Raw genomic sequence first — 113,112 nt, 5'->3', positions numbered from 1 at the left:
AAAGGTGTCCGACGGAATCATGATTTCGGTGCCGGAGGGGACCAGGCGGGCTTCCACCTCGCGCTTGGTCAGGACCACTTCCCGTTCTTGCATGCTGAATCAGCCTTTTCTAAAGCTCTCTTTTTGCCACGGAATCCACGGCCCTTCGACAGGCTCAGGGCGAACGGAAAAAAGGCAAAGACTTTCCTGGCCACTAAATCCACGAAAGAACACGAAATCAAAGACAAACAAGTTTGAAGCTTTCATCTGTCATTTCCCGTGGCCAAGAATCCTTTCATTTTTTCGTTCGGTGCTTCGATGGTTTCCCGTTCGCCCTGAGCCTGTCGAAGGGCCGTGGACGCCGTGGCCAATAAATCGTCAAGCCACTGTAAAACTCTCACCACAACCACACTCGGCGGTGGCATTGGGGTTACGGAACTCGAACATGGAGTTCACGCCCTGGGTCACGAAGTCGATTTCGGTGCCGTTGACCATGGGCAGGTGCTCTTTTTTCACATAGATGTTCACGCCATCCACGGTATACACCTCGTCATCCGCCGAGACTTCGTCCACCCATTGAGTTTCATACTTGAAGCCGGAGCAGCCGCTCTTCTTGATGCACAGGCGGATGCCCCTCGCTTCCGGCTTCTTTTCCAGTTGCTTGCGGACGTGTCTGACCGCACTGGGGGTCATGGTGACGCCCACAGTGGGAGTGAAGGTTTCGGCTGTCATTGTTCCACCTCCATCAGGCAAACAGGCGCTGGATCTTCTGCAGACCGGTAAATAACTGGTCCACCTCCTCCAGCGTATTGTAGAACGCAAAGGACGCCCGGGCCGTGCCCGGTACGCCATAGAAATCCATCAGCGGCATGGCGCAGTGATGGCCGGTGCGGATGGCGATGCCCTGCTGGTCCAGCAGGGTACCTATATCACTGGGGTGCAGGCCATCGATTTTAAAGGACAGTACCGGCACCTTTCGTTTGGCAGTGCCAATCAGGCTCATACCGGGCACCGTTTCCAGCAGTTCATTGGCCCGGGTAAGCAGGGCATTTTCTGCAGCCTCCATGGCCTGCCGGTCAAAACCATTGAGATAATCGATGGCCGCCCCAAGTCCCACCGCCTCGGCAATCGCCGGGGTACCTGCCTCGAATTTGTAGGGCAGGGTATTCCACGTGGTGCGCTCGAACGACACCCGCTCGATCATCTCTCCGCCGCCCTGATAGGGCGGCATTTCCTCGAGCAACTGCTCCTTGCCGTATAGCACGCCGATACCGGTGGGGCCAAACACCTTGTGGGATGAGAAGGCGTAGAAATCACAACCCAGGGCCTGTACGTCCGGCTGGAAGTGCGGCACCGCCTGGGCACCATCCAGCACGGTGATCACGCCCAGGGCCTTTGCCTGCTCGATTAACGGTGCTACCGGGTTAATGGTGCCCAGCACGTTGGACACATGGGTAATGGCCAGCACCCGGGTGCGGTCACCCAGCAGGCTGTTGAAGGAGTCCAGGTCCAGCTCGCCGTCCGGAGTGACCTGTACGGGAACGACCTTCGCACCCGTACGCTCGGCCACCATCTGCCAGGGCACGATATTGGCGTGGTGCTCCATGTAGCTCACCAGGATCTCGTCGCCGGCTTTCAGGCGCGGCGCCAGGCCGTTGGCCACCAGGTTAATGGCCTCGGTAGTGCCCCTGGTCCAGATGATCTGGCGGGTGCTTTCGGCATTCAGGAAGCCCCGGACGGTCTCCCTGGCACCTTCGAAGGCGGTTGTGGCGCGATCGCCAAGGGTATGGGCACCCCGGTGAACGTTGGAGTGCATCTCCCGGTAATACCGGTCCATGGCATCCAGTACCGCCTGGGGCTTCTGGGCCGAGGCGCCATTGTCCAGGTACACCAGCGGCTTGCCGTTCACCTGCTGGGACAGTATCGGAAAGTCCTGGCGAACAGCGGCTACGTCAAAGCCGGAGGTTGGTGCGGTCTTGGCCACGGAAAGATCGGACATACCGGATCAGGCCTCCTCAAAGGTATCGTCAAAAAACCGGTTAAGGCGCTCATTGGCGCTGTCGCGAACCTGCTCCACCGGAATCTGGGTGACCAGTTCGTTGATGAACGCCATAGTCAGCAGAACGTTGGCTTCCCGCCGGGAAATACCCCGGGATACCAGGTAGAACAGGGACGTTTCGTCCAGCTGACCGATGGTGGCGCCGTGGGCGCATTTCACGTCATCGGCGTAGATCTCCAGCTCCGGCTTGGTGTCTATCTCCGCGCCGGTGGAGAGCAGCAGGTTCTTGTTGTTCATATCCGCATTGGACTTCTGGGCGTCCTGGTGGATATGAATGCGGCCATTGAACACGGCGTGGGACTCGGCCGCAGCGATGTTGCGGTAGGTCTCTTCGCTGTTGCAGTTGGCCGCTACATGGTCAATGCAGGTGTGGTTGTCGTAATGCTGCTTGTCCTGGGTAACCACCACGCCATTGAGCTTGCACTCAGCGCCTTCGCCTTCAAGTCGTAGTTGCAGGTCGTGGCGACGCAGGGGGCCGCCGAAACCGACGCAATGGCTCTCGAAGCGGGAGCTGCGCTGCTGGCGGACACCGGTGGCACCGATGTGCTGCACGTTCTGGTCCTCGGCGGTCAGGCGGATGCTGGTGATCTGCGCGCCATCGGCCACCATGAACTCGGTGACGGTATCCACCATCACGGGCTGATCGCCACTGGAAACGTACTCTTCCACCAGGGTCAGCTGGCTGTGCCTGCCGGCATCCACGTAGATACGCGGAAAGGCCGAACCGCTGGCGGTAGCGGTCACTTCGTGGATCACAAACAGTGGCTCAGAGAGCACCGCATCCGGCTTCAGGGTAATCAGCAGGCCATCCTCGAAACGGGCCGTGTTGAGCCTTGCCATCTGGGTGGCGTTGGTGTCGAGGGTATTGTCCAGCCGCCCGGCCAAGGCAGACGCTTCGTCATCGGACAGGTCCGCAAACCGCTGAACCGTCAGCCCGTCAACCTGGGGCAGGCGGCTGGCCTGCGGATCGATCACCCCATTACGAAAGACTACCCGGTAGCCGTCTTCGGCCGCCGATGTGGTCGCACTGCCGGCCGGCAGGTTCGTTGCCAGTTTATCGGACAGCTTCAGGTGCTTGCTGGAGTATTTCCAGTTCTCCGTCTTGCGGGTTGGCAGCGGCATGTCCACCAGGGCCGTACCGCGCTGCTCGCGCAGACTCAGCAGCGGACCGGGCAGGGCGTTGCCTGACGGTTGAAGAAAGGCGCTGGAAAGCGTTGGTGCTGGTTTCATTCCACGACCTCCCGATCAGTTGGCAGCTGCTGCTTCGTCTTCTTTGATGCCCAGCCAGCCATAGCCGCGCTCCTCCAGTTCCAGTGCCAACTCACGGCCACCGGACTTGATGATACGACCACCGGCCAGTACGTGGACGTAGTCGGGCACAATATGGTTCAACAGGCGCTGGTAGTGGGTCACCATCAGAATGGCCCGGTCTTTGGCTCGCAGCGCATTCACGCCGTCGGACACAACCTTCAGGGCGTCGATATCCAGGCCGGAATCCGTCTCATCGAGAATCGCCAGCTTTGGCTGCAGCAGCAGTGCCTGCATGATCTCGTTGCGCTTCTTCTCGCCACCGGAGAAGCCCTCGTTAACCCCGCGCTTGAGGAACGCCGGATCCAGGTCCACCTGTTTGGACACTTCCTTCGCCAGCTTCATGAACTCGGCTGCGTTCATCTCCGGCTCGCCCCGGTGAGTCCGCATGGCGTTAACAGCGGTCCGCAGAAACTGCAGGTTGCTGACCCCGGGAATCTCCACCGGGTACTGGAACGCCAGGAAAATACCTTCGCGGGCACGCTCCTCGGTTTCCAGGTCCAGCAGGTTCTCACCGTTCAAGGTCACTTCCCCTTCAGTCACCTCAAATGCCTCGTTACCCGCCAGCACCTGGGACAGGGTACTCTTGCCGGACCCGTTCGGCCCCATAATGGCGTGTACCTCACCGGCCTTGATCTCCAGGTTAATGCCCTTGAGGATCTCTTTCCCCTCGACGGAAGCGTGCAGGTTCTTGATGCTCAGCATTTGTCGGATTCTCTCTAGTCAAAACGTTCGAAATTCAATGAGTCTGTCCCGGTTCACCAAGTATTGAGCAGGCCATACGCAGGTCCGGGGACAGGGGGCGGGTAGGGTTTTCCGGGACCTTCAAAAACATGGACGTTTTTGAAGAGCCTCCACGGACGGATTCACGGCGTGTCCCGGAAAACCCTACCCGCCCGCTGGCCTTCCACCAAGGCCAGCGGACAATAATTCAAAAAGGTCAGCCAACAGACCCCTCAAGGCTGACCTCAAGCAACTTGCCAGCCTCAACCGCAAACTCCATCGGCAGTTCCTTGAACACTTCCTTGCAGAAGCCGTTCACAATCATGGAAACCGCCTGTTCCGGATCAATCCCCCGCTGCCGGCACAGGAACATCTGCTCATCACTCACCTTCGAGGTGGTCGCCTCATGCTCCACAATGGCCGACTTGTTCCGGCTCTCGATATACGGGAACGTATGAGCGCCGCAGCGATCACCGATCAGCAGTGAGTCACACTGGGTAAAGTTACGGGCATTTTCCGCGCCGGGCTGGAACTTCACCAGGCCCCGGTAAGCATTGGAGCTGCGACCAGCAGAAATACCCTTGGAAATAATCGTACTGGTCGTATTCTTGCCCAGGTGAATCATCTTGGTGCCAGTGTCGGCCTGCTGATAGTTGTGGGTCAGCGCCACCGAATAGAACTCACCGACACTGTTGTCACCCTTCAGGATGCAGCTCGGATACTTCCAGGTGACCGCAGAACCGGTTTCCACCTGGGTCCAGGAAATCTTCGAGTTCCGGCCCTGACAGGCGCCACGCTTGGTCACAAAGTTATAGATACCGCCCTTGCCGTGTTCGTCACCGGGGTACCAGTTCTGCACAGTGGAGTACTTGATCTGGGCATCGTCCAGCGCGACCAGCTCAACCACCGCAGCGTGGAGCTGGTTCTCGTCCCGCATGGGTGCGGTACAGCCCTCAAGGTAACTGACATAACTGCCGGCGTCGGCAACGATCAACGTGCGCTCGAACTGACCGGTATTGGCTGCGTTGATTCGGAAATAGGTGGACAGCTCCAGAGGACAGCGAACGCCCTTCGGAATATAGACAAAGGAACCGTCGGAAAAGACTGCGGAGTTCAGGGCAGCAAAGAAATTATCCCCCGCCGGGACCACCGAACCGAGATATTTCTCCACCAGCTCCGGGTACTTCTGTACGGCCTCGGAAATCGGGCAGAAGATGACGCCCGCTTCCGCCAGCTGCTCCTTGAAGGTCGTGCCAATGGAGACAGAATCGAAAACTGCATCCACGGCAACGCCCGCCAGTTTCTCCCGCTCGTGCAGGGGAATGCCCAGCTTCTCGTAGGTGCGCAGCAACTCCGGATCCACGTCATCGAGGGACTGGGGCATGTCCTCTTTCTTCTTGGGCGCGGAGTAGTAGGAGATAGCGTTGTAGTCCACCCGCGGGTAGTCAACGTGCGCCCAGGTGGGGTCATCCATCTCCAGCCAGCGACGGTAGGCCTTCAGGCGCCATTCGAGCATGAACTCCGGCTCCTGTTTAATCTCTGACAGGCGGCGGATGACATCTTCGTTCAGGCCGGGTTCGAACGTATCGGTTTCGATTTCGGTCACAAAGCCGTGTTCGTATTCCCGTTTGATCAGCTCTTTCACCTCTTTGTCGGTGGTCGCCGTGTTCTTCGCTCCGTAATTCTCTCATCGTGGGCCGCGAGGCCCTTATGTGTTGCCTGCAACCGGGAGCCCGGGGTTCAGCCGGCTACCGGGAGGCATGTGCGTCTGTGCTGGTTGTTGCAGTGGTCGCTCATCCAGTGAGTACGCCCTGCAATCGCTTGTTGGATGACTGGCCGCCGGTAATGGTTGGCAGCGTCAGGATGAGGCTGTCCTGCTATTTCTGATGACCGATTGTACAATATCAGAGTATTTTAGTCAGGTATTATTTCGTGACTGGCTGAATTATACCCCAAACCCCTGTCCGGGCACTAAGACAGGGGTTATCAGGGTAATAGGGGGAAGTGCACTTGCCGCGTGGCGAAAACCCATTCGCTCAGCAGGCTTCTCGTGGATTCTACGGACGATCAACCCGGGTCAGATAGGCGTGACCGAGGTTCTCCGGAAGGGCGGCGGATACCGGAATCCGGACACGGTAGCCACTGCCGGGCGCCCGTTCGAGGGGCTGGCCCTCAGTGGTTTCCATCCTGTCGGTGGTCAGTCGCACGTTCCCTGCGGGGGTGATCAGCTCAAGCTGGTCTCCCGGGCGGAACTGGTTTTTTACCTCCACCGTCAGCCACTGGCCCTCACGTGCGCTGATGGTGCCGACCACCTGCTGGGTGCCCAGATAGGACGAGCCCTGTTCGTAGGTCTGGTATTCCTGGGGAACATGCCGACGCAGGAAACCTTCTGTGTAACCCCGGTTCGAGAGCGCTTCCAGCTCATCCATCATCGCCATGTCAAAGGGCTTGCCGGCAACCGCCTCGTCAATGGCCCTGCGGTAGACGCCGGTTGTGCGCGCCACGTAGTAGGTACTCTTGGTGCGGCCCTCTATTTTCAGGGAGTGAACCCCCATTTTCACCAGCTCGGCGACATGCTGTACGGCCCGGAGGTCCTTCGAGTTCATGATATAGGTGCCGTGCTCGTCCTCGTAGGCGGGGATAAATCCACCGGGACGGTTGGGCTCTTCCAGCAGGATTTCCTTTGGCTCAACCTGCTCCACGCTATCGGCGGAGGTGGCGATCAGGTCTCCCGTCTGGTCGTGATCATGCTGTACCGGCTTGTAGTTCCAGCGGCAGGCGTTGGTGCAGGCGCCCTGGTTGGCGTCCCGGTGGTTCATATAGCCGGATAACAGGCAGCGGCCAGAGTAGGCCATGCACAGGGCGCCGTGGACGAAAACTTCCAGCTCCATGGTTGGCACCTGCTCGCGAATCTCGCGGATTTCGTCCAGTGCCAGCTCACGGGACAGGATGACCCGGCTGATTCCCTGCCGTCGCCAGAACTCCACAGTCGCCCAGTTTACCGCGTTGGCCTGCACCGACAGGTGAATGGGCTGGTCCGGCCAGCGCTCCCGCACCAGCATGATCAGCCCCGGGTCGGACATGATCAGCGCGTCCGGCTGCAGCTCGATTACCGGCTCCAGGTCCCGCAGGTAAGAACGTACCTTGTTGTTATGGGGCGAAATATTGGATACCAGGTAGAACTGCTTCCCCTGGCGGTGGGTTTCTTCAATGCCCTGGGCCAGGGCTGTTACATCCTTGAAACTGTTGTTGCGCACCCTGAGTGAATAGCGCGGCTGGCCGGCGTAGACGGCGTCGGCGCCATAGGCAAGGGCAACGTGGAGATGGTCAAGGGTGCCTGCGGGGGCAAGGAGCTCTGGCTGATGCATGGACTGAAACTTCCGGGATTCTGCAGTTGGGCGTGCAGTTTGCCGCAGAGGCGGGGACGATGCATTGACGCGACTCAATGTTCATCCTCACAATTTTGAGCTAACATCTGTACGCTCAAAAATGTCAGTTACTCAACAGAGACAGAGGGGTTTCCAGCTCATGAAATCGGATGCTTTGGGGACGTTGGTGGTCGCCATGGTTCAGTTTCTTCAGTCGTCAGGCTTTTCCCGGGGGGAGCTTGCCCGCTATGCGGGATTGTCGGCGGATGAGCTGGAGGAGCCCGAGTCCCGGCTGTCACCCTCACAGATGCAACGTTTGTGGCAACTGATCCAGACGCGGATTTTGCCGTCGATTACGTTCAGCCGGCAGGTACGTCCGCTGATTGCGCGGCACCTGGCCAGGGGCAAGGTAAAGGTGGAAGAGGTGGCAGCGGAGCTGAATATGAGCCGGCACACGCTCTACAAGAAGCTCAAGGAAGAGAACCTGACGTTTGCAGGCCTGCTGGAGGATGTGCGGCGGGAGCAGGCGCTCAACTATATGAATGACCGTGACCGGACCTTGTCGGAGGTAGCGGAGTTGCTCGGCTTTTCGGAACTGAGTGCATTCAGTCGGGCATTCAAGCGCTGGATGGGGAAGTCGCCGGCTGAGTTTCGGGCGGCCTGCTGAGTTTTGATTATTGCCCATTGGCGGTGGAATGAATGTGGCCCCGGGGCGGGGCGCCCAACCCGGTGAGACTTTTCTGGACACGCCCGCGAGTACATCCCTGTAGGGCTCGACGAAAACCATCCCTGGTTTTCGACGGTCCAGAAAAGTCTCCCCAGGTCGACCGCCCTTCATCGAAAGTGCTACCCGAAATAATGTCGCTCGGTCTGACTCCCCTTGACCTGTAACGAGGTGTTTCCATTAGCACTCAGAACGCCAAAAGGGTGATAAAAGCTGGGTTTCGGGGGCTAGAGATTGGGTTGTAGCGATATCTGTGAAGATCGCGAGCGTCGGGTTGGGGATGTTTTTCCGGACCGTCGGCAGCCAGGGATGGCTGCCGTCGAGCCCTACATGGACGTACTTGCGGGGCGTGTCCGGAAAAATGTCACCGGCCTGGCGCTCCTGGCACCAAACCAGCAGGGCTGGGGAACGAGGCCCCAGCCAGGGTCAGCCCTGATATTTCTTGAATACCAGAGAGGCGTTGGTGCCGCCGAAGCCAAAGCTGTTACTCATTACCAGCGGAATCTCGGTGTTCTGGACCTCGCGGACGATGGGGTAACCCTCCGCGCCTTCATCCAGTTCCTCGATGTTGGCAGACGGGGTGATGAAGTTGTTCTGCTGCATCAGCAGGCTGTAGATCGCCTCGTGAACACCAGCTGCACCCAGTGCGTGACCGGTCAGGGGCTTGGTGGAGCCCAGGGGCGGGATCTTGTCACCGAATACGTTCTTCACCGCCTTGAGTTCCGTGATGTCACCGGCCGGGGTGGAGGTACCGTGGGTGTTGATGTAGGAAATCTCGCCATCCACGTTCTTCAGGGCCTGCTGCATGCAGCGCACCGCGCCTTCACCGCTGGGCGCGACCATGTCAGCACCGTCGGAGGTGGCACCGAAGCCCACCAGTTCGGCGATGATGTTGGCGCCGCGGGCCTTGGCGTGCTCCAGTTCTTCCAGGACCACCACGCCGCCGCCGCCGGAGATCACGAAACCGTCACGGTTGGCGTCGTAGGTACGGGAAGCCTTTTCCGGAGTGTCGTTGTACTTGGTAGACAGCGCGCCCATGGCGTCGAACAGCAGGCTCAGGCTCCAGTGGACGTCGTCACCGCCGCCGGCGAACATGATGTCCTGGCGACCCATGGCGATCAGGTCCGCGGAGTGGCCGATGCAGTGGGCGCTGGTGGCACAGGCTGACGTGATGCTGTAGTTGACACCAGTGATGCCGAAAGCGGTGGACAGGGACGCGTTGATGGCGCTGCCCATGGTGCGGGGTACCCGGTACGGGCCCACACGACGAATACCTTTCTCACGATGGGTATCAATGGAGTCCATCAATTCCAGGGTGGACGCACCGCCAGTCCCCATGATGATGCCCGTGTTGTTGTCACGGATCTGCTCATCAGTCAGGCCAGACTGCTCGATGGCTTCTTTCATGGCCAGGTAGGCATAGGCGGAAGCCGGACACATGAAGCGCAGCAGTTTGCGGTCGATCAGCGACTTGTAGTCGATATCGATATTGCCGCAGATGTGGCTGCGCAGGCCATTGTCCGCGGCTTCCTGGCTGAAATGGATGCCGGATTTGACGTCCCGCAGTGATTGGGTGACTTCTTCTTTGCTGTTACCGAGGCTGGAAATAATGCCCATTCCGGTAATGACAACTCGACGCATGGTCCGGGCTCCTAAAAATCGTCTGTTGAGGTGAACAGGCCAACCCGCAGGTCCTTGGCTGTGTAAATCTCACGGCCGTCGACTTCCATGCGGGCATCGGCAATTGCCATGGTCAGTTTGCGATTGACCATTCGCTTGATATCCAGATGATACCGGACCAGCTTGTTCTCTGGCAGCACCTGGCCAAAGAATTTGACCTCTCCTGCTCCCAGGGCCCGTCCCTTGCCCTGGCCACCGGACCAGGCAAGGAAGAAACCAACCAGTTGCCACATGGCATCGAGGCCCAGGCACCCGGGCATCACCGGGTCACCTTGAAAGTGGACCTTGAAGAACCACAGGTCGGGATTGATGTCGAGCTCGGCAATCAGGCTGCCCTTGCCGTAGGCGCCATCACTGTCGTTAATGTGGGTAATGCGGTCCACCATCAGCATTTCGTCGATGGGCAGGCGCATGTCACCTTCGAACAGGCGGCCATGGCCACATTCGATCAGGTCGGCTTTATCAAAATGGTCTGGCTTCATGGGTGCAGGTGTTTCCGTTTCTGACTGTAACCCACACTTTACCGGTTACACAGGAAAAATCTATTGACCGATGGTTGTAGTTTTTTGACTGCTGGTTGCTGGAGTGTCCTCCAGGGCCCGTGGTTGGGGGCTCTGGAGGTAAATGACGCAGGCTAAAAGGAATCTTAGTCGAGGGCAGTTGGCGTGCGTTCAGCCGGGTTTTCCATCAGCCCTGGGACGTGCCAGCACACCGGTGTAGCGGGCAAGGAAGATTGCGTAGGCCAGTGCCCACAGCAGTCCGCTGGCGGTGATACCCAGGTGCCAGGGCAGCCCCTGAAACGCAGTGATGACCCGTACCAGAGCTGCCAGGTGGATAGCGACGAAGGCCAGCACCATGCCCTGTGGCAACACCAGCGGCCGGCCGGTATGGCCCAGGGAAACCCGTGCGATAACGCCGAGGATCAGGCAGGCAATGGCACCGGTACCCGCGGCGTGGGTCCAGGCGGACGCGGGCCAGCCTGCTGCAAGGTGCCCTGCCAGCAGGACCAGGGCAACCGGCACCCAGAGGATGGACAGGTGCAGAATCCACAGCAGTGGTTCCTGCCTGGCCAGCCAGCCTTTCCAGTGATACAGGCGCGTGAGCATCAGGATGGCGGCAATAATGGCGAGTCCCGCAGTGACCATGGACCAGCCGGTTACCATGGACGCCAGCAGCAACACCATGGCAAACACAGTGGCTATGTCCAGGGCAGGAATAACGCGGATGCGATCTGCTGCCAGCCCGCGCTGGCGGAGCCAGCCGGTGGTGAACGCCGGGGTGATGCGGCCGCCGATAATGCTGATCAGGGCCAGGCCCATGATCAGTGCGCCCCAGGCGTAAACCGGGTCCAGGCGGGTTACAAACGCCACCTGCATCAGCCACAGCAGGCCCAGAACCACCAGGATCATCAGCTGCCGTTTCTGGCGGGCATGCCAGATGCGCCAGCCGGCGTCCAGCATCACCAGGGGCAGGAAGGCCAGGTTAACCCCCTGCACCAGCCAGTAAGGCATGTCACCTCCAACCGTCAGCAATACCCGGGCGGCCGCCCAGACACCCCAGAGCAATAGAAGCCGAATCCCGTGGGTACGCTCGGTGCCGGTCCAGACACACACCGCGGTCAGCAGGAAGCCGGCAATTGCGGCGGACAGGAAACCGAACAGCATTTCATGCTGGTGCCAAAGCACGCCCGGCATGGCCAGGGGCAGCTGGATGGTGCCAGTTACCTGTAGCACCCACAGCGGGATGCCCACCAGCGACAGCAGTGTGAGGGACAGAAAGAAGATGCGGAAAGGGTAGGCAAAGAGCTGGGCCACGCTGGCGCTGCTGCGCTCGCTGTGGGGTGTGGATATGGCCTGCATGGCGGACCTCCGCTTTAACATGTATCGTGCGTATATATTATCGCGGAGCCATTGCGGTGACTATACCCGCTTGGAGGTAATCGTTGCCGGTATCACGTACAATGCGGCCAACACACTGGATCGGAAAGGAAAACATGGCGTACGTAATACTCAAACACCTTCATATGACCACCGCCTACCTCACGGTTGTGCTGTTTTCCCTGCGTCTGTTGCTGGACCTGGTGGGCAAGCCGGGATGGCGGGCAACGCCACTGCGCTGGATCCCCCATGCCAACGACACGGTTCTGCTGGTGGCGGCCATCAGCCTGTTGTTTGTCACACCGTGGATGCCGTTCGTCAATGACTGGCTGACCTGGAAGGTGTTCCTGCTGATTGGTTATATCGTCGCTGGTGTGTTCGCCATCAAGTCTAAATTCAGTGTGCCGGTGCGGGTAGTGGCTGCTGTCGTGGCTTATCTGCAGATTGGACTGATTTTCCATCTGGCCATGTCCAAGGCCGTGCCTTTCTGATTTCTGGGCCAGGCGCTTCCCTTCTCCGGGGAAGCGCCTGACTTGTCATCGGCGGCTGTGCTGGCTTAACTGGTCGGACAGATCGTTAAGCTGGCTCTGGATGGCGGTCAACTGGCGCGCCATCTCGTCCCGTTCGTCGTGGGCCTTCTGTGCTTCCTTTCTGTTCTGTTCCTCGCTCATCACCTCCAGGATCGCCCCGATCATCATATTCAGGAACACGAAGGCGGTAAGGAATATGAACGTCAGATAGTAAAGCCAGCTGAGCGGGTATTGCTCCATGGTGGCGTACATCACGTCGGTCCAGTCCTCGAAGGTTGCCACCCGGAAGAGGGTCAGCATGGCAATGGCCACGTCGCCCCACAGGGTTTCATCCACCTTTGCAAAGAACATGGACCCCATGGCGGCGTAGATGTAGAAGATGATGAACATCAGCAGGGCGATATAACCCATGCGAGGGATGGCCTTGAGCAGGGAGTTGATCAGGAAGCGCAACTCCGGCACCACCGATACCAGGCGTAGCACGCGGAAGACCCGCAGCAGCCGACCCAGCAGCACCGCCTCGGCATTGTTCAGGGGGATCAGGCTGCCAACCACCACCAGGGTGTCGAACAGGTTCCAGCCGTCCAGCAGGAAACGCTTCTTGTTGGGACAGGCAGCGAACCGGAACAGGATCTCGATCAGGAAGAACACTGTAATGGCATTGTCCATTACCGTCAGGCTGCTCTCTACCAGGGGGGGCAGGTCGTAGGTCTTGGCGCCAATGGTGAGGGCGGACAGGATGATGATGGCGATCACCGCGCCCTGGAAGATCTTGCTGGATTCAATACGGCGCAACTGGTGCAACCCGGACATGGGGCTCAGCTCGGCGGACATAACAACGGCTCCAGGTGGACAGGACGCGGCGATTCTAATGCCAGTGCCGGATGGGGTATAGGCCTGCCGGATTAAATCAGCGCATTGCGTCGCGGCGTTTTCCGCCTGAAACGAAAAAGCCCCCGGGAATCGGGGGCTTTCGGAGCATGGGGGTTAATCCCGAGGCGGTGGCGGGTTAGTGCCGGTCTGCTGGTGTGTCCGGTTAAGTGGGTAGAAAAGGTGTGGGGCGGACAGCTCGGGAAGATCCGTCTGTTCCTTGTGGGCTGCCCACTCCTCGCGTTCGGCTGTGCGAATGGCGTAGTGCATCCAGATCAGGGCAGCGGCCACGATCACGAACATCAGCATGAAGCAGCTTTGCCAGATGCCGGTCAGGTCATTCAGGACGCCAAAGGTGAGTGGCAGGATAAAACCGCCAAGGCCACCAATCATGCCCACGACGCCGCCAACGGCGCCGACGTGAAGCGGGTAGTAGACCGGGATATGCTTGTACACGGCTGCCTTGCCCAGTGACATGAAGAAGCCCAGGGTGAAGATCAGCACGATGAACATGGGCAGGGTCATGTCCAGTGTGAAGCGGATATCGCCGTCGATACCGTGAATGATGTACTCGGTGGGTGGATAGCTGAGCAGGAACGTGCAGACCACTGACGCGATGAACGTCCAGTACATTACCCGCCGTGCGCCAAAGCGGTCAGACATCCAGCCACCAAGAATCCGGAAGAGGGATGCCGGGATGGTATAGAGGGCAGCGATCATGCCGGCTGTCCGGATTTCCAGGCCGTAGACGCCAATCAGGTAGTGCGGCAGCCACAGGGCTAGTGCCACAAACGCACCGAAAACAAAGAAATAATAGAGCGCAAAGCGCCACACCCTCAGTTCTTTCAGGGGCTCCATCTGTTCCATGAAGGACTTTGCCTTCTCGCCACCACGCTCCTGCGCCATGGGGTCCTCCCTGGCCACAAGGAGAAATACCACGCCCATGACGGCGAGCACGGTAGCGTATATCTGGGCGGTCTGCTCCCAGCCGAACGCCACCAGCAGGAAGGGAGCACCGAAGTTGGTTACCGCAGACCCCACGTTACCCGCGCCGAAAATGCCCAGCGCCGTACCCTGACGCCCGGGCTCGAACCAGGCGGCGGTATAGGCCACCCCGACAATAAAGGAGCCGCCTGCCAGGCCAACGCCCAGAGCGCCTACCAGCAGCATGGGGTAGGTGGTTGCGAAGGTCAGCAGATAAACGCACAGGGCCGTGGTAATCATCAGGATGCCGAACACCCAGCGCCCGCCATAACGGTCGGTCCAGATGCCCAGGAAGAGCCGGCTGATGGAGCCGGTCAGGATTGGTGTGGCCATCAGCAGGCCAAGCTGGGTATCCGACAGGGCCAGGTCTTCGGCAATACGGATGCCGATGATGGAGAAGATGGTCCATACCGCGAAGCACAGGGTGAACGAAAAGGTCGATAACCCCAGCGCCCGGTACTGCTGGGACCTTGTGGGACTGGTCGTCATGGCTGTTCTCCATTCCTGCATATCAGACCTTTTAACCTTATCAAAGACAGGGTTTTCGCTGGCGGGGCATTGGAGGTACCCCCTTCAGGATGAGTAGGGGTATGGAAATGCCCTCCCGTTCAGCTGAGGGGGGTAGATGCCCGGTTTCTCTGGTGGGGTACGCGGGTAAGTCGTTGATGTAAGTCAAGTAACGAGGTGACCCGGGTGTGGGGTAATGCTGATCGATATCAATAGGCCGCCTGAGGGGCGGTTGATGCGCTTATCAGGAGAACCCCATGAAAATCATGCTCGCCTACGATGGATCCAGGAATGCCAGGCTGGCCCTTGCCCAGACCATCACCATGTTCCGGGAGCTAAGGCCTCACCTCATCCTGGTGGCCGTTGCGGAAAATCCCCGGGACATTACCTCAGGCAACGAAGACCTGTTCCAGCAGGAAGTGGACGAACTCAAACAGCATCTTAGAGAAGCACTCGCGGTCTGTGAGAAGGAAGAAGTGACCTGCGAAAGCCTGATGCTCGAGGGTGATCCCCGCAAGATGCTGCTTTACGCCACCGAAAAGAAGTTCCAGCCGGATATGCTCGTTATTGCCCGCCACAGCCATGAGCCCGACGGCGGCTTTATCGCACGCTCCCTGACTTATTTCGTCGACGAACTGGATTACATGACCTTCGGCAGTGTGAGTTCCTTCCTCGCACGCCGCGTCCAGTGCCCGTTGCTGATTCTCCCCAGCCGCTGAGTGCGGTCGCTTTTACGAGTTGATAGCCCAAGGAGGCTGCCATGAAAGTCGCTGACGTGTTCCGCGTCCGCAATCCCGAGGTGAGGGCACTGCACCTGACCTGGATTGCATTCTTTATCACCTTCTATGTCTGGTTCAATATGGCGCCGCTGGCGTCGAGCATGCTCAAGAGCGTGGACTGGCTGACCGCGGATGACCTGCGGCTGTTCGCCATCTGTAACGTGGCCCTGACCATCCCGGCGCGTATCGTGGTGGGTATGGCGCTGGACCGCTTTGGTCCTCGCCGGGTGTTCTCGGTGCTGATGGTACTGATGTCCATCCCCGCACTGGCGTTTGCTTTCGGTAATACCATGACACAGCTGCTGGTCAGCCGCCTGGTGCTGAGCTCCATTGGTGCAAGCTTCGTGGTGGGGATCCACATGACCGCCATGTGGTTCAAACCCAAGGACATCGGCTTTGCCGAAGGGTTCTATGCCGGCTGGGGCAACTTCGGCTCGGCAGCGGCCGCCATCAGCCTGCCCACCATTGCATTGCACATGTACGGTGGTGAAGACGGCTGGCGGTGGGCCATAGCCCAGAGTGCCATTGTCATGGCCGGTTACGGTGTCTACTACTGGTTCGCCATCACTGACGGCCCCGAGGGCACGGTGCACCGCAAACCCCGCAAGGCCGTTGCGCTGGAGGTCAGCAGCTGGGGCGACATGGTCAAGCTGATCCTGTGGACCATCCCGCTGGTAGGGGTGCTGGGCATCCTGGTCTGGCGTATCCAGAACATGGGTTACCTGAGCACTACCTGGGCCATCGTGTGCTATGCGGTGATTGTTGCCATCGTCTGCTACCAGGTCATACAGATACTCAGGGTCAACATACCGATTCTGAAACAGGGCGTACCGGAGGATGACAAATACCCGTTCAACAGCGTTGCGGCGCTCAACAGCACCTATTTCGCCAACTTCGGCGCGGAGCTGGCCGTGGTTTCCATGCTGCCCATGTTCTTCGAGGAAACCTGGAGCCTCAGCGCCACCGCAGCTGGCCTGATTGCCGCTTCGTTTGCGTTCGTGAACCTGGTGGCCCGCCCGATGGGTGGCCTGGTCTCTGATCGCATGGGTAACCGCCGTTTTGTGATGCTCAGCTACATGTTCGGTATCTCCGTAGGCTTTGCGCTGATGGGACTGCTGAACTCCAACTGGCCGCTGATTATTGCCGTGGCGATCACCGTGTTTACCTCATTCTTTGTGCAGGGCGCGGAAGGGGCCACCTTTGGCATCATTCCTTCGATCAAACGCCGTCTGACCGGTCAGATTTCTGGCATGGCCGGTGCCTATGGCAACGTAGGTGCGGTGGTATACCTCACCATCTTCACCTTCGTTACCCCGACCCAGTTCTTCTACATCATCGCTGGCGGCGCGTTTGTCAGCTGGCTGCTTTGCATCATGTGGCTGAAAGAGCCTGAAAGCGGTTTCTCCGACGAGTACCATGTGTCCTCGGTGGACCTGCAGATTGAGGAGGAAGAGCGCCGTCGTCAGGTCAGTGCGACCACCTGACCCGTTGCCGGGGTGAGCAACCCGCCCGGAGTAATCCGGGCGGGTTTTTTTGTCGTTCTGATAAGCTGGCAGGGGGCAACGGTATTCTTATGGGAGGTGTGACCTTGGCCTGGTTTGAGCGTTGGGCAGGTGTCCTGGGTGGTGCGGCGGCCGTGCTGGTACTGGCGGGACTGTGGCTTTTCTTCCAGGAACGGGAGGATTATGAACAGAGGGATCTCCGGGGACGCACCCAGCTGATCGTCGCTGCAGAGGAAGGAGACCTTGAACGGGTTGAATACCTGCTGGAGCAGAATGTCCGGGTCGATGCAGGCGATGACTGCCAATGGACCGCCATGATGCGGGCTGCGGCAGGCGGGCACAGTGACATCCTGGTCAGACTTCTGGACCAGGGGGCTGACATCAATCATCGGGAAAAGTCCGGCTATACCGCCCTGATGGGTGCAGCCGTGAATAACCGCCTGGAGACAGCGCAGATCCTGGTAGAACGGGGGGCTGACCTCGACATCCAGGAAACGGAAAGCGGACAGACGGCCCTGATGTGGGGCGTACGCAACAGGAATCCTGACATGGTCAGGCTGCTGTTATCGGCGGGTGCGGATACCAGCCTCACCAACAGGCAGGGGCAGTCGGTAAGGGATTTGGCCTTGCAGGCCAGCGCCGGGGAGCCTTCAGCAAGACTTGAGGAAATCCGTGAAGTGCTGGGCTGTCAGCCATAAAAAAGCCGGCCCCCGCGGGGCCGGCCAATGGTGCGGATCAGACTATGGTGTCACGGATTCTTGATGTAGGCATTCTTGCGCAGATAGAACCACCAGTTCACCACCAGGCAGAGCGCGTAGAAGACAGCAAACCCGTACATGGCGACTTCCGGTGTGCCGGCCTGGATTTCCTGACCCATGACGCGCGGTGCGATAAAGGCGCCGTAGGCGGCGATGGCGGAGGTCCAGCCCAGCACCGGGCCCTTCTGCTGCTGATCGAAGATTACACCAATGCTGCGGAAGGTGGAGCCGTTACCAATGCCGCTGGCGGCAAACATCACGATGAACAGGATCAGGAACAGCGCAAAGTAGCTGTTGGGGTCGGTGGAGTTGTAGGCCAGCATCATCACATAACCAGTTGCAACGGAAGCCACAACCATTACCACGGAGATGATCTGGGTGACGATGGAGCCGCCCATCTTGTCTGAAATCCAGCCGCCCACCGGACGAATCAGCGCTCCTACAAACGGTCCCATCCAGGCCCAGGTCAGGGCGCTGGGTGCATCCGGGTTGACTACCCGGCTGACGGTGCCATCAGCGGCAACTTCCATCATATTGCCGAAAATGACGCTGATGGACAGCGGCAAGGCGGCAGAGAACCCGATAAAGGAGCCGAAGGTGAGGATGTAAAGCACGGTCATGGACCAGGTGTGCTTGTTGCCGAAGATGGCGAACTGGTTCTTGATGTTGGGTTTGATGTCACCCGGAATCAGGCGCAGCAATACCACGGTCAGGATGATCGTCAGCGGCAGGGCCACCCACATATTCAGGACACCAAGCGCCCAGACACCGGCAAGGGAGGTCAGTATGCCGACACCATAGAGCCCCAGAATCTTGCCGAAGGCTGACAGCGGGTTACCCGGATTGGGCGTGACCACTTTCAGGTTGTTCATGCCAAACCAGCCGGCAAAGGCAAGGGGAATCAGGAAGATCAACCAGATGAAGCCGGCGTTCTGAATCCAGGTGTCTGTGCCCGCCTCGATACGACCGATCAGTGTGCCGCTGGGGTTTTGCAGCTGCATCGGATCACCAGCCAGTGCACCGAAGATGCCCACTGTCATGACCAGCGGGATCAGGATCTGCATGGTGGTAACACCGAAATTGCCCAGACCGGCATTCATGCCCAGGCCGTAGCCCTGTTTGCTCTTGGGGTAGAAGGCGCTGATATTGCTCATGGAGCACGCAAAGTTGCCGCCACCGATACCGGAGAGCAGGGCCAGGGCCTGGAACACGATGAACGGGGTATCGGGGTTCATCAGTGCGATGCCGGTGCCCAGGGCCGGAATCATCAGCAATGCAGTGGTCAGGAAGACCGTGTTGCGGCCGCCGGCAATCTTTATCATGAACGACGCCGGTATGCGCAGGGTCGCACCGGCGAGGCCGGCAATGGCCGTCAGGGTGAACAGCTGTTCCACCGTGAACGGAAAGCCCAGGTTCTTCATCTGCGTGGTGATCATCCCCCACATCAGCCAGATGGCGAAGCCCATCAGCAGGCTGGGGATGGAAATCCACAGGTTGCGGGAGGCAATGCGCTTGCCTTTCTGCTCCCAGAATTCTTCGTTTTCGACATCCCAGTGTTCGATGTCTGCGTTGGTCTTGGCCATAGATTCGACTCCCTCGGTTAACGTGCCTGGTGGCGCTAACGCCGGATTTCAGGCTTCTCCCGTGCATTGTGCAAAGGTCGTCGGGGGATGATTCTTGATATTGCTCAAGGACAAAGTTCGCTGACCGGGACTGTTTTTTTGAGGCCTCAATGGGGTGCTTTTCTTTTTGTTTAATTGATTTAAAAACAGTAGGTTAGTCCGGTGGTATTACCAACTGGGTAATGCGCTGGCCAGAGAGGGAAATAGAGGTAGCCAATCATTTCCGACCCCTGGTTCCGTGCAGCCAGAGCATTATCAGCTGACCGGCCACGATCAGGTAGGCAAGGCTCCAAAGGCCAGCGGAAGACCAGAGCAGGGCAGGCTCGGCAAACGGCGTCGAGCCCGCGAGGTAGCGGGTAATGGCTGCAGCCGAGGTAAGCAGGCCGACTGCCAGTGCCTGCCATGTGGGGGGGAAGCGGCGGTAGGCCCGTTGCCACGCCAGGCGCAGCATGACGCCAGTAGACAGGGTGCCCAGGGCCCCTACCGTGATCAGGTGCAACGCGGGTGCTGCCGGCTTTCCTGCCAGCAGGTGCCAGGCGGTTATGGCACTGCCGGCCGCGAGCCAGCCGTAGCCAGTGGCCAGCATTAGCAGGTCGGGACGTTCCGGGCAGTGCCAGATCTTCCAGCGCACGATGCGTACCAGGATCAGCCCGGCGACCATCAGCAGTGGCAGGCCGGTGAGCCAGTCCGGCACAACCGCAAGGCTGAGAACGATGGTTGCTCCCAGGAGAATGATCAGTGCAGCTTCCACCCTGGGCTGGACACGGGCTGTTAGCGGAATCCCCTTTTTTTCCAGGGTGCCGGCGACGGCGGGTGCGATCAGCCGGCCACCGATAAACGTCATCAGCAGTAGCAGGCCCAGGATCGCGGTTTGCATCAATTGGTAGGGATCGGGTGCGAATGGCCCGCCCCGGTAGTTCAGCGTACTGGCGAGCCAGAATGCAGGCGCAAGCAGGCAGATCGTCAGGATCAACGGCGCCGCCGTTTTATTGCGCCACTTCTTCGCGGCACTGAACCGGGGTACCACGTACCAGGCCAGAACAAGGGCAAAGGCAGGACTGAGTACCTCGGCGTACCAGCTATCAGGTGCCAGTAACCAGCTCAGCCTGGCGGCCAGCCACAGTGCCAGAAGGGCCAGGACCCGGGCGCGAGGTTGCGGGCCGAGGGTGTAGCCCGCTACCAGCACCAGTGCAAAACCGAAGATCAGCTCATGTCCGTGCCCCGCGGCCAGTAGTCCCGGAGGCCATCCGCGCCCGGAGGCCACCGCACTGACAGACAGGGGCACGGCCAGGGCCGCATACAGGGCGGCTGCGGGGAAGAATAGCCAGAACGCCTGAACAGTGGTCTTGACCGAAGTCATTGCGGATCCTTGACGGATTTATGGATCAAACCTAAAAGAATAAATGAAATGTATCATAATTTTTGTCAGACACTGGCTGGTAACTGCCGGCTTGTGGATGCAGGAGGTCGTATCATGAACATCAGCAACCTTATGCGCTTGCCGTTTGCCAATGGCGAGGGGTGGCGTGAACTCAAGCGGCTGAACTTCTCTATACCCTTCCTGGCCTGGGTCGTGGTTGTGCCCATGTCTTTCCTGCCGCCGGTAATGCTGTATTACGCAGGCACCCAGTATGGCGATGCGTTCATGTCCGGCTTTGGCGATAAGGAGTGGCGGCTGATTACCACCATTTTGTTCCTTGCTGAGCTGCTGACCTTCTTCGTGATGGGTTGGCTGATCCAGGCTGTACTGGAGGCCCAGAAGCTGAGCATCAGTTACCAGGACGCCTACCTGCTGGCGGCCGTTGCCCCGCTGCCGCTCTGGCTGTCGTCACTGGCGCTCTGGGTGCCGGTGCTGGCGGTGAGCGTGGTGGCAGTTTTTGTCGGCTTGTTCCTGTCCTGCGCCCTGATCTATCAGGGTATCCGGTTTTTGTGCGGCCGGGGCGACAACGACATCGAAACCATGTCCGCCACGTATACCGTAATGGCTGCCTCGGTGTTGGCCTGGGGCGTGCTGATGGCGATGGTCTGGGCGTTCTGAGACTGATGGGGGTGCTGAGCGGCAGTGACCCTAGGCCACGTGAGGCAGCACACCGAAATAAATCGCGCTGAAGTGACAGGCACTGCCTCCGACGACGAACAGGTGCCAGATGGCATGCATGTAAGGAGTCCGGTCCAGCAGGTAGAAAACCACCCCGACGGTGTAGACCAGGCCGCCGGCAATGGTGAGATGAAGCGCGGTTTCACTGAGGCTGTTCACCAGGTCTGCTGAGGCGAACACGATCAGCCAGCCCATCAGAAGGTAGATCCCCACACGAACCAGCCGGAACCGGTGCCTGAAGACCACTTTCAGAATGACGCCCGTAAGGGCCAGGGACCATATGATGGAGAAGAATGTCCATCCGACAGTACCCCTCATATTGACCAGCAGGAAGGGTGTATAGGTGCCGGCAATAAGCAGGAAGATGGCGCAGTGGTCCAGTGTCTTGAAGGCGGACTTCAGCTTCGGGTTCTTGCTGCCGTGGTAAAATGCGGACGAGAGGTAAAGCAGGACAAGGGTGGCGCCGAAGATACTGAAGCTGGTGACCTTCCACGCATCCCCCATCTGACCTGCCGCCATCACCAGGACAATGGTTCCAATCACGCTGAGAATGGCTGCCAGGCCATGGGTGACACTATTGAGCCATTCTTCAACACGGTGATGGATGGAGTCCGCACGGGCTTCGATAATCGTCATGGAGGCATCCCGGGGCCGAATTCGGGTTGTTTTATTGAACGTATCACAACTAGGCCAGCATACCGCTGTGCGTCCCGACTGTCAGGGGGCACTGTGTTCAGTCTGGTTGCGGATGACTGCGGTAGCCCGAAACCGGGATCATTGAAACATCAGGGAGTTACCTTCTGCCTGGTGCCCAGGACCGGTTTCGTTGCTGGCTGATTAAAAAATGGTCAATTTCTACGGCGTGATCCAGGTCCGGATTCGTGGTCGGGTCACTTACCGGTTTTTGCGTTCTTGAGACGGGAGAAGGTGGCCGGCACCACGCCAAGCCAGGCCGCAAGCTGGTTATCGGGCACCCGTTGGACCAGTTCCGGGTATTCCTCCAGCAGCAGCTGGTAACGCTCCTTCGCTGGCATGGTTTGTTTGCGAAATTCCCGCATGCTGGTCAGTTCCGCCAGTTCTTCAGTGAGTGACAGGGCAAACCCCGCCCAGGCGCCTTCGCCCCGGGCGGTGACGGCAGAGCGAAAGGCCGGGAAGCTGGCCGTCCACAGGGTGCAGTTGGTGACCGTGGTCAGGCACAGGGTATTGCGGCGGGTACGCGTGCGACCGAAAACGGGCCATATCAGGTCACCTTCGGAGAAGAAGTGATGTACCGCGATGCGGCCGGACGGTGCCTCCCGGTAGAGTCGCATCACACCGTACTGGATCAGGTAGACCTGGCTCCAGGGTGCGTCGTGGACTTCCAGGGTGGTCTCCGGCTCCAGCTTGCGCTGCTGGAACAGGCCGGCCAGGTCCCCCAGAAAGCGGTTATCCGGGGATTCGCCGTGTTCGTGGTCCAGGCGCATACCAAACACCCGGCTCAAACTGTTGACCAGGGCAAGGGACGCCGGCGGCGCTGATTGGCGCAGGATCTCCGGGTGCAGGGAGTCCAGCAGGCAGGGTGACGACGCCGGGGCATCGTATCCGGTATCTTCGTAGCCTTCGCTCATGATGGGCACCAGACTCTGAGTGAATACTTTGCCATTATTCCACTATTCGCAATGCATGTTAAGGCGGGTGGCCTGATCGTCACGGAGTGGGGCCCTCCCGGCAGCAACGGGTCTCGCGAATCAGTGACTGGTGCCTTCCTCGTAGTGGATCTTGTTCCAGACATTGTACTTGCCGGAAGGCTTGTTCATGGGGATGCGCTTTTCTTCTTCCAGGGTGTCCGCATCATAGACGATGACTGCGCCGTCCTGGTCCCACACGCTGAGCAGCAGTTTTTCGCCGTACCGGTCAAATTCCACGTGGGCAGCGACTTTACCAGGCGCCGGCTGCAGGGTTTTGACGATCTCCAGGGCCTGCTTGTCGATGACGTGGACTTTGTCTTTGTTGGGGCCGAAGAACACGTCCACCCAGGCATAGCGGGAGTTTTCGTGGCTGCGCATGAAAAAGCCCGGCCCGGCGGTTTCCAGGGTCTTAATGACTTGCCAGTTGTCCATGTCGATGATGGATACGGCCGCCGCGCGGAAGTGGGGTGTTGCCATCACCCGCCGGCCTTCATATTCCCAGGTAATACCTGAGCCCAGATGGGGCATGCCGGGCAGGGGCAGGTCTGCCACGGTTTCACCGGTGTCCAGGTTGATCACCATGCCGTGCTTGCCATCCCGGGCGGCGCCGATCAGGTGGTCATAGCCCGGGTCAAAGAAAAAGTCGTCCAGCCAGGTGTCGGTCTGTATCCGTCGGACGCTGGCCATGCCGTTTACCACGGTGATCTCCCAGGCTTCGGGAATATCCTTCAGGGCTGCAATAAAGCTGTCGCGGGGCGGGGCGGTGTAGACGGCGCTCACCCGGGAAGTTTCGTCGCCGCTCGCCACGGGGAGAACCTCCAAAAGTTCGAGGTTGTCCGCATCAAACAACACCAGGGTGTGGGGCAGGTAGTTGGCTGCCATGACATAGTTGCCGTCGGCGGATACGGCGATGTTCCGCATGTTGATACCTGCCCGGACCTCGGCAGTGACCTTCAGGTTGTACAGATCGTATTTGGTGATCCAGCCATCCCGGGAACCGAAGTAGACAAAACGTCCGTCGGGGCTGTATTTAGGGCCGCCATGCAGTGCATACCGGCTGGCAAACCGGTGGATGGGCTCCATGGAATCGCCATCCAGCAGGGTGACGTGGTGGTCGCCGATTTCCACCACCAGGAACAGATTCATCATATCTGCGTCATAGGCGGGCTCGTCGGGCAGCGTCCCCGTCGGGTGGGGCAACAGATGGCTGTCGGTTATGTCTGTCTTTTCCCACGTCGGGTTAGTTGCCGGCGGCTGGTAGATATACTCGGCCAGGGCAGTGACGGAGGCTTCATCAAGTACATTCCCGAAGGCTGGCATCTGGGTGGCGGGCCGGCCATGCTGTATGGCTTCCTCGGCCTGGGGCTTCTTCAGGCGGGAGAGGTTCTCCGGTAACAGGGCCGGACCCATGCCGCCGAGTCGGTCCGCACCATGGCAGCTGGCGCAATGTTGCTGGTACAGGGTTTCGGCATCGGTTGCCGCGTGCAGAGTTGCGGGTAGCAGCAGGCTGGTCGCCAGCGCCAGCAGGGTTTTCTTGCCAGGACTCACGCCGGTCTGCCTCCTGCGGAAAGGGCCGGTTGCGGCGCGGGAGCATGGGTCCAGCCGCTACGGGCCGGCTGGGCCAGTGACGCTGCCAGTTTCACCACCTCACCAACGATGATAAGGGTGGGGGGCTGGAATCCTTCCCGGTTGATGGTCGTTTCAAGCCCTGAAAGGGTCGTTACCGCCATGTGCTGCTGCGGCGTGGTACCGCGCTCAACCAGCGCCACCGGACAAGTACCCGGCAAACCGTGGGCGGTCAGCTCCCGCACAATGGTGGGGGCGTTGTGCAGGCCCATGTAGAACACCCGGGTCTGGCCCGGGGCGGCCAGCACCTGCCAGTTCAGCTCCAGGGCCTGGTCAGACTTGCGGTGTCCGGTGACAAAGGTGACGCTCTGGGCATAGTCCCGGTGGGTCAGGGGAATGCCACAGTAAGACGCGCAACCGGCGGCGGAGGTAATGCCCGGAACCACCTGGAAGTCGATGTCGTTCTCCACCAGGAATTCGGCTTCTTCACCGCCCCGCCCGAAAATGTAGGGGTCGCCGCCCTTGAGGCGAACCACCCGGCGTTGGCGGACCGCCAGCTGTACCAGCAATTCGTTGGTTTCCTCCTGGGGGACGTAGTGGCAGCCGCTGGCCTTGCCCACATGAATCAACTCGGCCTTCGGGTTGACCAGTTCCATGATCTCGGGGGACACCAGCCGGTCGTAGACGACCGCATCTGCCTGCTGGATCAGCATCAGGGCCCGCAGGGTCAGCAGGCCCGGGTCACCGGGGCCTGCGCCGACAATGGCCACTTCCCCGACCCGCAAGGGCTGCTCCGCCAGCTGGAATTCCACCAGGCATTTCTTGTGTGGACGCTTGTTCATGGCGCGGTTCCTTACAGGTTATGGACCGGAATTTCGATGGCCTGGGCGGCCACGCGGCGGGGCAGATCATCGACCACACCGATTTCCTCGTTGGTGAGGTAGCAGCCGGGGTCTTCTTCCCAGAAATCCCCCGTTACGTTGTAGGCCCGCACCCGGGTGTTGCCGTTGCAGATGGCCAGGAACTTGCACTCAGCGCAGCGCCCCTTGACTGGGCGAGGGTGTTGGCGGAAGCCCTGCATCAGAGGATCCTGTGTCTCTGACCAGATTTGCGAGAAGGGCGTTTGCCGGACATTGCCCAGGTCGTGGTCCCACCAGAAGGTGTCCGGGTGCACCACGCCCAGGTTGTCGATATTGGAAATATTGACGCCTGAGGCATTGCCCCCCCAATTGGTGAGCCGCTGGGTGAGGGCATCCACCTGGTCCGGGTAGTGCTCCTTCGCCCATTCGATCAGGAAAGGGGCATCGGCGTCGTTGTTGCCGGTGACGTATTCCCGCTCAATGCCACGTCTGAGTTCGTCGTGGCAGTGATTGAACAGCAGGGTCATGGCGTCGCGGGTCATGTCGTACCAGGCGTCGCGCTTGCGGTTGCGGCCGCCGCGGCCGGAGTAGTTCAGGTGAGACAGGTAGAACTTGTCGATATCGTGCTCGTCGAGCATCTCCAGCATGGCCGGCAGCTCGGGGTAGTTGTCCTGGGTCAGGGTAAAGCGCAGCCCCACCTTGATGCCGGCCTGCTTGCACAGGGCCACCGCGTGCATGGACTCGCGGAAGGCGCCTTTTTTCTGGCGGAAGGTGTCGTGGGTCTGCTCCAGGCCATCAATGCTGATGCCCACATAGTCGTAGCCAACGGCGGCGATCCTGTCGATGTTCTCCTCGGTGATCAGGGTGCCATTGGTCGACAGGCCCACGTAGAAGCCCATCTGCTTGGCGCGATGGGAAATATCGAAGATATCCGGGCGCATCAGCGGTTCACCGCCGGACAGGATCAGTACCGGCACGCCGTAGGCCTTGAGATCGTCCATAACCGTATAGACTTCTTCCGTGCTCAGCTCCCCCTTGAAGTCAATGTCGGCAGAGATGGAGTAACAATGTTTGCAGGTCAGGTTGCAGCGCCGGATCAGGTTCCAGATCACCACCGGGGCGCGGGGCTTGGGCACCGGGCGCACCGGGGCGGGGTTCATCAGGCTCTTGATGTAACGGGTCATGCGGAACATGGTTTCTCTCTCTCATCAGGAGTGGCTTTCCTGCCTCTCCGGGCTGGCCCTTGCCGGCTCTGTGCCCGTTCACTATCGCCCCGGGGGCGTCGTGACTCCATACCTTTGATGGAGTACTTCAGGAGGTGGCCTTCTCTTTTCGCAGTCTTAATCCGGTCTTTTTCAGGATCGCGGAACTGTACAGAATGGTGTCTCCCGCCGAGGTCGCACCCAGCAGTTTGCGGATTTGTCCCGCCTTGGCTTCCACTTCGTCCCGACTGGTACCGTGCACCATGGCAAAGAGGTTGTAATTCCAGTAGGGCAAATGTCGCGGGCGCCGGTAACAGTGGCTGACAAAGGGTAATTCGCCCACTCGCTGGCCCATTTCCGCAATGGCATCGTCGCGCACGTCCCAAACGGTCATGCCGTTAAACCGGTAGCCCAGCTTGTAATGGTCCGGCACTGCGGCTACACGACGGATGGCACCGGTCTCCTGCATGCGCTGAAAACGGCTGAGCACATCCTCATGGTCCATGCCCAGTTGCTGGCCCAGGGCGCCCCAGGGATCGCTGACCAGGGGCAGGCCGGCCTGGGTGGCCAGCACCAGTTTCCGGTCCTGTTCATCCAGCGTGGAGCCGTTGTCAGACGGGGAAGTACAGGTGGACATGGAACTCTTCCTCTTTGGGCATGTTGTAGACCGGGTAGCCGGTGACCGCTTCGATATCGGCAATGACACGGTCGATGTCTTCGGGGGTTTCGGTGGCCAGTACAAACCACATGTTCAGGTCGTGTTCCCGGCGGTAGTTGTGGGCGACTTCATCCAGCTGATTCACTTGCCCGGTTACCCGGGCAAAGTCAGGTTCGGGGATTCGCATCGCGGCCAGGGTCAGCCCACCGCCCATTTCGCCGGCATGGAACATGGGGCCGAAGCGGGTCAGCACCTTTCGCTCAAGGAGGTCACGCAGGGTGTGCAGCAGATCGGTTTCGCTGATGCCCAGCTCCTTCGCTACGGCAGCAAACGGATAACGCACCAGCGGCAGGCCGCACTGCAGGCGGTTAATCACCGCCCGCTCAAGCCCGGTGAAAGTGCCCGGTGTGTCGGTCTCCGGTCGCTCAGTGACGGCCGACATAGCATGCTCCCCGTTGCCGGTAAGCCTTGGTACTGAACAGAACCGCGTGAGGGGTGTGCTGGAGGCCCTGGTCACCGATCAGGTTGTCCAGCTGGGCCAGCACCCGCGGTCGGTCGGTGCCGTGAATCATGCAGAACAGGTTGTAGGGCCAGTCCGGTAGTCGGCGGGGGCGCTGGTAGCACAGGGTAACGAACGGCATTCTGGCCATGGCCTGGCCGATAGCGTGAACCTGGTCGTCGGGGATGTCCCAGACCACCATGGCGTTGGCGGTGTACCCCAGGGTGCGGTGTTTCACCACAAGCCCCAGTCGCTTGATCAGGCCCTGTGCCTGCCATTGCCGGACCGCAGCCATGACTTCGTCTTCCGTCAGCCCTGAGCGGTCGGCCAGGGTCTGGTAAGGCTTTGGTGTCAGCGGGAGCCCCTTTTCCAGCTCCCGCCGCAGGCGCAGTAGTCCCCAGGCGCTGACAGGGCTACCGCCGGCTGCCTCGGGGGCGACGGCCAGGTATTCCGGTGAAGGTGACAGGATCACGGCAGCGCCTCCCAGTCGATCTCGAAGCCCAGGTCGATGTGGTAGCCCTCCACCATGGGGAGGCGCAGCATGGGAAGCCTGAGCTGTTGTTCCAGTTCGCCCAGTCGCTCTTCCAGGACGGTTTCGTCCGGTGCGGTCATGACAAACCAGAGATTGTAGGTGTGCTCCCGGGCGTAATTGTGGTTCACCCCCGGGGCACGGTTGATCCGGGCGGCCACCAGGTCCAGTTGTTGTTCCGGTGCCGCCACGGCAGCTAGCAGGCTTGCACCTGCCCGGCTGTGTTCAAAAACGGGTCCGACCCGGCTGACGACCTGGTGGTCCTGGAGTGACTGCAGCCGCCCGATCACCTCCTCTTCAGTAATGCCCAACTGCCGGGATACATCCAGGAAGGGCCGGTCACAGACGGGCAGGTCCCGCTGGTAGAGGTCGATCAGTTGTCTGTCAGTGGCATCCAGTTGCATGGGTTGTCTCCTCCGGGTCGGAACCGGTCAGTACACGTCGTGCTGGGTGTTGTAGACGTTAAACTTGCCAGTCGGTGTCACCAGCCGCTCATCGGTGATGACCTTCTTCAGCTCACGGGTCTTGTCGTCGACCACCACCAGGGCAGATTTCTTGTCCTGGGTGTTCCACACCGAGAACCAGACTTCATCACCCTTCACGTTGTACTCCGGCTGGACGACCCGCTTCGGGCCTTCACCCAGGTCCGCCCATTCGGCGATGGGCAGCACTTCGTAGCCGGCTTCGAGGTCGTTGATATCAAACACCGCAACGCTCTGGCTGATGGCTTCAGCCGGGTTCAGCGCGGTGTCGACCCAGAGGTTGCTGGATTCCGGGTGGGTTTTGATAAACAGCGAGCCACCGCCCTGACCGTCCAGGGTCCGTACCACTTTCCAGGCCTTGTCGGGGTGACCTTCCGGGTCCGTGCCGATCATCTGGATGGTGGGATCACCCAGGTGGCTGGTTGCCCAGACAGGGCCATGCTCCGGGTCCACGAAGTTGGCGCCACGACCGGGGTGGGGGATCTTGCCGACGTCGACGATGGCTTCCAGGTTACGGTCCTGGGAATCCACCACCGCAATCTGGTCCGAGTTGTTGGCGGCTGTCATGAAGTAACGCATGCTGGCGTCCCAGCCACCGTCGTGGAGGAAGCGGGCGGCATCGATGTTGGTGATGGAGAGGTTGTCCAGGTCCTCATAGTTCACCAGCATGATCTTGCCGGTTTCCTTCACGTTGACGATGAACTCAGGATGCTTGTGGGAGGCCACGATGGCGGCTACCCGTGGCTCGGGATGGTATTCCTGGGTGCCCACGGTCATGCCCCGGGTGCCGACAATCTTCTTCGGCTCCAGGGTCTGGCCGTCCATGATCACGAACTGGGGAGGCCAGTAGGTGCCGGCGATGGCCAGTTTGTCTTCCCAGCCCTTGTACTTGGAGGTTTCCACCGAGCGGGCCTCCATGCCAACCTTGATCTTGGCGACGGTGTCGGGCTCTTCCATCCACAGGTCGATCATGTTGACCAGGGCATCCCGGCCGATAACGAACACATAGCGACCGGATGCCGACATACGGGAGATATGCACGGCGTAGCCGGTGTCGATGATATGGGCGATTTCGTGGGTGTCGCCGTCAATCAGGGCCACCTGGCCTGCGTCCCGCAGGGTCACGCTGAACAGGTTTTCCAGGTTCAGGTCGTTCATCTGTTTGGTGGGGCGCTCCTCCGGCGGTATGACCACTTCCCAGGTGGCCTTCATCTCTTCCAGGCCGTACTCCGGGGGCTGGGGCGGTTCGTGCATGACGTACTTGGCCATCAGCTCCACTTCTTCCTCAGTGAAGTCACCGGAGGTCAGCCAGTTCGGCATGCCGGCGGGTGAGCCGTAACTGATAAAGGCCTTGAGGTAGTCGATACCTCGTTCCTGGGTGATGTCCGGCGTCAGTGGCTTGCCGGTCGCACCCTTGCGCAGAACGCCATGGCAGCCGGCGCAGCGTTCAAAGTAGATCTGCTTGGCCTGTTCGAACTCGGCGTCGGTCAGGTCGGGAGCACCCGGAGTGCGAACCACCTTGGCCGATCCCGGATCAATCGGGCTGGGTGTGCCCTCATAAGCCGTGGCGGCCGGGTCGTCAGGGTGTTTGGTGGCCTCATCGGCTGCCATGGCGCCAAACGACGCTACGGCAACCGCAAGTGCCAGTGGCTTGATAAACGGGTTGGTTACTCTCATCAGGTTCTCTCCTTGGATTAAAGAGTCCCTCTAGGTTTCGCCTGTTTGGCTGTATAAACATTGATCAATGTCAGGAGTTGAATGTTTGTGTGCGCACTACCCACAGGTGGGTATACCCAAAGAGTGCTGGTATAGGGCCCGGCTTTTAACCATGATCAAGGATGTGTTTTTACCTGGTTGTCACGATGCCATTGACGACCGGAAAGGAGTGGGACTTGGACAAATCATCAGGCAGAACCTGGCTGGGGTGGATGGCGGTTGCTGCAATCACGGGGCTTTTTGTCGCACCGGCCTACGGGGAAGGTAACGGTAACGTTATCGATGAAGCTGAGCTGGCCAACATGGTTATCCAGGACTGTGGCTCCTGCCACGGGCTGAAGTTGAAGGGTGGCCTTGGTCCGCCATTATTGCCTGAAAACGTTGATCGCCTGCCGGAGGAGGCCATAGCTGCGATTATCCGGGAAGGCGTCCCGGGTACCGCCATGCCGCCCTGGAAAGCGCTGCTGACCACCGAGGAGATTCGCTGGGTCAGTGAACAGCTCAAATCCGGCAGCCTGATAACACCCGAATGATCCCTCTGAAGGAAGGATTCGCCATGAGTTTCAACATAATTGCCACGCCCTTCCGACTTTCCCTTGTTTTGGTGGTGTTGTTTTCACTGGCCGGCTGTCAGTCGCTGTCCGGCAAGTCGGAACAGGCCGGGCTGATGGGCACGGGCGATCTGGGACTGATTATCGAGCGGGCCTCAGGCTCGGTACTGGTGGTCAACACCACCCGCCATGATGTGCTGGGCCGGGTAGAGGGTCTGGGGGATTTGTCCCACGCTTCGGTGGTCTACTCCCGGGATGCCCGCTACGGCTATGTATTCGGTCGGGATGGCGGACTGACCAAGGTCGATCTGCTGACCGGTGCTATAGCGGACCGGGTGATCCAGTCTGGCAACAGCATTGGTGGTGCCATATCCCAGGACGGCCGCTACGTGGCGGTATCCAACTACGAGCCCGGTGGCGTGAAGGTGTTCGACAGTGAGACCCTGGAGCTGGTGGCGGATATCCCGGCTACCTGGACCAACGAACAGGGTGAGACTGCCCGGTCCAAGACCGTCGGCCTGGTGGATGCACCGGGTAACCAGTTTGTGTTCAGCCTGTTTGACGCGGGCGAAATCTGGACCCTGGGCATTGTTGACGGTGAACCTGAGGTCAGCCGCTATCCGGCTGGAAAGGCGCCCTATGACGCCCTGATCACTCCGGATGGTCGCTATTACATTGCCGGTCTGTTTGGTGAGGATGGCCTCTCCATGCTGGATTTGTGGGAGCCGGAAGCCGGCGTAACCGAGATCCTGCCGGGCTACGGCAAGGGTGAGCAGCAGCTCCCGGTTTACAAGATGCCCCACCTGGAAGGCTGGGCCATTGCCGACGGTCGCGCCTTCGTGCCGGCGGTAGGCCACCACCAGGTGCTGGTGGCTGATATGAACGACTGGTCGCTGGTGGACCGGATCCCTGTGCAGGGCCAGCCGGTCTTCGTGATGGCCAGCCCGGACAACCGCCAGATCTGGGTGAGCTTTGCCCACCCGAAGAACGATGTGGTACAGGTGATTGACTCCAGCACCCGTGAAATTGTCCGCACCCTGGAGCCCGGCAAGGCAGTGCTGCACATGGAGTTCACGCCACGGGGCGAGGAAGTGTGGGTGTCCGCCCGGGACAGCAACCGGGTGACCGTATACAACACCCGCACCCTTGAGCCGGTAGCGGAGCTGAACGCGGAAAAACCCAGTGGTATTTTCTTCACCAGCCGTGCCCATACGCTTGGGTTGTAAGGTGGTACAAACCGCCCCGGCAGTGGTAATGGCGACTGCCTTCAGCGTTCTGGCTGCACCTGTCCATTCCGAAACAGGGGTGGTGGTTATCAGTATCGAGTCTGACGGGCGTGTTTCCGAAGTGTCCCGTCGCCGCCTTGAAGGCTATCTGCAAGCACAAGGCTGTAGGGCGCAGGTCCGGTTTAACGGGGATGATCCGGCGACGGCGCTGGTATTCCGATCGGGTGTGGCGGCCAGTGGGGCCCCCGTGCTGGTGGCGGTCAGCCGCGACGGTGGCCTGCCGGTGCCGGCCTGGATCACTCGCCGGACAGCAGGCGTTAAGGCTATTGGCGAACTGCTGGGCCGGGACCTGTCCACGGTGGCTGGTGGAGACCCGGTGGGGGCTGAACTGCCGCTGGCTGCACTGCGACAGGCGGGTGTTGTACCTGAAACCGGGCAGCTCTACGAGGCTGGCGACTACAGCTCGGCTTTGGGGCTGTTGCTTCATAACAACACCCACGCGTCCGTTTCGGAGCTGGGTTTTGTTCGGCCGTTGCTGGAAAAGAATGACCTGGTCATAACCTGGGCCGGCGAGCCGCTTACCGCCGCCGGCTGGTATCGCGAAACTGGCTGGACAAGCGATGCAGGGACCTGCGAGCAGGCCCTGTCCCGATGGCAGCGCGGAGACGACCGACAGGCCTTTGCGGCCTTTCCCGAATGGGTGAATGGCTTTGCCTGGCCCGACAGTCTGAACTCAGAGGACAGTAACCAATGACGTTTTACCAACCGGTCGGTAACGAGATCGAACTCTTCCAGGCAGCCGCCGACAACAGCCTGCCGGTACTGATCAAGGGGCCTACCGGCTGCGGCAAGACCCGCTTTGTGCGCTACATGGCGGAGCAGCTGGGGCGCCCGGTGTATACGGTTGCCTGCCATGATGACCTGACCGCGGCCGACCTGGTGGGACGCCACCTGATTGGTCCGGAAGGCACCTACTGGCAGGACGGACCACTGACACGGGCCGTACGTGAGGGTGGCATCTGCTACCTTGATGAGGTGGTGGAAGCCCGCAAGGACACCACCGTGGTGTTGCACCCGCTGGCGGATGACCGCCGGGAGCTGCCTATCGAGCGCACGGGAGAAGTGCTGACGGCCGCGCCGGGCTTTATGCTGGTGGTGTCATACAATCCCGGGTATCAAAGCCTGCTCAAGGGTATGAAACCCAGTACCCGGCAGCGTTTCGTGTCCCTGAGCTTTGATTATCCGGAGGCGGAAGCGGAGCAGTCGATCGTCATGGAAGAATCCGGTTGTGACCGGGAGCTTGCCGGTCACCTGGTGAACCTGGCCCAATCGGTGCGAAACCTGAAGGACCATGATCTGGAAGAGGCGGCGTCAACCCGTTTGCTGATTCATACGGCCCGGCTGGTGAAGGCTGGTGTACCGGTGACGGAGGCGTGCCGCGCCGGGATGATTGAGCCCTTGTCCGACGATGAAGCAACCGTCAGCGCACTTATGGAGGTGGTGTATGCCGTATTCGGGAGGCCAGGCGAAGGTCAGTAATGGCGCTGTGGTGCCGGTCATCTGGTATCTGCTGAACCTGCTGGCGCTGCCGGTTATCGGGTTTGCGGTGCTGGTTTGGCTGTACCTGCGTTCGGCGGATATGCCGGCGCTGCGCCGGGCCCATGTGCGGGCCGCCTTCTATATGTCGATTCTTGGGGCGCTCCTGATTTTCAGTGGTGTGGCCGGGTTCTGGCTGGCTTTCGGTCATACCGGGAATTTCTGGACCGGGGCGATTGTGTGGGCCATCGTGCTGCATACCAGCTTTGTTTTGTGGGGGATGATTGCCCTGGCCCAGGCTATCGGGGAGAAGCCGCCTTATTTTCCCAAGCGGCTTGTTTGAGCCCGTGACTGCACTGGTTTCGGCCTCAAAGCACCCACCGAACCCCCGCCAAGGCAGCGATCACAAGCACAGCCCAGCCCTGGGCTGCCAGCCGCCACCCCCTCGGGGCATGCTTCATTTCCATAAAGTGGTCCACCAACAGGATGGCCTTGATGAGGACCAGGGTGAAGACCATCCAGACCAGGACGGTTGCATCAGCGCCCAGTTGCAGGGCGATAACCGGGGCCATGGTGCAGGCCAGCAGGACCAGGTATACCGTTGCCATTAACCGAGCTCCTTATGCCAGCACGTAGAGCATGGGAAAGAGCACCAGCCACACCAGGTCCACCATGTGCCAGTAGGAGGCGCCGGATTCCATACCGTTCATGTCGTCACCGTTGTAGTCGCCGTTCCTCACCTTGACCGCCAGCACCACCAGGATGATTTGGCCCAGCACCACGTGCATGAAGTGGAAGAAGGTGAGGAAGAAATAGAACATGAAGAAGGTGTCCGTCCCCAGGTTATAGCCGCTGCCGTAAAGCTCCACGTACTCCCAGAGTTTGCCGAAGGTGTAGATGGATGAGGCGGCGATGGCGCCCCACAGCAGCAGGGCCACACGGGTTTGCCGGTGGCGCAGGCGGTGGACGGATACCGCCACCAGGTAACTGGCGGTGATCAGGCCGAAGGTGTTGATCAGCCCGGTCCAGGGGTGCAGGGCTTCGCGGCCGGTGGCGAAGGTGTCCGGGTCCAGGCTGCGGGCAACGCCGAAGCCGATGAAGAGGATGCCGAACACCGCCAGTTCCGCGAAGATAAAGAACCATACGGCCAGGTCCCCTGGCAGGTGTCGGCTTCGTTCGTTGGTGGTGATTTCCATAGAGCTTATCGGGGCAGGTTCATGTAGAGCTTGGGCAATTGCAGCGGCAGCTGGACCGGGTCCTTGATGACCACGAAGTTGTTGCTACCGAAGACGTAGGGCAGGTACTCGCTGGCGTCGTCGTCGATGGTGACGCAGAACGGGGTCAGGCCGGCCTTGTGGGCTTCCTGCACCGCCATGCGGGTATCTTCCACGCCGTAGCGGCCCTCGTACAGGTCCAGGTCGTTGGGTTTGCCGTCGGTGAGCAGCAGCAGGATTTTCTGGTGCTCATGGCGGCCCTGCAGCAACCGGGTGGCCTGGCGTATGGCAGCACCCATGCGGGTGTAGTAACCCGGCTCCAGGGCCTGGATACGGCCTCGGCTGACATCGTTATAGGGCTCGTCAAACGCCTTGATGTGATGGAAGCGGATATGGTCCCGGCGCCGGGAGGAGAACGCGAACAGGGCAAAGGGATCGCGGCTGGCCTGGAGGGCTTCGCTGAGCAGTTGCAGCCCGTCCCGGGTGATGTCGATCACACGCTGGTTGTTGTTGATGTAGGTGTCGGTGGACATGGAAATATCGGCCAGGATCAGGCACGCCAGGTCGCGCTGGTTCTGTTTGCAGCGTCGGAACAGCTTCTGGTCGATTTCTCCAATGCCCCGGCGGTGCTGGACTTCCCGCTCCATGCAGGCGTCCAAGTCGAGTTCTTCACCTTCAATCTGGCGGCGCTCCCACTGGCGCAGGGGCTTGAGGGCACTGAACTGGCGCCTAAGTCGCATGGCGGACCGGCTCAGGTGGTCCGGCAGGGGGGAGGGAACAGAGTCCTTGCTCAGCATGGGCTGCAGGCAGCAGAACTTTTCCCGGTAGCCCTGGCTGCGCCAGTCCCACTCCGGCAGGTGAATGCCGGGGCCCAGGTGCAGGTCGTCATTTTCTTCCGAGGGCAGGTCCAGGTCGAACTTGATGGCAGAGGACGACTCGCGGCGGTCGCTGGAGACAGAGATCATGTCCATGTCGTCGGCCACCGCGTCGGCGTCTTCCTCTTCGGTATCGTCACCGGCCCGGTCCACCGGGATGAATTCGCTCCAGGAGAACAGGCTTTCGAGGCGGAACAGCATCAGGCCCTGATCCTTGTCGAAGGCATCCACACGCTCCGCACGCCGGCGTTTGCGTTTCTTTTCCAGCCCGCCGGGCTTCGAGCTCATGTTGTCGTCACCGATCACCTGGGCGGTCAGCTTGCCTGGCGTCATGGTGGGGTATAGCCAGATAATAACCGGCCAGGGGTCGGAGTCTGCCTCCGGCAGGGTATCCACACTGCCGGGATGAATCAGCGCCTGGCGAATGGCCTTTTCCCGGCGGCTTTCGGCGTCGGGCAGGGTGGTCGGATCCGGGCGCCACTGGAGGCTGTTGCGAACCAGTCGCTGATAGACCGGTTCCAGTCCGGGCCACCGGCCAAGCAGGGTCTGTACCATTGCCTGGTTGCCGGTCAGCCAGTCTTCTTCCGTGCATTCGCCCTGCGCCGCCAAGGCGGCAAGCCAGAGGTAAAGATCCCGGTTGAGGTGTTTCGAGGGGAACAGGGCCAACCGGTCCGGCAGGCGCAGGCTCTGCTCATCACGCCAGGCCAGTTCGAATTTCTTGTGGGTGCCCGCCAGCTTCTGCAGGAAACGGCGGCGGGTGCGGAAGTGACGCGGCTCGGCCACCACCAGGCTGAGAGCCGGGTCGCCCCCCAGGGCACGGAACAGCACGCCCAGGGTCCGGGCCTCATCCTTGAGCTGAATCGCGTGCTCCGGAAATTCTCCCATGGCATGGCGGGTAATGTACTCATGCCATTTGAAACCTACCCACTCTTCCATATCAACTCCCCGTGTTCAGGTGTGTTGGCGGTGTGGTGTCGATCTGACGCATTGGTATCAGTACCGTCTGTTTGCCCGGGGTGCCGGGTTCCCATGTCAACAGGGAACCGTCCGGGTTGTCTTTCTGTACCTCCCGGCAGGCGCTGACGCACTGCAGGCACTGGGTACAGGAGAACTTGGCCCGCTTGTGGCTGCGGGTGGGCAGCCGCATGGGGCAGGCCTCGTCACAGGCTTTGGTGCAGTCCCGGCAGGCGGCGGCCCGTTTGGTGTCAAAGGTGACAACCGGTCCCCGGCCGTTGGCCATCCAGGCGATGCTCTGCACCAGACCGACGGCACAGCCGTATTTGCAGAACAGGTGCCGGGCAAACAGGAAATCAAAGGTGAACACCGCCGTCGCAACCGCCAGGAAAATGGACGGGTAGCGGTTCAGTTCGCCGGTCACCAGGTCTGTATACAGCGGGATGGGCGGCAGCAGGTACGACAGCAGGGCAAGGGCCCAGGAGAAGCCGATCAGCGCGCATATCAGGGCCAGCCCCGCCCAGTGCAGGGCCTTGCCTGTGTTGCCCTTTTTCAGGGCCTCCCAGAGTGTTGGCCGGCCAGTGACGCGGGTCATCAGGTCATTGATGGTTTCGACCACGGAAAAGTGCGGGCACAACCAGCCACAGTAAATACGCCCCCACTTGAAGGCAATCCACAGTACCAGTGGCACCAGCACGATGATGGGCAGCACAAACCAGAACAGGATTTGCCCAGCGACTTCCGCCGGCGAACTCTGGCTCACCCAGGCCGGGTCAAGGTTGAAGGACAGCGGAAACCCGAACAGGACGAAGCGGGTCTCGGTCAGGTCATAGCGGAAAATATTGAGTACAGGCGCAAGCAGGAACAGCAGAAAGAAGGCACCTCGGGAAATCAGGCGCTTCTGCTGGAGGGTGTCCTTGCGGTTAATGGTTTGCGCATGCACGAAAATGGTCCGGATATTATGGAGAAGGCCGGGGCCCGGAGGCCCCGGCGGTTATTGCCGGTCAGGCATCCGCGGTGGCGGGACCACGGACTTCCTCAGCCGGGCTTGCCTCGCCCTTGATGAAGAAGCTGCCGAGGTACACCACCAGGCCGGCCATGAAGAAGGCACCGGCTACGAACCGCATCCAGTAGAAGATGGCGATCTGGTCCTGGCCTGCCATGAAGGACAGGGCCTCGCCGCTTTCCGGGATGCGCTGCAGCCACACCTGGAGTACCCCTGCGGCGGTCAGGAACAGGGTGATGAACACCATGGAGATGGTCATCAGCCAGAAGCCCCACATTTCCACGACCTGTGCCGTATTGCCGTTGCCGTAGGGTCGGCCGCGCATGATCGGCATGGCGTAGGAAATAATGGTCAGCACGATCATCACGTAGGCACCGTAGAAGGCCATATGACCGTGGGCGGCGGTAATCTGGCTACCATGGGTGTACCAGTTTACCGGAGCCAGGGTGTGCAGGAAGCCCCACACGCCAGCACCCAGGAACGCCATCACCGTGGTGCCCATGGCCCAGAGCAAGGCCGCCTTGTTGGGGTGGTTGCGGCGACGGCGGTTGATCATGTTGAAGGCGAATACCACCATCATAAAGAATGGCAGCGGTTCCAGTGCGGAGAACACGGAGCCCAGCCACAACCAGTACTCGGGCGGTCCGATCCAGAAGAAGTGGTGGCCGGTACCGATAATGCCGGTAATCAGTGCCATGGCGATGATGACGTACAGCCACTTCTCGATTACCTCACGGTCGACGCCGGTGAGCTTGATCAGCACATAGGCCAGGATGGCACCCATGATCAGTTCCCACACACCCTCAACCCACAGGTGTACCACGAACCACCAGAAGTATTTGTCGGTGGCGAGGTTGCTCGGGTTGTAGAAGGAGAATAGCCACAATCCGCCAAGGCCCAGCAGGCCGGTGATCAGGACAATGTTGACCACGGTCTTGCGGCCCTTGAGGGCGGTCATGCCGATGTTGTAGATGAAGGCCACCACGACAACGGCGATACCGATCTTGGTAATGGTGGGTTGCTCAAGGAACTCCCGTCCCATGGTCGGCAGCAGCTTGTTCATGGTGATATCCGCCAGGGTGGCGTAGTCCACGAACAGGTAGCCAAGTATGGTCAGGGTGCCAGCCGCGGCGAATACCCAGAACAGAATCCATGCCAGCAGCGGGCTGTGCAGTTCGGTCTGGGCTTCTTCCGGCACCAGGTAGTAGGTCGCGCCCATAAAGCCGAACAGCAACCAGACAATCAGCAGGTTGGTATGCACCATGCGAGCCACGTTGAAGGGGATTTCCGGGAACAGGAAGTCACCCACAACGTACTGGAGCCCCAGGATCAGGCCGAACACGATCTGGCCGGCAAACAGGATCAGGGCAAAGATGAAGTAGGGCATTGCTACCCTTTGGGATTCGTATTTCATGTCGGAGCCCTCAGCCTTCAATATTGGGTGGCCAGTCGTTGTCGTCGATTTTGGAGGTCCACTCCAGGAACGCTGCCAGGTCTTCAATCTCCTCATCGGTCAGATTGAAGTTCGGCATTTGCCGCCGCCCGGGAACGTTTGTAGGCATGGCGTTCATCCAGGCCTTCATGTAGGACTTGAAGACCTCTGTATCGCCACCGCCACGACGATCGAACACGTTCGCCAGTTCGGGGGCAAAGTAGGCCCCTTCACCCATGATGGAGTGACAACCCACGCAGTTGTTCTCTTCCCACAGGTGCTTGCCGCGAACCACGTCTTCGGTCAGTTGTTCGCGATTGTCCCGTTCGGGCATTGCCCTTAACTGGGTGTCTAAAGTCAGGGCCAGGAACAACAGGACGAAGAACACACTTCCCCCCAGATAGATGTTCCTGGCCATGCTTTTGGTAAAGCGTTCGGCCATAGCGCTCTCTCCATGGTTATTTTTCAAATGCCTGACTGCAGCACTAGGTTATTCCTGTAAAGAAATGCCTGACTTGACGGTTATCAAGCATGCCCGGAAGCTCCACTAATGAATCAGCTGACTACCCCATAAGGGGTAGCTGTCACCGGGTTGAAAGTGTTGGATTGGTCCTGGAGAACCGTGTTTACTGTCGTTAGAAGCGTCCCGATTTAATTCTCATTTCTCAAGGGGCGGGGTTGACCCATGTGATATCGTGGCAACATTGTCGCGAAAGGTAGCAGTGTTATGAGCTTAAGGGCCGCCAACCAGCCCGACTTCGAACTCTTCCCCTGGAACAGTCAGTTCGAGACCGGCATCGAGCAGATCGACGAACAACACCGCAAGCTGGTGGCTATCCTTAACCGGCTGGCATGGCACCTGTCTGCTGAGGAAGACGAACTGCAGGCAAGCGATGTGCTGGATGAACTGCTGGACTATACCCATTACCACTTCCGGTCCGAGGAAGGCATCTGGCAGCAGTACTTTGCTGGCAGCAGCATCGAGGCCAATCACCACAAGGCCCACGAGCACTTCTTCGAGCAGGTGCGCCATTACCAGAAACGCCGTGAGGCGGGGAACGAGAATACCCTCGCCGAGATGTTCGACTTCCTTACCCGCTGGCTCGCGTTCCACATCCTGGAATCGGATCGTCGTATGGCGCTGATGACGTTTTCCATTCGCACCGGTCACTCCCTGGAAGAAGCCGCCGACGATGCCGATCGCACCCTGGGGGGAACCACCTCGGTCATGGTGCAGGCAATACTGGAAATCTATGGCAAGCTCTCCAGCAGCACGCTGCAATTGATGAAGGAGCGGGCCGCCCGCCGGGCCCTGGAAGAGGAAGTGCGGCAGTTGCGGGCGGAAAAAGGCAAGCCGGCAGGCGAGTAGAAGGTACCTTCCCGGTCATCCTGTCGGTTCAGACATCGTGACAGTACAATGGCCACCCGCTGACCCGGAGACGCCATGACCGCCGCCCTGACCCTGCTGCTGAAACTTCTGCCCCTGTACATTACCGTCGCCCTGGGGTGGATCGCCGGTCGTTACCTGCAGGCCAGCAGTCGTCATATCGCGGGTATCATGCTGTACATCGTCACGCCGTCCGTGGTGTTCTCGGGAGTGATGGCGGCGCCCCTGTCGGCGGAAGTCATCCTGCTGCCACTGCTCACCTTTGCCCTGTGTTCGCTGATCGGTGTTGCCCATCTCTGGGTGGCCCGGAGGGTGCTGACCGATGGCAGCGCCAGCATCATCCCCCTGTCTGTGGGCACCGGCAATACCGGCTACTTCGGTATTCCCGTGGCATTACTGCTGTTCGGCGAGCAGGGTCTGGCCATCTATATCGTGTGCATGCTGGGCACCACCCTGTTCGAGAACTCCGTTGGCTTCTACCTGGCGGCCCGGGGCCGGTACAGCATCCGGGATGCGCTGGTGCGAGTGTCGAGGTTACCGTCGGTCTATGCCTTTGTGCTGGCGGTACTGCTGAACCTGTCCGGCATCGGCATTCCCGAGGTGCTGACACCGCTGTTTGATAACCTGCGGGGCGCCTACAGCATCCTTGGCATGATGATCATCGGTATGGGCATCCTTAGTTTTCGGGGGCTGGCTGGGAATATCCGCTTTACCGGCCTGTCCTTTGCCGGCAAGTTCGTGGTCTGGCCGCTGGTGGCGCTTGGCCTCTGGTGGCTCGATGCGGCGGTGCTGGGTATCTATGACACCGATGTGCACCAGGCCATCTTCCTTCTCTCCATTACCCCCATTGCCGCCAACACCGTGGTCATCGCCACACTGCTGGATACGGCCCCCCGCCAGGCGGCGGGCACAGCGTTGCTCAGCACTCTGTTCGCGCTCGTTTACATTCCGGTCATGGTGGCTATTGTCCTGTCGTGAAGGCGTACTATAGTGAGCGAATCGTTGGAAGCCTGTTCAAGGAGAACTGCCATGAAGTGCATTGCCGTGGCCCTGACTGGCCTGACCCTGGCGCTGTCCGTGCCGGTGGCCAGTGCGGAAGCTCCCGCCACCCCGAACCTCAAGGAATGGAATATACCCTGGGATAACACCCGCCCCCGTGACCCCTGGGTGGGGCCCGGCGAGAACACCATCTGGTTTGTGGGGCAGGCCGGCGACTACGTGGCCACCCTGAACCCGGAAACCGGCGACCTGAAACGGTACCGGCTGGACCCGGGCACCGGCCCCCACAACGTGATCGCCGACAAACGCGGGGCCTTCTACGCCGGCAACCAGGCGGAGCACATCGGGCTGCTGGATCCGGAAAGTGGCGAGATACGCAAGTTCAAGCTGGAAGGAGAGGGGCCGAAGGATGTGCACACCATGGCCTTTGACGCCAACGGCGATATCTTCTTTACCGAGCAGGGCGGTAACCGTATCGGCTGGCTGGACGTGGACCAGTACGACTATCGCATGTTCAACGTGGAAACCGAATGGGCCCGGCCCTACGGGTTGGTGGTCAGCAAGGGCAGCCGCCCCTGGGTGGCCCTGTTTGGCACCAACAAGCTGGCCACCGTGGATGCCCGGGGAGAAATCCACGAAGTGGCGCTGCCCCGGGAAGGCGCCCGGCCCAGGCGCCTGGATATCACCGATGATGACCAGGTGTGGTACGTGGACTATGCCGAGGGTTATCTGGGCCGCTTCGATATCGACAGTGGCGAGATTCAGGAATGGCCCGTGCCCGGCGGGACCGATGCCTACCCCTACGCCATGGCCCTGGACGATCAGGGCCGGCCCTGGTTCGTGGAAACCGGCCCCAGCCCCAACCGGCTGATCGGCTTTGATCCGCAATCTGAGAGCTTCTCGGAACCCGCAACCATCCCCAGCGGCGGCGGGACCGTCCGCCATATGGTGTTTGACCCGGAAACCCGAAGCCTGTGGTTCGGTACCGACACCAATACGGTGGTCCGGGCTACCTTGCGATAACGGCGGTAATCTTCCAGGATTGTGAGCGTTTGCTCTGGCCTGTGGCTCGCAGTATGGCTATGATTTGATAAACTGCGCTGAGGCGTCGTAAAACAACAACAAATGAGAAACACCCATGCGAACCAGACTTAACCTGCTGACCGCGATGGCGGTTGTGATGTCCTTCCTGGCCGTCCGCGAAGCCTACGCCGATCCCACCGGCCTCTGGCACACCGAAGACAAGAGCGCCAAGGTGCAGGTAGAAACCTGCGGCGACAACCTGTGCGGCAGCATCGTCTCACTGGAAGAACCCCTGGACGACAAGGGCAATCCCAAGACCGACGCAGAAAACCCTCAGCCCGAACTCCGGGACCGCCCCATTGAAGGGCTGAAAATCGTCTGGGGTCTTGAGGACAGCGGCGACGGTGAAACCTGGAAAGATGGCAAGGTCTATGACCCGGAAAGCGGCAAGACCTATAACGCGAAAATCACTCTGGAAGACGAGAACACGCTCAAGCTGAGAGGCTATGTGGGCGCGCCTTTGTTCGGGCGAACTTCCACATGGACCAGGGCTGAATAGTTAGCGGGCAAGCGCTCGATTTTTCCATCCGGCCTGCTATGCTGTCAGTCATCCACTGATCTACAACAAGACCCGGAAATCGGGCGGAACCCTGACCATGACCCCATTACCCGATGGCCTCATTGTCGTTGCCAAGCGCGACTGTCCCACCTGCCAGCTGGTAGAGCCGCTGCTGCCGGATATCGAGCGGCAGGCGGGCCCTCTGACCGTGTATTCGCAGGACGATCCAGCCTTCGCGGCGGGAGTCAGGGGTGCACAGTATGACTCCACCCTGGAACACTCCTTTCGCCTGCAAACCGAATTTGTCCCCACCCTGATCCGCGTCGAGAACGGTGAAGAAGTCGAGCGCACCTATGGCTGGCACCGGGATGACTGGCGGCGCCTCACCGGTATCGAAGGGCTGGGTGAAGACCTGCCCATGATGCGTCCCGGCTGTGGCTCGAAGACCCTGGAACCGGGCATCGCCGAAAAACTGGAGCTGCAGTTTGGTGACACTCATCTCCACGCCCGGGAGATTGAAACAGACGCCGATGACCTGATCGAGGCCTGCTACGAACGGGGCTGGAGCGATGGCCTGCCGGTGGTGCCGCCAACACCGGAGCGCGTGCTGCGAATGCTCAGGGGCACCGACCGGGACCCGGCCGAGGAAATCGGCCTGGTACCGCCGGACCTGGCACCCTGTACCGTGGAGAAGGTTGCCATCAATGCAGTAATGGCCGGCTGCAAACCGGAATACATGCCGGTAGTGCTGGCTGCCCTGGAGGCTGCCCTGACCGAAGAGTTCGGCCTCCACGGCCTGCTGTGCACCACCATGTTCGCCGGCCCAATGATCATTGTTAATGGCCCGGTGGCGAAATCCATTGGCATGAACTCCGGAGGCAATGCCCTGGGGCAGGGTAACCGCGCCAACGCCACCATTGGCCGTGCCCTGCAACTGATCGTCCGCAACGTGGGCGGTGGCCGTCCGGGCGAGATTGACCGGGCCACCCTGGGCACACCGGGCAAGTACACCTTCTGCTTCGCCGAGGCAGAGGACAGCGAGTGGCTGCCGCTGGCGGAAGAGCGGGGCGTTCCATCCGGTAACTCGGCCGTTACGCTGTTTGCGGGGGAGGGCGTGCAGGGCATCGTGGACCAGAAGTCTCGCACTCCGGAATCGCTGGCGAAGTCCTTTGCCCTGGCCCTGCGGGTGGTGGACCACCCGAAAATGGCCATGGCCGGCGATGCGGTTCTGGTGGTGTCACCGGAACACAGTCGCGTATTCATTGAGGCGGGTTGGACCAAGGCCCGATTACTCGAGGAGCTGGAGAATCTGCTCCAGTTCCCCGGAGAAGAAATGGTGGCCGGCGCGGGCGGAATTACCGAAGGTCTCCCCGAGCAGTACCGGGACAAGACCATACCCAAGTTCCGCCCCGGCGGCTTGCTGATTGTCCGGGCTGGCGGCACCGCCGGCCTGTTTTCTGCTGTCATTGCCGGCTGGGCCGCCTCAGGCCCGGTCGGTTCCAGTCCTGTAACCAGAGAGGTGAAGGTATGACCCAAACCAGTGTGATGCTCGACCCCACGGGCGAGTTGTCACCAGCGGTACGGGCCCGGCTGGCCCGGCCCGAAAGCCTGGCAGGCAAGACCGTCGGGCTGCTGGACATCTCAAAGCCCCGGGGCGATGTGTTCCTCGACCGGATCGAGGAACGCCTGGCGGAAATGGATGTTACCGTCAAACGCTACCGTAAACCCACATTCACCCGGGTTGCACCCACCGAGCTGAAACAACAGATTGCCGGTGAAGTGGACCTGGTGGTTGAAGGGCTGGCCGACTGAGGTTCCTGCACGTCGTGTTGTACACATGACATCGCAGACCTGGAAGGTCGCAATATTCCGGGCGTAGGCGTTGCCTCCACCGAGTTCATCCAGGCCGCAGCGGCCCAGTCGAAAACCCTGGGTTTCGAGCCGGCCATGGTGTTCGTTGGCCATCCGATCCAGGACCGCACGGACGACGAGATGCGGGCACTGGCGGACAAGGCGCTGGAGGACATCGTCCGGCTACTGACTCACACAGAATAGACGTCCCTGCTCCGCCAGGGATGTGGCGGAGTCCATGACAACCCTTCAGAAAGCCCTCCGAGGAGCGTCCCCATCCATGGGCCACCGGCAGATCGAACCGCTGATGGCCCGGTTTTTCCGCCCCCGCGGCTGTCCCCCTGTTGCAGCACCCGGACCGGAAACGAGGCCGCTGTGATCTTTGCCACCGCCGGCCATGTAGACCATGGCAAGACCACGCTGATCCATGCGCTTACGGGGCAGGATACGGATCGGCTGGCGGAGGAAAAACGCCGGGGCCTGACCATTGACCTGGGCTTTGCCTGGAGCCGCACGGAATCGGGGCACTGGCTCGGATTCGTGGATGTCCCCGGCCACGAGAAATTCATCCGCAACATGGTGGCCGGTGTGGCGGCGGTGGACGCCGTCATGCTGGTGATCGCCGCCGATGACGGTCCCATGCCCCAGACCCGGGAACACCTGGCGATTCTCGATTTGCTGGGTGTCGAGACTGGCCTGGTGGCCCTGACCCGGGCAGACCGGGTGGGTGCCTCCAGGCTGGCAGAGGTTACGGAAGAGATCCGGGAATTGCTGGCGGATACCGGACTGGCAACCGCCCCGGTGTTTCCGGTGTCCGGCCTGACGGGAGAGGGCCTTCCGCCACTGAAGGCATGGCTGGCAGAGCAGGCGATCGTCGACCACCAGAAAGCCAGCAGCCTGGCAGCAGGCACGCGGTTTGTGGTCGACCGCAGTTTCTCGGTACCCGGGCGGGGCTGTGTGGTTACCGGCACCCTGATCGCCGGGACCTTGTCCAGGGAAGACGCCCTGAGGGTTGCACCGACAGGCCATCCGATCAGGGTCAGGGGGCTCGAGGCGCACGGCGAGACGGTGGAAAACCTGGGCGCCGGCCAGCGATGCGCCATCAACCTGGCCGGAAACGTCAGCGCTGATAACATACACCGGGGCGACTGGCTGGTTACCCCCTGGCTGCACCGGCCCACGGATCGCCTGGATGTGGGGCTGGCCCTGCTCCCGGAGACCCGGCTCCATAGGGGTACCTTCCAGGCACACCTTGGCGCGGCGGTGAGAAGTGCCCGGGTGGTGGTACTGGACGAAGGGCAGGGCGACCGCCCGATGCTGGCGCAGCTGATGCTGGAGCAACCGGTGCAGGCCTGTGTGGGTGACCGGCTGATCCTGCGGGACCCAGCCCTCAATCGCACCATCGGCGGCGGTGAGGTGGTGGACCCGTTCGGGGAGGGCCGTGGACGGTCCGCTGAAAAACGGGTGCAACTGCTTCGAATACTGCTGGAAAGCCGGGCTTTCGCGACCGTTCACTCGGAAACCGATGGCCCGAGGGCACGACTTCAGGCCTCGCTGGAAGCGTACCCGGAAGGCGTAGACGTTGACCGGTTAGCGGCCGCGGAAAACCTGCCGCAGGAACGATTGGAAACGGTTCTCGCTGACCTTGAGCCTGTCATTGTCCAGACCGCCACCGGCCCCGTTGGCTTTGCCCCTGGGCGCTGGGCTGCGCTGCAGACCCGGGTGCTGGAACAGCTCGACCAGTGGCACCAAAACCACCCAGACCAGATTGGTCCCACAGAGCCGGAACTGACCCGGCTGCCCGGAATACGACTGCAACAGGAGTTGCGCCATGAGCTGTTACATCCGCTACTGGCGACCGGAGCAATCGCCCGTAATGGCTTTCGGTTTCATCGACCAGGCCACCAGCCAGAACTGACTGAGGCGGACCAGCGCCTGCTTGGCCAGGTTATGGCTGAACTGGAGGGTACCGGCCTGAAACCACCCATTGTCGGAGAAATGGCAGAGGCGCTGGGCCTTGAGCGGGAGAGCATGCTGACCTTCCTGGAGCGCATGCACCGGCTTGGCTTCCTGGTCGCCGTTGCACCGAACCGCTTCTATCGGCCGGAAACAGTGACCGAACTGGCCGCCATTGCCGTTGAACTTGCGGAGAGCTCACCCACCGGCGCCTTCGACGCCCGTGCTTATCGCGACCGCTCCGGCATCGGCCGACGCCTGACCGTCAGCGTACTGGAATACCTGGATCGCGCGGGCGTCACCGCCTTCATTAATGAGGAGCGTCGCCTGCAACCGGCCTACCGCCGAAGGGTCGCGGTAACGCTCTCAACGCCAAGCGAAAAAGGTTACACTGCCAGACCCTGATCAAAGGAAGGGGATCGCTTCCCGGTGGAGCGCCCGGACTTCAAATCCGGTGAGGTGCGCAACGCGTGCCTGGTGGGTTCGACTCCCATACCCTTCCGCCATTTCCCGCAACGTCCGCTCCAATACTTCCGGCCAAACGGTACTGCGCTGCGCTCTTTTCCGGCGGCTTGCCCAAGGTGCTCTGCGATCAATGGGGGCAGGACATTCACTGGCAGAGTCACCTTTGATGCGGGTGCTGGAGCCATTCTGGCTCCGGCACCCAGGGATGGCCTTGCGGCCCGATGCTCACCTTAGCTCTGGGGCCTGACCAGGTACTTCTCTCCGGTTGCCATTTTGCCGTAAGCAGAGATGGCATCCAGTTGTAACGCACCGGCCAGGGAGACTTCGTGGGTGTAGTGGCTGGCGAACGTGGTTTTGATCTCGGCGGCTACGCGCTTGCGCATGGCGATGTTGGTGTCCTTGCCCAGTTTTCCCAGCGCATTGAACAACAAAAAGCCGTTCACACCCCAGGCAAAACCAAAGCTGCGGTTCAGGGTGATGGGGCCGCGATCAAGGCCGCCATAGATATAAACCTGCTTGTAGACGTCTGACCCATACACGCTGTACTGAGTCATGTTGCGAGAGACGGCGGCTTCCATGCAGGTGAGGATATCGCTGGCCAGGCGACCGCCACCGATAGGGTCGAAGGCGATGGTCGCGCCGGTGTCGATCAGTGCCTGGGTCAGGTCGGCCATAAAGCTGTCGCTACTGGAGTTGACCACGTATTTGGCACCCTGGTCACGCAGCAGTGCTTCCTGTTCTGGCTTGCGGACGATATTGACCAGGTCCACGCCGTCGGCGATGCAGATGCGGTTGAGCATTTGTCCGAGGTTAGAGGCGGCGGCAGCGTGAACAATCGCCTTGTGTCCCTCTGCTCGCATGGTTTCTACCATGGCCAAGGCCGTCAGCGGATTCACGAAGCTTGAAGCGCCTTCCACTGCGGAGGTACCCGACTCCAGTTCGAGACAGCTTTGCACATTGGCGCAGACATATTTTTTGTAACTACCACCGCCAATGAACGCGACGGTTTTGCCCATCAGGCTTTGCGCAGCGGCGGATGAGCCCGCGGCGACGACGGTACCGGCGCCCTCGTTGCCCACGGGTATGGCCTTGCCAACCCGCTTTTTAACGGCACCCATAAACCTGGCCGGGACATCGGCACTGATGACCGGGCGATCGGCGCTACCGGATTGGCTGGCCGTCTTCATATCCGCCACGCTGAACATCACTCCCAGGTCAGACGGGTTGATAGGAGCGGCTTCAATGCGGATGACGACCTGGTTTTCGCCCGGCTGCGGGATCTCGATGTCGCGCAGGGCAAGTTCCAGTTTGTTGTCTTCGCTGATGGTCGACGTAAGTTCGATATTGGTATCTGACACTTTTTTCTCCTGCAAAAGTTGCGTGGTCTGGTGCTTCGCTACCCGGTATTACCCGATAAAATGAGGGACAAGCGCGTCCGCGCCTGCGGGATCCGGATCGCTGGGCTGTCTGATCGTTGTGATCAATGGGGTTAGAGTAGCTGACTTATTCGATCAATACCCCCAAGAACTGCAGACCACTATCCGGGCAGATAGTAAAACGGCTAACAAGGTGCGCAAATCAAGCCAATCCAACCTTCAACCCGATCAACGCCAGTAACCCGGCCACAACCCGGTTCTGCATCTTTTGCATACCTTTGTGGGAAGCGGTAAACGCTGCAATCTCTTTACCGATCAGCGAATAAACCAGGTCAAATCCCAGACCAATAACGGCGAGGATCAGTCCTAGTGTGGCGAACTGGGAGGCCACGTCCTGTGCCGGTTCGACAAACTGCGGCAGCAGGACCGAGCAGAAAATCAGCGACTTCGGGTTCAGCAGGTTGGTCAGGGCACCCTGGCTGAATGAGCGCAGATATCGGCTGCGGGAGGATTCCGATGCGGCCTCCACAGCTTGCATGGTGGGGGTGTCCAGTGTCAGGAACCGCCACGCCAGGTAGAGCAGGTAGGTTGCGCCGGCCAATCTGATGGCGTGGTAGGCCCAGGGGGTGGTTTGCAGCAGCGCCGCCAGGCCGATTGCAGCGAGCAGTACGTGGAGGGACCTGGCCAGGGCCAGTCCGGTGCTGACCGCCACGGCCTGCCTGGCTCCGCCATTCATGCTGGTACTGAGAACCAGGAGCATGTCGGGGCCGGGTGTCAGGTAGATGGCTACCAGCGTAAAGCAAAACAGGGCCAGGTCACCCATGTGTGCACCCTTATCTCGGAGTGGGGGTGACCAGAATCATATAGCAGATGCTGTGGCGAAAGTTTGCTTAATACGCCAGGAATCAGGCTAATATTGGCCAGAATCACTAAGCTCATCCACGTAAAAGAAGAAAGATGCCAATAATGAAATTTGATCGCTACGACCGCAAAATTCTGGAATCACTCCAGGCAGAAGGGCGTCTGGCCAATATCGACCTGGCAGCCGATATTGGCCTCTCCCCATCCCCCTGCTCAAGGCGTGTGCGCCTGCTTGAAAAGTCCGGCGTTATCAGTGGCTACAGTGCTATCCTGGATCGGGAAAAGGTTGGCCTGAACCTGACGGTGTTCGTTGATATCAAAGTGGAGAAACACGGCGAGAAAGAAGCCGAGGCGTTTCGGGAAGCCGTGAGTCTGTTGCCGGAAGTGGTGATGGCGCACCTGGTATCTGGCCAGTCCGATTTCCACCTGCAGGTCGTGGTACCGGATCTGCGCGCGTATGAGAACTTCCTGACGGGCACCTTGCTGAAATTACCCGGGGTGCGGGATATTCGCAGCAACTTCGCGATTCAGACGGTGAAACCCCAGTCACCATTGCCTTTGCGGCACCTGCCCTGATGTTTGCGACCCGTGGGGCATAAGATAGCCAAGCCAGACACCGGGCCTGTCAGGATGGTCCGCAGCTCAGCGTACGGGTTGCGTAGGCAAGTCCAGCTGTGCCAGTTGCACCGTGAAGTCTGTTTCCTGTTCGGGCGGCAGGCAGCGCAGGTCCAGCAGCAGGGCAGAGTCTTCGATGCGGCCGATAACCGGCTTGGGGAGCTGGCGGAAGCTCGCTTCAAGGCGGTTGAGCACGCCACTGCTACGCCCCCGTGAACGTACCGCGAGGCCAACAGAGGGAAGGCGGTCCACTGGCAACGAACCCGAACCGATCTGGGACCGCAAAGGAACGATCTCCACGTCTACCTCAAGGGCCGCCAGTGCGGATTGAAGGGCTGGCAATACACGCTCGGCGGCTTCACGAATCTCGGTCTCTGGCCGGGTCAGTTGCTGAAGGGTGGTCAGGCGCTGTGCCAACCGGTCCGGATCACGATACAGGCGCAGTACAGCTTCCAGGCTGGCCAGGGTCAGCTTGCCGACGCGCAACGCCCGCTTGAGAGGGTTCCGCCTGATCCGGGCGATCAGGTCGCGGCGGCCGACCAGCATGCCCACCTGTGGGCCGCCGAGCAGCTTGTCACCGGAGAAAGTCACAAGGTCAGCACCGGCTTCGATACTCTCGCGGGGAGTGGGCTCATGGGGCAGTCCCCAATGTTCGAGGTTGGTCAGGGTTCCCGAGCCCAGGTCCACCGTGAAGGGCAATTCATGCTCATGGGCCAGGCTGGCGAGTTCGTGCTCCGGAACAGCGTGCGTGAAGCCCTCAATGGCATAGTTGCTCGTGTGTACTTTCATCAACATGCCGGTACGCGGGCTGATGGCGCCGGCAAAGTCCTTGAGGTGGGTGCGGTTGGTGGTACCGACCTCGACCAGTTTGGCACCGGCGCGCTTCATGATGTCCGGCACCCGGAACGCGCCACCGATTTCCACCAGTTCGCCCCGTGACACTACCACTTTTCTCTTGTGGGCCAGGGTGTTGAGGAGCAGGAACACCGCCGCGGCATTGTTGTTGACGACGGTCGCTGCCTCGGCTCCGGTAAGATCGCAGAGCAGTTGTTCGACCACGTCGTCACGGTCACCCCGTCCACCCTCCTCGATATTGTATTCCAGGGCACAGGGATTGCGGGCCGCCTCAACGAGTGCGGTGATGGCTTCTTCAGGCAGCGAGGCGCGGCCCAGGTTGGTATGCAGGACGGTGCCTGTCAGGTTGAACACCGGGCGCAGGCGGGGCAGGGCCTGGGTCTGGGCTGCTTCGCTAATGCCGTCGATCAGGCTCGATTCCTCGGGAATCGGTGCGCCGTTCCTTCCGGCTTCGCGAACCGCGGCCAACTGGTCGCGAATCAGTCCGGTAATGACGGCGCGACCATGGGCATCAATCAGGGGCTCAATGCGGTCGTGGGCAAGCAGCTGGCTGACCGAGGGCAGCTTCGAAAGTGCATTCATCAGGGGCTTCCTTATCAGGCCAGGCCTTGTTCAGGGCAACAACACCGTAGACCCCGTCGTCTGCCCACTCGCCAGCGCCTCATGGGCCCTGGCGGCATCGGCCAGGGGGAAACGCTGGTTGATATCTGCCGTGATATCGCCGCTGGCCAGCATTTCGAACAGTTCGCCGCACATGGCTTCGAAGCGGGGGCGGGTGTCGGCGTAGCCTGCCAGGCTGGGGCGGGTGACGAACAGGGAGCCTTTCTGGTTGAGGATGCCGATGTTGACGCCGCTTACCGGGCCAGTGGTGTTGCCGAAGCTGACCATCAGGCCGCGCTTCTGAAGGCAATCGAGGGAGGTTTCCCAGGTGTCCTTGCCGACGGAATCATAGACTACCGGCACCATGTCGCCCCCGGTCAGTTCCCGCACCCGCTCGACGATGTTCTCTTCCTTGTAGTTGATGGTCGCCCAGGCGCCATGGTCCAGGGCCAGTTTCGCCTTCTCGGGCCCACTGACGGTGCCGATAAGCTTTGCCCCCAGGGCCCTGGCCCACTGACAGGCGATCAGGCCGACGCCGCCCGCAGCGGCATGAAACAGGATGGTCTCGCCAGCCTTGACCGGCCAGGTCTGGCGCAGCAGGTACTGAACGGTGAGGCCCTTGAGCATGGTGGCAGCAGCGGTTTCGAAATCCACCGCGTCCGGCAACTGGATGGCCTTGTCGGCAGGCAGGACATGTTGCTCCGCATAGGAACCCAGTGGTGCCTGGGCGTAGGCGACCCGGTCACCCACGGCAAAACCGGTGACGCCTTCGCCGACCGCATCGACGACGCCGGCGCCTTCGGTGCCCAGGCCGGAGGGCAGGCCGGGCACCGGGTAGACGCCGGAGCGGAAATAGATCTCGATATAGTTCAGGCCAATGGCCCGGTTACTGACCCGGATTTCCCCCGGGCCGGGCTCCCTGGTGTCCATGTCGAGGAATTCCAGCACTTCCGGCCCGCCGGTGCGGGAAAATCGAATGGCTTTGGTCATAACCGGGCTCCTTCATTGTAGTTTCGATGTTTCGAGACGGTTTCAGTGATAGCGTCGATTCATCATACGCCATATCAAGGAGGTTGGCCTTCAGCCCCCGGAGGGGAGGTGACTCACTGGTGCGCATGCTCAGCCAGTCGGGCCTCGCTGATATCACTGCGGGCGTGGCGGATCACACTGATGCCGGAGGTCACCGCCAGGCTACCGATAATGGCAGCAACAACAAGGTCAGGCCAGGCGGTACCGGTTCCCAGCACGCCCAGGGCCGCTACCATGACGGCCACGTTGCCGATGGCATCGTTGCGGCTGCACAGCCATACCGAGCGCATGTCGGAGTCGCCGCTGCGGTAGCGGAATAATATCCAGGCCACGGCTACGTTGGCCGCGAGCGCAAGGAAGCCCACCGCGCCCATGGTGATGGCTTCCGGGGTGGCCCCGCTTTGCGCGACCCAGATTGCCCGGCCCAGTACCGCCAGGCCGAACAGGGTCATGGTGGCACCCTTGAACATCGCCGCCCGGCCTCGCCAGACCATGCCCATGGACAGGACCGACAGCGACAGCAGGTAATTCGCGCTGTCGCCAAAGAAGTCGATGGCGTCAGCCATCAGCGAAACGGAGCCAGACTGGAGGCTGGCGGCGCCTTCTACCAGGAACATGGTGAGGTTTACCCAGAGGGCAATCCAGAGCGCCCGGCGAAATCCCGGGCTGGGGGTCTTGGGTTCCGGTGCGGAGCAACTGCAGGCCATTTCAATCCTCCCTTGATGGTTTGATGCCATTCAAAGGCCTGTAGGTACTACAGGGTCAAGCCTGGCGGCCAAAAAGGTCTCAGTGGCCATGGCTGCCAGGAATGTGATTGTTGTGGCCAGGGGGCGAGTCCTTGTCCAGGTCCTGGGTAAGGCCTCCGAGAATGCCGCATTCAGCCACGGTGCGGCCCTGGGAGCAGGCCTGCTGCAGGTCACTGAGGGTTTTCTCCAGCGCCCGAAGCTCCTGTAGCCTGGCCCGGACGTGGCCCAGGTGCCGGGCCAGCAGGGCGTCCACTTCGCTGCAGTCGGCGTCGGGCTGGTCCGCCAGGCGAACCAGCTCGCGGATTTCCTCCTGGGCCATGTCCAGGTTGCGGCAGCGGCGGATAAACAGCAGCCGGTCCAGATGCGACTGGCGGTAATTGCGATAGCCGTTGGCCTGGCGATCCGGCGCAGGCAGCAAGCCAATCTTCTCGTAATAACGGATGGTTTCCACCGGGATACCGGACTGTTCCGTCATTTCGCCGATTTTCATGCCTGCCATCCTCTTTGATCAGCCGTTTACCAGGAAGTGTACCCAGATACTGGCACCGTAGCCCAGGGCGATGGCCGGGGTCCATTTCAGGTGGCTCAGGAAGGTGTAATGGCCCCGGGCCTGCCCCATCAAAGCGACCCCGGCGGCAGAACCGACGGAGAGCAGGCTGCCGCCGACACCCGCAGTCAGGGTGACCAGTAGCCATTGCAGTTCCGGCATGTCAGGGTTCATGGTCAGTACGGCAAACATCACCGGAATATTATCGACCAGTGAGGAGATAACGCCGATCATCACGTTCGCTGTGGTGGGGCCAAGGTCCACGTAGAGGGTGTTGGACATCAGGCCCAGATAGCCGATAAACCCTAACCCGCCAACGGCCAGGATGACCCCGTAGAAGAAGAACAGGGTGTCCCACTCCGAGCGGGCAATATGGGCAAACACATCGAAACTGTGCTCACTGGAACTGTCACCGGGTGGGGTTTCCGAGGATTCCTGCCACTGATATTCCTCGTGGCGCTTGAGGAAGTAACCGAAGATCTTCAGGTAGGCAAGGCCCGTCATCATGCCGAAGACCGGCGGAATATGCAGGAACTGGTGAAAACTGATGGCGGTGGCAATAGTCGCCAGGAAAAGCCCACAGATTACCAGCCCCCCGGGGCGCAATACCCTGTTGTGGCTCTCCGGGGCCATGGGTTGTCCCTTGGGCAGGGCCAGGTGCATGAGCAGGGCAGGTACCAGGAAGTTTACCAGGCTGGGCAGGAACAGCTGGAAGAAGTCCTGGAACGGCAGAATGCCTTTCTGCCAGACCATCAGTGTGGTGATGTCGCCGAAGGGGCTGAATGCACCACCGGCATTGGCGCCGACCACGATGTTGATGCACGCCAGGGAGACAAACGCCGGGCTGTCCCGGCCAACGGCCATGACCACTGCGCACATGATCAGCGCGGTGGTCAGGTTGTCCGCCACTGGCGAAATCAGGAAGGCCAGGCTACCGGTAATCCAGAACAGCCGGCGATAGCCAAAGCCCTTGCCCAACAGCCATATGCGCAGCTGGTCAAAGACACCCCGTTCCAGCATGGCATTAATGTAGGTCATTGCCACCAGCAGGAAGAAAAAGAGCTCGGCGTACTCCAGGAAGTTGTGGCGGATGGCTTCCTCCACCTCACCGGTCACGCCCGCGTTGCTATAGACAACGGCCAGCAGGATCCAGATCAGGCCAGCGGCCATCAGCATGGGCTTGGACTTGGCGAGGTGAATTTTCTCTTCCAGCATGACCAGGATGTAGCCGATCACGAAGATGGCGATGGCAAGGTAGCCCGCCGGGTGATGGATAAGGTTAAGTGCGCGGGTGGTTTCGGCCGCCCACGCGGAACCGGATACCGACAACAAGCCAACTGCCGGCAACAACAGGTGTTTTTTCATTCGTTTACTCCGGGGATTGCCCCGATCAATGTTGATGCGAAACGGGAATCAGACGCTGAGGGCGAAGTCGGGAGGTGGCGCCCTTGGGAGCCCGGGGTAGACGGAGCGACGGGAGGCCGGTCGAGTTGCTCCGCTATTGATCGTCGCTTCGGTGATCCGGATCTCCGGAGGGCGGCTTGGGACCGGAGGAGGTCCCATGATATCGCCGGAAATACCGTCGGCAGACAGGCTGTTGGCAATCAGGCATTCATCTGCGCTGCTGGCCTGGCCGGGACCGCCGGTGTCGTTGGTCAGCCTGTCCGGTACGCCCCACAGCACCATGCCCGACAACACAAGGAATGCAGCCAGTTGACGCAGGGTGGTCGGGGCGGTTTTCGTTGCGGGCACGGGCAATACCTGATGCTGTGGACATCCGGGCGGGCACAGGGGGCGCCGACAGCCCGGTTCTGGTGGACGCTATATCTATCACACCGCGTCGGACCCGCATAGGGCTATTTAGCGATGGCGACGGTATTCCCGTAGGACCGTCAGTGATGGAACCCGGGCGCCCTTGCGTGACGCGGGACCGGTGCGCCGGGCAGGGCCGCAATGGCCTCGAGGCCGCCAAGGCGGCTGCGGTCGAAGGCCAGTGATCCGCCATGGCTGTCGATTACCCGGCGGACCGCCGGCAGACCGCGGCCGGGGGCCTGGTCCGGTTTCGCCCGGAAGTCTTCCTCGCCGAGGTGTGATGCCAGTTCAGGGTCTAAACCGGGGCCATCATCGGCTACGCCAAACACCAGCATGTTGCCCTTGATCGCCAGGAAGATGTTCACCTGGGAGGCCGCCCATTTACCCGCGTTATCCAGCAATTCGCCGAAGACTTCGGTCAGCTCCGCCTCACGGATGGACCAGGGAACGTCTTCGGTCACATCGGTAATCAGCTCAAAGTTCACGTCTGGATACCGATGACCCAGTATCGCGATAAGCTTGCGGCATTTGCGGGCCGGGAAGGACTCGTTCTTGCGGGGTGTGGGCTTTGCAGGTTCCGCGGGCTGCGCACGCGTGCCATGGGGAGGCCCGGGCCTGTCCACGGGCTGGTTACCGGTGGCGCTTCCCTGTTCTGGTTGGGTGGTTTTTCGAGGGTCTGGTTTGGGCTCGGGCTCGGGAATTGCCTCCTCGGCCTCGGCAAGGGCTTGTTCCAGGTCTGCGTCCAGTTCCCGCAGGGAAACTTCCAGGTCCCGCTCGTCCGGCTGTGTTCGCGGAGCTGGCTCAGGTGCCGGTTCCGCAGTTCGTGGCTGGTGTCCCTCTGGCGGTAATACCGGACGGGGCGTTCGTGCTGGCTCCGGGTTCCGCCTGGCTGCCGGCTCGGGGCTGGGTGGTGGAGCAGGTTCAGGCGGTTGTGATGGCGCAACCGTGAGGTCCGGGGCCGGAGCAGAGACTCCCGGTTGCGGTTTCGGTCGTTCGTCGTGGCTTGACGTGGCCCCCGCCGGATCTTTCAGGGCCGATTGCAGGATCCGGTTCAGCAGCTGCACCAGCGGGTGCATTTCCCGGGGCGCATCCGTCAGCTGGCTGCGATGGCCTTTCTGAAAATCCATCACGTCCTGCTGCAGGTTTCGCAGGTGAGTGCGGAACAGGCTCAGGGACAGCAGGGCGGTGACCGAGAGCAAAACCAGCATCCCCAGACCCAGGGCGATCCAGCCCAGCAGGCCATCCTGTACGTTGCAGATCCACGGCGCAAAGCCTCGCTCGGTGCAATTGAGCAGCAACGGGCGGTCCAGCCAAGGCCCGATTTTACTATCCACCACCCAGGCCACCAGGGTAAAGGTCACCGCAAAGGGTGCCACCATGAGAAACAGGCTGGCGCGTATGGAGCGGCTCATAACAGGTACATCTCCCTTACACTTCGGACTTCCCTGGATTCGGACGAAGGGGTATCTGACCCCAGTGGAATATTGTGAACCACCGGAGCCCGGGAGGACATTACGGGTGAGACAGGGTCAGGAAACGGAAGCTGACGGCCCTGCTCAGGAACGGGCCTGGCGGGCCAGCTGGACCAGGTCCTCGGTGATCTGGTCGGTGGGCAGGTCCGAGCGCAACAGCAGCCGGGCGTTACCCTGGCCATCAAACACATAGATGGCCGCACTGTGGGAGACGTTGTAATTACCCCTCTCATCGGGCTCATCGTAACCGAAGGTGGTGCGGTACCGCTTGGCCAGTTTTCGCAGGGTGGGTTCGTCTGCTGTCAGGCCCACGGTGCGATCGTAGAAGAAATTCACATACTCTCCAAGCCGCTCCGGCGTGTCCCGTTTCGGGTCGACGCTGACAAACAGGGGGGTAACATCGTCCTGAAGGTCTGCAGGCATCGCCTTGATCGCCCGGGTCAGTTTGGACAGGGTGGCGGGGCAGACGTCCGGGCAATTGGTAAAGCCGAAGAACATCAGGCGCACCTGGCCCTGGTATTCCTCGGCAGTGACCGTTTCGCCGTCGCTGCGGGTCAGCGTGAACTCAAGGTCCGGCAGCATCCCGTCGATTTCCTTGGCGTTCCACTGTTGTTCTTCATCCAGGCAGCCTGTCAGCACCAGCGCCAGGCCTGCGATCACCAGGGATCGGGCGAAAAGGGTTATGAATTTCATGGTGTTACTTCCTCTGCAACGTGCCGTCGGGGTCTGGGACGGTCGTCCCGCATGGCCCGGCCGATCAGGATCAGGATACCGACCACACTCATCATGGCTGGCGGAATCCAGGTCAGAATGCCGCCGATAAGCTGGTCGTCTATGGGCGACATGGGCCAGGCACGGCCGCACACTTCGTACACGTCGTAGACCATGCCCCGGTTAAAGACGATCCAGGCCCCCAGCACCATCTGTGGTACTGCCACCAGTACCAGCAGCAGGATTCGCTTGCCGTAACCCAGGGACGGGGTGTCGTGGGGAGAGCGCGGGTCAAAGATCAGCCACCAGAACAGCAGGCCATCCAGCAGCATGCTCCAGTTCATCACCCAGTACAGGTCACGGCTGAGCATGGCGTCGAAGTGGATGGGCGGCCATAGCCAGAAATACACCAGCCCCGCAAACAGGAACGCAGCAATGAACGGCTGTTGCAGTGCGTTGTAACCCCAGCGGATGGGCAGCACCCAGGCGCCCATGGCCGGTGCCAGCTGCCGGTGCCAGAAGCGCAGTATCGGCAAGGGGTTGGACAGGGCAATCAGTACCGGCCCCAGGTGGTGCAGAATCAGATGCTGACCCCGGTGGATAAAGAACATGTACTGGGCGTAGTAGTCGAACCGGGTCTGCATCACCGCATAGCACAGCAGCAGGCCCAGGAAGAATGCGAAGATGCGCACCGGTCCGGGTTTTTCTTCACCGGGCAGGGCCCGAAGCGCCACGATATAGCCGCTGGCCACCAAAAGGTAGGCCAGTATTGTCAGTGGCGAGAAATCGTAGGGTAGCAGCAGGTTCCAGTTCATGGGTGGAGCTCGGGTGATTGGCCTGTTGTTATTGGAGTGCCTCAGGCATCCGAGAATAGCAACATAGTCTGAGCAGCGGAACCCCGGCTTCAGAACAGGGTAAGTTGCTGTTCGTTCTCGCTGGATTTCGCTACTGGTCGCCGGTGCTGGTGTTGCCGCCGACGACTGCCATGGCGGGCCAGCACACGTTCGGTCTCTTCGGCGTTTACCCTGTGCCGGATAAATTCCCCCATGGCCTGGCGTGCCTCCCGGGCGGCCTGCTCATGGTCACAGACCGGGTCGATGTACTGGTCGCCACCGAAGCGTTGCTTCTGGCTGAAGGTCATCTGCCAGGGAGCGTGGATGAATTCGTTGGGTACCCCTTCCAGTTCCGGCAGCCAGCGGCGGATAAAGGTACCTTCCGGGTCCAGTTTGCGGCTCTGGAGCACCGGGTTGTAGATGCGCAGGGCGTTGATGCCGGTGAGGCCGGACTGCATCTGGGCCTGGGGGTAGTGAATGCCCGGTTCAAAGTCGGTAAACAATCGTGCCAGGTGCAGGGCCGGCTCGCGCCAGTGCAGCCAGAGCTGGTAGCTGGCAATGGCCATGAGCATGGCCCGCATGCGGAAATTGATCCAGCCGGTATGGTGCAGCGCCCGCATACAGGCATCCACCAGCGGCCAGCCGGTCTGGCCCTGCTGCCAGCGCTGCAGGCGTTCCGAATCGTCCGGGCCAGTCTTGAGCTGCTCCATATCCCGGTGCAGGGCGCGGAACTCAAGCTCCGGCTCGTCTTCCAGTTTCTGGATAAAGTGGCAGTGCCAGTGCAGGCGGGAACGGAAGCTGGCCAGGCTGCGCTGCTTGCGGGGCAGGCTGCTTTGGTGATTCCCCGTCGCCCGTGCCTGCTGATACACATGCCGCAGGCTGACCGTGCCGTAAGCCAGGTGAGGGCTCAGGCGGGAGCAGGCCCTGGGGGCCGTGTTGGGGCTGGAGATCTTGTATTGGTAACCGGCAACCCGCCGGTCGAGGAACGACGCCAGCAATTTCTCGCCATGGCCGCTACCGCCGGCCTGGCGGTCCGGGCTGGGCATGCCGTGGGAGATATCCGGCATCGACAGGGTGGCGATATCCGGCCAGTCGCGGAACTGGTCTGCCGGCATGGGCAGGTGCTCCGGCGGCGCGAGCACCGGAGCGGTCATCAGGGACTGCCATCGGCTGTCCCACTCATCCCGGTCCGGCAGCGGGCGCACGACGCCGGATTGCTGCCATTCCCGGTATTCGGTGCCGTGGCTGCGACACCAGCCCAGCACCGCCCGATCCCGGTCAAACGTCCACTGCCCGCCGGTCTCCTGGTGGCAGAAGATGCGCCCGATGCCATAGTGGGCGTGCAGGGTGCCCAGCACATCGAGAGCGTCGCCGTGGATGACCAGCAGGCGGCTACCCACCTTGCGAAGCTGGCGGTCCAGGTCTTCCAGGGATTCGCGGATAAACCCCCAGTGACGTTCGCTGGTGTCCGGCAGTTGCCAGTACCCGGGTTCCACCACATAAAGGGGGATGACCGGCCGGCCGTGCGCAGCGGCTTCTACCAGTGGGGCATGGTCGTGGGTGCGCAGGTCACGCTTGAACCAGACAACCGTTGTCATTGGGTGGAGGCTCCGGGGTTTTGCCGGTTACGTCGACAGCGTTCGCTGCAGTAGCGTACCTGTGGCCAGTCGCGGGCCCATTTCCGGCGCCAGCTGAACGGGCGCAGGCAAACGGGACAGGTCTTGCTGGGTAAGCGGCTTTTTTTGTGCATCGTGGCAGTTTGGGTTTTACTGAGAGACAACAAAACCTTACGTTCGGTTCCCGGAAACGGGTCTGTGAAGAATCCTGCAAGGAGATTCCCCGATGGCGCGATTCAGTGACTGTCTGCCACCGCCTTCCGTTATGGTGTTTGACTGGCACGGCACCCTGGTGGATACCCACGACGCCATGTTCAGCGCCATGGAGGACATGCTGCCGCAGCTGGAAGACCTGGGCCTGGTAGGGCGGCTGCTGCCGGAGGATCAGTGCCGTACGCCGGATGATGCCCGGCTGGTGCGCTATATCCGTATCTTCCGTCGCCTGCATCCGCGCATCCTGGCGGAACGCCGTGTCAGCCGCACGGATATTTTCAACGCCATCTTCGGAGATGACCGGGAAGCCAAGCTCATTGCCCACAGGGCCTATAACGATTGCTATCGCAAGTATTTCGGCCAGGTGAAACCGTTCCAGCCCGGCGCCTATGAATACCTTTCGGCACTCAAGGCCATGGGAATCCGGCTGGCGGTGTCCACCAACCGCAACCGGGAGTTCCTGGACAAGGAGCTGCGCATGGTGGATGAAGGCCGCTGGGCAAACCTGTTCGATGCCACCGTCTGCGCCGACGACGTAACGGAATACAAGCCGGATCCGCAGGTGATTCTCAAGGCCCTGGAGAAACTGGGTCTGCCAGCGGACGAGCGAGCCTGGTACGTGGGCGACAGCTATGTGGACATGCTCACGGCCAACAAGGCGGGTGTCTCCGGTGTGTTTTATAACGGCGCCGCCTGGGATCCCGGGCGTATCGACAGCTGGTTCAGCCACCGGGATGCGCCGGCGGCGATCCTGGACAGCTTCGAGGACCTGATGGACCTGCTGGCCCTGCTGGAACGTAGCCATCCCGAGGCCTTGACGGTCACCCCGGCGGAAGCGCGGCCACGCCCGTTCCCGCCCCCTGAGCGTCCGCAGCCCCGCATCGAGCCGGACTGGCACCCGGCGGTGGTCAAGCTGATCCGGCCCGCGGTCGTCCTGTTCGACTGGCACGCCACCCTGGTGGACACCCTGGACGCCATGTACCACGCGGTGGACGATATGCTGCCTGAGTTCAGTGAACTGGGCCTGATGGACCGGATGCTGGCGCCGGAGGACAGCAAGACACCGGACGATGCGCGCCTCGTGGCCTATGTGCGTGAGTTCGCCCGGCTACACCCGAAAGTGCGAGCGGACCGCAAAATCTCACGCACTGACATCTTCGAGGTGCTGTTTGGCGAAGACCAGGAGGCCAAGCAGATAGCCCACAAGGCGTTCAACCGCCATTACCGGGAACACTACGGCACGGTCAAGGCCTTCGAGCCCCGGGTGCGGGATGTGCTGGAGGGGCTTCGGCGCCTGGGTATCCAGGTAGGCGTCATCACCAACCGGGACCGGGAGTTTTTCGAGCACGAACTGGCGGCGGTGGAGGGTACTGGCTGGACAGAGCTGTTTGACGTGGATGTGTGCGGTGACGACACCCCCTTGCGCAAGCCTCACCCGGACCAGTTACTGCTGGCCATCCAGAAACTGGATTATCCGCCGGACCCCAGCGTCTGGTACGTGGGGGACAGTACCACGGATGTGATCGCCGCCAAGCGGGCCGGGCTTACCTCGGTGTTTTTCAATGGCGCCCAGTGGGACCAGCCCTGGCTCAACAAGATCTTTCCGGGTACCCACAAGCACCCGGACAAGCCGGATGTGGTGGTCAATGATTTCTCGGAATTCTGGGCGCTGGTGCTGGCCTGCGAAGAAGGGCCTCCCTGAGAGGGGGAGACCTCAAAGCTCGTCCAGGTGGTCCAGCAGCCAGTTGGCCCGCTCCAGGGTGGCCTGGCGGTGGTCCGGGTCTTGCCGCTGCCAGTTGCGGTACATCATGACCATGCGTGGATTGCGGCTGAAATCGTCTTTGTGGCGGTCCAGGAAGTGCCAGTACAGGGCGTTGAACGGGCAGGCGTCGTCTTCCGTGGTGTGGTTGACGTTGTACCGGCACTGACTGCAGTAATCGGACATGCGGTTAATATACTTGCCGCTGGCGGCGTAGGGCTTGGAACCCAGGTAACCGCCGTCCGCGTGCATCACCATGCCCAGGGTGTTCGGTAGCTCGACCCAGTCGTAGGCGTCGGCATAGACCGCCAGGTACCAGTCGCAGATCTCCTCCGGTTTGATGCCGGCCAGCAGGGCAAAGTTGCCGGTGACCATGAGCCGTTGTATGTGGTGGGCATAGCCGTTGCGCCGGGTACTGTCGATGGTCCGGTGCAGGCAGTGCATGCCGGTGTCGCCACTCCAGTAGAACCAGGGCAGGGGGCGATCATTGCCCAGGCGGTTCTCTTTGGCATAAGTGGGCATTTTCAGCCAGTAGATACCTCTCACGAACTCCCGCCAGCCGATAATCTGGCGGATAAAACCCTCCACCGCGTTGAGTGGTGCCTGACCCGCATACCAGGCCCGTTCGGCGGCTTCACACACCTCCATGGGGTCCAGCAGGCCACAGTTCAGGTAGGGGGACAGGATGGCGTGGAACAGCCAGTCCTCCTGGTCCGCCATGGCATCCTGGTAGTCGCCGAAACAGGGCAGGGCGAAGTCGATAAAGTGATCCAGGGCCTGCCGGGCCTGTTCGGCGGTAACGGCAAAGTGAAAGTCGTCGGTGGTGCCAAAGTGGTCACTGAAGTGGCGATCTACCAATGACATTACGTCCCGGGTGATGTCGTCCGGCTCCACCCGGAACGGTGCCGGGGCCGGTGGCTGGCCCTTCCACTTGCGCCGGTTGTCGGCGTCGTAGTTCCAGTGGCCCCCTTCCGGCTCGTCGCCTGGCGTCATCAGCAGGCCGCTCTTGCGGCGCATCTCCCGGTAGAAGAATTCCATGCGCAACTGTTTGCGACCCTCGGCCCAGCGGGCGAACTCGTCCTTGCTGGCAAGAAAGCGACGATCCGGGCGGATTTCCACGGGAACCCCAAGGGTTTCGTGCCATTGGCGGATCTGGTTATCCAGTCGCCATTCGCCGCATTCAGTGGTCACAAGTTTATCCGGGCTGAGCGACAATACCTGCTCCTGTACAACCGATAGCAGGTCCTCGTGGGGTGAGTCAGGGCCATACTCGTGGTAGATGACCTGCCAGCCTTTCGCCTGCAGTTCTCGGGCGAAGTGGCGCATGGCGCTGAACACCAGCACCAGCTTCTTCTTGTGGTGGTTGGTATAACTGGCCTCGTCGTGCACTTCCGCCATGACAACACGGTCGTGGGCAGGATCGGCCCCGTCCAGGGCAGAGAGGTGGTGACTGAGCTGGTCGCCAAGAATCAGGATCAGGTTTGCCATGGTCTATTCCTTAAGGGATACCCGAAGTACGCCATCAGCCCAAGGGTGGTTCAGCTCCCATCCCCTTATAATGAACCTGACGTCGGTCAAGATGTCCCCACGCTGGTTATCCTAGACTGGCCGACCACCATGCACCCGTCAGATCGAGTATTGCCATGCCCGCTTCCCCGGCCACTGCCGAATCCACACTGCCTGAATTTATCTGGGATGAAGCCCTGATCCGTCGCTACGACCTGAGCGGCCCCCGGTACACGTCCTACCCGACAGCGGTGGAGTTTACGCCGGACTTCCGGGTGGACGATATGGTGAAGGCAGCCGGTCGCAGCAAGGCGGCGGGTGGTCCGGTGTCGCTGTACACCCACCTGCCGTTCTGTGCACACCTCTGTTACTACTGCGCCTGCAACAAGGTCATCACCAAGAAGCGTGACAAGGCCATGCCCTATGTGGAGCGGGTGCTGAAGGAAGCGGCTATCCAGTCAAAGCTGTTCGGCGCTGACCGCCCGGTCCAGCAACTGCACTGGGGCGGTGGCACCCCGACCTTCCTGCCGAAGGATGTGATGGAGCACCTGATGGCGGGCTACGGCGAACTGTTCAACCTGCAGTCCGGCGATGACCGGGACTACAGTGTGGAGATCGACCCCCGGGAAGTGGATGAAGACACCCTGCCGACCCTGTGGAAGCTGGGCTTCAACCGCATCAGCCTGGGCGTGCAGGATGTGAATCCGGTGGTGCAGAAAGCGGTCAACCGCATCCAGCCCCGGGAGATGACCGAGGGCGTGCTTAACGAGGCCCGCCGCATCGGCTTCCGTTCCATCAACCTGGACCTGATTTACGGGCTGCCGTACCAGACCCCGGAAAGCTTCGCCGAAACCCTGGAGTCGGTGATCGAGATGTCGCCGGATCGTCTCTCGGTATTCAGCTATGCCCACCTGCCGGACCGGTTCTATCCCCAGACCCGTATCCAGGGGGATACGCTGCCCAGCCCGCAGCAGAAGCTGACCATTCTTCACAACACCATCAACCGCCTGCTGGAGGCCGGTTACGAATACATTGGCATGGACCACTTTGCCAAGCCGGACGACTCCCTCGCAGTCGCCCAGCGGGAAGGCCGGCTGCACCGGAACTTCCAGGGCTACACGACCCATGCGGACTGCGACCTGGTCTCTCTCGGTGTGTCAGCGATTGGTCAGACCGATGATGCCTACTTCCAGAACAACCACGACCTGCCGGCCTGGGAACAGGCCATCGACGCGGGTCAGTTGGCCACCATTCGCGGTGTCGGCCTGACCCGGGACGACCAGATCCGCCGCTGGGTAATCGGCCAGCTGATCTGCCAGTTCCGCCTGGACCGTGAACAGTTCCAGGCCGCCTGGGGTGCAGACTTTGACAGCTACTTTACGGACGAACTGCGTCGCCTGAAGCCGATGATCCAGGATGAATTGATTGGCGATGATGGCCGTGTGCTGCAGGTTCAGCCTGCCGGCCGGCTGCTGATCCGGGCCATCTGCCAGATTTTCGATCTTTATCGGAAGGAAGGGGCTTCTCAGCGGTTCTCTCGGATTATCTGACTTCGGCTTCAGGGTTGGGTTCAATTGCCTGTGGGTTATGGAGTTTGGGTTCGTAGCCTGCGGGTTATGGAGGTCGGCTTCGTAGCCTGTGGGTTTTGGGGGCGGTGTAAGGCTGGGGGAGGTCTTTCGCCGCCGCGTTGGAGGGGCGTCCTGCCACCCCAACGCTGCCGCGACATCCATGTCGCTGCTCTGAAAGACCTCCCCCATCCTCACACCCGTGACCTTTTGGATATCTCAACGGTTACTGTCAGCTCCGATTCTGGTTAACCAGGCGAAGGTACCGAATACCCTTATTTCCATTAGTCCTTGCCGGCGGCCAGCAGGCAGTCTGACGGCGATGGGGCAAGGGCGCTTTTGGAGCTGCGACAGGATGTCGCTTTAGCAAGGTCGGCGAATTGGCCACACGGGACACTCGGGACGGGCCGTGAATTGCGGCGTAAAAAGCGCCCTTGCGCCAGCGCCAGCCCCGCCTTCAGACTGCAAACTCCTAAAGCTGGCACTAAGCGCCAATCCCTGTCGAACGCTAATATTACGCCCACTAAAGACTGGACTCTGTGCCGGTTTTCTCGTATGGTCTGCCGCTCCCTCATTCTGACCCCGGATTTCTGCCCGAAAACCGGCGATTTGTCAGATTTTCGCATCCAAAAGCTTGAACACTGCACGGCACAATGCTGCGCCGGCCAGTTCAGTATTCGATTTTGAGGAGTGCAAATATCATGACGTCTAAAGAACTGTGTGAGCTGCTGCCACACCTGAGCTTCCCTTAGCCTCACTGAAACCGGGCTGGAAAAGCCCACCCTGCCCGTTAACACCCTACGCGGGAAACCCCAGACCCCTGTGCCTGGCGGCCGCCAATGATTGGCCCGGCCCCGGAGGGATACCTGTGTTTCAGAAAAAGAGGCCCTGACTTGAACGAGAACGGATTTACCCAGTTTTCTACACTTACCGTGTTGTTATTGCTTGCTGCCTTCTATGGCGGCACGTACCTCCTTACCCTGCTGATCCGCAAGGACAAAGAGGACACCTCCGGCTTTATGGTGGCCGGCCACCATGTTGGCTTCGGCATGGGGGCAGCCAGTATGACCGCCACCTGGATCTGGGCTGCGTCTTTCTACGCTGCGGCCACGTCCGGCTACACCTATGGCGTTTCCGGCCCTATCCATTACGGGCTCTGGGGCGCGTTGATGATCCTTTTCATCTATCCCTTTGGTCGCCGTTTCCGCAAACTGGCACCGAATGGGCATACCCTGGGTGAACTGATCCATGCCCGCCATGGCGCATCCAGCCAGATGATCCTGGCCGTTTCCAATATCCTCGGCAGTGTGATCAGCCTCATGGTCAACTTCACGGCGGCAGGCGCCCTGGTATCCGTGTTGTCACCGCTGTCCTTTGAAACCGGAGTGATCGTGGCCGGGGTCGGGGTGCTGGCCTACACGCTCACCTCGGGTTTCCGGGCTTCCGTATTTACCGACTTTGCCCAGCTGGTGGCACTGATGGCCATCGCCATTATCATTATCCCGGCGGTGCTGTTCTCCGCAGGTGGCCCCTCGGTCATGGTGGAGGGGCTCAGCCGGCTGACTGACGAGCAGGCCAACCTGTTTTCCGTGGAAGCCATCCTGCACCAGGGTGCTCCCTTCTTTGTGGCCGTGTTGGCCTATGCCATTGGTAACCAGACCATTTCCCAGCGACTGTTCGCAGTACGCGAGAAACACATCAAGTCCACCTTCGTGACAGCAACCATCGGCTACGGCGCCATTGTGATCGGCCTGGGCATGATCGGCCTGATGGCGCTGTCAGTCGGTATGGAACCCATTGACGGAAAAATGAATAACCTGATCCCGCAGATGGTTTCCACGTACCTGTCACCGGTCTTCGTCGCCCTGTTCTTTGTCCTTGTGATCGGCTCGCTGTCCTCCACGGCGGACTCGGACCTGTCGGCCCTCTCCACCATCATGATGGCGGACGTGTATGGCAAGAACATCGCAGGTGATAACCCCAGCCCTCGCGTCATGATGCTGGTGGGCCGTATCACCATGATCGTGGCCACGGTTGCCGGGCTGATCTTCGCCAGCTTCTCGCTGGATATCCTGGTCATGCTGGTGTTCGTCGGCGCATTGTGGGGCGCCATTGTGTTTCCGGTCATCGTCAGTTGTTACTGGGACCGGGTGACCAATGCGGCGTTTACCTGGTCCGTGGTGGCAGCCATGGCGCTGTTCTGCATTGCGCGCTTTGAGTTGCTGGAAATGACCGGCCTGACCGTGCTGTTTTTCGAGAGTCTTGCGTCGGTCGGCGGTGCGGTAGTGATTGGCCTGATGGTGTTCGGCTTCTTTGGCCGTGCCGCGGGGCTGGTTGCCGGGGTGATTACCCTGGCAGCGATGCTGGTGTTTGCCACTGGTTTCCTGCGGGACTATATGGTGCTGGTGGCTTCACTGACCGCCTATGGCGCCAGCGCGGTGGTGTGCACTGCCATGACCCTGTTCAGCAAGGAGCGTTTTGACTTTGACCTGATCGCCCAGCGTGTCGGTGACTACGACAACGTCGAGGACGAATCCTACATGGTACCGGAGGCAGCAAAATGAACAGCGAACTTGTCTATGGAGCCTACATCCTCATCTGGCCGGCCCTGACCCTGGGCGTGCTTGGCGTTATCTGCTGGGCCGTCGCCCGGGATGTGCGCAAGGCGAAAAGCTCGGATGAGGACCTGCTGTAACCCGGCGGGACTTCCTGAAAGGCAAAAAGCCCGGTCGTGATGGCCGGGCTTTTTGCTATCCGGGGTAGGTTGCCCCGCTACGCCTCAGGATGCGACCTTGAACTCGTTGGCCAGGTCCTGCAGCGCGCGGGCCAGGCGGGCCTGCTCGGTGGTTACCTGGGTGATCTCCTGTGACCCGGTGAGGGTCAGGATGGCGGACTCGCTGACACTTTCCATATTGCCCGCCAGTTCGCGGGTGACCGACACCTGCTGCTCCGACGCCGTAGCAATCTGGGTCGCCATGTCAGAGATGCTGTTCACGTCCATCAGGATGTCGGCAAAGGTCTGCTCCATCTGCTCTGCCTGGGAGCTGGTCTGATTCGCCAGCTTGTGGCTGGCAATGATGGAACGGCTGGCGCTGTCGGTAATGTTCTTGAAGCCGTTGATGATTTCCTCGATCTGCGTCGTGGACTCGTGGGTCTGTTGTGCCAGCGTACGAACCTCATCGGCAACCACTGCAAAGCCGCGACCATGTTCTCCGGCCCGGGCAGCCTCGATGGCGGCGTTGAGGGCCAGCAGGTTGGTCTGGTCGGCCACCTTGCGGATGACGTCGACGACGTCGCTGATGGTGCTGCTGCGGTTCTCCAGTTCCTCGATTACCTGGTTCACCTCCTGCACCGAGCCGGCCAGGTCGCGTATCTGGCGGACGCTGGAATGCAGGACCTGCTCACCGGTGCGGCTCTTTTCCATGGCGCTGCTGGACGCATCCGCCACCTGCTGGGTGTTGCGGGAGATTTCCTCGGACGTCGCAGACATCTCCTCGGTGGCCGCGGCCACCTGCTCGATCTGTTGCTGCTGGTCTTTCACCTGGGAGGTGTTCTGGTTGGCGGTGGAGCTGGTCTCCTCGGTGGCGGTGGCCAGTTGCACGCTGGCCTTGTCGATTTGGGCCAGGGCCTCTCCGAACCGGTTAAACAGCCCATTGATCGCCTTGGCGATGGTGCCGGTTTCGTCGTTACTGGAGACTGGAATCTCCCGGGTCAGGTCCTTTTCATCCATGGCGTACTGCACACCGGTCAGCAGTTGGTTTACCTGCCGGTGGATGGCATGGATGATGATGGTCATCAGGACGATCACGAACACAATGGCTGCGCCCGCGATCACCGAGGCGCTGATCAGGTCATTTCTGGCCCCGGCAACTGCCGTTGCTGCCATGACCTCAACCTGGGTCAGCATTTCCTGGCGGATAGTGTTCAGTGCGTCGATGGCACGGGTGGATGTTTCGAACCACTCGTTGGCATCCAGTGCGTACATGCCAGATGCACTGCTGAGCAGGCTCTCCCGTTGGGCATGAAGTGCCTGCACTTCAGTGCCAGCTACGAATCCGCCCAGTTTTCGCCGCAAGGGGTCATCAGAGGCAAGCATGTCAATGGCAGTTCGGTACCAGGCATTCTGCTCTCCGTTCAGTGCTGCGACCCGCCCCACCGCGGGGAGGTCGAAATCACCGGAGCGGATCAGCGCGGCGCCTGCAGCCCGCGCCCTGCCTGCCATCTCGGAGGTTTGTGCCAGGGCGTAATAGGCGTTGATCTCACGGGTAAGCTCTGCATCGGTGGCACGACGGACCAGCAGGGGAACCCGGTCGACAATTTCGGTAACCAGCCCTGTGTAGCGGCTTGCGGCCTCGCTGCCATTCAGGCTACGGCGATCGACATCCTTCCGGAGTGAGGTGAGGCGATTAAGCTCTGTCTCCAAGCGGTCAATACTCTCTGTCACGGCTCCATCAAAACTGGTGTCAGACAACAATGCCTGCAATTCCGAACGATAGTCGCTCAGGGCGGCGTTGGTCTGCTGGCGCTGGCTTTCCAGTACTCGCCAAGCTTGCTGCTCGGCGTCGGAGCGTGGTTCCGTAGCTAATGCCACCGCCGAGCGGCCACGTTCTTTCTGTAAGGTCTCCACAAGTGGATCACCCATTTCCGCCAGGTTCACCATGGCCTGCAACTGGCTCATATTCCTGTACTCGGCGGCATTTTCGGTAATGCTGCCAATGGCGAACAACATGATGACAAGAAGCGCCGGCACCACCAGTGTGATCAGCTTGCCGCGCATGGAAAGGTTGTTGATGAAGTTCATGGGTCTGCCCCTTCATTAAGTCGTGCCGCCATTGTCGTTGAGGGGGCCAGTTGCCGATATCGGCACCATGGGGTACGCGAGGGGGTAGTTACTGAATGAAAGTGCCTGTAACTCTATGTTAATCGGTTGATTTAAAAGCGTGTAATTGTGGATAGGTGATATCCCGTAGGATACTACCATATGGGTAGTCAACGGCCCTGCGGTTGCTACGCTGACAACGGTCAAGGCAGCTCGGGCACTTTAGCGTTAGCGTCTCCCGGAGTTTTTCAGCCATCGGAGAATGCCATGGAACTTGTCTGCCCTGCCGGCAGCCTGCCCGCCCTGAAAACCGCCGTCGACAACGGCGCAGACGCTGTCTACCTGGGGTTCCGGGACAGCACCAACGCCCGTCAGTTTGCCGGCCTCAACTTCAACGACAAGCGGGCCGCTGAGGGCGTTGCCTATGCCCATGGCAAGGGCGCCCGGGTGTTCTGCGCGATCAATACCTACCCCCAGCCCCAGGGCTGGCAGCAGTGGACCGCTGCGGTGGACCGGGCTGCCAGCCTGGGGGTGGATGCGGTGATCCTGGCAGACATGGGGTTGCTGGACTACGCCGCCAACCGCTATCCCGAGCTGCCCCGCCACCTGTCCGTTCAGGGCTCGGCCACCAGCTACGAAGCGCTGCGGTTCTATAAGGACAACTTCGGTATCCGTCGTGCCGTGCTGCCCAGGGTCCTGTCGCTGGACCAGGTGAAGGGCCTGGCGAAACACAGCCCGGTTGAGCTGGAGGTGTTTGCCTTCGGTAGCCTGTGCATCATGGCCGAGGGCCGCTGTTACCTGTCCTCCTATCTCACCGACGAATCCCCCAACAGCAAGGGGGCCTGTTCGCCGGCCAAGGCGGTGCGCTGGGAAGAGACCGCCGATGGCGGGCTGGAATCCCGCCTCAATGAGGTGCTGATCGATCGTTACGCCCGGGGTGAGCCTGCCGGCTATCCGACGCTGTGTAAGGGCCGGTTTGAGGTGGAGGGTGATGTGTACCACGCCATCGAGGAACCAGTGAGCCTGAATACCCTGGACCTGCTGCCAGAGCTCAAGGCCCTGGGTATCAGCGCGGTGAAGATTGAAGGCCGGCAGCGCAGTCCCGCCTATATCGCCGATGTGGCCCGCACCTGGCGCCAGGCCCTGGACAGGCTGGAAACAGGGCCGGAATTCGCGGTCGACCCGGCGTGGCAGTCGACCCTGGCCGGTTTGTCCGAAGGTGGTCTCACCACCCTTGGTGCATACCATCGCAAGTGGAAGTAAGGTGCTGAGATCATGATGAAGTTATCTCTGGGCCCCATCCTGTGGTTCTGGTCCAAGCAAAGTGTTTTTGATTTCTACGCCAGTGCGGCCGAGTGGCCGGTGGATACCATCTACCTGGGCGAGGTGGTGTGCTCCCGCCGGCGCGAGCTTAAACCGGATGACTGGCTGGACCTGGCCCGGGACCTGAAAGCCTGCGGCAAGGATGTGGTTCTCTCCACCCTGACACTGATCGAATCCGAGGCGGACCTGCGCCGCCTGCGCCGGTTCTGCGAACAGGACGAGTTCCTGGTGGAAGCCAATGACCAGAGTGCCCTGCAGGTGGCTATCCGGAATAACATTCCGTTCATCACCGGCCCGTCCATGAACATCTACAACACCGCCACCCTGAAGATCCTGGCCAGGCAGGGGCTGCGGGGCTGGAACCTGCCGGTGGAACTGGGCAAGGAGACCCTGGAGCAGCTGATCAGGGAGCTGAAAGCTGAAGGTCTGGACCTGCCCGCCGAGGTGTTCTCCTGGGGCTTCCTGCCGCTGGCCTGGTCGTCCCGCTGCTTTACCGCCCGCCATTACAACCTGCCCAAGGACAATTGCGAGTTCCGTTGCCTGGAGCATCCGGATGGCATGGAGCTACGCACCCGGGAGAGCCAGGAGTTGTTCCGTATTAACGGTATCTCCACACTCTCCGGTTCCCGCTATGACCTGATGCGGGAATTACCGGATATGGAGCGCATGGGCGTCAGTACCGTACGCCTGAGCCCGGAGCACCAGGGCATGGACGAGGTGGTCAAACGCTTTGACCAGGTACGCCGGGGTGAAGTGCCGGCTGCCGACCCGCTGCAACTGGTTGAAGCGCCGCCGTGTAACGGCTACTGGTATGGCAAACCGGGGATGGAACTGGTGGGCGCATGACCAATAGCGAAAGGCCGGGGCATTGAACCCGGCCTTTCGCGTCAGGACCCGTTATTCCGGGCCCAGCCCAGATCCTCAAGAATGGCATAGAGCGCTGGCAAGGCCACCAGGATCAGCACGGTAGACACCAGCAGGCCGAACACCACCGAGATCACCAGCGGAATCACCGCCATGGCCTGGGTGCTGGTTTCCGCCAGCAGCGGTAGCATGCCAGCCACCGTAGTGCTGGTGGTGATCAGAATGGCCCGGAAGCGGGCGCGGCTGGCAGCACCGGCGGCTTCCTGCGCGCTCATGCCCTGTTCCCGGTAGCTCTTGATGAACTGCACCAGCAGGATGGCGTTGTTCACCACAATCCCGGCCAGTGACGCGGCACCAATCAGTGACGGCATGGACAGGTTGTAGCCCATCAGCAGGTGCCCCCAGACGGCACCCATAAAGGCCACCGGGATGGCCAGCATCACGATGATCGGCTCCAGGTAACTACGGAACTGGAACGACAGGATCAGGAAGATTCCCAGCAGGCCGATCAGCAATCCCCGGGCGATGGACTGGCCGGTTTCCCGGGAGCGGGCGGTCTGGCCTTCTACCTGCAAGGTAATCTCCGGCCATTGTTCCTGAAGTTTCGGGAATACCTGGCTCTGCAAATCCGCCACGATGGCATCGGCGTTGGTTGTCCGGCTGTTAACATCGGCAGACACGGTGACCGTGCGCAGGCCGTCAATCCGGGTCACCTGCGCCCACTGACGTTCCTCGGTTATATCGGCCACCTCCCGCAGGGGCACCATATGGCCCTTGCTGGTGGTGATCACGGTGTCTTCCAGGAACTGGCGGGTGTTGCGCTCGGCGCTGGTCTGGCGCACCAGGATTTCGATGTGTTGATCACCAATCTGCACCGTATCCACGATATCCCCGAGCAGCCCGGTTCGAATCTGGCTGGCCACGTCGGATGCCGTCAATCCGAGCGACAGGGCGCGGTCGTTCAACGACAGGGTGCGTTGGGGCTTGCCGGGGCGAAGATCATCCAGCACGTTGAAGGTGCCGTTATAACGGGCAACTTCGTCGCTCAGATACCGGGCCGCGGCCTTCAGCTCATCCAGGTCAGTACCTTGCAGGCGCACTTCAATGGGGATGCCCGCGGGGCCGAAACCGGGTTCCTGGATATTGAGGGCGATCAGGCTGGGGATATCTCCGATCTCTTCATACCAGCGGTCGGTGAGGGTGGCCAGGTCCACGGTGCGCAGCTCCGCCGTCAGCAAATCGGCCATCACCGTGGCCACGTGGGCGCCTTTTTCACCGGCGTCGGCGTGCTGGTTGAAGCGGGTCTGGATGTTTTGCACCAGCGCTTGCTTGTCGGGCTGGTCTGGCGTGTATTCCTCGTTGAGCCGGAGCATGGCCGAGGTGATGCGTTCGGTAATGGCCCGGGTCTGGTGCAGGGGCGTGCCCTGGGGCATCAGCACCCGGGCTTCCAGTACGTCGCCGTCGATTTCCGGCATGGCTTCCATACGCACATGGCCGCCGGCCATCAGACCGACCGAGCCCAGCAGTATCAGCAGCATGGCGGCCAGTACGCCGTAGCGGAACCGGATAGCGCCGTCGGCCAGTTGCCCCACTTTCTCCCGGACGCTTTCAAAGCCGGTGTCGAAGGCGGAACGAAAGCGGGAAGGGGCCTTCTCGCGCCTCTTGCCCAGGCCGCTTTTAAGATGGTGAGGCAGTATCCAGAAGGCTTCGATCAGCGAGGCGGCCAGCGCGGCAATCAACACCACCGGCAGTACCTCCAGCACCGCTCCCAGCTCTCCGGCCAGAAACGCCAGCGGGATGAAGACGGAAACCGTGGTCAGGAAGGAGGACAGCACCCCTGGCAGAATCTCCCGGGTTCCTTTGGCAGCCGCCTCCAGCGGGCTGTTGCCGTCGGCGTGCCACTGGGCAATATTGTCGGTGATGACCACCGAATCGTCCATCACAATACCGATGGCCATAAGCAGGGCCACCAGGGTGATCATGTTCAGGGACAGGCCGGTGAGGGCCATCACCACAAAGGCACCGGCAAATGCAGCCGGCAGCCCGAATAGCGCCCAGAAGGCGAGGCGGGGGCGGAAGAACAGGGCCATCACCAGGCCTACCAGCAGCAGGCCGGTGATGCCGTTGCCCACCAGCATTTGCAGACGGTCCTTCACAATCGAGGTCATGTTCTGGGTGATTTCCAGCTCGACATTGCCGCCACGGCGGCCCTTTTCCTCGTCGATAAAGGCTTCCAGGGAATCCATCACCCGCAGGGCATCGTCATGGCGGTTTTTGTGGATCTCCAGAACGATAGCGCGCTGGCCGTTGAAATCCACCCGTTCCTCTTCCCGTTCGTGGGCCTCGGTGATGGTGGCAATGTCGCCCAGCGTCAGCACAGCGCCGGCTGCTCCACCGATCACAGGCAGTTCGGCCAGGGCCTGCAGGGAACGGCGTTCATCCACAAACCGCAGCTGGATGTCCTGGCTGTCGGTCTCGATGGTGCCCAGAGGCATGTCCAGGTTCTGGCTGTTGATGGCCCGGGCGATGTCGCGCACGCCCAGGCCATACTGGCGCAACAGTTCCCGGGACACTTCGATGTGCCACTGGCGCTGGGACAGGCCCACGGGAATCACATCGGCCACCCCGTCCATGGCGAACAGGCGGTCTTCCAGCTGGCTGGTGTAGGCTTCCAGGTGAGAGAAACTCATGGGCCCGTACACCGCGATGGCCGCGACCAGGCTGGTGCGATAAAGCTCCCGGATGACCGGGTCTTCGGCTTCTTCGGGCAGGTCGGTCAGGGCTTCGATTTCCGTGCGGATATCGTCCAGGAACCGGCCCATATCGCCCCGGGGTTCCATGCTGGCAATGGTCTGGGCCTGGTTGTCCCGGGCGGTACAGGAAACCTCCTTCATGTAATCCACCCGCTGTAGCGCTTCGCCCAGCCGCTGGCAAATGGCTTCCTCTACATCCGCGGCGGTGGCGCCCCGGTATTCCATGGTGATGCTGACTTCCGGCGGCAGGTAGTCGGGAAAGGTTTCCCGGGTCAGATTGGGGGCAGCGAACAGGCCCACGGCCAGAATCAGGATCAGCAGCAGGTTACCGGCGGTCGGGTGCCCCGCGAACCAGCGGATCATGGCTGATCTCCCGGGGCCAGCAGGGTGCCGTCGATGGCCGGAACCAGGTCATCCAGAACCAGCCGGTCTCCCGGTGCCAGCCCGTCATCGATAATGACATCTTCACCTTGTTGCCAGGCGACAGACACTGGCTGGCGCTGCAGGCGGTTGTCCTCGTCAGCAAGGTACACCACACCCTGATGCACGGCGCTGGCCGGGATGACGATGACAGGCTCCGGAGTCTGCGCGGTAATGCTGGCCTGTACGAACATGTTGCGGACCAGGGGTGGGCGCGCCGGCGGGTTGGCGTTGCGGTAGGGTTCGTCTACAGAAATAACGGCCTGAACTGTGCGGGTGGCCTGGTCCAGGCTGCTGGTGACCCGGGTGAGTTTACCCGGCCAGTGGACATCGGGCACGTTGGTGGGGGTTACCCGAATATCCAGGTCATCCAGGGGCAATCGATCATGAAAGTCGGTGAAGTGGTTGGTGGAACCCGTTTCCGGCAGGCTGCCCCCGGACAACTGCGACAGCACCCGGCGCAGTTCTGCCACTTCCAGCTGCACGGTGGCTTCGGCGCGGGTGATATCGTCGGCAATAAACAGTGTCTGCCCGGGGCTGACATGCTGGCCGGTGTCGATGTCGGCCTGGTGTACCCGCAGATCCCAGGGCGCTTCGAAACGGGTGTCGTCCAGGTCTTCCCGGGCACTGGCCAGGGCAGATTCCGCTCGGGCCTTGCGGGCCTGCAGGGTGTCACGCCGGACCGGAACCAGGTTCAGCTGGTTGCGCAGGGTCTGGACCGCCTGCTCCTGTTGCAGGGTGGCTCGTTGCTGCTCGTCGTACCGGGTTTGCGACAGGGCACCCCGCGCCACCAGGGTTTCAGCCCGGTCCAGCTCGCGCCGGGCCAGTGTTAACCGGCGCTCCTCCAGCTTCAGTAACTCGCCGGTATTGCGCTCTTCCTGGTCCAGCTGTCGCAGCTCCGCTTCAATGCCGGCCAGGTCCGCCCTGGCGGAGGCTTCGGCCAGTTCGTAACGGGTCGGGTCGATCTCAAGCAGTCGCGTGCCCTCTGGGATCAGATTGCCGCTTTCCAGCTCCGGGTGTTTCCAGATAACCCGGCCACCCACGTTGGCCACCGCATTCCAGCTTCGGGCCGGCAGCACCTGACCATAACCGCGGGCTTCGGTACGGAACTCACGGGGAGTGATTTCCATAATCCGCACCGGCGTTGCACTTGCCTGTGCCTCGACTCTTTCCGGTGGCTGTTTCAGCTTTACCATGATCACCACAAAGACAATGCCGGCAATCAGGGTCAGCGCCAGGGTCAGTTTATTTTTCCGGGTCATTGGTCATCTCCTGGAAGCTGGCGCTGTAAAGTTTGAAGATTCGGGGGGCAGTCTGCTCAAGGCTGGCAATTTCGCCGCTGACCATGCCCTGAACCACCAACCCCTGAATGGCCCCGAGGTACAACACCGCCGCCGCCTCGGTATCGATACCGGCGGCTATGCGCCCCTGATCGATGCCGAGCTGCAGTAACCCGACCACCTTTTTGCGGTAGCGGGCAAGGGTCTGACGGACGATGGTTTTGGCCGGGCCATTGCCGGGTTTTTGCAGTTCACCCAGCATCAGGCGGGGAATACCGGGGTGCCGGGCGATAAAGCGCACATGGGCGAAAAACATGGCCTCGAGGGCCTGGTCAGCGTGCTCGTGCCGGTCCGCCTCCCGGAACACCTGGCTGGTCAGCTGCTCCGAGACCCAGCCTGCCACGGATTCCCACAACCGGTTCTTGTTCGGGAAATGTTTAAACAGCGCTCCCTGCGAAAGCCCCACTTCCTCGGCAATCCGGGCGGTGGTCAGGGTGGCCGGGTCCTGCTCGGCACACAACTGCACAACCGCCTCAATGGTGGCGGACTGGCGCAGTTCGGTGCTTTGGTAGGTGCGTTTATCGGGCGCTTTTGCGATTGCCATTGGAGCTTCCCTGAAAGAAAGTAATCAATTGCTTTATTCTGGTAGGTGATTGCCGGTTACGCAAGAAGCAAGGTGAACAAGCCGTGGTTCGGGGTGTAGGTAAAAGCCGTGTAGAGGTCCCGCGGTTTGATTTACCTCAAGCATTACGATCGGCGGTAAGCGTAGTTTGCTATTTGTTGATGGCGACGCAGAGGAAATTGCCATGTCGCGTATTCCGTTGTTTTTCTGGGGGCTGGTTGCAGTCGTCAGTGCTGTCTGGTTCGCAGCCGATAGCCTTTGGGTGAGCCCGTTTGCTTACTTTCCTTTCCGGTCGGTGTTTGTGCAGTATTCCGGCATCCTGGCGGTGGTCATGATGGCGGTGGCCCTGGTGCTGGCGCTGCGGCTCCGGGTTCTGGAGCGTTGGGTTGGTGGCCTGGACAAGGTGTACCGGCTGCACAAATGGCTGGGCATTGGCTCGCTGGTGCTGGCCATGCTGCATTGGTGGTGGGCGAAGGGCACCAAGTGGATGGTGGGCTGGGGCTGGCTGGAGAAGCCGGCCGGCAAAGGGGCCGGGCAGCAACTCACCGGCCTTGAAGCCTGGTTCCGCGGCCAGCGGGGGCTGGCAGAAACTTTGGGAGAATGGGCCTTCTATGCGGCTGCCGTGCTGATTGTGCTGGCGCTGGTGAAGGCCTTTCCCTACCACCTGTTCCGTAAAACCCACAAATTGCTGGCGGTAGTTTTCCTGCCCCTGGCCTGGCACAGCTTCATCCTGATGGAGTTTGATTACTGGGTAGCGCCCATTGGCTGGCTGACTCAGGTCGCTGTTGTGGCTGGCAGTGTTGCAGCCGTTTTGCTGCTGGTTGGCTGGCCGGGCAAGGTTCGGAAGGTACCGGGGGAGGTGGTTTCGGTCACCCGATATCCGGACCTGAAAGTTTTCGAATTTCTGGTGAAGGTAACGCAGGGTTGGTCTGGCCATAGCCCCGGGCAGTTTGCCTTTATCACGTCGGATGCTGCGGAAGGCCCGCACCCTTACACCATTGCATCAGACTGGAACCCGGAAACCCGGTGCCTGAAGTTTGTGGTCAAGGAACTGGGGGATCACACCCGCCGGGCCAGCCGCCGGATCTGCGAGGGTATGCCAGTTACGTTGGAGGGGCCCTATGGCGGCTTTGATTTTGAAGATGATTGCCGCACCCAGGTCTGGATAGGGGCGGGCATCGGCATTACTCCGTTTATTGCCCGAATGGGTCGTCTGGCGGGCCAACCGGACAACCGCACCGTCTACCTGTTCCATCCTACGGCGGATGTCAGCGAGGAGGCTTTGGCAAAGTTGCGGGCGGATGCGGAAGCGGCGGGCGTTAACCTGGTCATTCGATGCAGTCGTATCGAGGGTCGGCTGACACCTGAGGATATCCGGAACGCGGTTCCGGGGTGGCAGCAGGCCAGCTTCTGGTTCTGTGGACCCGTGGGCCTTGGGGAAAAACTGTTCCGACAGTTCCGCCAATGGGGTGTGCCGGGCAGGCGCTTGCATCGGGAATTCTTCGATATGCGCTGAGCGCCCGCCGTACTGGTATTACGGGTTGTCGGTTACGCCTGCCGGGTAACGCTGACTACCTTCAGGTGCAGGGGTTTGCGGCCTTTCACCGGCCACTCGATGCTGTCACCGATGCTCAGGCCGATCATGGCGGCGCCGGCCGGGGCCAGGATGGAAATTTTGTCGGCACTGCCATCCACCTGGTGGGGGTAAACCAGCTGAAGGCGTCGCTCCTTGCCGCTGTCCTGGTCTTCAAAGACGACCACGGAATTCATGACCACAACGGACGCCGGAATCTCTGCCAGGGGCTTGAGGTCAGCGCGGCTGAGCTCATCTTCCAGCCCCTCGGCAACGCCGGTGGGGTCGTCGGTCTTCTCCAGCAAGGCGGAAAGACGGTTGTAGTCTTCTTCGGCAACAATAATAGCGGGTAAATCGGACATGCTTGTCTCCGGTAAGGTAATCGTGAATTTTGTTTGGTAGCTGGACCGGGCGCGTGCGCGAGCCCAGCGTCAGGAAAGTAACGCTGTAGGGAGGCCGGGCTTGTCAGGGATGACAATCCGGGAATGAGTCAGGGCAGTTTCAGGTCGCAAGGCAATTCTGGAATCAAAGGGATTTGACATGAATCTAACCCGGGGTCAGGAAAAGCGCAAACAGATTCACCCTCACGTCCGTGGAAGTACTGTGTCCGGGCCACCCGGATGCCGCTGGGAAGCCCGGGTTTTGAAGGTCGGGCCTCAGACCCCCTCGCGGAACAGCATCTCCTTGATACGCCCGATGGCCTTCATGGGATTCAGGCCGCCCCACGCCAGGCGATAGTCATTGGCCGCAACCGTGGCGCATACCCGTGCGGTTTTTCGTCGCAGAGATGGAGATCTTGACAAAAGTCATAGGTGCGCCAGGTATTGAGGTGTAGCTTGAAGCGATACAAAAATTATAAGACATAAACAAAAAGAATAAGGCGCGCTGATGTTTAACCATATTCTTCGTCCGGGGACTGCAATGATGCGCAGCCTCAGTTTCAGGAAAAAATTCGCTGTCATCGCTGTCGTGTTTCTGGTTCCGATGCTGATAATCAGTACTTTGCTCCTGAAAGAGTCCGCTGATTCCAGGCAGTTTACCACTGCCCAGCGAGCCGGCCTGCAGGACCTCATACTGGTCCGGGATGTGCTCGAGAAAGTCCAGGAGCATCGGGGCATGTCGGCCGCCTATCTCAATGGTGCCAGCCAGTTCGCAACCCCCCTGCAAGCGTTACAGACCGGGATCAGCCAGAGCTTGTCGCGGCTTGAAATGCTCAGATTCCCTCAAGAACAGCTGGTGAGCGGTCTCGAGAATGACTGGCACAGCCTGACAAAGGGCCTGGAGGAGATGACGCCCGCGGAGAGCTTCCGTAGACACGTGGATCTCGTGGAGGGCCTTTTTTCTCTTATTGACCGGATTGGTGAACAGTCAAACCTGATTCTCGACCCCTCTCCGGATACCTATTACCTGATCACCCTGGTCACCTCGTCCTATCCGGGAGTGGTGGAAATGATGGGGCAGGCCAGAGGTGTTGGCGTAGGCGTGGCCGCCCGGGGAAAACATACGGATAACAGTCAGACCAGGCTTATTGCTCTGAGCAGTCAGATTCAGCGGGACGGCAGAGACATCCAGCACAATCTGCAACGGGCAGAGAGTTTCAGGGATGCCGAGAGTAATGAGCTTGGTGTTTTCTCCCGGGAGGCAGATCTCGCAATCAAAAGCTACATCGGATTACTGGAGGAGCGCCTAATTCAGCCGGGCAGCCGGATGGCGTCACCGGACGAGATTGTGACGTTGGCAACGGAAGCGATTACGACCGTCTACGACCAGTTTGACGAACTGGTGCCCCTGGTTGACAGGGCACTTGGTGAGCGGGAAGCCAATGCTACCGGGGTTTTCAACCTGACCCTGACGGTCCTTGTGGTGGTTCTGTTATCGGTGGCCTACCTGTTCACAACCTTCTATCTGAGTGTACGAAGCGGTATTTCTGCGTTGATGGCGACTACGAGTGCTCTGGCCCGGGGGGATCTCACGCATCGGGTGAGTTCTTCGGGCAAGGATGAGTTGGCGGAGGCCGGCGCCTCGCTTAATGATATGGCGGATGAGTTCCAGAGCATTATCAGGCAGGTTTCCCAGTCGGCGGAGCAAACAGCCCAAGCCTCTGAGGAACTATCTGCGGTGACGGAAGAAAGTGCCGAAGGGGTCGGGCGGCAAAAGCGGGAAACCGAACAGGTGGCCTCGGCCATGACAGAGTTGTCTGCCACGGTCAGGGAAGTGGCTGAAAATACGGGGAAGGCTGCGGAAGCGGCCGGCAAGGCCAACCAGCAGGCAACAGAAGGACAGCAGCTGATTAATCGCCTCACTGACCAGATCAGCGATCTCGCAGAAGCCTTACGCAAAGCGACCGATTCTGTGAACTCGCTGAACGGATACAGCCAGGAAATCGGCTCTGTGGTGGATGTCATCAATGATATTGCGGAGCAGACCAATCTGCTTGCATTGAACGCTGCGATCGAGGCGGCGAGGGCCGGCGACAATGGCCGGGGGTTTGCGGTGGTGGCCGATGAGGTGCGGTCTCTGGCTAAACGTACCCAGACCTCGACCGCACAAATTCATCAGAGCATACAACGGCTGCAGTCGGGCTCGGGGGAGGCAGTCTCCAGCATGGAGCATAGCCTGAGCGAGAGCGATGCGTCTGTCGACATGGTCCGCCGGACCCGACAGGCGTTTGTTGAAATCCTCGCAAGCGTTGACCTGATCTCCGAGATGGGTACGCAGATCGCGAGCGCAACAGAACAGCAGTCGTCGGTCTCCTCGGAAATGAATGCCAATATTGAGCAAATCGCTGAAGTTGCTGAGCAGACAGCGACGTCGACGGGCCAGGTTGCACAGGCCAGCGAGAATCTATCGGAACTGGCTCAGAACCTGTCTGAGCAGATTGCCCGTTTCCAGACAGAATAGGGGCCTTGGATGAGACCGCTCGCAGCGCCAGGTTACCGATCACTGGCTACGCGCGCGCCCAACTGGCTTAGCAGCTGGTGGCCGTGGCTGCTTGGCTATGTCTTCCTGTCAACGCTGGGGCATCTTGTCCTGGATGCTACCTACGGGTTTGCCCTGTACCTGGCTAATGGGGGCGTTCTTCTGGCCGGGGCTATTACCCTGTTTGATCACAGCAGGAGAGGGTTTCACGCGTTTCTGGTTCTGGCAGCTCTTTGCGATTTCGTTGTAAAGGTCTATCTGGTCAGAGAACCCTTCGCAACTGCAGGTGTGGCCAGCGTCACGCTGGTGTTACAGGCATGGGCAGGATGCTGGCTGATCCACCTCAATGCGCCTGCGTCGAAGTTGCCCAATACGCTGGCAAGGGTAACCGGTTTTCTCCTTTATGGAGCGGCCATACCTACTCTGCTTTCAGCAGGTTTGATGCTGGCGCTGTTCAGGACAGGGCTCGATGGCGCACCCTATTCCATGGACGGCTGGCTGTTCTGGATCTGGTGGTGGGTCAGGCGAATCACCTCACTGGTCCTGGTTGCACCGTTACTTTTGCTACTGCTTGATCGTGTGACCCATAAGGCAGTGTCTGACCGATACCTGGATATCCGGTTTCTGGTATCGCTAATTCTGGGGGCAGCACTTTCGATTGTCGTATTCACCCACGGCACCATCGGAAGCGGTTCATTCCCGGCGCAAAGTTATCTGCTGATCCCTGTCATGTTATTTATGGCTATCTGGCTGCCTCTCGAGAAAAGTCTCGCGGTGGTGCTGGCTGTCACCCTGGTGGCCTACTGGGCCGACTCGGCCGGGGTGCCGCTGGCAGCCGGCCAAGGCATAGGCAGTATGCTGACGCTGTCGCTGTTCCTGGTAATCAATGCAGTCATTGTATGGATGCTGGGGGCGCTGATTCACGAAAGACAAAGCGCCTATCAGAAGCTTGAGCGGCAGAACGCAATCAGCCGCATGAAAAGTCAGCTCAACGAGTTTCTGATCAAGGAGGGCAGCACCCAGCCGCAGGTTTTCCGGGAGGCCTGTCGGATACTGGTTACAGAAGGGATGTTCTCCCGGGTCTGTATTGATGAGAGTTGTCTCGATGGAGTGGTGTCTGCAGGCCGGCAGACCTGTATGTACAGTGATAGCGAGGGGAAGGTGCGCGAGGTTGCAGATGTCAGTTCTGACTGTTTCATCAGTCCTGCCGTATCACTGGACGCCCCTGCTTTCTTTTCCTGCCTCGACAATTCCGGCAAGGGAGCCAGGGGCGACCAGGTCACTCATGCCGGAGTTTTTCCGCTCATGAAGCAGGGGCAGGCGTTTGCAACCCTGAGCGTGTTTTCGGCGGACCATCAGATCTTTGAACCCGACTTGTCCCGTTCGATTCAGGAGATGATCGACGATATCGGTTTTGCCCTTGCCATGTACGATACCCAGGCGCGCCTGAAGCAAACCGCTGAGGTGTTTCTGCACAGCAAAGAGGCCATCATGATTACTGACAGGCATGGGGGCATCGTGGATGTGAATGCGGCTTTCACAAAGCTGACGGGGTACTCGAAAGATGAGGTGCTTGGGCAAAACGCCAGGGTTCTGATCTCCGTCAAGGAGGACCGGGCGTTTTATAAAGACCTGTTTGATATGCTGGCCGTGAAAGGTTTCTGGTCCGGCGAGTTATGGAAACGCACCAGGGAAGGCAAGGCGCTGCCGTTCCGGGGTACCGTTTCAGCAGTATTTGACGGTGAGGGAAAGGTTCAGCATCTTATCTCGGTCATGGAGGATGCGTCAGAGCAACTGAGTTATGAGCAACGGATTGAAAAACTGGCTAATTTCGACCCTTTAACCCGTTTGCCCAGCCGGCATTATTTACGCACACAGTTCGAGCGATGCGTGGGCGAAAATGGTACAGGTCAGGCGTGGTCACTGGTGTTTGCTGATCTGGATGGATTCAAGCATGTGAATGATGCCCTTGGGCACCATATTGGCGACCGCTTACTGCAGCATGTGGCAATGCGCATGCAGAGCTGTATCCGGGCTGGAGATCTGCTCTGCCGGTTTGGAGGCGATGAGTTCGTCCTTCTTATAAAAGGTGACCGGAAACCGGTGAAAGAGCTGGCGGCCCGCCTCAGAAAAAAGGTGGCCGAGCCTTTCCAGATCGAGTCCTATGACATCCAGATTGATATCAGTCTGGGTATCGCTGTTGCGGGTAACGACGGGGATGAACTGGATACCCTGGTCCAGGCAGCCGATACTGCCATGTACCATGCCAAAGCCACCGGGGGCTCCAGGCACTGCTTTTATTCCCCGGCGATGAAAGAGGATGCCAGGACAAGGCTGACCCTTCGCAGGGAGCTTCAGATAGCGATTGACCAGGAACAGCTTTTTGTTCTCTTCCAGCCAAAAGTTGATTGTAGTAGTGGTCAGCCTGAGGTCAGTGGGTTTGAAGCTCTGGTTCGCTGGCAACATCCGGAGAAGGGTCTGATTTCTCCCGGCATCTTTATACCGACGGCGGAAGAAAACGGCCAGATCTCGGACATTGACCGGTGGGTAATGGAACAGGTTCTTGAGCAACTTGGGGAGTGGGTTCAACGGTATCAGGACCGGGTCATGCCAGTGTCGGTTAACGTATCCGCGAGTCTTTTCTCCCGCGCGCATTTTGCTGAAACCCTGTTGGAAATGCTCGAAAACGCCGCTGTTCCGGCGCACTTGATAGAGCTTGAGGTGACTGAGCATGTTGCCATGGCGGGTTTTCATCGAACGTTGGAGACCATGCAAAAGCTCAAATCCATGGGGGTCAGCCTTGCGATTGATGACTTCGGAACCGGGCACTCCAACCTAGCCTACCTCCGGGAGTTCCCGGTAAACAGATTAAAAATCGATATTGCGTTCGTAAAGGGCATTGAGCTGGACGCCAAAAAACAGGGGCTGGTTCAGGCCATAACCGATATGGCGAAATCGCTGTCAATGGATGTGATTGCCGAGGGAGTTGAAACGGACGCTGAACGGGAATTTCTTCAGTCTGTTGGATGCACCTGCTACCAGGGCTACCTGTTTTACCGGCCAATGGCGGCGGCGGATATTGATCTTTTGCTCAAGCGTGACGGTGGCCAGGCTGGCGTAATGCACGAGAAATGAGTGCTTGCCCATCTTCAACGCGATCCAGCCTCAGACCCCCTCGCGGAACAGCATCTCCTTGATACGCCCGATGGCCTTCATGGGGTTCAGCCCCTTGGGGCAATAGGCAGTGCAGTTGCCGATACCACGACAGCGAAACACGCTGAACGGGTCTTGCAGTTTTTCCAGCCGCTCGGCGGTGGCTGTATCGCGGGAATCTTGCAGGAAACGATGGGCCTGAAGTAGTCCGGACGGACCGATGTATTTCTCCGGGTTCCACCACCAGGAAGGGCAGGCCGATGAACAGCAGGCGCACAGGATGCATTCGTACAGGCCGTCCAGTTTTGCACGGTCTTCCGGGCTTTGCAGGCGTTCAATACCGGGGGCCGGTTTGTTATTGATTAGCCACGGCTGTATACGCTTGTATTGTTCAAAAAACAGGGACTGGTCCACGACCAGGTCGCGGATGACGGGCATGCCGGGCAGGGGACGGATTTCCAGTAAATCCTTATTGCCCAGCGCCTCTTCCACCGGTGTGATGCACCCAAGCGCATTGCGGCCATTGATATTGAGGCCATCGGAACCGCATACCCCTTCACGGCACGAGCGCCGGAACACCAGGGTGGTGTCCCGGGTTTTCAGATGCTCCAGAACATCGAGCACCATCCGGTTACGAAAACTGCCGTCCACCTCGACGTCCTGGCTCCAGGGCTGATCGTCGTGCTCCGGGTGGTAGCGGAAGAGCCTCACGGTAAACGGATTCATGGTGATCTCCTGGTCCCGAGTCAGGTACTGACTATCTGAGTCTAGCCAGTTTCTTTGATTCGGGAGCCAGACAAAATGACGCAGGTCATTGCACCGTCAGAATAATAGGGTGAAGGTATATCAATATGCCCTTGAGGAGGTGCCCCGATGACAGTCAACGAAGGTCTTCGCCTGATGGCCGGCGTGTTTGTATTGATATCCATCCTGCTGGCCCATTACGTCAGCCCCTGGTGGCTGCTGTTTACTGGCTTCATTGCCCTTAACCTGATTCAGTCTGCCTTTACCAAATGGTGCCCGGCCATGGCAATTCTCAAAAAGCTGGGACTAAAGGAAGAGAAGCCGGTCAGCTGAATAAAGGGCAATTACCATGTGGCCGATACTCGCCTGGATGCAGAAACACCTGATCTGGAGCATCCCCCTGGCCATGATCGCCGGGCTGGTATCCGGCCAGTTGGCAGACCCTGCACCGCTACGACTGGCCATTCTGCCGCTGACCTTCCTGATGGTTTACCCGATGATGGTGACCATGAACCTGCGCCAGTTGGTCAAGCGGGGCAGTGGAAAGCTGCTGTGGGTGACCCAGCTGATCAACTTTGTATTGGTGCCCGCGATTGGCTATGGTGCCGGCCTGCTGTTTTTCCCGGATGAGCCCTTTGCGCGGCTGGCAATATTGCTTACGTCCCTGCTGCCCACGTCGGGCATGACCATCTCCTGGACCGGGTTTGCCAAGGGCAACATGCCTGCAGCCGTGCAGATGACCGTGGTCGGCCTGATTGCCGGTTCCCTGCTTGCGCCGCTTTACCTGAAGGGCTTGCTGGGAGCTGTGATTGAGATCCCTGTCACCAGGGTGTTTGTGCAGATTGCGTTGATTGTGTTCCTGCCCCTGGTTTTGGGACATTTCACCCAGCGCTACCTGATCTCGAAACATGGTGAACAGGTGTTTCAGAAAGACCTGAAACCAAAGTTCCCTCCGTTTTCGACCCTGGGTGTTCTGGGGGTAGTGTTTGTCTCCATGGCCCTGAAGTCACAGGACATTATGGAGCAGCCGGAGGCGTTACTGGCTTACCTGGTGCCACTGGTACTGATCTACCTGCTCAACTTCACCATCAGTACCCTGGTTGGCAGACTGATGTTTCCCCGCGGTGATGCCATTGCCCTGGTTTACGGAACGGTGATGAGGAATCTCTCCATTGCCCTGGCGATTGCCATGGGGGTATTTGGAGCCGAGGGTGCCGATGCCGCCCTGCTCATTGCCCTGGCCTATATCGTGCAGGTCCAGGCTGCAGCCTGGTACGTCAGACTCACCGACCGGTTGTTCGGACCCGCTCCCGGCTAGGGTGCCGGGCCGGTTGATCGCGTGATTTGCACGCAGCCTGGTTGCTCCGTTATCCGTTTTCACTTTTTGTCGATCATAGGAATAGAACCTTGTCTGTCAGACTGACCGAATTCAGTCACGGAGCCGGCTGTGGCTGCAAGATTGCCCCGGATGTTCTCGACCGTATCCTCCATACCGGGACGCCAGAGTTCAGCGATCCGCGATTACTGGTTGGTAACAACAGCCGTGACGATGCCGCCGTGGCGGATATCGGCAACGGCATGGGCATTATCAGCACCACGGATTTCTTCATGCCCGTAGTTGATAACCCCTACGATTTCGGTCGCATCGCCGGCGCCAACGCCATCAGTGATGTCTACGCCATGGGCGGTCAACCGCTGATGGCCATCGCCATCCTGGGCTGGCCGGTGGATCGCCTGGCGCCCGAGATTGCCGGCGAGGTGCTGGACGGAGGCCGCGCCGTCTGTGCCGCGGCCGGTATCACGCTGGCTGGCGGACACAGCATCGACTCACCGGAGCCGATCTTCGGGCTGGCAGTGACGGGTCAGGTAGCGACTGACCGCATTATCCGTAACGACACCGCCAGGGCCGGCGACCTGCTGAGCGTGCGGGTGAGTGAGAAGCCGCTGGCAGCAGGCCTGGCGTTGGCGATCTGGTTTTTCTTTGTACTGATCTTTGACCTGGTATTGCTGGGCGTACTGGTGGCCAGTGAAGGCAAGCTGAACCCGGATCTTCTGCCCTGGTTGCTGTTGCTCAATCCCACGGATATTTACCGTCTGCTCAATATCGTGGCCTTCGAGGGTGGTGCGCAGCTGACGGGCGTGCTCAGCCTGGGCTCGGACCTGCCCATGGGGCCGGGCGGGCTGTGGGTTGCCCTTGCGGTCTGGTTTGTTATTCCCCTGGCCGGTGCCTGGGCCCTGTTCCGTAATCGTCGTATCTGAACCTGGAGTCTGTTGATGAATCTTTCGTTTGTAGTGCGCACCGGTTTAATCATGGCCTTCGTGGTCGCCCTGGCCGCTTGTTCCGGGTCGGAGGAAACGGCCCAGGCAAAGCCTGAGCCGGTTCATTTCGAGTCCGGCGATGAGTGCCACGTTTGTGGCATGGTGATCACCCGTTTCCCGGGGCCCAAGGGTGAGTCGATTTCCGGCAAGGAGCAGCAGGTTCGCAAGTTCTGCTCCACCAAGGATATGTTCTCCTGGGTATTACAGCCGGAGAACGTGAACCGTGACCATGTGCTGTATGTGCACGATATGGCCGGGACCGAGTGGGACAAGCCGGATGATGCGGCGTTGATTGATGCCCGTGAGGCGTTCTATGTGGTCGGGTCTGAGCGTACCGGTGCCATGGGGCCCACTCTGGCGTCCTTTGCTGAGGAGTCAGCGGCTGAGGCGTTTGCCTCGGAATTCGGGGGTGAGGTTGTGGCCTTTGCGGATGTGACGATGGAGCATCTGAGTTCCGGAGGTGGGATGTCTTCCGGGATGGGTGGTTCTCATTCCATGTAGTGTTTGTTTTGATGGTTGATTCGCAGGCCTGTTTTCTCAGGCCTGTTTTCTCAGGCCTGCGGGTTTGGGTGGAGGCTCATTGCCCCTGGGGGCTTTCGCCGCCGCGTTGGAGGGGCGTCCTGCCACCCCAACGCTTCCGGGGCATCCATGCCCCTGCTCTGAAAGCCCCCAGGGACACTGAGCCCGGACTTGATTGCTGGCCGCCTCACGAAATTGCAGGTTTGCCACTGAAGTGAACTCCTGAATCCCGCCCCGACGCGCCGTTCGCCAGAGTCCTCAGGATTCCGGATTCCTGCCTTCCGTTTCATAGCTCACGCCATGCTCCCGCAAGTACTCCCGGATCATCTGCCGCACCACCTGTGACGGGGTCAGGTCCTGTGAGGCGCAGAGTTGCTCGAACGCCTTCTTCTTGTTCGGGTCGATCAGCAGGGTCAGCCGCGCCGTCTTCTTTTCCACCACTCGTCTCCTGTCTGTTCTATTAACATTTAATGTTAATGTTTTTGGCCGATTCCGGCAATGCGGATTCCGGCCGAATCATTTGCGAACCATAATAACCACATGTTAATGTGATTAACATAGTTTGCTTTCGAATTACCGGGTGTCCGGCTCGCTTATGCCGGGTGCCTGCTTCCGACAGAGGGGTTGCCATGGCGCGTCAACGGTTTCCGGTCAGTCTTCCCGGTATTGCCACCGGGCTTCGTGGGGCCCTGCGGGAGGGCTACGGGGCTGCAGAGTTGCGACAGGATGTGATGGCCGGGATGACGGTGGGGACGGTCGCCGTGCCCCTGTCGATGGCACTGGCCATCGCCACCGGGGTGCCGCCCCAGCATGGTTTGTATACCGCCATTGTTGCCGGTGCCATCATTGCACTGACCGGGGGCGCCCGGTTTAACGTGTCCGGTCCGACGGCTGCCTTTGTCGTTATCCTCTTTCCCATTGTCCAGCAATTCGGTCTGGGCGGTTTGCTGATTGCCACCATGATGGCGGGGCTGCTTCTGGTGGCGTTGGGCATGGCGCGTATGGGGCGATTGATCCAGTTCGTGCCCTATCCCGTGGTGCTTGGCTTTACCGCCGGCATTGCCGTGGTGATTGCCATGCTGCAGGTGCCGGATTTCCTTGGTCTGACGACCGGGCCCATGGGGGAGCATTTCACCGAGAACATCGGGATTATCCTGTCGTCCTTTCCGACACTGGAACCGTTTGAGTTCGGTATCGGTGTGTTCACCCTGGCCCTTATGCTGCTTTGGCCCAAACTGGGTATACCGGTGCCAGCGCCCCTGGTAGGCCTTGTTGCCGGCGGATTGGCAGCATGGGGTGTTAACACCATGTTCGGAAGCGACGGTGCCCAGGCCGTGGAGACCATTGCTTCCCGCTTTACCTGGGAGGCCGGTGGCGAATCCGGCCAGGGCATTCCTCCGGTGTTGCCCACGTTTATGGCGCCGTGGCAGTTGCCCGGGCCGGATGGGCAGCCGCTTGTGCTGAATTTTGACCTGTTCCGGTCGCTGATGGGCCCGGCGTTTGCGATTGCCATGCTCGGCGCTATTGAGTCGCTGCTGTGTGCCGTGGTGGCGGACGGGCTGACCCGCACCCGTCATGACCCGGATGCCGAACTGATTGGCCAGGGGCTGGGCAATATTGCCGCGCCCCTGTTTGGTGGTATCACCGCGACCGCGGCGCTGGCCCGTACCGCGACGAGCATTCGCAGCGGGGCGCGGTCGCCGGTGGCCGCACTGGTGCACGCCGTTATAGTACTGCTATCGGTGGTAGTGCTGGCGAGAGTGCTTGGCCTGGTGCCCATGGCGGCATTGGCGGCGTTGCTGTTCATTGTCGCCTGGAATATGAGTGAGGCGAGGCACTTCGTCCATACCCTGCGGTCGGCGCCTGCAGAAGATGTGGTTATCCTGGTGACCTGCTTCGGCCTGACCGTGCTGTTTGACATGGTTCTGGCGGTGGCCGTAGGCGTCGGGCTGGCGGCGGCCCTGTTCATCCGGCGGATGGCCTTGCTCACCCATACGGAGCCCGCCCTGGCTGATCACCATCCCTCATTGAACGGATTGCCGGCATCGGTGGTGGTCTATGACATCAACGGACCCCTGTTTTTCGGGGTCGCGGAGACCGCACTGCGTTCACTGCACGTTGTAGATAAACACGTTCGCACGGTGATCCTGGATATGCACGATGTGCCCAGCATGGATGGCACTGCCCTTGTGGCCATGCGTTCATTGATGGAAGAGATGCAGCGGGAGGGCGTCAGCCTGATTCTCGCCGGACTGCCAGCAAGGATTGTCGTGAAGTTGAGACGAGCCGGGGTGCGCAAGCAGGCCGGGGTGCTGACCTATGTCCGCACGCTGGATGATGCCCGGGCCGTGGCGTTGCGCTGGGAAGACGGGGCGACCTGAATATCAGCCGCCGGTCATGTTCATGAAGCGCAGGATCTGGACATCACCGTTGAGGTCGAAGTGGTGCTTCTCGGGCTTCAGGTCCATGGCATCGATGATGGTTTGCTGGAGCTTGTCGTCGCTGACCGGGTTACCGCGCAGGACGCGGCGCAGGTCGACGGAGTGCTCGTTACCCAGGCACAACAGCAACCGTCCCTCTACGGTAACGCGAACCCGGTTGCAGGTGGCGCAAAAGTTGTGGGAGTGGGGTGAAATAAAACCAACCCGCGTCTTGCTGCCAGGCATGCGGTAATAGCGTGCCGGGCCACCGGAGTCTTCCGTGGCTGGCACCAGGTCATGGTGCCGGCGAATTATGTCCCGGACTTCATCACTGCTGCAGAAGGCCTCGCCCCGGTCGTGCTCGGTGATCTGGCCAAGGGGCATTTCCTCGATAAAGGTAATATCGACACCCTTGCGACGTGCGAAGTCGACCAGCGCCGGTACCTCTTCATCGTTACGGCCCTTGAGTACGACCGTGTTGAGCTTGATGCCCCGGAAGCCTGCCTCACGAGCGGCGTCGATGCCATCCAGTACCTGTGAAAGACGCCCCGTACGGGTTATGCGGCGGAACTTGTCCTCGTCCAGGGAATCCAGGCTGATATTGAGGCGGTGCAATCCGGCGTGGCGCAGATCCTCTGCCATGGTTGGCAAATGGCTGCCATTGGTCGTCATGGCAAAGTCCCGCAGGCCGTAACGGCCGATTTCCCTCACCAGTTCGAGAATATCCTTGCGGACCAGTGGCTCCCCACCGGTAAGGCGGATCTTCTCAGTGCCCAGCTCCGTGAAGGTACGGGCGACCCGTGCGATCTCTTCCAGGGTCAGCACCTGCTGGCGTGGCAGGAAGGTCATGTCCTCTGCCATGCAGTACACACAGCGGAAATCACACCGGTCAGTGACAGACAGACGCACGTAATTGACGGTGCGGCCAAAGCGGTCAGTCAACCTGGATTCGGGCATGTCTGCTTTCCTGTCCTGTGGTAACTCGAGGTGTATCAACAAGCTTAGACCAAGTATGGCAAACCTGGGACGCGAATCCGATACCCCCGCAGGAGTATTACCTTGCCCGAAGTATCCGTCCGTCGTTAGCGCAGCTCCCCTGGGCGACTGGTCAGTTATCGCTCTGGATAAGAGCCAGATCCGCAATAAGATGCATAACACTTGCATCTTAACAATGCTTGCGCTTTAATACATGTATTGCATGTGAATGTTATAAGAGGGGGCAGCATGGCAGACAGTCAATTTATGGAGCGTCTTCTGAAGTTCGCGAACGGGGCATTGTTGGCCAGTGTAATGGCGGTGATTGCTACCGTTGTGCTTGCATACCCACTGGCCGGGAGCCTGCCAATGCCGGCTCAGGTCGGCGCCCATATTGGTACGCTGATTTTTGCGACCACGCTGAAGCTTTCCTATGTCACGCGGCTGGTATCCCTTTATTCCCTGGGCAGACCTGTCCATTGAATTAGGGTAAAGTGGTTGTTTTTGCGACTGAATGTCGCAGGCGGACCCCGCTCGTGGCAGGCATCATTGCGGAACCTGGCCTTGGTGATGCTGTCTTTTCAGGGGTAACAGTCTGATGCCTGTTGAGCAGGGGGCGGAGATAACCAATATGGGCAAAACCGGTTACCGGTTGCTTGCGTATATTAGTCTGGGGCTGGGCGTCGCAGGCATTGTCTTGCCACTGCTGCCGACAACGCCCTTTGTGTTACTGGCCGCCTGGAGCGCGAGTCGTGGGTCGCCGGCATTCGAAAGCTGGCTCCATGGCCATCGCCGGTTTGGGCCGCTGATACGCGACTGGCGTGAAAGACAGGCCGTGCCACTTTCTGCAAAGTGGCTGGCAGCATCCCTGCTGGCAACCAGTTGGGGGTTCATATGGTGGTGGCAGGCACAACCACTGGTGCTGGCTATTACTGGTGTATTTTTTTCGGGCCTGGTGATCTTTCTGTTCACCAGGCCGACAGCATGACGTGTCAGGGGGTTGTCCCCTGAAAAACGAGGGTTCAGGAGTCCCAGATGCACATTACCCGTTACACCGATTACTCGTTGCGAGTGCTGATCTACCTGTCCATGCGGCGGGATCGGCTCTCCACGATCCAGGAGATTGCCGACAGCTATCAGATTTCCAAGAACCACCTGATGAAGGTGGTACATCAGCTCAACAAGAAAGGCTACATCGAAACCGTGCGAGGCAAGAGCGGTGGTATGAGGCTGCATCGTGAGCCCAGCACCATCAATATTGGCGTACTGGTAAGGGAAACCGAGCAGGACCTGGACCTGGTGGAGTGTTTTTCATCGGAAGGACACTGCGTCATTTCCCCGGTTTGCGGGCTCAAGGGAGCCTTTGCCCACGCCCTGAAGGCGTTCCTGGAAGCCCTGGACGAGTACACGCTTGAGGATGTCTTGCCCGACCGACATCGGCCCCAGTTGTTACGATTGCTTCAGATCGCCTGAACACGGATCCTGAACCAGAAAGGCCCGGCCAGTTTCCCTGACCGGGCCTTTTTATTCCCGTTCGGGTCTACTCGGACACGGCCTTGTACAGTGACCGCTTGGGCTTGGCCATAACGCGGCGCACCATGGGCTCAAAGAATTCCAGCGGCAGGGTTTCACCATCCGGGTTAAATGCCGGGGAGTCGTACTTGCTGACAAACTCCAGGGTGCGTTCGTAGTAAGGGTGGTCCCGGTACTGCTCGCGCAGGTTGCGGTCCATGCCCAGGTGATGGAAGAAGTAGTAGCCCTGGAAGATGGCGTGGTGCTTCACCATCCAGTGATTTTCCTCGGACACAAAGGGTTCGACGATTGCGGCTGCGATATCAGCGTGGTTGAAGGTGCCCAGGGTGTCACCAATGTCGTGGAGCAGGGCGCAAACCACGTACTCCTCGTCCTTGCTATCCCGGTGGGCCAGGGTGGCCGTTTGCAAGCAGTGGGTAAGGCGGTCCACCTTGAAGCCACCGAAGTCACCGCCCAGTAGTTTCAGGTGTTCCAGGATGCGGTCAGGATGGCCCTTGGCAAATTCCCGGAAGCAGCCGCCGATAATCTCCCAGTCTTCCTGGGTGCCTTCTTTCATGTCAGAGAAGTTGGCGCGTTCAGGTGCGCCTACCGTCATGTCGTTCATAGGGGGATCCTCATCAGCAGACGTTATTGTGGTTGTTTGAAATCACTATAGCTAACCAGTCGCGCCCGCGACAAGGGAAAAACGCCCCGTCCCGCGTCCGGAACGGGGCATGGCGTCAGAATTGATCGACCTTCTCCTCCCTGGGCCAGTAGCGGACATCGCGACAGGCTTCGATAAACTTGCCGGTGTCGTCCGGGCCGTTGAAGGGGATGCAGCCGTCATCCAGCATCGCCGTGATGCCGATGCTGTCGAACAACTTGCGTGCGGCCGGGGTGTAGCCAATGAACTTGCAGTGGGCAAAGGCATCGTCGACGAAGTCCCGGGCGGTGGCGTCCCTGGCCAGGTCGTCTACGCCATCGTCGGATGGAAGCAGGGCAACGGCGTCGAAGATGACCGACGGGCCGCCGTCCACCTTCTCATCCGCAGCCAGCGGGTTGCCGTCACTGTCTTTTACACCGCCGATGGTGGGGGCCACCACCGCCAGCCGCGCGCCTTCCCCCTCCAGGGTTTCCCTGAGCTTTTTGAAGATGGCGGCGTCGACGCCCTCGCTCACCAGAACACCCACCTTGCGACCCTTGAACGATTTGGGACCGTTCAGGAGGATGCTGAGTGCCGGCGACTCCGGCAGGTCGGTGCGGGGTGTCATGGCCGCTTCTGCCGCATCTGGCATGTCCTTCAGGCCCAGGCCTTCTGCTACATCACTGGCCAGGTCCTTGTCCATATTCAGCAGGTGGGACACCATCCGCTCTCGGATATCCAGCCGTTCACATTTGCTCAGCTCGAACACGAAGGCGCTCTTGATGTGTCGCTTCTCAATCTCTGTCTGGCTGATATAGAACTGGCGGGCCTGGCTGTAGTGGTCTGCGAAGGTTTCCGAGCGGACCCGTTCCTTGACGCCTTCCACTGGTGTCGGGTGTGACTGGAACCCGGTTTCCGGGCACTCCCTTGGACCGGCGGCCTCCGGGGCCCAGCTGTTGGGCTCGTAGTTGACCCGCCCGGTGGGGTTTTTCATGGTCATATGCCCGTCCTGAAGCAGGTGGTGGACGGGGCACCGTGGGGCGTTGACCGGAATGTTGGTGAAGTTCGGGCTACCAAGTCGCTTGAGCTGAGTGTCCAGGTAGGAGAAATTGCGTCCTTGCAGCAGGGGATCGTTGGAATGATCAATGCCACGCACAATGTTCTGGGTGCAGAAGGCGACCTGCTCGGTTTCGGCGAAAAAGTTGTCCACTACCCGATTAAGTACCATCTTGCCGATGGGACGTACGGGCACCTGTTCTTCCGGGATGATCTTGGTGGCATCGAGAATATCGAACTCGAACTGGTCGGCAAAGTCGTCATCAAAGACCTGAACGCCCAGTTCCCATTCAGGGTAGTCACCGTTCTGGATGGACTCCCACAGGTCCCGCCGATGGAAGTCCGGGTCCGCGCCGTTGATCTTCAGGGCCTCGTTCCAGACCACGGACTGAAGTCCTTGCAGGGGCTTCCAGTGGAACTTGACGAACTTCGACTCCCCCTGGCTGTTCACAAACCGGAAGCTGTGCACGCCGAAGCCCTCCATAAACCGCAGCGAGCGGGGAATGGCCCGGTCCGACATGGCCCACATCAGCATATGGACACTCTCGGGAGTGAGGGTCACAAAATCCCAGAAGTTATCGTGGGCGGTCTGGGCCTGGGGGAAGCCTCGGTCCGGCTCCTGCTTGGCTGCGTGGACCAGGTCCGGGAATTTCATGGCGTCCTGGATGAAGAACACCGGAATGTTGTTGCCCACCAGGTCCCAGTTGCCTTCCTTGGTGTAGAACTTGGTGGCAAAGCCACGGACGTCCCGGGGCAGGTCGGCCGAACCCTTGTTTCCAGCCACCGTGGAGAAGCGCACGAACACCTCGGTTTGCTCTCCGGCCCGCTGGAAGATATCGGCGCAAGTAATATCTGACAGATCGCCATAGTTCTCGAAATAGCCCTTGGCGCCCATGCCCCGGGCATGTACTACCCGCTCCGGTATGCGTTCGTGGTCAAACTTGAAGAGTTTCTCCCGGAGAATATGGTCCTCCAGCAGAGTGGGACCGCGAGTGCCGCCTTTCAGGGAATTCTGGTTATCGGCAATGGGGGCCCCCTGTGGCGTTGTCATGACCGGGGTGCCCTGTCCTGCCGACTGGTGAGTCTCTCCACCCTTGCCCCGGTTTGTGAAAGTGAATCGCTCTGCCATGGTTTGCTCCTTGTGGTGTCCATTCGCAAGTGCTGGTTACCGGGTCAGCGTCGGACAACGCGGGCGCCGTGGCAAATGGCTTCATTAACGCAGTGTGAGGAACGTTCAGATGGTTACGGAAGGAAAAAGTGATCCACGACGGCCGCTCATAACATGAGTTAATAACGGCGAATTCGGGCAGCGTTTAACTGTATTGAGTTGCGATAGAAGTGATGAGGAAACTGGTTATCCTGAGGCAAAACAGCCTCCGTACACTTGGGCCGACCTTAATTAATCTTCATGTAAAATTATGGTTATTCGACTTCGAAGGACACGTCCCGTCGTACGTCAGGACGTTACCGGTGCCGCATCAGGCAGCGGTGGTTGCAAGAGTATAAACAAGGGGGATGACTGGATTGGTTGAACGTTCCTGGCGCTGCTTTCTGTTCGCGGTGACGGCCACCCAAAAAAATATCAAATAAATAAATGATTCTGGAATAATATCCGATAAGGGGCGGTCTCGCATTAACATATATTGTGCCGCATTTGGCGGCATAAAATTATCGTTGATAATTGTTTTTAATACGCTAACGTTGGTCCTATGGGCATCACTGGTGGGATGCTGTTTTTAATCTGCTTTCATTGGTTATCCACTAACCCGCTGTATGAAATAGGGTTTCATTTTGTCCGGAGGGGCGCCTGGTATGTCGCCCGCGTGGAATCACTGTGTGCCTGAAAAAAAGATCGAGGTCGTTATGGGTTGGAGAATTCCTGAAGCCCTGAAGGAAAGAAGTGGACAGGCCGATGCCGGTAAATCCGTTGACCCTTTCAGTATCTGTAATATGTGTTCTATTTCAGTCAGTGTCTTCAAATCGGAAAACCTGTACGCGGAAGGGGACGCAGCCGGTCATGTCTTTGTGGTAAAGAGCGGCTTGTGTTTTTCATTCCGCTATGATGAAGACGGTCGCAGGCAGATTATTGACCTGGCCTTTCCGGGGGACTTTGCAGGGCTGGAAGCTCTCACCCAGCGTCGCTTCGTCAGTAGTGTTTCGGCACTGACCCAGGCGGAACTGGTTGCCTATCCCGTCGATGATTTTACCCGTCAGTGCTATGCCGAGCCGGCACTCTCCCGGGCACTGGTTGAATGCATTGCCAAAGAGCACGCGATTCTCACCAAGAGGTTGATGGGGGTAGCCCATAGTCCGGCGAGCCAGCGCATCGCGCATTTTCTGCTCGAAGTACGAAGCCGGGCCCTGGCATCCAGCAAGCTGCATCCGGTCAGTGAGAGTGCCAGGAACCGAGCGCTGATCACCGCCAATGGAGACTTTAACCTGAAGCTGCCCCAGGCGATCATTGCTGATACCCTTGGGCTCAGTATCGTCCATGTCAGCCGCACCCTGAGCAAGCTCAAGGAAGACGGGCTCATTGAGGATTCGTCGGCGGGATTGCGTTATCGCAACCTGGACGGGCTGAAAGAGCTGGCGCTCTGGGAGGGAGTCTCACCCTGGCTTGAGGCGGGTTAATGATTTGCGGGGGCAATTGTTCCGAAGGTACAGATTCCCGGACCCCGGAAGTTGGGGCCCGGGAACAAATGGATATCAGAATTCGAAGGTTGCCCCACCCAGAATGCCAGGCTCACCGTCATAGACGTCCAGCTCGGCGAACAGCTTGAAGTCAGGCTCGATAGCGTAGCGGGCAGTGCCCGTGAAGCCCACATAGTCCAGGTCGCCACTCACCACCCTGCCGCCAATGCCAAGTTCCAGATCGTTGTTGAGCTGGTGACGCAGGCCGGCACGGAGGCCAAGGCCGGTGTCATCCACCTCACCACCCCGGTCCCAGTCATACTCCTGGTATTCCATGGTCAGGCCGCCCCAGATATCGGTGCGGGCATCCAGTCCATGGCGATAGCCGGCGCCAGCGTGCAGGGCTGTCAGGTCGACGTCATCGGTCAGGTATTTGAAACCGCCGAAGGCAAAGATGTTTTCGTTCAGAGCTACGGAGCCCCGGGTATCCAGCCCGATGAAATCCTGGGATTCGAAGTCCGGGTAGAAGGCAAGGCCACCTTCCAGGTAGTTGTAGCTCAGGTTCTCTGCCATGGAAGCGGCAGGGAAAAGGGCAACGGCGGCTGCCAGCCCGCGAAGTCCGTTTTTCATAAGACACACCCTTACGGTTTGTTGTGCGTTGGTAGTCTGCGGGAAGTTCCCGGTTTCCTTAAGGAAACTGACGCCAAGGTTAACAGAGCTGGAAATGGCCGATATCGAACATTTGGTAATGAATCAGCGTCGGCAGTCCTTTGTGGCCAGTGCCGGATATTGCTGTGGAGCACTTCCGGCGGCCATCCGATATGGTAATGTGGGCATCTCTGCAATCGCGTTGTAAGGAACCCGAACCAATGACAACAAAATACATCCTTGACGAAACCCGCATGCCGAAAGCCTGGTACAACATCCAGGCAGACTTCCCCGAGCCTATGGCCCCGGTACTCCACCCGGCTACCAAAGAGCCTGTTGGCCCTGCAGACCTGGAACCACTGTTTGCCAGGGCGCTGATCGAGCAGGAAGTAAGCACCGAGCGGGAAATCGAGATTCCCGAGCCGGTACGTGAGGTTTACCGACTGTGGCGTCCGGCGCCCCTGTACCGGGCCCACGGCCTGGAAAAGGCGCTGGGTACGACGGCGAAGATCTTCTACAAGTACGAGGGCGTCAGCCCGGCAGGTAGCCACAAGCCCAACACGGCGATCCCCCAGGCGTTCTATAACAAGCAGGAAGGGATCAACCGGCTGACCACCGAAACCGGTGCCGGCCAGTGGGGCACCTCACTGGCCTTTGCCGGCTCCCTGTTTGATATGGACGTCAACGTTTTTCAGGTGCGGGTTTCCTACGACCAGAAGCCCTACCGCAGGGCGGTGATGGAAACCTATGGCGCCAAATGCGTTGCGTCGCCTTCCAACCTGACTGAATTCGGGCGCAAGGTCCTGGCGGAAAATCCGGACCATACCGGCAGCCTGGGCATTGCGATTTCAGAAGCCGTTGAGCTGGCGGTCCAGGACCCGAACACCAAGTATGCCCTGGGCTCGGTGTTGAACCATGTACTGGTTCACCAGTCTATTATCGGCCTGGAGGCCATGGAACAGATGGAAATGGCAGACGCCTGGCCGGACGTCATCGTAGGTTGTACCGGTGGCGGCTCGAACTTCGCTGGTATCGCCTTCCCCTTCATGGGCCATGCCCTGCGTGGCGGGGAAAGCCCACGTATTGTGGCGGTGGAACCGTCCGCCTGTCCGACCCTGACCCGGGGCAAGTTCGCCTATGATTACGGCGACACCGCCCATATGACTCCGCTGACCAAGATGCATACGCTCGGCTCCCAGTTTACGCCTCCGGGCTTCCATGCCGGCGGCCTGCGGTATCACGGCATGGCACCGATGGTTTCCCATGCCAAGGAGTTGGGGCTGTTCGAGGCCACGGCCTACACCCAGCGCGAGTGTTTTGAGGCGGGTGTGATGTTCGCCCGGGCGGAGGGCATTGTGCCGGCACCGGAAGCCAACCACGCCGTAAAGGGCGCCATTGAGGAAGCCCTGCGTTGCAAGCGGGAAGGCACCTCAGAGGTGATCCTGTTCAACCTTTGTGGTCACGGCCACTTTGATATGGCGGCCTATACCGCTTACTTCGCCGGTGAGCTGGGTGACTACGAATATGACGATGCCGAGCTGGGTATGGCCCTGTCGGGGCTGCCGTCAGTGTAAGGTCGCCAGCGAGGCTCGCTGTTATTGAGGAAAACAAGAACCCGCCAGCTGAACTGTCCAATGATTGTGAGCAGTTCGGTTGGCGGGTTTTTATGTTTCACGGGACTTGTTCAGAACGTATAGGACAGTCTTGCCTCAGCTTATCGTAAGTGGCTGGTCCAGGAGACTTTGGAAGAAGCGCAGCGCCCGTTCAATGCTTGTCTGGGCCTGGGTGGCGTCCGGTATCATGGCGGTTACTGCCAGTCGGGTCTGGATGACGAGGCAACTTGCAAACGATGATTTCGAAAATACTTCTCATTTCTAACAGGGTGCCGGTATGAGTTTCCTGGTGGGCGTAACCCTGTTACTGGTGCTGCAGCTGATCGGCGAGGTGACCGTAAGGTTGCTGGCCTGGCCTGTACCCGGGCCCGTGTTGGGCATGATCCTGCTGTTCGTTTTCCTGCTGGCTCGTAAAGGCGTTTCGGAATCCCTGGCTACGGCCAGTTCCGGGCTGCTGGCCCATCTATCCCTTCTGTTCGTGCCGGCCGGGGTGGGCGTGATGGTGCATGGTGACCGGCTGATGGCAGAATGGCTGCCGGTTGTGGCTGTGCTGCTGGTCACCACGGTGCTGACCATGCTGGTAACAGCAGCCGTGATGATGCTGGCCACCCGCTGGCTGGTGCCAGGTTACCGGACGGAGGAAAAGGACCATGAATGAGCCGGACCTGGCGGATATCTGGGTTTACCTGGCTGCCTCGCCATTGCTTGGGCTCACCATGACCCTGCTGGCTTACCTTGCAGCTTTCCGGATTTATCAGCGAGCTGGTGGTTCGCCCCTGCTGAACCCGGTACTCGTTGCCATGGCATTGATTATCCTGGTTCTGCTGGTCAGTGGCATCCCGTACCAGGATTACTTCGAAGGTGCCCAGTTCGTCCATTTCCTGCTGGGGCCGGCGACGGTGGCGCTGGCGGTCCCACTCTACGAGCAGCTCTCCCGCCTCCGCCAGCTCTGGTTGCCGGTCAGCCTGGCCATTGTCTCCGGTGTTGTCTTCGCGGCGGTCAGTTCCATCCTGCTGGCAAGGGTATTGGGCGCTACCAGCCAGACCCAGCTGTCGCTGGCGCCAAAATCGGCTACCGCACCTGTGGCTATGGGTATCTCTGATGCCATCGGCGGACTGCCGTCCCTGACGGCCGTCCTGGTGGTGGTTACCGGGATTGTGGGCGCTGTGTTGGGGACGCGCCTGTTTCAATGGTTCGGCATTCGGGACGACAGCGTGAAGGGTATTGCCATGGGCGTGGCGGCCCATGGCATTGGTACAGCCCGGGCATTCCAGGTGAGCAAGCAGATGGGCGCGTTCTCGGGACTGGCCATGGCTCTGTCCGCTTTCGCCACTGCCATGCTGGTTCCCTGGATCGTAGACTGGATAGAGGGCGTCTTGTAACAGGCCGGGCGCGGGTCAGACCCGGGTTCGGGCCGCCTCGAAGCGGGTTTCACCGGTGTCAGCATTGAGCTGCCGGATTTCCCTGGGGGCGCCCTCACTGTCCAGCCTTACCTCGCCAATACCCGACCGGTTCCAGAGCCTTTCTCCGTGGCTGCGCCCCGAAGGCAGCCGGGGGTAGATTCGCATTCGACGGCGCTTGGTAAACCAGTTCAGCGGTGACCGGGCGGCATACAGCCAGCGGTTCAGCCGGTCGAGCCAGTCCAGCAGGCGGTCGGGGAATTCATTGCGTATCCCGGAGCTGGTGATTTGCCAGATGCGGGGCGTCTCAGGATGGTGGCGCAGGCGGATATCATAGGCAAAGGAATAGTGCACGTCCCCGGAAAGGATAACGAAATTGTCGGGGGTGCCGCTGTAGCGAAAGATATTGAGCAGGACATTGGCCGCTCCCCGGTGGGCCATCCAGTTCTCGGCGTCGACCGTCAGGGGTCTGCCAAACCAGGTGAACACCTTCTGGATAACCTCGATCAGCTTGACCCCGAACATCGGCGCGGGTGAGACCACAATCACGGAATGCTGGTCCAGCAATTCGTGCTGGAAATCCGTGAGAGCTTCCCAGTCCATCAACCCGGATGGGCGGGAGCGAGTGATTTCACTGCGCCAGCGACGGGTCCGGGTGTCCAGTACCACTATCTTCGGAACGGTGGACAGGGTGTAGTGCCAGTTATTGAACGCCAGTAACTCTGTAATCAGCTGGTCCTGGGGCTGACGATTGAGTACGCCATCTCCACGGCGCTCAACGTCCAGCACCGGATGCAGCTTGCGGATCAGCGGCTCTACCCGCTCCGGGGCGTTGCCCCACCCCTGGCAGACCAGGTAGGCCATCAGGGCATTGCCGATGATCCGCCGGGAAAAGGGGTGTTCGTAGGCTGTACTCTCCCACAGGGCGGAGAGGTTCCAGTCGTCGGTAATATCGTGGTCGTCGAAGATCATGTACACAGGTACGCTTGCCAGCGCCCTGGCCGCCGATTCCAGGCCGTCACGGAAGTGCCGGATGTGCTCTGCTTCCTGCTGGTAACGGTGCTGCAGGGAATCATCGAGCTGCGGACCATCGTCTGTGACCCAGCGCCATGGAACAGGGGACCAGACCAGCAGGTACATGGCGATGACTTCCGCAAAGGAGATCAGGTGGTTGCCCGCGCTGGCGGTGGTAAAGACCGGCTTGCGAACCCCGCCGAAGAACTTTTCCACGAGGGCTTCGCTGGAGTGGGACTGGGGAAGTAGCTCATCCCGCCGGTAAAAGCTCTTTTGATGGGAAAAGAGCTGCTCGCTGTGGTTTACGTCAGCACCTTCAATTTCCTCCTGGAACAGGCCCAACGTGCGGATGACGCACTGAATCGCATGCAGCATCGGGCCGGCCACGTCATCCGCATACACCTGGTCACCGGACAGCATCAGCAGGGCGGGGTAGCCGCTGGCGTCTTGGGCGCTGGCAAGTTCCCGGTCAACCCGGCACAGTCCGTCCGCTGCGGGGTGGTGCGGGCGCCGGCAGGAGCCATGCAGCAAACGGTCGATGGTCGTCTTGAGGACAAAGCGGGGCGCCGGCTGGCCAGGCTGGCACAGGTGGGGCGCCCACTGGCGGGTGAACTGCCAGGGTGTATCTGTGCCGTTCCTGTCTCGCACACCAAGGTCATAGTGCAGGAAGCAGGCTTCAGGTAATGGCTCGCTCAGGATGATCTCGAGAAGCCATAGGGTCGCGTGGGCGCCAATGGGAATCTCGGTGATTTCCTTCGCCATGACAGCACGATCTGTCAGGCAGTGTTGTTTTGCGTCGGTGACCCGCAGCCTGAAGGTCAGGTCCGGCTTTGCGGCGAGCCACAGACACAATCGTCGGGGTTCTGCCCGGCGCAGGATGGGGCCGGCGTAGACCGGAACCTGTTCGTGCAGGTCGAAACCTCGAGCTTGTTCCGCCAAGATGTGTGGTTTCCTTTATTTGGTCAGGATGATCGACTGTTGAGTGTCCCTGCGGCGAGCGCGGACTGCAAGGGCAAAGACAGTGACAGTCGTTCAGGGAGATCAGTCGACAATTTGTCGTGAAGACTGTGAAAAGCTGTCAAAAATAAACCTCAGCGTTTTACTCAGGAAATAAACAGGCTAATCTTTCCTGATGGGCAATGACTAACATTACAAGAATGCCCTGAGTGGGGAGGCGCGGATGGCTGAAGACAGTTTTGGTGAGGCTCTGCTGAGTAATCTGCAGGAGTTTCTGGACTCCTCGCCGGATTGTTTGCTGGTCAGCGACTTCAATACCCATCGTTACCTGTACGTTAACGAAACCACCTGCACGATGACCGGTTATAGTCGCCATGAGCTGCTGGAGATGGAAGCGTCTGCGCTGACCCTTCAGGATCGTGACCTTGTCTCCGAGATTTATCAGAAAGCCCGTGATGCAGGCGACGAAGGTTTTACCGATGAGCCCCGGCTTATGGAAAGCAAGGACCGTTCGCGAAGGGGCTGGTGGGAGCCGCATTTCCGCTACACCGTCGTTCAGGGCAGGGAAGTCGTGGTTATTGTGTCCCGGGAAGTCACTCCCCAGGTTCTTGCTGAAAGAGCGGCACTGCGCGCCAAGAGAATCTATGCCGCCTTGAGTGCTACCAACGAAGCGATCATTCGCAGTTCTTCTCCTGATGAACTTTTCCAGGCGGTATGTGACGCCGCGATCGAAAGCGGTGGTATGACCACGGCGGTCGTCCTGATGCCGGAACCCGGCTCTGATCAGCTAATACCGAGGGCCATGGCCGGGTTTGGTAGAGACGTCACACAAAATGTGGTCATCTCTACCGACCCCGGAAGACCTGAAGGGCAGGGGTTAAACGGCAGAGCGTTTCGCAGTGGTCAACCGCAGGTGACGGATGATTTTCTGAAGGATGAGCGCACCCGTTTCTGGCACAGCACGGTGCGAACAAAAACCCGCATGAAGTCAGCGGCTGCTGTTCCGATTCTGAGGAATGGCCGATCTATCGGGACCTTGCACCTGTGTTCCCGTGAACGCAACGCCTTTGACGAAGAAATCATCGGGTTGCTGGTACGAATGGCGGACAACGTATCTTATGCCCTGCAAACGTTCGAGAAGGAAGAGGAACGCCGCCAGGCTGAAGAGCGAGCCCACTACCTGGCAACCCACTGTAGCCTCACAGGCCTCCCCAACCGCAATCTGCTGGCGGATCTCCTTGAGCAGGCCATTGCGTCAGTGGACCGCACAGGACACAAACCGGCGATCATGTTTATCGACCTGGACCACTTCAAGGAAGTGAATGACACCTGGGGACATGACACCGGTGACCGGGTGCTGGAACTGGTGGCCAGCCGGTTACGGAGTGTGTTGCGGGATCACGATGTACTGGCCCGGTTGGGCGGGGACGAATTTGTGGTGCTGGTTCAGAACATTGACCGGCCAGCCCATGCTGTACGTGTCGCGGAAAAGCTGCTGGAAGCGTCAAGTGCGCCGATAAAGGTGGATGGTCACGCGTTCGAGATCACGTTCAGTATCGGCATCAGCCTGTACCCGGATCATGGCTGTCGGCAACAGGATCTGATGAAAGCGGCGGATCTGGCCATGTATGTTGCCAAGGACAAGGGCAAGAATACCTGGGCCATTTCCGGGGATGGCGCCCAGAGCAGGATAAGCTGCGTGGATGAGCCGGCCTGAAACCAGGCCGGCTCAGGGTTTCGGGATCAGTCGTCGTCCCGCTCGACCTTGAACGGACTGAGGCTGCTATTGCGGAACTCCACTTCCAGTTCGCGGCCATTGCTGTCCTCGCCCTCGATTTCAACCCGACCGCCGGAGCGTACTTCCAGCTCTTCGATGTATTGCATACCTTCGCTGCTGGCGGCATCCAGGTAGCTCCGGATATCATCGGCGGAGAGTCCTGAGGCTTGGCCCTGACGTTTACGACGCTTCTCTCGTTCGATAGTGCCGTCAGTGGATAACTCCAGTTCGACGTACCACTCGTTATCAACCCAGCCTTCGACTTCAAACGGGTCATCCCGGTCATCATCGAATTCGAGGTTGGTGAACTGGGTAATGCCATAATCACTGCCAGCGTTCAGGACGGTCTCGGCGTCGTCAAGGGAGCCCTTGGCAAAGGCCAGCGGAGAGGCTGCCAGGGTGCCGGCCAGCGTGAGTGCTATCATCTTTTTCATAGTAAGCTCCTTGTTCGTACACAGGGTGTTTTCATCGGAGGGGCGGGGTGATTTCCGCCAACCTGGGTGCAGATTAAGGGAGGCGGTCTTGCAGGAGCATGATGGTGCCGTTCATGTTGCGTTCATCCGGGCTTTGTCAGAATCATGGTTATGACCCGCTACAGTTTTTATATCATTCGCTCCTTTATCCGGGCATCAGCACGGCTTGTTTTAGCCGCCTTCGTGCTGGCTGTTGTTGCCAGTCCTGTCGCCATTGCAGACGACGATGAAGACTGGCAACGCCTCCATCGGGAGGTTGAGGCTGGCAGGATCAAGCCCCTCGGGGAGATCCTGGAGAGCCTTTCCAGGGACTGGATCGGGGACGTGATCGACGTGGAGATCGAGGATGACGACGGTGCCATCATCTATGAGATCGAACTATTGGGTCCTGATGGACAGGTGGCCGAGTTCGAGATCGACGCCCGTACCGGGGAAGTATTGGAAGTCGAAGGGCGTAACCTCAGGACTATGGAGCGTCGATGAAAATCCTGCTGGTAGAAGATGACAAAGCATTGGCGGAAGGGCTTGCTACCTCGTTACGGGATGCGGGCCTGTTGGTGGAGGTCGCAGCGGATGGCCGTACGGCGGATTTCCAGGTCAGTACCGAGCGCTATGATGCCGTGGTGTTGGACCTGGGGCTGCCGGATGGCAATGGAACCCAGTGGCTTTCGGGCTGGCGGGAGCAGGGTATCGACTTGCCGGTACTTATCCTGACAGCACGGGAGCGCTGGTCTGACAAGGCCGCGGGATTTTCCGCAGGTGCCGACGACTATGTCACCAAGCCCTTTGAAACAGCCGAGATACTGTTCCGGTTGCGTGCCCTTGTTCGTCGGGCCCATGGTCATGCCCACCCGGTCATCCGTGTTGGCGACATTGCCCTGGATACCCATGCCGCCCAGGTTACCCGGTCAGGTATGCCGGTCGCCCTGACCGCCCAGGAGTTCCGGCTTCTGTCGCACCTGATCCATGCCGCGCCACGGGTGGTGAGCCGTACGGAGTTGTCGGAGCATGTCTATGATGGCGACCAGGAGCCGGATTCCAATGTTATCGATGTCCAGGTGAGCCGGCTTCGTCGCAAGCTTGGTAGCAGTACGATTGAAACCATTCGGGGGCAGGGCTACCGCATGGCAGGGGGAGAACCTGCCTGATGCTTCCCGGTGTGAGGCAGTGGCGGGTTGCGACCCGAATGGTGGTATCGGCATTGGTTCTGATGCTCCTGGTGCTGCCCATCGCGGGGGGTGTTCTGGCCTGGAACTTTCGCGAGGCAGTGAATACGTCCTTCAATGACCGGCTTGAATCCCTGTTGGATATTGTCATTGCCGGAACCGTCTATGTTCCCGCATCGGATCGCCTGGCGATGGAGCGGGAGCTTGGTGATGCCCGTTTTACCCGGGTCTATTCCGGCTGGTACTGGCAGGTAAGGGACCAGGATGACCGGGTTACTACCTCCCGCTCCCTTTGGGACCTGCGTCTGCCGGTGCCGCAGGCGGGCGGGCTGTCCTTTCAGGAAACGTCCGGACCGCAGGGGCAGGCGCTAAGAGTCGTCTCCCGGCAGGTACGGCTGGCCAACGCACCCTCTACCGTGCAGGTGTCGGTGGCCGCTGACCTGTCCGGGGTTAACCAGGAGGTCGATCGTTTTGAAGCGCTGCTTGCCGGGTCCCTGGCGACTCTCGGTGTATTGCTGCTGGCAATGGTATGGATGCAGGTCCACTGGGGCCTGAGGCCGCTGCGACGGCTGGAACAGAGCCTGGGGCGGGTAGAGGCAGGCCAGCAACAATTACTGGACACGGACCTGCCAGAAGAGCTCGCGCGGCTGGCACAGGCAATTAACCTGGTTCTTGAGCGGGATCAGCGACTGATCGAGCGGGGGCGGGCAACGGCAGGTAACCTGGCCCATGCCCTGAAAACCCCGGTTTCCGTGTTGCAGACACTGAGCGAGCGCTTGCCCCAGGATCAGCAAGGCGCATTCCAGGCCGAACTGCAACGCCTGAATGAAGCTGTTCGCCACCACCTGGCCAGGGCTTCTGCCGCCGGGCCTGCGGGTCTCGGTGGCGCGGTCAATGTGGAAGAGGCCCTGGAGCCGGTCCTGGCGGCACTCAGGACCCTGGCCTCTCGCCGCGGACTGGCGTTCGAGTCCGTACTGAGCGAGGCCAGGCCGGTAAGAGTCGAGCGGCAGGATCTGCAGGAACTCGCCGGCAACCTGCTGGAAAATGCGATCAACTGGGCCGAAAGCCGGGTGCGACTGAGCGTGGAAGACGCCGGCACCACAGGGTGTCAGTTACAGGTAGAGGATGATGGCCCGGGCATGTCAGAAGAGCAATGCAACCAGGCCCTGGCCCGGGGGGTGCGCCTCGACGAAACCCGCCCGGGTTCGGGCCTCGGCCTGGCAATTGTCGGGGACCTAGTGGCCCTGTATGGGGGCAGTCTGACCCTGGGCCGCTCGCCCCTCGGTGGATTGCGGGTGACGGTTTCCATTCCCGGAGAATGAGGGCCCCTGGCTGGTTGAAGCCGTGTCAGTGATCTTCCGCTTCCCAGGGTGGGCAGTGGTACTCGTCCACTATCGTGCCCTCGTCCACGCTTTCAAGGTGCACCTCAAAGCCCCATAGCCGGTGAACATGCCGAAGTACTTCCTCGGCATCCTCGCCGCCCAGCGGCACCCGGTCTACCGGGATGTGCCGCAGGGTCAGTGACCGGTCACCGCGTACATCCACATTCCACACCTGGATATTGGGCTCCCGGTAACTGAGGTTGTACTGACGGGCCAGCTTCTCCCGCAGTGGCCGGTATCCGGGATCATCGTGAATGGCGGTGACCCGGTAGACCTCTTCCTGGTCATCGTTCTGGATGGCGAAGAACTTCATATCGCGCATGACCTTCGGCGACAGGAACTGCTGGATAAAGCTCTCATCCTTGAAGTTGCGCATGGCGAAGTGAACCGTTTCCAGCCAGTCACCCCCGGCAATATCCGGGAACCACTCCCGGTCCTCTTCGGTAGGGTTCTCACACATCCGACGTAGGTCCGAGAAGATATTGAAACCCAGGGTGTAGGGGTTGATGCCGGAGTACCAGGGGCTGTTGAACGGGGGCTGATAGACCACGGCCGTATGGCTCTGCAGGAACTCCAGCATGAAACCGTCGGTGACCAGGCCCTTCTCATACATGCGATGCAGCAGGGTGTAGTGCCAGAACGAAGCCCAGCCCTCGTTCATCACCTGGGTCTGGCGCTGGGGATAGAAGTACTGTCCCAGCTTGCGCACGATGCGGATGATTTCCCGTTGCCAGGTTTCCAGTAGCGGGGCGTTCTTCTCGATGAAGTAGAGGATGTTTTCCTGGGGCTCGGAGGGGTAGCGCTGCTTGCGCCGGGCCTTGTCCTCTTCTGTTTCGTCAGGCCTTGGGATGGTGCGCCACAGATCATTGAGCTGGCGTTGCAGGTATTCCTCCCGGTCCTTCTGGCGGCGCCGTTCCTCGGCTGCAGAAATCGGAGCAGGGCGTTTGTAGCGGTCCACTCCATAGTTCATCAGCGCATGGCAGGAGTCGAGGATCTCCTCCACCGCCTCCACGCCGTGGCGTTCCTCACACTCGGCCACGTAGTTTCTGGCGAACACCAGGTAGTCGATAATGGCGCTGGCATCCGTCCAGGTGCGGAACAGGTAATTGCCCTTGAAGAAGGAGTTGTGGCCGTAGCAGGCGTGGGCGATGACCAGGGCCTGCATGGGCAGGGTGTTTTCCTCCATCAGGTAAGCAATGCAGGGGTTGGAGTTGATCACGATTTCGTAGGCCAGCCCCATTTGCCCCCGCTGGTAGCCCTTGGATGTGTTCAGGAACTGCTTGCCAAAGGACCAGTGGTGGTAGCCCACGGGCATACCCACGGAGCTGTAGGCGTCCATCATCTGCTCGGCGCTGATCACCTCGATCTGGTTGGGGTAGGTGTCCAGGCCGAACTCTTCGGCGCACCTGGCGATTTCGTCGTCGTACTGCTGGATCAGCTCAAAGGTCCATTCGGAGCCGGTGGAAATGGGCTCCCGCCTGGCTGGTGCTGAATCCGGCAGGTTGGGGCGGTCGATAATGTCAGTCATGCGGCTTTCCTCTCGAACAGCTGGCGGAACACCGGGTAGATTTCGCCCGGGTCGGCGATCTGCTGCATGGCAAAGCTTTGCGGGAAACGCTCCATGATCTTCTCGTACTCGTACCACAGCATCTGGTGATCCTGGGGGGTGATCTCCACATAGGCGTAGTACTGCACCAGGGGGATAATCCGGTCGGCCAGGATCTTGCCGCAGATGGGAGAATCATCGTTCCAGTTATCACCGTCTGATGCCTGGGCGGCGTAGATGTTCCACTCATCCGGGGAATAGCGGGATTCGATGATCTTGTGCATCAGCTTCAGCGCACTGGAGACGATGGTGCCCCCGGTTTCCCGGCTGTAGAAGAACTCTTCCTCGTCCACCTCCTTGGCGCTGGTATGGTGGCGGATGAAAACCACGTCGATCTTCTTGTAGTTCTTCTTCAGGAACAGGTACAGCAGGATAAAGAAGCGCTTGGCAATGTCCTTGTGAGTCTGGGTCATGGACCCGGAGACATCCATCAGACAGAACATGACGGCGCTGGTGGCGGGTTTCGGCTTCTTGATGTGCTGCCGGTAGCGGAGATCGATTTCGTCGATGAAGGGGATCCGGCGCACATTGGCCTTGAGCCTGGCGATTTCGGCTTCCAGTGCCTCGATCTGGTCCACGTGGCTGAAGGCCGGGTCCAGGTCATCCGGGGCCGTCTTCAGGGCCGCCAGCTGTTCTTCCAGTTCCCGTATCTTCTTGCGTCGGGCACCACCCAGGCCCAGGCGCCGGGCGTGGGCGCCGCGAAGGGAACGCACCACATCCAGCTTGGCGGGTACACCCTGGGTAGTGAAGCCGGACCGGTGATACGTGAAGGCCTCGGTGTCCTTGAGTTTCTTGCGGGCCAGGTTGGGCAGTTCCAGGTCATCGAACAGGAAGTCGAGGAACTCGTCCTGGGTGATCTGGAAGGCGAATTCGTCCATGCCTTCGCCGTCAGGGCTGGCCTGCCCTGAGCCGGAACCACCGCCGCCGCCACCTTCCGGCTTGGGGATTTCATCACCGGCAACAAACTCCTGGTTCCCCGGGTGGACCACCTCGCGCTTGCCGCCCTGGCCGTGGTGGAAGGTCGGTTCATGGATATCCCGGGAGGGAATGCTCACGCTTTCCCCCCGCTCGATATCAGTGATAGAGCGCTTGTGTACCGCATCTGCCACGGCTTTCTTGATGTGCTGGCGATAGCGGCGCAGGAACCGTTCCCGGTTCACCGCGCTCTTGTTCTTGCCGTTAAGACGGCGATCAACGATGTGGGTCATGCCCATAGTGCAACTCCTCCAGGCCAGAAAACGGTTAATGCGACTTTCTGACTCTGAGGTACCACTCTGCCAGCAGCCGGACCTGTTTCTCGGTGTAGCCACGGTCCACCATCCGCTCCACAAACTGCTTGTGCTTCTTCTGGTCTTCCTGGCTGGCCTTCGGATTGAAGGAAATCACCGGCAGCAGGTCTTCGGTGTTGGAGAACATCTTCTTCTCGATCACGCTGCGCAGTTTTTCGTAGCTGAGCCAGGAGGGATTTTCCCCCTGGTTGTTGGCCCGGGCCCGCAGCACGAAGTTGACCACCTCGTTGCGGAAGTCCTTCGGGTTGCTGATGCCGGCAGGCTTTTCGATCTTTTCCAGTTCGTCGTTGATGGCCGACCTGTCCAGGATTTCGCCCGTTTCGGGATCCCGGAACTCCTGGTCCTGGATCCACAGGTCGGCATAGGTCACGTAGCGGTCGAACAGGTTCTGGCCATATTCGCTGTAGCTTTCCAGGTAGGCGGTCTGGATTTCCTTGCCGATAAACTGCACATAGTGGGGCGCCAGGAACTCCTTGATAAAGCGCAGATAACGCTCCTGGACTTCCGCCGGGAACTGCTCCTGCTCGATCTGTTTTTCCAGCACATAGAGCAGGTGTACCGGGTTGGCCGCTACCTCGGTGGTGTCGAAGTTGAACACCTTCGACAGGATCTTGAATGCAAAGCGCGTGGACAGCCCGTCCATACCCTCGTTGACGCCGGCAGAATCCCGGTACTCCTGGATCGACTTGGCCTTGGGGTCGGTATCCTTGATGTTCTGTCCGTCATAAACCTTCATTTTCGAGAAGATGCTGGAATTTTCCGGTTCCTTGATGCGGGACAGCACCGAGAACTGGGCCAGCATATCCAGGGTGTCCGGGGCGCAGGGGGCGCCGGACAGTGAGCTGTGCTTGAGCAGCTTCCGGTAGATTTCGATTTCCTCGGTGACCCGCACGCAGTAGGGCACCTTGACGATGTAGACCCGGTCGAGGAAGGCCTCGTTGTGCTTGTTGTTGCGGAAGGTCTGCCACTCGGACTCGTTGGAGTGGGCCAGGATGATGCCGTCAAAGGGCACCGAGCCCATGCCTTCAGTGGTGTTGTAGTTGCCTTCCTGGGTGGCGGTCAACAACGGGTGCAGCACCTTGATGGGCGCCTTGAACATCTCGACGAATTCCATCAGCCCCTGGTTGGCCTTGCACAGGCCGCCGCTGAAGCTATAGGCGTCCGGATCGTCCTGGGAGAAGTCCTCCAGCATGCGGATATTGACCTTGCCCACCAGGGCCGAGATGTCCTGGTTGTTGTCGTCACCGGGTTCGGTCTTGGATACGGCCACCTGGTCCAGTACCGACGGATATTTCTTCACCACCCGGAACTGGCTGATATCGCCACCGTATTCGTGCAGGCGCTTGACGGCCCAGGGAGACATGATCGGCTTGAGGTAGCGCTGGGGAATGCCGTATTCCTCTTCCAGGATCTGGCCGTCTTCGAGTGGATCAAACAAGCCCAGGGGCGACTCGTTCACCGGCGAGCCCTTGATGGCGTAGAAGGGCACCTTCTGCATCAGGAACTTGAGCTTCTCTGCCAGGGAGGACTTGCCGCCCCCCACTG

General features: G+C 60.1%; 105 protein-coding genes, 1 tRNA gene and 1 pseudogene (2 of these 107 cut by a window edge). 45 read left to right on the top strand and 62 right to left on the bottom strand.

Features of this window, described 5'->3' with window-relative positions:
* From sufT to trhP, 8 genes and pseudogenes are all read right to left on the bottom strand, one after another.
* Nucleotides 1-93: the 5' end (the start) of a putative Fe-S cluster assembly protein SufT gene (gene sufT, locus BM036_RS07775; RefSeq protein ID WP_091850179.1), read on the bottom strand. The gene continues 450 nt to the left of window position 1, outside the view; 93 of the gene's 543 nt are visible here — the first part of the coding sequence; the start codon lies at nucleotides 91-93; its stop codon lies beyond the left edge, outside the window.
* Between the two features lie 6 nt (nucleotides 94-99).
* Complete coding sequence (locus tag BM036_RS20080; RefSeq protein WP_177186025.1) at nucleotides 100-246, bottom strand: hypothetical protein; 147 nt, start codon at nucleotides 244-246, stop codon at nucleotides 100-102.
* A 111-nt stretch (nucleotides 247-357) separates the two neighbouring features.
* The gene (locus tag BM036_RS07770; protein ID WP_091850177.1) at nucleotides 358-711 is read right to left on the bottom strand and encodes a HesB/IscA family protein; all 354 of its coding nucleotides are present in this window, start codon (nucleotides 709-711) and stop codon (nucleotides 358-360) included.
* A gap of 13 nt (nucleotides 712-724) precedes the next feature.
* Nucleotides 725-1,978 carry an aminotransferase class V-fold PLP-dependent enzyme gene (locus BM036_RS07765; protein WP_091850175.1) on the bottom strand — a complete coding sequence of 418 codons (1,254 nt, stop codon included), beginning with the start codon at nucleotides 1,976-1,978 and terminating at the stop codon, nucleotides 725-727.
* A gap of 6 nt (nucleotides 1,979-1,984) precedes the next feature.
* Complete coding sequence (gene sufD, locus BM036_RS07760) at nucleotides 1,985-3,268, bottom strand: Fe-S cluster assembly protein SufD (RefSeq protein WP_091850173.1); 1,284 nt, start codon at nucleotides 3,266-3,268, stop codon at nucleotides 1,985-1,987.
* 15 nt (nucleotides 3,269-3,283) lie between these two features.
* Nucleotides 3,284-4,051: a Fe-S cluster assembly ATPase SufC gene (sufC, locus tag BM036_RS07755; RefSeq protein ID WP_091850171.1), complete on the bottom strand. Its 768-nt coding sequence runs from the start codon at nucleotides 4,049-4,051 to the stop codon at nucleotides 3,284-3,286.
* Between the two features lie 235 nt (nucleotides 4,052-4,286).
* Nucleotides 4,287-5,732 (bottom strand): annotated as a pseudogene (gene sufB, locus BM036_RS07750) (Fe-S cluster assembly protein SufB); the annotation flags it as partial.
* Between the two features lie 394 nt (nucleotides 5,733-6,126).
* Entirely contained in the window at nucleotides 6,127-7,437 is a 1,311-nt protein-coding gene (gene trhP, locus BM036_RS07745) for a prephenate-dependent tRNA uridine(34) hydroxylase TrhP (RefSeq protein ID WP_091850167.1), read from the bottom strand.
* 160 nt (nucleotides 7,438-7,597) lie between these two features.
* Between trhP and BM036_RS07740 the strand changes: the two genes are divergently transcribed.
* Nucleotides 7,598-8,104, top strand: coding sequence for a helix-turn-helix domain-containing protein (locus BM036_RS07740; RefSeq protein ID WP_413774374.1), 507 nt, complete (start codon nucleotides 7,598-7,600; stop codon nucleotides 8,102-8,104).
* A 483-nt stretch (nucleotides 8,105-8,587) separates the two neighbouring features.
* On the opposite strand, the gene fabB is transcribed toward BM036_RS07740, so the two are convergent.
* The 3 genes from fabB to BM036_RS07725 all read right to left on the bottom strand — a co-directional run bounded on the left by fabB (nucleotide 8,588) and on the right by BM036_RS07725 (nucleotide 11,700).
* Nucleotides 8,588-9,802 (bottom strand): beta-ketoacyl-ACP synthase I, encoded by a 1,215-nt coding sequence (gene fabB / locus BM036_RS07735; RefSeq protein WP_091850166.1) that lies wholly within the window; start codon nucleotides 9,800-9,802, stop codon nucleotides 8,588-8,590.
* 11 nt (nucleotides 9,803-9,813) lie between these two features.
* Complete coding sequence (gene fabA, locus BM036_RS07730) at nucleotides 9,814-10,323, bottom strand: bifunctional 3-hydroxydecanoyl-ACP dehydratase/trans-2-decenoyl-ACP isomerase (protein ID WP_091850164.1); 510 nt, start codon at nucleotides 10,321-10,323, stop codon at nucleotides 9,814-9,816.
* 189 nt (nucleotides 10,324-10,512) lie between these two features.
* On the bottom strand, nucleotides 10,513-11,700 hold the full coding sequence (locus tag BM036_RS07725) for an NnrS family protein (RefSeq protein ID WP_091850162.1): 1,188 nt from the start codon (nucleotides 11,698-11,700) through the stop codon (nucleotides 10,513-10,515).
* A 134-nt stretch (nucleotides 11,701-11,834) separates the two neighbouring features.
* On the opposite strand from BM036_RS07725, the gene BM036_RS07720 reads away from it, so the two are divergent.
* On the top strand, nucleotides 11,835-12,209 hold the full coding sequence (locus BM036_RS07720) for a SirB2 family protein (RefSeq protein ID WP_091850160.1): 375 nt from the start codon (nucleotides 11,835-11,837) through the stop codon (nucleotides 12,207-12,209).
* A 45-nt stretch (nucleotides 12,210-12,254) separates the two neighbouring features.
* Here BM036_RS07720 and BM036_RS07715 read toward each other — a convergent pair whose 3' ends face one another.
* Both BM036_RS07715 and BM036_RS07710 read right to left on the bottom strand, forming a co-directional pair.
* Entirely contained in the window at nucleotides 12,255-13,082 is an 828-nt protein-coding gene (locus BM036_RS07715) for an ion transporter (RefSeq protein ID WP_091850158.1), read from the bottom strand.
* 153 nt (nucleotides 13,083-13,235) lie between these two features.
* A complete protein-coding gene (locus BM036_RS07710) occupies nucleotides 13,236-14,591 on the bottom strand; it encodes an MFS transporter (protein ID WP_091850156.1) in 1,356 nt (451 codons plus the stop codon).
* 275 nt (nucleotides 14,592-14,866) lie between these two features.
* Here BM036_RS07710 and BM036_RS07705 point away from each other — a divergent pair, with 275 nt between their 5' ends.
* From BM036_RS07705 to BM036_RS07695, 3 genes are all read left to right on the top strand, one after another.
* A complete protein-coding gene (locus tag BM036_RS07705; protein ID WP_091850154.1) occupies nucleotides 14,867-15,328 on the top strand; it encodes a universal stress protein in 462 nt (153 codons plus the stop codon).
* Between the two features lie 41 nt (nucleotides 15,329-15,369).
* The gene (locus BM036_RS07700) at nucleotides 15,370-16,872 is read left to right on the top strand and encodes an MFS transporter (protein ID WP_091850152.1); all 1,503 of its coding nucleotides are present in this window, start codon (nucleotides 15,370-15,372) and stop codon (nucleotides 16,870-16,872) included.
* A gap of 98 nt (nucleotides 16,873-16,970) precedes the next feature.
* Nucleotides 16,971-17,588 (top strand): ankyrin repeat domain-containing protein, encoded by a 618-nt coding sequence (locus BM036_RS07695; protein WP_245742530.1) that lies wholly within the window; start codon nucleotides 16,971-16,973, stop codon nucleotides 17,586-17,588.
* A gap of 50 nt (nucleotides 17,589-17,638) precedes the next feature.
* Here BM036_RS07695 and BM036_RS07690 read toward each other — a convergent pair whose 3' ends face one another.
* Both BM036_RS07690 and BM036_RS07685 read right to left on the bottom strand, forming a co-directional pair.
* Nucleotides 17,639-19,231 (bottom strand): MFS transporter, encoded by a 1,593-nt coding sequence (locus tag BM036_RS07690; RefSeq protein ID WP_091850150.1) that lies wholly within the window; start codon nucleotides 19,229-19,231, stop codon nucleotides 17,639-17,641.
* A gap of 256 nt (nucleotides 19,232-19,487) precedes the next feature.
* On the bottom strand, nucleotides 19,488-20,630 hold the full coding sequence (locus BM036_RS07685; RefSeq protein WP_091850148.1) for an NnrS family protein: 1,143 nt from the start codon (nucleotides 20,628-20,630) through the stop codon (nucleotides 19,488-19,490).
* Nucleotides 20,631-20,744: 114 nt separating this feature from the next.
* Here BM036_RS07685 and BM036_RS07680 point away from each other — a divergent pair, with 114 nt between their 5' ends.
* Nucleotides 20,745-21,308 (top strand): Yip1 family protein, encoded by a 564-nt coding sequence (locus BM036_RS07680; RefSeq protein ID WP_091850146.1) that lies wholly within the window; start codon nucleotides 20,745-20,747, stop codon nucleotides 21,306-21,308.
* Nucleotides 21,309-21,338: 30 nt separating this feature from the next.
* Here BM036_RS07680 and trhA read toward each other — a convergent pair whose 3' ends face one another.
* The 10 genes from trhA to BM036_RS07630 all read right to left on the bottom strand — a co-directional run bounded on the left by trhA (nucleotide 21,339) and on the right by BM036_RS07630 (nucleotide 30,508).
* On the bottom strand, nucleotides 21,339-22,004 hold the full coding sequence (gene trhA, locus BM036_RS07675) for a PAQR family membrane homeostasis protein TrhA (RefSeq protein ID WP_091850144.1): 666 nt from the start codon (nucleotides 22,002-22,004) through the stop codon (nucleotides 21,339-21,341).
* A gap of 254 nt (nucleotides 22,005-22,258) precedes the next feature.
* Complete coding sequence (locus tag BM036_RS07670; protein ID WP_091850142.1) at nucleotides 22,259-22,975, bottom strand: Crp/Fnr family transcriptional regulator; 717 nt, start codon at nucleotides 22,973-22,975, stop codon at nucleotides 22,259-22,261.
* A 120-nt stretch (nucleotides 22,976-23,095) separates the two neighbouring features.
* Nucleotides 23,096-24,559 (bottom strand): cytochrome D1 domain-containing protein, encoded by a 1,464-nt coding sequence (locus tag BM036_RS07665; protein WP_413774436.1) that lies wholly within the window; start codon nucleotides 24,557-24,559, stop codon nucleotides 23,096-23,098.
* 20 nt (nucleotides 24,560-24,579) lie between these two features.
* Nucleotides 24,580-25,443: a uroporphyrinogen-III C-methyltransferase gene (cobA, locus tag BM036_RS07660; RefSeq protein WP_091850138.1), complete on the bottom strand. Its 864-nt coding sequence runs from the start codon at nucleotides 25,441-25,443 to the stop codon at nucleotides 24,580-24,582.
* A gap of 11 nt (nucleotides 25,444-25,454) precedes the next feature.
* The gene (nirJ, locus tag BM036_RS07655) at nucleotides 25,455-26,654 is read right to left on the bottom strand and encodes a heme d1 biosynthesis radical SAM protein NirJ (RefSeq protein WP_091850136.1); all 1,200 of its coding nucleotides are present in this window, start codon (nucleotides 26,652-26,654) and stop codon (nucleotides 25,455-25,457) included.
* 118 nt (nucleotides 26,655-26,772) lie between these two features.
* Entirely contained in the window at nucleotides 26,773-27,300 is a 528-nt protein-coding gene (gene ahbB / locus BM036_RS07650; RefSeq protein WP_091850134.1) for a siroheme decarboxylase subunit beta, read from the bottom strand.
* Entirely contained in the window at nucleotides 27,275-27,763 is a 489-nt protein-coding gene (locus BM036_RS07645; protein WP_091850132.1) for an Lrp/AsnC family transcriptional regulator, read from the bottom strand. Before BM036_RS07645 ends, ahbB (BM036_RS07650) begins: the two co-directional genes overlap by 26 nt.
* On the bottom strand, nucleotides 27,747-28,265 hold the full coding sequence (gene ahbB / locus BM036_RS07640) for a siroheme decarboxylase subunit beta (RefSeq protein WP_091850203.1): 519 nt from the start codon (nucleotides 28,263-28,265) through the stop codon (nucleotides 27,747-27,749). Before ahbB (BM036_RS07640) ends, BM036_RS07645 begins: the two co-directional genes overlap by 17 nt.
* A gap of 23 nt (nucleotides 28,266-28,288) precedes the next feature.
* Nucleotides 28,289-28,753, bottom strand: a complete 465-nt coding sequence (locus BM036_RS07635; RefSeq protein ID WP_091850130.1) for an AsnC family transcriptional regulator — start codon at nucleotides 28,751-28,753, stop codon at nucleotides 28,289-28,291.
* Nucleotides 28,754-28,780: 27 nt separating this feature from the next.
* On the bottom strand, nucleotides 28,781-30,508 hold the full coding sequence (locus tag BM036_RS07630; protein WP_091850128.1) for a nitrite reductase: 1,728 nt from the start codon (nucleotides 30,506-30,508) through the stop codon (nucleotides 28,781-28,783).
* Nucleotides 30,509-30,723: 215 nt separating this feature from the next.
* On the opposite strand from BM036_RS07630, the gene BM036_RS07625 reads away from it, so the two are divergent.
* The 5 genes from BM036_RS07625 to BM036_RS07605 all read left to right on the top strand — a co-directional run bounded on the left by BM036_RS07625 (nucleotide 30,724) and on the right by BM036_RS07605 (nucleotide 34,203).
* Nucleotides 30,724-31,080 (top strand): c-type cytochrome, encoded by a 357-nt coding sequence (locus BM036_RS07625; RefSeq protein WP_245742521.1) that lies wholly within the window; start codon nucleotides 30,724-30,726, stop codon nucleotides 31,078-31,080.
* Nucleotides 31,081-31,148: 68 nt separating this feature from the next.
* A complete protein-coding gene (locus BM036_RS07620) occupies nucleotides 31,149-32,324 on the top strand; it encodes a cytochrome D1 domain-containing protein (protein ID WP_413774435.1) in 1,176 nt (391 codons plus the stop codon).
* 28 nt (nucleotides 32,325-32,352) lie between these two features.
* Nucleotides 32,353-33,078 carry a type 2 periplasmic-binding domain-containing protein gene (locus tag BM036_RS07615; RefSeq protein WP_091850124.1) on the top strand — a complete coding sequence of 242 codons (726 nt, stop codon included), beginning with the start codon at nucleotides 32,353-32,355 and terminating at the stop codon, nucleotides 33,076-33,078.
* A complete protein-coding gene (locus BM036_RS07610) occupies nucleotides 33,075-33,863 on the top strand; it encodes a CbbQ/NirQ/NorQ/GpvN family protein (protein ID WP_091850122.1) in 789 nt (262 codons plus the stop codon). Before BM036_RS07615 ends, BM036_RS07610 begins: the two co-directional genes overlap by 4 nt.
* Complete coding sequence (locus BM036_RS07605) at nucleotides 33,829-34,203, top strand: hypothetical protein (protein ID WP_091850120.1); 375 nt, start codon at nucleotides 33,829-33,831, stop codon at nucleotides 34,201-34,203. The genes BM036_RS07610 and BM036_RS07605 overlap by 35 nt, the downstream gene beginning before the upstream one ends.
* Nucleotides 34,204-34,228: 25 nt before the next feature.
* Here the strand turns inward: BM036_RS07605 and BM036_RS07600 are convergent, their stop codons facing one another.
* The 6 genes from BM036_RS07600 to BM036_RS07575 form a co-directional block, all read right to left on the bottom strand.
* On the bottom strand, nucleotides 34,229-34,468 hold the full coding sequence (locus tag BM036_RS07600; RefSeq protein WP_091850118.1) for a cytochrome C oxidase subunit IV family protein: 240 nt from the start codon (nucleotides 34,466-34,468) through the stop codon (nucleotides 34,229-34,231).
* 12 nt (nucleotides 34,469-34,480) lie between these two features.
* Nucleotides 34,481-35,056, bottom strand: coding sequence for a cytochrome c oxidase subunit 3 (locus tag BM036_RS07595; protein ID WP_091850116.1), 576 nt, complete (start codon nucleotides 35,054-35,056; stop codon nucleotides 34,481-34,483).
* 5 nt (nucleotides 35,057-35,061) lie between these two features.
* Nucleotides 35,062-36,885 carry a nitric oxide reductase activation protein NorD gene (locus tag BM036_RS07590; protein ID WP_091850114.1) on the bottom strand — a complete coding sequence of 608 codons (1,824 nt, stop codon included), beginning with the start codon at nucleotides 36,883-36,885 and terminating at the stop codon, nucleotides 35,062-35,064.
* Nucleotide 36,886: 1 nt separating this feature from the next.
* Nucleotides 36,887-37,846 (bottom strand): 4Fe-4S binding protein, encoded by a 960-nt coding sequence (locus tag BM036_RS07585; protein WP_091850112.1) that lies wholly within the window; start codon nucleotides 37,844-37,846, stop codon nucleotides 36,887-36,889.
* Between the two features lie 61 nt (nucleotides 37,847-37,907).
* A complete protein-coding gene (locus BM036_RS07580) occupies nucleotides 37,908-39,323 on the bottom strand; it encodes a cbb3-type cytochrome c oxidase subunit I (protein ID WP_091850110.1) in 1,416 nt (471 codons plus the stop codon).
* Nucleotides 39,324-39,333: 10 nt separating this feature from the next.
* Complete coding sequence (locus BM036_RS07575) at nucleotides 39,334-39,783, bottom strand: c-type cytochrome (RefSeq protein WP_091850108.1); 450 nt, start codon at nucleotides 39,781-39,783, stop codon at nucleotides 39,334-39,336.
* Between the two features lie 285 nt (nucleotides 39,784-40,068).
* Here BM036_RS07575 and BM036_RS07570 point away from each other — a divergent pair, with 285 nt between their 5' ends.
* The 8 genes from BM036_RS07570 to BM036_RS07530 all read left to right on the top strand — a co-directional run bounded on the left by BM036_RS07570 (nucleotide 40,069) and on the right by BM036_RS07530 (nucleotide 47,622).
* Nucleotides 40,069-40,710, top strand: coding sequence for a bacteriohemerythrin (locus BM036_RS07570; protein ID WP_091850106.1), 642 nt, complete (start codon nucleotides 40,069-40,071; stop codon nucleotides 40,708-40,710).
* A gap of 75 nt (nucleotides 40,711-40,785) precedes the next feature.
* Nucleotides 40,786-41,706 (top strand): AEC family transporter, encoded by a 921-nt coding sequence (locus tag BM036_RS07565; protein ID WP_091850104.1) that lies wholly within the window; start codon nucleotides 40,786-40,788, stop codon nucleotides 41,704-41,706.
* Nucleotides 41,707-41,757: 51 nt separating this feature from the next.
* Entirely contained in the window at nucleotides 41,758-42,750 is a 993-nt protein-coding gene (locus BM036_RS07560) for a Vgb family protein (protein WP_091850102.1), read from the top strand.
* Between the two features lie 115 nt (nucleotides 42,751-42,865).
* Complete coding sequence (locus tag BM036_RS07555; protein WP_091850100.1) at nucleotides 42,866-43,309, top strand: DUF2147 domain-containing protein; 444 nt, start codon at nucleotides 42,866-42,868, stop codon at nucleotides 43,307-43,309.
* A 97-nt stretch (nucleotides 43,310-43,406) separates the two neighbouring features.
* Nucleotides 43,407-44,840, top strand: coding sequence for a thioredoxin family protein (locus BM036_RS07550; protein WP_091850098.1), 1,434 nt, complete (start codon nucleotides 43,407-43,409; stop codon nucleotides 44,838-44,840).
* Complete coding sequence (locus tag BM036_RS20420) at nucleotides 44,837-45,364, top strand: UGSC family (seleno)protein (protein ID WP_281247017.1); 528 nt, start codon at nucleotides 44,837-44,839, stop codon at nucleotides 45,362-45,364. Before BM036_RS07550 ends, BM036_RS20420 begins: the two co-directional genes overlap by 4 nt.
* A 171-nt stretch (nucleotides 45,365-45,535) precedes the next feature.
* Nucleotides 45,536-47,521, top strand: a complete 1,986-nt coding sequence (gene selB, locus BM036_RS07535; protein WP_177186024.1) for a selenocysteine-specific translation elongation factor — start codon at nucleotides 45,536-45,538, stop codon at nucleotides 47,519-47,521.
* A 5-nt stretch (nucleotides 47,522-47,526) separates the two neighbouring features.
* Nucleotides 47,527-47,622 (top strand) — tRNA-Sec (locus BM036_RS07530).
* A gap of 189 nt (nucleotides 47,623-47,811) precedes the next feature.
* Here BM036_RS07530 and BM036_RS07525 read toward each other — a convergent pair.
* A complete protein-coding gene (locus tag BM036_RS07525) occupies nucleotides 47,812-48,939 on the bottom strand; it encodes a zinc-binding dehydrogenase (RefSeq protein ID WP_091850091.1) in 1,128 nt (375 codons plus the stop codon).
* A 220-nt stretch (nucleotides 48,940-49,159) separates the two neighbouring features.
* Nucleotides 49,160-49,780 carry a LysE family translocator gene (locus tag BM036_RS07520; protein WP_091850089.1) on the bottom strand — a complete coding sequence of 207 codons (621 nt, stop codon included), beginning with the start codon at nucleotides 49,778-49,780 and terminating at the stop codon, nucleotides 49,160-49,162.
* Nucleotides 49,781-49,914: 134 nt separating this feature from the next.
* On the opposite strand from BM036_RS07520, the gene BM036_RS07515 reads away from it, so the two are divergent.
* Complete coding sequence (locus tag BM036_RS07515; RefSeq protein ID WP_091850087.1) at nucleotides 49,915-50,394, top strand: Lrp/AsnC family transcriptional regulator; 480 nt, start codon at nucleotides 49,915-49,917, stop codon at nucleotides 50,392-50,394.
* 66 nt (nucleotides 50,395-50,460) lie between these two features.
* Here the strand turns inward: BM036_RS07515 and selA are convergent, their stop codons facing one another.
* From selA to BM036_RS07460, 11 genes are all read right to left on the bottom strand, one after another.
* On the bottom strand, nucleotides 50,461-51,885 hold the full coding sequence (gene selA, locus BM036_RS07510) for an L-seryl-tRNA(Sec) selenium transferase (RefSeq protein ID WP_413774434.1): 1,425 nt from the start codon (nucleotides 51,883-51,885) through the stop codon (nucleotides 50,461-50,463).
* Nucleotides 51,886-51,900: 15 nt separating this feature from the next.
* Nucleotides 51,901-52,878 (bottom strand): NADPH:quinone reductase, encoded by a 978-nt coding sequence (locus BM036_RS07505; RefSeq protein WP_091850083.1) that lies wholly within the window; start codon nucleotides 52,876-52,878, stop codon nucleotides 51,901-51,903.
* Between the two features lie 113 nt (nucleotides 52,879-52,991).
* Nucleotides 52,992-53,624, bottom strand: coding sequence for a cation efflux transmembrane domain-containing protein (locus BM036_RS07500; protein ID WP_091850081.1), 633 nt, complete (start codon nucleotides 53,622-53,624; stop codon nucleotides 52,992-52,994).
* Nucleotides 53,625-53,703: 79 nt separating this feature from the next.
* The gene (cadR, locus tag BM036_RS07495) at nucleotides 53,704-54,153 is read right to left on the bottom strand and encodes a Cd(II)/Pb(II)-responsive transcriptional regulator (protein WP_091850079.1); all 450 of its coding nucleotides are present in this window, start codon (nucleotides 54,151-54,153) and stop codon (nucleotides 53,704-53,706) included.
* An 18-nt stretch (nucleotides 54,154-54,171) separates the two neighbouring features.
* A complete protein-coding gene (gene nhaD, locus BM036_RS07490; protein WP_091850077.1) occupies nucleotides 54,172-55,575 on the bottom strand; it encodes a sodium:proton antiporter NhaD in 1,404 nt (467 codons plus the stop codon).
* A 48-nt stretch (nucleotides 55,576-55,623) separates the two neighbouring features.
* Nucleotides 55,624-55,962 (bottom strand): hypothetical protein, encoded by a 339-nt coding sequence (locus BM036_RS07485; RefSeq protein ID WP_091850075.1) that lies wholly within the window; start codon nucleotides 55,960-55,962, stop codon nucleotides 55,624-55,626.
* 140 nt (nucleotides 55,963-56,102) lie between these two features.
* Nucleotides 56,103-57,434, bottom strand: a complete 1,332-nt coding sequence (locus tag BM036_RS07480; RefSeq protein ID WP_091850073.1) for an ATP-binding protein — start codon at nucleotides 57,432-57,434, stop codon at nucleotides 56,103-56,105.
* Between the two features lie 144 nt (nucleotides 57,435-57,578).
* The gene (locus BM036_RS07475; protein ID WP_091850072.1) at nucleotides 57,579-58,187 is read right to left on the bottom strand and encodes an SCO family protein; all 609 of its coding nucleotides are present in this window, start codon (nucleotides 58,185-58,187) and stop codon (nucleotides 57,579-57,581) included.
* The gene (locus BM036_RS07470; protein WP_091850070.1) at nucleotides 58,184-59,020 is read right to left on the bottom strand and encodes a cytochrome c oxidase assembly protein; all 837 of its coding nucleotides are present in this window, start codon (nucleotides 59,018-59,020) and stop codon (nucleotides 58,184-58,186) included. Before BM036_RS07470 ends, BM036_RS07475 begins: the two co-directional genes overlap by 4 nt.
* 89 nt (nucleotides 59,021-59,109) lie before the next feature.
* Nucleotides 59,110-60,636 (bottom strand): FAD-binding domain-containing protein, encoded by a 1,527-nt coding sequence (locus BM036_RS07465; protein ID WP_091850068.1) that lies wholly within the window; start codon nucleotides 60,634-60,636, stop codon nucleotides 59,110-59,112.
* A complete protein-coding gene (locus tag BM036_RS07460; protein ID WP_091850066.1) occupies nucleotides 60,633-60,788 on the bottom strand; it encodes a DUF2256 domain-containing protein in 156 nt (51 codons plus the stop codon). Before BM036_RS07460 ends, BM036_RS07465 begins: the two co-directional genes overlap by 4 nt.
* 92 nt (nucleotides 60,789-60,880) lie before the next feature.
* On the opposite strand from BM036_RS07460, the gene BM036_RS07455 reads away from it, so the two are divergent.
* Nucleotides 60,881-62,569, top strand: a complete 1,689-nt coding sequence (locus BM036_RS07455) for an HAD family hydrolase (protein ID WP_091850064.1) — start codon at nucleotides 60,881-60,883, stop codon at nucleotides 62,567-62,569.
* Between the two features lie 12 nt (nucleotides 62,570-62,581).
* On the opposite strand, the gene BM036_RS07450 is transcribed toward BM036_RS07455, so the two are convergent.
* A complete protein-coding gene (locus tag BM036_RS07450; RefSeq protein ID WP_091850062.1) occupies nucleotides 62,582-64,114 on the bottom strand; it encodes a cryptochrome/photolyase family protein in 1,533 nt (510 codons plus the stop codon).
* Nucleotides 64,115-64,269: 155 nt separating this feature from the next.
* Between BM036_RS07450 and hemN the strand changes: the two genes are divergently transcribed.
* From hemN to BM036_RS20200, 3 genes are all read left to right on the top strand, one after another.
* Nucleotides 64,270-65,682: an oxygen-independent coproporphyrinogen III oxidase gene (gene hemN / locus BM036_RS07445; protein WP_091850060.1), complete on the top strand. Its 1,413-nt coding sequence runs from the start codon at nucleotides 64,270-64,272 to the stop codon at nucleotides 65,680-65,682.
* Between the two features lie 908 nt (nucleotides 65,683-66,590).
* Nucleotides 66,591-68,261 carry a sodium:solute symporter family protein gene (locus BM036_RS07440; RefSeq protein WP_091850058.1) on the top strand — a complete coding sequence of 557 codons (1,671 nt, stop codon included), beginning with the start codon at nucleotides 66,591-66,593 and terminating at the stop codon, nucleotides 68,259-68,261.
* Nucleotides 68,258-68,392, top strand: coding sequence for a putative transporter small subunit (locus tag BM036_RS20200; RefSeq protein WP_218144789.1), 135 nt, complete (start codon nucleotides 68,258-68,260; stop codon nucleotides 68,390-68,392). The genes BM036_RS07440 and BM036_RS20200 overlap by 4 nt, the downstream gene beginning before the upstream one ends.
* Nucleotides 68,393-68,476: 84 nt before the next feature.
* Here BM036_RS20200 and BM036_RS07435 read toward each other — a convergent pair whose 3' ends face one another.
* Complete coding sequence (locus BM036_RS07435; RefSeq protein ID WP_091850056.1) at nucleotides 68,477-70,498, bottom strand: methyl-accepting chemotaxis protein; 2,022 nt, start codon at nucleotides 70,496-70,498, stop codon at nucleotides 68,477-68,479.
* Between the two features lie 285 nt (nucleotides 70,499-70,783).
* On the opposite strand from BM036_RS07435, the gene ubiU reads away from it, so the two are divergent.
* Together ubiU and BM036_RS07425 are read left to right on the top strand one after the other, a co-directional pair.
* Entirely contained in the window at nucleotides 70,784-71,779 is a 996-nt protein-coding gene (gene ubiU, locus BM036_RS07430) for a ubiquinone anaerobic biosynthesis protein UbiU (RefSeq protein ID WP_091850055.1), read from the top strand.
* Between the two features lie 12 nt (nucleotides 71,780-71,791).
* A complete protein-coding gene (locus BM036_RS07425) occupies nucleotides 71,792-72,685 on the top strand; it encodes a U32 family peptidase (RefSeq protein ID WP_091850053.1) in 894 nt (297 codons plus the stop codon).
* Between the two features lie 41 nt (nucleotides 72,686-72,726).
* Here BM036_RS07425 and BM036_RS07420 read toward each other — a convergent pair whose 3' ends face one another.
* The 3 genes from BM036_RS07420 to BM036_RS07410 are packed head-to-tail and all read right to left on the bottom strand — an operon-like array spanning nucleotide 72,727 to nucleotide 77,760.
* Nucleotides 72,727-75,819 carry an efflux RND transporter permease subunit gene (locus tag BM036_RS07420; RefSeq protein WP_091850051.1) on the bottom strand — a complete coding sequence of 1,031 codons (3,093 nt, stop codon included), beginning with the start codon at nucleotides 75,817-75,819 and terminating at the stop codon, nucleotides 72,727-72,729.
* Entirely contained in the window at nucleotides 75,816-77,138 is a 1,323-nt protein-coding gene (locus BM036_RS07415; RefSeq protein ID WP_091850049.1) for an efflux RND transporter periplasmic adaptor subunit, read from the bottom strand. The genes BM036_RS07420 and BM036_RS07415 overlap by 4 nt, the downstream gene beginning before the upstream one ends.
* Complete coding sequence (locus BM036_RS07410) at nucleotides 77,122-77,760, bottom strand: TetR/AcrR family transcriptional regulator (protein WP_091850047.1); 639 nt, start codon at nucleotides 77,758-77,760, stop codon at nucleotides 77,122-77,124. The genes BM036_RS07415 and BM036_RS07410 overlap by 17 nt, the downstream gene beginning before the upstream one ends.
* A gap of 202 nt (nucleotides 77,761-77,962) precedes the next feature.
* Between BM036_RS07410 and BM036_RS07405 the strand changes: the two genes are divergently transcribed.
* Nucleotides 77,963-79,294, top strand: a complete 1,332-nt coding sequence (locus BM036_RS07405) for a ferredoxin reductase family protein (RefSeq protein WP_091850045.1) — start codon at nucleotides 77,963-77,965, stop codon at nucleotides 79,292-79,294.
* A gap of 32 nt (nucleotides 79,295-79,326) precedes the next feature.
* On the opposite strand, the gene rnk is transcribed toward BM036_RS07405, so the two are convergent.
* Both rnk and BM036_RS20075 read right to left on the bottom strand, forming a co-directional pair.
* Nucleotides 79,327-79,713 carry a nucleoside diphosphate kinase regulator gene (gene rnk / locus BM036_RS07400; protein WP_091850043.1) on the bottom strand — a complete coding sequence of 129 codons (387 nt, stop codon included), beginning with the start codon at nucleotides 79,711-79,713 and terminating at the stop codon, nucleotides 79,327-79,329.
* Nucleotides 79,714-80,007: 294 nt separating this feature from the next.
* Complete coding sequence (locus BM036_RS20075; protein ID WP_177186022.1) at nucleotides 80,008-80,154, bottom strand: hypothetical protein; 147 nt, start codon at nucleotides 80,152-80,154, stop codon at nucleotides 80,008-80,010.
* A gap of 118 nt (nucleotides 80,155-80,272) precedes the next feature.
* Here BM036_RS20075 and BM036_RS07395 point away from each other — a divergent pair, with 118 nt between their 5' ends.
* A complete protein-coding gene (locus BM036_RS07395; protein WP_177186021.1) occupies nucleotides 80,273-82,252 on the top strand; it encodes a methyl-accepting chemotaxis protein in 1,980 nt (659 codons plus the stop codon).
* A gap of 9 nt (nucleotides 82,253-82,261) precedes the next feature.
* Nucleotides 82,262-85,405, top strand: coding sequence for a bifunctional diguanylate cyclase/phosphodiesterase (locus tag BM036_RS07390; protein WP_091850039.1), 3,144 nt, complete (start codon nucleotides 82,262-82,264; stop codon nucleotides 85,403-85,405).
* 30 nt (nucleotides 85,406-85,435) lie between these two features.
* Here the strand turns inward: BM036_RS07390 and BM036_RS07385 are convergent, their stop codons facing one another.
* Nucleotides 85,436-86,149 (bottom strand): succinate dehydrogenase iron-sulfur subunit, encoded by a 714-nt coding sequence (locus BM036_RS07385; protein WP_091850037.1) that lies wholly within the window; start codon nucleotides 86,147-86,149, stop codon nucleotides 85,436-85,438.
* A 147-nt stretch (nucleotides 86,150-86,296) separates the two neighbouring features.
* Between BM036_RS07385 and BM036_RS07380 the strand changes: the two genes are divergently transcribed.
* The 4 genes from BM036_RS07380 (at nucleotide 86,297) to BM036_RS07365 (ending at nucleotide 88,987) form a co-directional block, all read left to right on the top strand.
* Nucleotides 86,297-86,500: a YgaP family membrane protein gene (locus BM036_RS07380; RefSeq protein WP_091850035.1), complete on the top strand. Its 204-nt coding sequence runs from the start codon at nucleotides 86,297-86,299 to the stop codon at nucleotides 86,498-86,500.
* Between the two features lie 16 nt (nucleotides 86,501-86,516).
* The gene (locus tag BM036_RS07375; protein WP_091850033.1) at nucleotides 86,517-87,485 is read left to right on the top strand and encodes an arsenic resistance protein; all 969 of its coding nucleotides are present in this window, start codon (nucleotides 86,517-86,519) and stop codon (nucleotides 87,483-87,485) included.
* Between the two features lie 89 nt (nucleotides 87,486-87,574).
* Complete coding sequence (selD, locus tag BM036_RS20285; protein WP_091850031.1) at nucleotides 87,575-88,426, top strand: selenide, water dikinase SelD; 852 nt, start codon at nucleotides 87,575-87,577, stop codon at nucleotides 88,424-88,426.
* Nucleotides 88,427-88,441: 15 nt separating this feature from the next.
* On the top strand, nucleotides 88,442-88,987 hold the full coding sequence (locus BM036_RS07365; protein WP_091850029.1) for a nitrous oxide reductase accessory protein NosL: 546 nt from the start codon (nucleotides 88,442-88,444) through the stop codon (nucleotides 88,985-88,987).
* A 276-nt stretch (nucleotides 88,988-89,263) separates the two neighbouring features.
* On the opposite strand, the gene BM036_RS07360 is transcribed toward BM036_RS07365, so the two are convergent.
* On the bottom strand, nucleotides 89,264-89,443 hold the full coding sequence (locus BM036_RS07360; RefSeq protein WP_091850027.1) for a ribbon-helix-helix protein, CopG family: 180 nt from the start codon (nucleotides 89,441-89,443) through the stop codon (nucleotides 89,264-89,266).
* Between the two features lie 191 nt (nucleotides 89,444-89,634).
* On the opposite strand from BM036_RS07360, the gene dauA reads away from it, so the two are divergent.
* Nucleotides 89,635-91,386 carry a C4-dicarboxylic acid transporter DauA gene (gene dauA, locus BM036_RS07355; protein WP_091850025.1) on the top strand — a complete coding sequence of 584 codons (1,752 nt, stop codon included), beginning with the start codon at nucleotides 89,635-89,637 and terminating at the stop codon, nucleotides 91,384-91,386.
* Between the two features lie 3 nt (nucleotides 91,387-91,389).
* Here dauA and moaA read toward each other — a convergent pair whose 3' ends face one another.
* Nucleotides 91,390-92,382 carry a GTP 3',8-cyclase MoaA gene (gene moaA / locus BM036_RS07350; protein ID WP_091850023.1) on the bottom strand — a complete coding sequence of 331 codons (993 nt, stop codon included), beginning with the start codon at nucleotides 92,380-92,382 and terminating at the stop codon, nucleotides 91,390-91,392.
* 267 nt (nucleotides 92,383-92,649) lie between these two features.
* On the opposite strand from moaA, the gene BM036_RS07345 reads away from it, so the two are divergent.
* The 3 genes from BM036_RS07345 to BM036_RS07335 all read left to right on the top strand — a co-directional run bounded on the left by BM036_RS07345 (nucleotide 92,650) and on the right by BM036_RS07335 (nucleotide 93,873).
* Entirely contained in the window at nucleotides 92,650-92,883 is a 234-nt protein-coding gene (locus BM036_RS07345) for a hypothetical protein (protein WP_245742519.1), read from the top strand.
* A gap of 115 nt (nucleotides 92,884-92,998) precedes the next feature.
* Nucleotides 92,999-93,388 (top strand): YbaN family protein, encoded by a 390-nt coding sequence (locus BM036_RS07340; protein ID WP_245742517.1) that lies wholly within the window; start codon nucleotides 92,999-93,001, stop codon nucleotides 93,386-93,388.
* A gap of 47 nt (nucleotides 93,389-93,435) precedes the next feature.
* Nucleotides 93,436-93,873: an RrF2 family transcriptional regulator gene (locus tag BM036_RS07335; protein WP_091850021.1), complete on the top strand. Its 438-nt coding sequence runs from the start codon at nucleotides 93,436-93,438 to the stop codon at nucleotides 93,871-93,873.
* Nucleotides 93,874-93,940: 67 nt separating this feature from the next.
* Here BM036_RS07335 and BM036_RS07330 read toward each other — a convergent pair whose 3' ends face one another.
* Complete coding sequence (locus BM036_RS07330) at nucleotides 93,941-94,537, bottom strand: HD domain-containing protein (protein WP_091850019.1); 597 nt, start codon at nucleotides 94,535-94,537, stop codon at nucleotides 93,941-93,943.
* 115 nt (nucleotides 94,538-94,652) lie between these two features.
* Nucleotides 94,653-96,740, bottom strand: a complete 2,088-nt coding sequence (locus tag BM036_RS07325) for a catalase (protein WP_091850017.1) — start codon at nucleotides 96,738-96,740, stop codon at nucleotides 94,653-94,655.
* A gap of 707 nt (nucleotides 96,741-97,447) precedes the next feature.
* Here BM036_RS07325 and BM036_RS07320 point away from each other — a divergent pair.
* Nucleotides 97,448-98,242 (top strand): Crp/Fnr family transcriptional regulator, encoded by a 795-nt coding sequence (locus tag BM036_RS07320; RefSeq protein WP_177186020.1) that lies wholly within the window; start codon nucleotides 97,448-97,450, stop codon nucleotides 98,240-98,242.
* Nucleotides 98,243-98,317: 75 nt separating this feature from the next.
* Here BM036_RS07320 and BM036_RS07315 read toward each other — a convergent pair whose 3' ends face one another.
* Nucleotides 98,318-98,872, bottom strand: a complete 555-nt coding sequence (locus tag BM036_RS07315; protein WP_091850013.1) for a porin family protein — start codon at nucleotides 98,870-98,872, stop codon at nucleotides 98,318-98,320.
* Between the two features lie 239 nt (nucleotides 98,873-99,111).
* Here BM036_RS07315 and BM036_RS07310 point away from each other — a divergent pair, with 239 nt between their 5' ends.
* From BM036_RS07310 to BM036_RS07300, 3 genes are all read left to right on the top strand, one after another.
* The gene (locus BM036_RS07310; RefSeq protein WP_091850011.1) at nucleotides 99,112-100,464 is read left to right on the top strand and encodes a TrpB-like pyridoxal phosphate-dependent enzyme; all 1,353 of its coding nucleotides are present in this window, start codon (nucleotides 99,112-99,114) and stop codon (nucleotides 100,462-100,464) included.
* Between the two features lie 316 nt (nucleotides 100,465-100,780).
* A complete protein-coding gene (locus tag BM036_RS07305) occupies nucleotides 100,781-101,161 on the top strand; it encodes a CidA/LrgA family protein (RefSeq protein WP_091850009.1) in 381 nt (126 codons plus the stop codon).
* Nucleotides 101,154-101,885, top strand: a complete 732-nt coding sequence (locus BM036_RS07300) for an LrgB family protein (protein ID WP_091850007.1) — start codon at nucleotides 101,154-101,156, stop codon at nucleotides 101,883-101,885. The genes BM036_RS07305 and BM036_RS07300 overlap by 8 nt, the downstream gene beginning before the upstream one ends.
* A gap of 15 nt (nucleotides 101,886-101,900) precedes the next feature.
* Here the strand turns inward: BM036_RS07300 and BM036_RS07295 are convergent, their stop codons facing one another.
* The gene (locus BM036_RS07295) at nucleotides 101,901-103,856 is read right to left on the bottom strand and encodes an alkaline phosphatase D family protein (protein WP_245742516.1); all 1,956 of its coding nucleotides are present in this window, start codon (nucleotides 103,854-103,856) and stop codon (nucleotides 101,901-101,903) included.
* Nucleotides 103,857-104,097: 241 nt separating this feature from the next.
* Between BM036_RS07295 and BM036_RS07290 the strand changes: the two genes are divergently transcribed.
* Nucleotides 104,098-105,591, top strand: coding sequence for a sensor domain-containing protein (locus tag BM036_RS07290; protein ID WP_091850003.1), 1,494 nt, complete (start codon nucleotides 104,098-104,100; stop codon nucleotides 105,589-105,591).
* 26 nt (nucleotides 105,592-105,617) lie between these two features.
* On the opposite strand, the gene BM036_RS07285 is transcribed toward BM036_RS07290, so the two are convergent.
* On the bottom strand, nucleotides 105,618-106,085 hold the full coding sequence (locus BM036_RS07285) for a hypothetical protein (protein WP_091850001.1): 468 nt from the start codon (nucleotides 106,083-106,085) through the stop codon (nucleotides 105,618-105,620).
* Between the two features lie 150 nt (nucleotides 106,086-106,235).
* Here BM036_RS07285 and BM036_RS07280 point away from each other — a divergent pair, with 150 nt between their 5' ends.
* Genes BM036_RS07280 through BM036_RS07270 form a run of 3 tightly spaced genes read left to right on the top strand, consistent with a single transcriptional unit; the run spans nucleotide 106,236 to nucleotide 108,612 of the window.
* Entirely contained in the window at nucleotides 106,236-106,607 is a 372-nt protein-coding gene (locus tag BM036_RS07280; protein ID WP_091850195.1) for a PepSY domain-containing protein, read from the top strand.
* On the top strand, nucleotides 106,604-107,272 hold the full coding sequence (locus BM036_RS07275; RefSeq protein ID WP_091849999.1) for a response regulator: 669 nt from the start codon (nucleotides 106,604-106,606) through the stop codon (nucleotides 107,270-107,272). Before BM036_RS07280 ends, BM036_RS07275 begins: the two co-directional genes overlap by 4 nt.
* Complete coding sequence (locus tag BM036_RS07270) at nucleotides 107,272-108,612, top strand: sensor histidine kinase (protein ID WP_091849997.1); 1,341 nt, start codon at nucleotides 107,272-107,274, stop codon at nucleotides 108,610-108,612. Before BM036_RS07275 ends, BM036_RS07270 begins: the two co-directional genes overlap by 1 nt.
* 25 nt (nucleotides 108,613-108,637) lie before the next feature.
* Here BM036_RS07270 and BM036_RS07265 read toward each other — a convergent pair whose 3' ends face one another.
* The 3 genes in view from BM036_RS07265 to BM036_RS07255 are tightly spaced (at most 34 nt apart) and all read right to left on the bottom strand, a layout consistent with a single transcriptional unit that may run on beyond the window.
* The gene (locus BM036_RS07265; protein ID WP_091849995.1) at nucleotides 108,638-110,200 is read right to left on the bottom strand and encodes a SpoVR family protein; all 1,563 of its coding nucleotides are present in this window, start codon (nucleotides 110,198-110,200) and stop codon (nucleotides 108,638-108,640) included.
* Nucleotides 110,197-111,486: a YeaH/YhbH family protein gene (locus tag BM036_RS07260; RefSeq protein ID WP_245742527.1), complete on the bottom strand. Its 1,290-nt coding sequence runs from the start codon at nucleotides 111,484-111,486 to the stop codon at nucleotides 110,197-110,199. The genes BM036_RS07265 and BM036_RS07260 overlap by 4 nt, the downstream gene beginning before the upstream one ends.
* Before the next feature lie 34 nt (nucleotides 111,487-111,520).
* A protein-coding gene (locus tag BM036_RS07255; protein WP_091849991.1) for a PrkA family serine protein kinase crosses the window boundary here: on the bottom strand, nucleotides 111,521-113,112 show its 3' portion. 331 nt of this gene lie beyond the right edge of the window; the window shows 1,592 of its 1,923 coding nt (coding positions 332-1,923); the start codon falls outside the window, past its right edge; it ends in the stop codon at nucleotides 111,521-111,523.

It is taken from the genome of Marinobacter segnicrescens (assembly GCF_900111555.1).
GTDB classification, from domain to species: domain Bacteria; phylum Pseudomonadota; class Gammaproteobacteria; order Pseudomonadales; family Oleiphilaceae; genus Marinobacter; species Marinobacter segnicrescens.
This window is presented reverse-complemented; position numbering and strand designations above follow the sequence as displayed.

Excerpts from the sequence above, each read along its gene's own strand:
- nhaD (WP_091850077.1), bottom strand. The coding sequence starts at position 55,575 with ATGAAAAAACACCTGTTGTTGCCGGCAGTTGGCTTGTTGTCGGTATCC.
- cobA (WP_091850138.1), bottom strand. The coding sequence starts at position 25,443 with ATGAACAAGCGTCCACACAAGAAATGCCTGGTGGAATTCCAGCTGGCG.
- BM036_RS07410 (WP_091850047.1), bottom strand. The coding sequence starts at position 77,760 with ATGGCAATCGCAAAAGCGCCCGATAAACGCACCTACCAAAGCACCGAA.
- BM036_RS20080 (WP_177186025.1), bottom strand. The coding sequence starts at position 246 with ATGAAAGCTTCAAACTTGTTTGTCTTTGATTTCGTGTTCTTTCGTGGA.
- ahbB (WP_091850134.1), bottom strand. The coding sequence starts at position 27,300 with ATGTCCACCTGTACTTCCCCGTCTGACAACGGCTCCACGCTGGATGAA.
- BM036_RS07425 (WP_091850053.1), top strand. The coding sequence starts at position 71,792 with ATGATGAAGTTATCTCTGGGCCCCATCCTGTGGTTCTGGTCCAAGCAA.
- BM036_RS07570 (WP_091850106.1), top strand. The coding sequence starts at position 40,069 with ATGAGCTTAAGGGCCGCCAACCAGCCCGACTTCGAACTCTTCCCCTGG.
- BM036_RS07515 (WP_091850087.1), top strand. The coding sequence starts at position 49,915 with ATGCCAATAATGAAATTTGATCGCTACGACCGCAAAATTCTGGAATCA.
- BM036_RS07500 (WP_091850081.1), bottom strand. The coding sequence starts at position 53,624 with ATGGCCTGCAGTTGCTCCGCACCGGAACCCAAGACCCCCAGCCCGGGA.
- BM036_RS07315 (WP_091850013.1), bottom strand. The coding sequence starts at position 98,872 with ATGAAAAACGGACTTCGCGGGCTGGCAGCCGCCGTTGCCCTTTTCCCT.
- BM036_RS07465 (WP_091850068.1), bottom strand. The coding sequence starts at position 60,636 with ATGACAACGGTTGTCTGGTTCAAGCGTGACCTGCGCACCCACGACCAT.
- BM036_RS07265 (WP_091849995.1), bottom strand. The coding sequence starts at position 110,200 with ATGACTGACATTATCGACCGCCCCAACCTGCCGGATTCAGCACCAGCC.
- BM036_RS07725 (WP_091850162.1), bottom strand. The coding sequence starts at position 11,700 with ATGCAGGCCATATCCACACCCCACAGCGAGCGCAGCAGCGCCAGCGTG.
- BM036_RS07345 (WP_245742519.1), top strand. The coding sequence starts at position 92,650 with ATGGCAGACAGTCAATTTATGGAGCGTCTTCTGAAGTTCGCGAACGGG.
- BM036_RS07305 (WP_091850009.1), top strand. The coding sequence starts at position 100,781 with ATGAGTTTCCTGGTGGGCGTAACCCTGTTACTGGTGCTGCAGCTGATC.
- BM036_RS07470 (WP_091850070.1), bottom strand. The coding sequence starts at position 59,020 with ATGAACTGGAACCTGCTGCTACCCTACGATTTCTCGCCACTGACAATA.
- BM036_RS07480 (WP_091850073.1), bottom strand. The coding sequence starts at position 57,434 with ATGAGCCGCTCCATACGCGCCAGCCTGTTTCTCATGGTGGCACCCTTT.
- BM036_RS07605 (WP_091850120.1), top strand. The coding sequence starts at position 33,829 with ATGCCGTATTCGGGAGGCCAGGCGAAGGTCAGTAATGGCGCTGTGGTG.
- BM036_RS07575 (WP_091850108.1), bottom strand. The coding sequence starts at position 39,783 with ATGGCCGAACGCTTTACCAAAAGCATGGCCAGGAACATCTATCTGGGG.
- BM036_RS07700 (WP_091850152.1), top strand. The coding sequence starts at position 15,370 with ATGAAAGTCGCTGACGTGTTCCGCGTCCGCAATCCCGAGGTGAGGGCA.
- BM036_RS07635 (WP_091850130.1), bottom strand. The coding sequence starts at position 28,753 with ATGCAACTGGATGCCACTGACAGACAACTGATCGACCTCTACCAGCGG.
- BM036_RS07335 (WP_091850021.1), top strand. The coding sequence starts at position 93,436 with ATGCACATTACCCGTTACACCGATTACTCGTTGCGAGTGCTGATCTAC.
- fabA (WP_091850164.1), bottom strand. The coding sequence starts at position 10,323 with ATGAAGCCAGACCATTTTGATAAAGCCGACCTGATCGAATGTGGCCAT.
- BM036_RS07550 (WP_091850098.1), top strand. The coding sequence starts at position 43,407 with ATGACCCCATTACCCGATGGCCTCATTGTCGTTGCCAAGCGCGACTGT.
- BM036_RS07290 (WP_091850003.1), top strand. The coding sequence starts at position 104,098 with ATGGCTGAAGACAGTTTTGGTGAGGCTCTGCTGAGTAATCTGCAGGAG.
- trhA (WP_091850144.1), bottom strand. The coding sequence starts at position 22,004 with ATGACGATTATCGAAGCCCGTGCGGACTCCATCCATCACCGTGTTGAA.
- BM036_RS07610 (WP_091850122.1), top strand. The coding sequence starts at position 33,075 with ATGACGTTTTACCAACCGGTCGGTAACGAGATCGAACTCTTCCAGGCA.
- BM036_RS07475 (WP_091850072.1), bottom strand. The coding sequence starts at position 58,187 with ATGAAATTCATAACCCTTTTCGCCCGATCCCTGGTGATCGCAGGCCTG.
- BM036_RS07420 (WP_091850051.1), bottom strand. The coding sequence starts at position 75,819 with ATGATCCGCTGGTTCGCGGGGCACCCGACCGCCGGTAACCTGCTGCTG.
- BM036_RS07565 (WP_091850104.1), top strand. The coding sequence starts at position 40,786 with ATGACCGCCGCCCTGACCCTGCTGCTGAAACTTCTGCCCCTGTACATT.
- rnk (WP_091850043.1), bottom strand. The coding sequence starts at position 79,713 with ATGTCCGATTTACCCGCTATTATTGTTGCCGAAGAAGACTACAACCGT.
- BM036_RS07615 (WP_091850124.1), top strand. The coding sequence starts at position 32,353 with ATGGCGACTGCCTTCAGCGTTCTGGCTGCACCTGTCCATTCCGAAACA.
- BM036_RS07630 (WP_091850128.1), bottom strand. The coding sequence starts at position 30,508 with ATGAGAGTAACCAACCCGTTTATCAAGCCACTGGCACTTGCGGTTGCC.
- BM036_RS20200 (WP_218144789.1), top strand. The coding sequence starts at position 68,258 with ATGAACAGCGAACTTGTCTATGGAGCCTACATCCTCATCTGGCCGGCC.
- hemN (WP_091850060.1), top strand. The coding sequence starts at position 64,270 with ATGCCCGCTTCCCCGGCCACTGCCGAATCCACACTGCCTGAATTTATC.
- BM036_RS07275 (WP_091849999.1), top strand. The coding sequence starts at position 106,604 with ATGAAAATCCTGCTGGTAGAAGATGACAAAGCATTGGCGGAAGGGCTT.
- BM036_RS07670 (WP_091850142.1), bottom strand. The coding sequence starts at position 22,975 with ATGAGCGAAGGCTACGAAGATACCGGATACGATGCCCCGGCGTCGTCA.
- BM036_RS07600 (WP_091850118.1), bottom strand. The coding sequence starts at position 34,468 with ATGGCAACGGTATACCTGGTCCTGCTGGCCTGCACCATGGCCCCGGTT.
- BM036_RS07720 (WP_091850160.1), top strand. The coding sequence starts at position 11,835 with ATGGCGTACGTAATACTCAAACACCTTCATATGACCACCGCCTACCTC.
- BM036_RS07590 (WP_091850114.1), bottom strand. The coding sequence starts at position 36,885 with ATGGAAGAGTGGGTAGGTTTCAAATGGCATGAGTACATTACCCGCCAT.
- BM036_RS07325 (WP_091850017.1), bottom strand. The coding sequence starts at position 96,740 with ATGGCAGAGCGATTCACTTTCACAAACCGGGGCAAGGGTGGAGAGACT.
- dauA (WP_091850025.1), top strand. The coding sequence starts at position 89,635 with ATGGCGCGTCAACGGTTTCCGGTCAGTCTTCCCGGTATTGCCACCGGG.
- ubiU (WP_091850055.1), top strand. The coding sequence starts at position 70,784 with ATGGAACTTGTCTGCCCTGCCGGCAGCCTGCCCGCCCTGAAAACCGCC.
- BM036_RS07280 (WP_091850195.1), top strand. The coding sequence starts at position 106,236 with ATGACCCGCTACAGTTTTTATATCATTCGCTCCTTTATCCGGGCATCA.
- nirJ (WP_091850136.1), bottom strand. The coding sequence starts at position 26,654 with ATGTTCCGCATGACCCGTTACATCAAGAGCCTGATGAACCCCGCCCCG.
- BM036_RS07365 (WP_091850029.1), top strand. The coding sequence starts at position 88,442 with ATGAATCTTTCGTTTGTAGTGCGCACCGGTTTAATCATGGCCTTCGTG.
- BM036_RS07680 (WP_091850146.1), top strand. The coding sequence starts at position 20,745 with ATGAACATCAGCAACCTTATGCGCTTGCCGTTTGCCAATGGCGAGGGG.
- trhP (WP_091850167.1), bottom strand. The coding sequence starts at position 7,437 with ATGCATCAGCCAGAGCTCCTTGCCCCCGCAGGCACCCTTGACCATCTC.
- sufC (WP_091850171.1), bottom strand. The coding sequence starts at position 4,051 with ATGCTGAGCATCAAGAACCTGCACGCTTCCGTCGAGGGGAAAGAGATC.
- BM036_RS07505 (WP_091850083.1), bottom strand. The coding sequence starts at position 52,878 with ATGACCAAAGCCATTCGATTTTCCCGCACCGGCGGGCCGGAAGTGCTG.
- BM036_RS07555 (WP_091850100.1), top strand. The coding sequence starts at position 42,866 with ATGCGAACCAGACTTAACCTGCTGACCGCGATGGCGGTTGTGATGTCC.
- BM036_RS07765 (WP_091850175.1), bottom strand. The coding sequence starts at position 1,978 with ATGTCCGATCTTTCCGTGGCCAAGACCGCACCAACCTCCGGCTTTGAC.
- BM036_RS07395 (WP_177186021.1), top strand. The coding sequence starts at position 80,273 with ATGATGCGCAGCCTCAGTTTCAGGAAAAAATTCGCTGTCATCGCTGTC.
- fabB (WP_091850166.1), bottom strand. The coding sequence starts at position 9,802 with ATGCGTCGAGTTGTCATTACCGGAATGGGCATTATTTCCAGCCTCGGT.
- BM036_RS07385 (WP_091850037.1), bottom strand. The coding sequence starts at position 86,149 with ATGAATCCGTTTACCGTGAGGCTCTTCCGCTACCACCCGGAGCACGAC.
- BM036_RS07415 (WP_091850049.1), bottom strand. The coding sequence starts at position 77,138 with ATGACCCGGAAAAATAAACTGACCCTGGCGCTGACCCTGATTGCCGGC.
- BM036_RS07560 (WP_091850102.1), top strand. The coding sequence starts at position 41,758 with ATGAAGTGCATTGCCGTGGCCCTGACTGGCCTGACCCTGGCGCTGTCC.
- BM036_RS07645 (WP_091850132.1), bottom strand. The coding sequence starts at position 27,763 with ATGTCGGCCGTCACTGAGCGACCGGAGACCGACACACCGGGCACTTTC.
- BM036_RS07740 (WP_413774374.1), top strand. The coding sequence starts at position 7,598 with ATGAAATCGGATGCTTTGGGGACGTTGGTGGTCGCCATGGTTCAGTTT.
- BM036_RS07770 (WP_091850177.1), bottom strand. The coding sequence starts at position 711 with ATGACAGCCGAAACCTTCACTCCCACTGTGGGCGTCACCATGACCCCC.
- BM036_RS07375 (WP_091850033.1), top strand. The coding sequence starts at position 86,517 with ATGTGGCCGATACTCGCCTGGATGCAGAAACACCTGATCTGGAGCATC.
- BM036_RS07450 (WP_091850062.1), bottom strand. The coding sequence starts at position 64,114 with ATGGCAAACCTGATCCTGATTCTTGGCGACCAGCTCAGTCACCACCTC.
- BM036_RS07260 (WP_245742527.1), bottom strand. The coding sequence starts at position 111,486 with ATGACCCACATCGTTGATCGCCGTCTTAACGGCAAGAACAAGAGCGCG.
- BM036_RS07685 (WP_091850148.1), bottom strand. The coding sequence starts at position 20,630 with ATGACTTCGGTCAAGACCACTGTTCAGGCGTTCTGGCTATTCTTCCCC.
- BM036_RS07460 (WP_091850066.1), bottom strand. The coding sequence starts at position 60,788 with ATGCACAAAAAAAGCCGCTTACCCAGCAAGACCTGTCCCGTTTGCCTG.
- BM036_RS07690 (WP_091850150.1), bottom strand. The coding sequence starts at position 19,231 with ATGGCCAAGACCAACGCAGACATCGAACACTGGGATGTCGAAAACGAA.
- BM036_RS07435 (WP_091850056.1), bottom strand. The coding sequence starts at position 70,498 with ATGAACTTCATCAACAACCTTTCCATGCGCGGCAAGCTGATCACACTG.
- BM036_RS07710 (WP_091850156.1), bottom strand. The coding sequence starts at position 14,591 with ATGACGACCAGTCCCACAAGGTCCCAGCAGTACCGGGCGCTGGGGTTA.
- moaA (WP_091850023.1), bottom strand. The coding sequence starts at position 92,382 with ATGCCCGAATCCAGGTTGACTGACCGCTTTGGCCGCACCGTCAATTAC.
- BM036_RS07380 (WP_091850035.1), top strand. The coding sequence starts at position 86,297 with ATGACAGTCAACGAAGGTCTTCGCCTGATGGCCGGCGTGTTTGTATTG.
- BM036_RS07270 (WP_091849997.1), top strand. The coding sequence starts at position 107,272 with ATGCTTCCCGGTGTGAGGCAGTGGCGGGTTGCGACCCGAATGGTGGTA.
- BM036_RS07595 (WP_091850116.1), bottom strand. The coding sequence starts at position 35,056 with ATGGAAATCACCACCAACGAACGAAGCCGACACCTGCCAGGGGACCTG.
- BM036_RS07520 (WP_091850089.1), bottom strand. The coding sequence starts at position 49,780 with ATGGGTGACCTGGCCCTGTTTTGCTTTACGCTGGTAGCCATCTACCTG.
- BM036_RS07715 (WP_091850158.1), bottom strand. The coding sequence starts at position 13,082 with ATGTCCGCCGAGCTGAGCCCCATGTCCGGGTTGCACCAGTTGCGCCGT.
- cadR (WP_091850079.1), bottom strand. The coding sequence starts at position 54,153 with ATGAAAATCGGCGAAATGACGGAACAGTCCGGTATCCCGGTGGAAACC.
- sufD (WP_091850173.1), bottom strand. The coding sequence starts at position 3,268 with ATGAAACCAGCACCAACGCTTTCCAGCGCCTTTCTTCAACCGTCAGGC.
- BM036_RS07455 (WP_091850064.1), top strand. The coding sequence starts at position 60,881 with ATGGCGCGATTCAGTGACTGTCTGCCACCGCCTTCCGTTATGGTGTTT.
- BM036_RS07580 (WP_091850110.1), bottom strand. The coding sequence starts at position 39,323 with ATGAAATACGAATCCCAAAGGGTAGCAATGCCCTACTTCATCTTTGCC.
- BM036_RS07390 (WP_091850039.1), top strand. The coding sequence starts at position 82,262 with ATGAGACCGCTCGCAGCGCCAGGTTACCGATCACTGGCTACGCGCGCG.
- BM036_RS07330 (WP_091850019.1), bottom strand. The coding sequence starts at position 94,537 with ATGAACGACATGACGGTAGGCGCACCTGAACGCGCCAACTTCTCTGAC.
- BM036_RS07405 (WP_091850045.1), top strand. The coding sequence starts at position 77,963 with ATGTCGCGTATTCCGTTGTTTTTCTGGGGGCTGGTTGCAGTCGTCAGT.
- BM036_RS07300 (WP_091850007.1), top strand. The coding sequence starts at position 101,154 with ATGAATGAGCCGGACCTGGCGGATATCTGGGTTTACCTGGCTGCCTCG.
- BM036_RS07705 (WP_091850154.1), top strand. The coding sequence starts at position 14,867 with ATGAAAATCATGCTCGCCTACGATGGATCCAGGAATGCCAGGCTGGCC.
- BM036_RS07310 (WP_091850011.1), top strand. The coding sequence starts at position 99,112 with ATGACAACAAAATACATCCTTGACGAAACCCGCATGCCGAAAGCCTGG.
- BM036_RS07340 (WP_245742517.1), top strand. The coding sequence starts at position 92,999 with ATGCCTGTTGAGCAGGGGGCGGAGATAACCAATATGGGCAAAACCGGT.
- BM036_RS07285 (WP_091850001.1), bottom strand. The coding sequence starts at position 106,085 with ATGAAAAAGATGATAGCACTCACGCTGGCCGGCACCCTGGCAGCCTCT.